Raw genomic sequence first — 115,343 nt, forward strand, 5'->3', positions numbered from 1 at the left:
GTGACTTAGCTTGGACGAGATCTTCAGGCAGGACATTACTTTGCTGCCAAGAACGTTTGAGCTCGCGAAGAACCGCAGTGTCACTTTGCGATAACTCTTGCTCCTCAGCTTGGGCAAACCAGTCACTAAGCTGTGGCTGGGTCATTAACTTATGGATATGGACAGAGAGCTCAGCCATGGCAGCCGAGCGGGCCTGGTTACCGCCACTTGGCATCATGGATGCGGCATCCCAACCACAGATAGCAGACAGGTGATTAAAATTAGAAACGGTTTGAAAATGGGATTTTAATTGGTCAAATGCACTCACTAAAGCAATCTCCATGCAGTGGGTATAGCGTTATATCTCAATGATAGCAGTGTCTTTTTTAGTTCCCAAGTGTTCCCATGTAAGCGGGATTTGCTATATTGCTTCCTCACTGGAATAAATAGGCAGTTGCTGTGATTGAAAACTTTAGTGCATTTCTGATTGCGATCACCATCTTAACCATGACACCCGGCTTGGACACAGCGCTGGTGATCCGCAATACCACTCGAGGGGGGCTCAATGATGGGGTGCTGACCAGTCTTGGGATATGTCTTGGGCTTTATGTGCATGCCACACTCTCGGCGCTGGGTATCTCGGTGGTGCTGACTCAGTCTGCACAGTTGTTTTACCTGATCAAAACTTTGGGTGCGGGGTATTTGATTTATCTTGGGATCACGAGTTTACGCTCAATGACCCAGTCGCATACCGTCAAAGTTGATAGTGTCGGCAGTCAAAGCTTGAGTATAAAGCGCTCACTGCGCGAGGGCTTTTTGTCTAACGTGCTCAACCCAAAAACTGGGGTGTTCTACCTTGCTTTTTTGCCGCAGTTTATCAACCCCGAGTACTCTGCGTTTAGCCAATCTTTGCTGATGGCTTCCATTCACTTCGTGATTGCTATGGTATGGCAATGCGGATTATCTGCGATGCTGACCTCGGCTAAGTCACTACTGAATAATTCCAAGTTTATTGCTTGGATGGAGGGCACAACAGGGGCCGTGCTGGTGGTGCTTGGGCTTAAGTTACTGCTAGAAAAAGCGCCTGTTTAATCAGTCTGTGTGAGTTGAGGTAGTTGTAGGCTGCTCTAGCCAGCTAAGAAGGTGTGCCGCCAGCGCCTCAGGCTCAGCCAACGGTAAGTCATGGGCGTTAGATTCAAATGTCTTTAAGGGTACTTGCCATGCAGTAGCAATGTGCTTACCTGCAAGACTGGAAACCAGTTGATCGTCAAGACTCACGATGACTTGGCACGGACAATCTGGTGCACTAGCGAAACCTCTAAAGCGGGCGGCGGCCAGAAGTTGGCGAATGGCATTGCCCATACTCACTGGATGATGCTTAGCCAGTGCGATATGGCTGGCTAAGATAGCCGGCTTTGTCGCGTGCACTGGGTAGGTGTAGTCCAGTAATTTAGTTTGAAAAGATACTTGGCCTTTAAGTCTCGAGACTAAAATCACGCTCAGTTTAGCGAGGTTAATCCGCTCCCAAGGAGGGCTAAATCTAGCAAAACTAGGATTAATCAAAGTCAGACTTGCCACGCAGTGCGGGTAGCGCTTCGCCCAAACACTGGCAAGCATCGAGCCCATTGAAATTGCCACCAGATGATAGCGCTGACAATCGTTAGGAAGCTGTGCCATTACTCCAGGCAACATCGCTTCTAAGCTTGATGGGCTGCGCTCTTGATGCAGGGCACCATTGCCCTTGACATCTGGAGTGATGAGCTCGATTTGTGGGTTGCGCGATTTTAGCTCAGCAACCAGTTCACTCCAATGCCCGCTTTCTCTGAGCAAGCCGCGCAATAACACTATTGGTACCATAGTTTGATCGCCTTTTCGGTCAGCTTGGCTTTACTAGTTTTATCATGTTGATCAATTAAATCATTGGCTAAGACCTGAATCAGATAGTTGAGCAAGGTGGTATGGCGGCGCTGCACTCGCTTGATCCGATGGGGCTTGGTTGGGTGAAACAGCTGACTAAAGCTCAATAGCTGCAGCGGATTTTTACGCACCCATAACCACGATCCAAGCTCTAGCGTCAGCGGGACAAAGTGATTGCTTGATTGCCCATAGTGCTGCTGGTACATCCAATCCCAGAAATCGCCGTGGGTGGTGTATTGGTGCCATTGGGGCTCAAATTGATACAGCTCGTAGTGGGGGTAGCTTTTGCGAAACTGGCGATAGAGTAGATAAAAATGATGCAGGTTATCTGGCGGCTTGGCGTGATGAGCAAAGGGAAACCACAGCCTGTCGCGCGCGCCAAAGCCGCTATGCAGGTCAAGTACGATAGTGGTTGGCGACTGCTGAGTATGCTCAAGAATATAGGCCGAGAGTGATTGCAGCTCCTGTTCCATATTGTTGGGATTACCGCGATACCAGGGGAGCTTGGAGCTGATCGTCTGCCCGGCATACAGATGATGCGCGGGATTATTAGCGCTTATCGGCGCATTACGCATCAAATCGACCCCATTATGGTTAGCACGGCGTCGGTTGGCAACGCCCCACGGATTAACAACGGGAACAGCTAGGATTTTGATGTTCTCAAGCGTTTCTTCCAATTGTTTATCCCAGGCCACACGCCGAAGCAGGCTTTTGATAAACGCAAGGATGATCTGGCTACCAATCCGCTCGACCCCATGAATTGCCCCGGTAAGAACTAGGCAAGGGGCACTAGGATTAGGGCTGCCGAACGACAATGAATGGATCGGCAGACTCTGCGCTTTATGTGTTACTTGGGTCAAGGTGTTCAGCGTCAGCCGTGACTCTTGTTGAGCAATACGCTCTATATGCTTGATCTCTTTCGGCACCAATGGCTCCATATCGCCTAAACCGTTGTTAAATTGTTAGTTTAATCTATACGTTAGTCGTTAGGATGAATCCTTTGTTGCATTTTTAACCATGGCTGCTTTTTCGCTTACTTAGCTAGAGCATAGGTAAAGTTGAGCCGAGCAGCAGCGCTCCCATTGCGTAGTTGAACAGTGACATGCGCCGTGGTGTATTAAGGATACGGCTAATTTCACGCCCCATTAGGGTCCAAATTGCCCCTGAAGGAATGTTGGCCAGCGCGAAAGCGCTGCTGATGATCACCACCCCGGTGAAATCTTGGCTGGTGTTGTACATGGTAATGGAGGTCAGCGCCATGCTCCACCCCTTGGGATTGACCCATTGAAAGAGACAGGCACCGACAAACGACATAGGTCGAAAATTGCTTGCCTTTAACTCGGTGTGGCTAGTCACTATCTTGTAGGTTAAGTAAACAAGATAGCCAAGGCATAACCATTTCAAAACCTCCTGCGCCAAGGGGAACGTGTCAAATAAACTACCCAGTCCAATGCCCACGATGAGTAGCATCAAAGAGAAACCACACAGTATTCCCGCCATATGGGGCAGGGTGCGGATAAAGCCCACATTCGCACCAGAGGTAAGTAACATGATGTTGTTAGGGCCAGGGGTGAAGGTGGAAACAAGAGCAAACAGAGCCAGTGCGGAGATAACGCTAATATCCATAATGAGCAATCCAAAAGTCGATTTGGTGGTATTTTATATAGATAAGCGGGCAATTTTGTGTCTAAAATGGCGTAATAAAGACCAATTAAGCAATAAATGAGCGTGATGGATAACTTTGAGCAAAAAATATTGCGTGAACTGCGCTCAAATGGGCGAATGTCAAATGTTGAGCTCGCAGAGCGAGTGGGGCTATCACCCTCTGCAACCCTACGCAGAGTACAAGAGCTTGAGCGCAGTGGCGTGATCACCGGCTACAGCGCCAATATCAGCCGCGATAAACTCGGTGTAGGTTTTATTGCCTATGTTTCTGTGGGGTTATCAAGTCATCGCAAGCGAGACCAGCTTGAGTTTGAGCAACATGTGGCTTTTGAAGATGAGGTAGTGGAGTGCCATAACATCACTGGCGCCAGTGAGTATTTATTAAGAGTCGAAACTCAAGATCTTAGCAGTTATAAGCGGTTTCACTCGGATGTACTGGGGGAGTGTCAGCAGGTGAATTCAATTACAACCATGGTAGTGATGGATACGCCCAAAGACTTAAGATGACTGAAGAGGCGAGAACCGAGAGGTGAGAAGCGAGATATACAGTGCACGAGGGAGAGTGACTTTCTCGACTGTACAAAAGCGTGCGCTGTATTTTGCTTTGAAAAGTGGTCGTGATAGACACGCTCAAAGATTTTAGATAAGGGTGCGAGGTTAGGGGACGGGCTTTGCCCTACGGAGAGCGAGGAGTCATTTGCTAGGCATCAAACTCCTCGCTTATGTGGACTCCCCCTTGTCAACAGCAGTAATTAACAAATAAAGAATAAATGCGTGCTTATGTACGAGCTCTGATTGAGAAGCTATCTCTGGCTCTGTGATATTTACGCGAACTCGTGGTCAACTCTCCTCGGCGAGCTTAATGCTCCTAGCGAGATACTGACTCTACGAGCTGATTTTCATCTTTTATTGAGCATTACTGTTGTTTAACGCTTTAAGCCTCTAAAGGCTCGGCTTTGTATTCGGTATTTTTGGTTAGCATAGAGAACGCTGTTCTGACTGTTTTATTTGCTAAAGCCACAGCAGCACAGCGCTTTCCTCGTCGCTCAACCAACTGTTGGATCCACTGTTCTTTTTTGGTTCTGGCTTCGCGGCGCATTACTTGATTTATCACCGACATCGCTCCACTCACCAAGTAGCTCCTAACCATTTTATTTTTGACATACTTACCTATGGAGCCCAGTTTGGTCTTACCACCAGAAGAGTGCTGTATTGGGGTCAAGCCAATACAAGCTGCTGCATCACGCCCTGTTTTGAAAAAACCCATCTCGCCACAACCAAGAGAAATATATAGATTAATCGCATTCAAAGGGCCTACACCCTCTATCGCCATAAGCTTTTTGCATTCCTTCTGCCTATGTGCAGCTTTTTCTATACAGCTATCATATTGGTCGACGTTTTCAACATGGGTTAAATACTGTTGCCAGGCCGTATTAAGTGCCACCCTAAATTCACTAGAAAAACCATTCTCTGCATCTTCTAGAGCCGATGCAACAACACCGTTTATTCCCCCTTTACTCGGCGAAATACGGATATTGAACTCGAGTAATAGAGAAGAGAGTTGATTGAGACTGGCGACCTTGTGTTTCACTGCAAGGTCTCGTAGGCGAATAAGGCTTTGCTTCTCTTGTTGCTCTTTAGATTTGCCATTAATAAACTGAATATCAGTAACTTGCGAAGCCTGAACGATAGCTAGTGCATCATTCTTATCGGTCTTTTGGTTTTGTCGAATACTGGCAACCAGCTTAGCTGAAATGAGTCTGGCATCATGCCCGCACGCTATAGCTTGTTGCTTCCAGTAGTTAGAGGTGCCACACGCTTCGAAAACGATGGTCATCGGTTTAGACGTTATAAGCCAGTGGTTAAAATCCTGAGGTGTCATTGCCTTATTGGAACGCACTTTGCTGTGTTGCGTAACACAAACTTGGATTTCACTCTTTGCTAAATCAACACCAGATACTATACGTTTCATATTGGACTCCTTTTAACATTTAGGCTTTACAACTCAAATGTTAGTCAACCTTTCGGGGTTGGGGGAGTCCAATTATCTCCTCGAAACGAAGTGTACTCGCACCTCGTTCCTACCCCGACAGGGGGCTTAGATCAGTGCGTAGCGGGCTTTGGCTGAGATCCACTCTGAGATCACAACGGTTGCTAGGATAGAGCAGAAAATCACAGTGACCTGTGGCCAAGCCAGGATTGACATAGACTCTTGCAGCTTTAGGCCGATGCCGCCTGCGCCGACTAGGCCGAGCACAGTTGACTCACGGATGTTGATGTCCCAGCGAAACAGGCTCGTGCCGATAAAGCTAGGTAGAATTTGCGGCAGGACGCCGTAATTCAGTACTTGTAGCTCAGAGGCACCCGTCGCGCGGATGGCGGCGACTTGAGTCTCATTAACTTCTTCAATCGCTTCGTAAACCAGTTTCGACACAAAACCAATTGAGCGCAATGCAATTGCGATGATGCCGGCCAGAAGGCCAAGGCCCATAATCGCTACTAATAGCAATGCCCAGATCAACGAGTTAATTGAGCGGCTTGATGCAATGATCAGTAGCGCAATCGGGCGCGCGATGGTTTGGCTTGGCGTGGTATTACGCGCAGCCAAGAAAGCAATGGGAAAGGCGATGGCGACGCCAAGCGCAGTACCCAAGGTGGCAATGTTGATGGTGTCCCACAAAGGGATCCAGAGCTGCTCAAGGTAGCTCCAACGCGGCGGCCACATGCGTGATGAGATATCAGCGACCTGATTGGGTGCATCCACCACGAAGAACCACATGGTGTCTTCGTTCATCACTTGCCAGCAGTAGACAGTCAGTGCCACAAACAAGAACCAACCAATAAAGTGTTTCAGTGACTCTTTTTGCGAGTATTTGCTCCAGTGAGCTGGGGTTGAGGTCGTAGTGTTCATTAACGAATTCTCTTTCGGATCTGCGTTGAGATAAACTCAGCGGCCATCACAATACCGATGATGATCAGCAAGATAGCGGCGGCGGCGCCATATTCGTAGCGATCCATGGCGGTGTTAAGTGTTGCGCCGATACCACCGGCACCGACGATACCGATGACCGCAGACTCGCGGAAGTTGATATCAAAGCGGTACAGGCACAGGCCAGCAATACGTGGCATCACTTGGGGTTGAATGGCGTAGTTGACCTGCTGTAGCCAGCTTGCGCCTGCCGCTTTCATGGCTGTTAGTGGTGCAGGGTCAAGCGCTTCAATCTCTTCGGCGAACAATTTGGCTAAGAAACCAATCGTGGCGAAAGTCAGGGTCACAAAACCAGCAAAGGTGCCGAAACCAAACAACGCTACACACAAGATAGCGATGATGATCTCTTGCAAGCTACGGGCGATGGCCACGAAGCTGCGACAGAAGTAGTAAACCGGCTTTGGTGCCAGATTTTTTGCCGCGCCCAAACCAAACGGGATGGACAGGATGATACCAGCCACCGTTGAGGTCATGGTCATGGTCAAGCTTTCAATCAGGCCGGCGGAAATGTTATTCCAGCGGCCTGAGAAATCAGGATTCATGAAAGCCTTAATAAAGTTAAGACCACGCTCAGAGCCTTCGTAAATTCGCACCCAGTTGATCTCAATCGATTGGGTGGCCAAGTAAAGGTAAATCGCAACCGCAAGCCACAGACCGTTCCTTACCCAAGGATTTTGGATCAGCGGTGGCTTATTCCAAGTGGTAGCGTAGTGACTCATACTGCCAACTCCAATTCTACAGCGGATTCTTGTTGCTCTTCATTTGAGCTTGCATTCCAATCTTCTTCACCGTAGATCAATGTCAGCGCTTCATCATCGAGCTGGTCTGGCGTGCCGTCGAACACCACCTCACCACTGTTCAGACCGACAATGCGATCGACAAACATCTTGGCGAGATTCACATCGTGAATATTGATAATCGCTGGCAGTTGGCTTTCACGGCAGATATCGGTGATCAGACGCATGATTTGACGCGCAGTTTTAGGGTCTAGCGCGGCGGTTGGCTCGTCAATCAGCAGCAGTGATGGTTGCTGCGAAAGAGCGCGCGCAATCCCGACACGTTGTCTCTGGCCGCCTGATAGGGCATCAGCACGCTTGTCGGCGTGGCTGATAAGGCCAACGCGATCGAGCAGAGCAAAGGCATTTTGAATATCGGTACTTGGATACTTGCGTAGCAAGCTGCGCCAGAATGGGACATAGCCAAGACGACCAGAGAGCACGTTTTCCATCACGGTTAGACGTTCAATCAGGGCGTACTCTTGGAAGATCATACCGATTTGGCGGCGCGCCTGTTTTAGTTGACCTTTAGACAGTGAAGTTAGGTCACTGCCTTGAAATAGAACTTCACCTGATGTCGGCTCAGTGAGACGGTTGATACAGCGAATCAGGGTTGATTTACCGGCGCCAGAGGGGCCGATAAGTCCCACAACTTCACCAGCTTGAATCGATAGGTTGACGTCAGTCAGCGCCTTATCGGTGTTGGAGTAATGCTTAGTTAAGCCTTTAAGTGTTAGTGTGGACATGGTTTACCTTGGGTAATAACGTGGTGATCGAATAAAGCAGATGCAGCCATTGAGCTACACCTGCGATTCGTATAGAGCAGAGGCGATGGATTAGCTACAAGTGTAAGAAACTTGGTTTGCTGTATCGATAGTTCGGATCACTTCCCAGTGCTCTTGGTAAGTGATTGGGATGAATTGAGATTCACCGTTACGCTCGAACTCTTCTTTTAGCTTGGTGCCTTCCCAGTCGAAGCTAAAGAACGCATCTTGGATTTGCGCTTGTAGATCTGGGTGCAGGTTGTGGGCAAAGCCGTATGCTGTGGTTGGGAACGTCTGTGACTTGTAGATAGACTTGATTGCGTCAGCCTTTACTACTTCACGAGAAAGCATGCGGTTAAGTACTGAGTTTGCCACTGCCGCTGCATCGTAGTCTTGGTACGCGACACCTAGGATCGAGTTGTCGTGCGCGCCAGAGAATGCCGGGTTGAAGTCGACTTCAGGTTTTAGGCCGTATTCCGCATCTAGGATAGCTGAAGGGGCTTTAAAGCCAGAGTTCGACGTTTGCGAGGTAAACGCAAGCTGCTTGCCTTTTAGCTCTTCAGGGGTGTTGATGCCAGACTCTGGGTGAGTGATGATTTCCATTTCGTAACCGAAAGAGCCATCTTCACCCGCCATGATAGTGAACGGGTTAAAGCCCGCGCAGTTCACCGCAAGAGGGGTTGCACCTGTATTAAAGCCGGCAATGTGTAGGCGGCCTGAGCGCATCGCTTCGATTTGCGCTGCGTTGTTTTGCACTGGGAAGAAGCGTACGTTTTTGCCCGTTTTTGCTTCTAGGTGCTCTAGGAACTCGCTCCACACGTCAGCGTAGACTGCAGGATCTTCAACCGGAGTGTAAGCAAAGATAAGAGTTGATGGGTTAGACCACTCTGATTCGCTTGCAGGAAGGTCAGCAACAAGGTTGCCAGTACGGTCTTCGTAGCGTGCATCCATCGCTACGGTATTGAAAGACATTACTAGAGCTGCAGCTACAGCTGATTGAATAAGTTTCATCGTGAATACTCATATAGATTACTGAAAAGTCGAGTTTAAGGTAGAACCGCTATATGACACTAAAGGCGCAGAAAAATGACAGAACGAAGACAGGAAGTAACTAAATGTATCAATAAAGCTAACTTTTTCACCGCTGGAAACCAAACACCCTCCGGCACACAAGGGTTGGGAGGGTGTTTGGCTGCAGGTCACATTTTGGTCATGTAACCTATGAGAATGTATGAAGAATTTATTACGCAGTGCTCACTTGCGCTTTGGCCGGCTTCGCCACCGCAAAAAATAGCTTGGTTTCCTCGATAACTACTTGGCGAAGTAGGATCAAGCCAATTAGGTTTGGAATTGCCATCAGACCGTTCACGATATCCGCGATTAGCCAGATCATATCGAGGTGCAGGAAAGCACCAGACGCGACCAAGCACAGGAAGATGATCTTGTATGGCAGCACACCTTTGGTGCCGAACAAGAACACCACACAGCGCTCACCGTAGTAGTTCCAACCTAAAATAGTAGTAAAAGCAAAGAAGATCAGACCGACTGAGACCAGCATTGGGCCTAGTACGCTAGCATTGAGACCAGTGGCAAAAGCGTGTGTAGTCATTGCTGCCCCGGCAAAGTCGCTCTGCCATGCGTCGGTTAGGATCAAAGCGAGACCCGTCATAGTACAGATAATGATGGTATCAAAGAAGGTACCGGTCATTGAGATCAGACCTTGGCGTACACAAGAGTCGGTTTTCGCCGACGCAGCTGCAATCGGCGCGCTACCCAGACCTGCTTCGTTTGAGAATACGCCACGGGCAATGCCCGACTGAATCGCAAGCATAACGCTGGCACCAAAGAAGCCACCGGTGGCCGCTGTTGGAGTAAAGGCAGAGGTGATCACCAGCATCACGGCGTCAGCCAAGTGTTCAATGTTGACAATGATGACCGATGAACAAGCCACGATGTAAAGCACAGCCATTGTCGGCACGATTTTACCCGCCACTTTGGCGATCGACTGAATACCGCCCAGGGTGACACAAGCAACCAAGATAGTAAGAACCACCGCTGTCATTTCACGCGGAACACCAAACGAGATTTGTGTAGCGTCTAGAATGGCATTCACTTGTGGGAAGGTGCCAATACCAAGTAGAGCAACACCGAGCGCAAATACGGCAAAAATTACCGCTAGCATATTGGAGCCAACTCCGTACTTAAGGTAGTACATCGGGCCGCCGACCATTTGACCCTTAGCGTCAACTTGGCGGTATTTTACCGCGAGTAAACACTCGGCATACTTGGTCGCCATGCCAAATAGAGCAGCGAGCCACATCCAAAACAGCGCACCAGGGCCGCCAAGCTTAATTGCAGTCGCAACACCGACGATATTGCCGGTACCAATCGTGGCTGATAGGGCAGTACACAGCGCAGCAAAGGGTGAGACATCGCCTTGGGTGCCGCTTGATTTGCTAAATACATATTTCAGCGCGGTTGGAAGATGACGAAACTGAAGTAAGCCAAGGCGCAAGGTGAAGTATATACCAGTGCCGACAAGCAGAATAAGTAGTGGTGGTCCCCAGACAAGGTTATCGATGGACTCAAGAATAGATTGAATGGTGGTCATGTGAATTCCCCTTAATAGATACAACGTAACTAAGGAGAAGAGTGAAAGGTCTGACGCCTCAATGAAGAGGTAAACACTATCGCTATCCTGCATCTAACCGAGATCGAATGATCGCAGCTATACCTATGGATAGATTTAAATTGTTTGCATTTTCACTCCTCTGTCCTTTTGCCTGAGAGTTTCACTATCGTGCGATAGCTTGCTCCTTCGGCGACCGCTTGCTACAAAAGAGTAGTACGGTTCTCTCCAGAGGTTCCTCCAACTAACAGTCCTTTTGCCTGAAATAGTTAATTCTTCGGCGGGTATACTCGCGGTATACCTCTCTCCTGAAAGTCTTCATAGGAACGTTTGCTCATGATCGAGCAAACATAGCTTGCTGTTGGTCAACAAGGTGACGTTAATTTAACAAAAAAATTGAAAGATTCAACTTGATTTGTACAAATTGGTGCATAGTAATAGTGCGTTTGCTTAGTTTATGTACAGATCATGCTAGAGCCACCATCCTCAGCATCAGATCTGAGCGTAAAGTGATAGTAAAGGCCGGTTAGTCCGTATTCTGGATTAAGCTGTTGTAACAAAAAACTATGGTGAGTGGTCAAGTTATAGTTATTAACCCACTGAAAAGGCTTGCTTATTAGGTTAATATCCGTATAAGTAACCGTAAATTCTTGCGGGCATTGCACTGTTGATGCGTGATTGAGCGTTTGCACAGTGTGTTGCCAAGGCGAGATTTGGAGCAGATTATTATGATTAGGCTGATAACGATTGCCGTGTTGATCGCGGTCGCGTACGTGTTGATCCGCTATCGCACCAACGAAAAATTACAAAAGATTGTCGTAATTGGCGTTGTAGGTGCTTTCCTCCTGTATGCCGCAAGCATTATGATAACCGAATTAGCCCGCTAAGCGCTTGGAGACTGTCGTGGACGTACGACCTGAACAAAACGAACAAGAAGACATCGTTGTTATTGAGCAAAAAGATCGTAAAACACGACTTTATATCATCATTGCCGCCGTTTTAGGCACGGCTCTCGGTGGGGTAGTGGGCTCCGCCCACACAGCTGAGCGTTGGCAAACGACCTATGATGAACTAGAAGTGCGCTACCAAGAACTGGTGGAAGAGAAGCAAGAGCTAGCCATGGCGGTTGAACGCCGAGTTGCAGAGTTGGATACTCAGTTAGAGCTGCAGCTAAAGGCGAACATGCAAGCGCAAGTTGCCGACTTCCAAATCCAATTAGAAGAGCGTGATGAACAGATAGCTAGCCTTGAGCGTGACAACAGCGAGTTGAACGAGCAACTTAAGCAAAACGAAAAAAACTTGGCGAGTTCCACCCAAGCCAATGTCGAGCTTACTCATAAAGCTGAGAAGCAAATGATCATGCTCGAGCGCTCTCGTGAACTTTTCCAGCGTGAGATGGGGGTCAAAACTGAGCTGGCCAAGCTTGAGGACCAGCGCGATGATTTGATCCCAACCATAGAGAAACTCAAACAAGACTGTGAGCTGTTTTTACAGGGCACGACGTGGGATGCGAAGTCTGATGCCTGCAGTAAACAAGATGAAGCGAACAGCCGTTTAAGCCAGATCAATCAGTTGATCCAGGTTCATCGCATGGACCTAAAGGAAATTGAAGCGATCGCCAAGGAGATCGGTGTCAAGTAACCTTATATGATGTTGATAGATCAAGGGGCCGTTACGGCCCCTTTGTTGTTTGTGCCTGAGTGACTGTCGAATATCTTTAATCCCCTCTATCTCTTAAATAAGTCACTTCAATTCAAAATTGGAAGTTGATTTTATCTATGCTTTAGGTTGACTGCGAAGTGAGTGATCAGTAGCTAATTCAGTGTCGCAGCGCGCGCGAGGCAAAACGATGCCGATAGATAAACTTGCTACAACACGAGAGACAGACAATCAGTACAGGGGAAATGAAATGGAATGGTACTTTGCAGTATTAAAAAAATACGCCGTGTTTACGGGTAGGGCGAGACGACAAGAGTATTGGATGTTTGTCCTTTTCAACGTGATTATCTCTATCGCAATTGCCTTAATTGAACGTGTAATAGGCACTAGTTTTATCGGCGGACTGTACTCGCTTGCAGTGTTTATTCCTAGTCTTGCCGTGGCTGTGCGTCGTTTGCATGATACCGGGCGGACGGGTTGGTGGGTGTTAGTAGGATTCATCCCGTTGATAGGTTTGATTGTGCTAATTGTATTAACCATCAAAGACAGCGATGAAGGGGATAACGAGTATGGGCCTAATCCAAAAGGTTTGGACGCACAGTTAACCTGATAGCTCTGCAGTCGTTAGTGTGTGGCTTTTTTAATCAACAAGAGCCCTAGAAACGAGCGCTAATGCGTTAGTGCGCACTTAGGCATACCTCAATGTAAAAGAATCGATGTACGTTAAAGGAAAATATGATTCAATCTCTACAATGAAGTTTTAGAGGAAAATTGGGCCATGACAGCATTTACAGTTCTTGATGGTGGAATGGGCAGAGAGCTTAAGCGAATTGGTGCGCCGTTCTCACAACCACTTTGGAGTGCTCAAGCACTAATTGAAGCGCCGCATTTTGTCGAGCAAGCTCATCAGAATTTTGTTGCAGCAGGCGCAGAGATCATCATAGTAAATAGTTATGCTTGTGTGCCGTTCCACTTAGGTGAAGAAGGTTATCAGCGCGATGGTGTTCGACTCGCTCAGTTGGCTGCAAAGATAGCCCATACTGTTGGTTGTTCTAACGACGCAGTGGCAGTGGCGGGTAGCCTTGCCCCGCCATTTGGCAGTTATCGTCCAGACCTTTTTCAGGCCCGGAGAGCACAGCAGATTTATCAGCAACTTTATGATGCGCAAGTTTCTTATATCGATCTTTGGATCGCGGAAACAATATCTAGCATTGCAGAGCTTGAAGTCGTTCAATCGGTATTGCAACAATCGAATAAGCCTTGCCACTACGCGTTTACATTGCAAGACGAGCTAGACAGTGGAAAGGTCTGCTTGCGCTCCGGTGAGCCACTGTCAGAGGCGCTGGATTCAATTAGCTTAGATAAGGCTGCAGGGATTATGTTTAACTGCAGTGTGCCTGAGGTGATGGAGGCAGCAGTCCTTGAAGTCAAACAGTGGCAGGAGCACAGCGGTGTCTCGCTTGAGGGATCTGTTTTGGAAATAGGAGTTTATGCTAACAACTTTGCACCCATTGAATCGGATCACCAAGCGAACGGTACGCTGCAACAGATGCGCACGTTGACGCCTGAGGACTACCTAGCGTTAGCCCAACGCTGGCATAAGGCAGGTGCGACGATTATTGGTGGCTGCTGCGGGATCTCGCCAGAGCATATCAAGGCGCTTGCGCATTGGTCACAACAGCTCAATAGTAAACCCAGTTGAGCACATAGCAGCGACTCAATTGACGGAAAACTCAAAAATACCCAGCCTGCGAGCTGGGTATTTTTATCAAGATTATAAACCCTAAGTAATGAGAGCGAGCTACCGGATATCAGAACTCCCGATTCATCTGAGCCAAAATTTTCACCAAGCGATCACTGTCTTCAGTAGTGATACCACTGGTGAGATCTTTGACAAGATTGAGGTGCAGCTGATTATGGTATAAGTGGATCTGTTTGCCCGCGTTGGTTAAGGCAACCACGATAGCGCGCCTGTCATCAGGGTGGGGGAGGCGTTCAATTAACTGCGCAGACACCAATTTGTCTACTTGAACGGTAAGGGTGCCAGTGGTGATGCCCAATTTATCTGCCAACTCTTTCATCCGCATTGGCCCATGACTGCCCAACACTTCAATGGTATGGACTTGAGCCAGACTATACCCGGTTTCTTTGACCACCGATTGCTCCCAAGATGACATCTTGTCGTAGAACTCGGTCAGCAGTTGATTGAGCATCTCTATCTTTTGCATTATTTTTCGTGTACTTCTAACGTCAGGTGTTTGATTTTATCAAACTCGGCTAGCTTTTTCTTGTAGTCTACTACCGAGCAATCACTGTGCGATTCAATGGTGATGGCGGCGCTGTAGTGGTGTCCGGTGATTTTCCAGATATGCAGGTCAGTGATATCCCCGTAAGGTGACAAGGTATCGCGAATGCGCTGACAATAGGCCTCATCGATGTTTTCGTCGAGCAGAATGGGACTGGTTTGTGCGAGCAGATTGAATGTCCATTTTCCGATCACTACAGCGCCAACCATACCAATGATGGCGTCAAGCCAGTTCCAACCAAAGTACTTGCCAAAACACAGAGCTATAATGGCGAGTAGTGAAGTTAAGGTATCAGCCAGCACATGCAGGTAAGCGGCGCGAAGGTTGTGATCGTGGTGGTGGTGATCATGTTCATGCGAGTGGTCGTGATCATGGTGATGATCACCGAGCAGAAGCATGCTTACTAGGTTGACCACAAGACCGACAATCGCGACCAAAATAGCTTCATTAAATTGAATGGTTTGCGGGTTGAATAGCCGGTTCACTGACTCAACGAACATGAGTAAGGCAACAATGCCAAGTGCGATGGCACTGGTATAACCACCAAGCACACTGACTTTACCTGTTCCAAAGGAGAAGCGCGTGCTATCACGATGCTTTCTGGCATAACGATAGGCAAACAGGGTAATGCAGAAGGCAGCGGCGTGCGTGCCCATATGCCAACCATCAGCGAGTAGGGCCATTGAGCCATAGACGGTACCCGCGGTGATCTCTATCACCATGGTGACAAGGGTTAGTAATAGCACGTAAACCGTGCGTCTTTCCCCGTGGTGATTGTGCTCTGAGAAGTTGTGATGATGTTTAAGAGAACGTTGCATATATACTTTGATAATCAAACTTTTTGATTGTTAATTTAGTTTGATTATCAAACTTAGTCAACATTAAGCTAGATTTCATCTAGGTTAGCGATCAAAAAGGCCGCCTAGACAGAACTAGTACGACCTTTTCGTCATGATTTTGAATTAGAGTTATTATTTCTTCAGTTGAGACTGCGCTTGCTCGACTTTAGAGAAATCCAAGCCTAACTCCTCAACTGCTTCTTTGATCAGCCCCGGGTTTTGCATTACTTGGCCCATTAATAGTTGCAGCTGCTCTTGTGGCAGGCCAAGCTGGCCGATGATTGCCATGGCGGCGAGTGGGTTCTGGGTTAGGGTCTCAAAAAGCTCGTGGATCTGCTGCTCACTGACTTGATGTTGTTTCAAGATCGCTAGGATTGGGTTCATGATTTGCTGTACCTTTCTGAACGCTAATAGATTATCGCGCAGTCTATCACTTGTTCTGATTGGCGGATAGCCCAAGTGAGTCCCTTTCCTGCTCACACAATCTGAGCTTTTCGGTGGGGACAACGCTGAAGGAAGTCAATACCAAGTCGATAGAACATTCTGCAAGGTGTTTTGGTAAGTAAAGTTTGATTTAACCAACATAATCAGAAGGTTAATGGTAATTTCTGCGGTGGTTGTTCACTCGTTTCTCTATACTCATTTTTAAATGATGACAGAGGAAGTGACTCAATGAATATCAAGCCCTCACTTTGTGTGGCACTTTTGCTCGCAGGCGCCACTGTGAACGCTAATGCCAGTGAATGTGGCGAGTCTACCATTGCCGACATGAACTGGAATTCGGCCAGTGTTATGGCACACGTGGATCAATTTATTCTCAACAATGGCTTTGACTGCCAAGCAAAATTGATCCCGGGCGACACAGTTCCTACAGGCACGTCAATGATTGAGAAAGCTCAGCCAGATATCGCCCCAGAGCTGTGGACCAATGGCATTAAAGAGGCTCTGGATAGAGGCGTGGCCGAAAAACGCTTGCGTTATGCAGGTAATTCTTTGACCGATGGTGGCCAAGAAGGTTTTTGGGTTCCGGCTTATATGGTTGAACGTAACCCTGAGCTGGCAACAATAGAGGGTGTGATTAAACACAAGGCTCTGTTCAAGCACCCTGAAAGCAATGACAAATTTGCGTTCTATACCTGCCCATCAGGGTGGACCTGTCAAATAACCGCTGGGCATTTATTTGATGCCTTAGGTCTTGAGGCGCACGACTTCGCTTTAAGACCCGAGAAGTACTCCTTCCAACTAATATGGGGTCGGCCCGCCGCTTTTTCATAATCACTCGGGTTGTCCGCGTTACCTTCTAGAATACCCTGATAGATACCTGCGATCACTGTACCAAGAAACTCACCGAGTTCAGCTATTCTATCTTGGCGATACTCCTCGACCGTCATTGAACGATAGCTTAGTGTGGTCTCAAAGGCCATGCTCATCAACTCGGCTAATTGAGCTTGGGTAATCGCCTCACCGTTCAAGTTGTAGTTGTGGCCATTGTGTTCATCCTGAGTAAGCATACGCGCGTAGGCATAGGCAAGCTCAGGGCGCGTCGTATAGCCGCATTTTCCCTCTCCGGCACAGTTGAAAATCTCGCCGTCCTTGATGTAATTATCAATATACTCTATGTCGGGTTCAATATAGATCCCATTGCGGCCCACGACCCAATCGAGGCCACTGTCTCGAACATCCTGCTCTGTCTGTCGGTTGCTTTGGACCACGGGAGAAAATGCAGTGTTCTCCTCGGCGCCTTGTACGCTGGTATAGACGATTTTATTCACCCCGGCACCTTTAGCCGCTTCAATCACGTTTCTGTGTTGTTGAATACGTTTCTCGGGCGCATCCATACCAGAGACTAAGAGCAGCACATCGACGTCTTTGAGCGAGTTTTCAAGCTCGCTTGGGTTATTGTAATCCCCGGGTCTTATTTCTACCCCTAAGTGGGAAGCCTTACTTGGTGTTCGGGCTAAGCCTATCACCTTGTTGGTTGAGACTAATGCGGCAGTGGCTTTGATGATCGCTGACCCGAGGGCTCCACTGGCTGTGGTGACGGCTATTTTCATGGTTGGCGCTCCGTTAGTATCGGTTGATTACACCTAATTAATGGTAGTTAACTTTCAGGCAAGGGTAGTTTAATGGAATGATATTAGTGAGTTAAAAGTAAAATTGAGGGTGTTAGATATGGGTAACGGATTAGGTTTAAGGTGATAGGTAGCGTCACTCACTGGTGTCGTTCATTATTTTTCTTAGTCGAATAGCCTCGTATACCTGTGTTAGAACTGTGATGTGGAATGTGTTTGTTGTTCTATTGTGGTACCATTGCGTGACACATCTCGCGTTTTTTTGCAAACGTTGGGAGCAATACATGCTGAATGTCAGTGTTCAGCCAAAATAAGTGAATCACTACATGCCTAACTCGACTCACGCCATGAGTACATCTGTACTGGCCGAAAGTCCCTCGAAAAAAGCACCTTCTGCCCTTTTTCAAAAACTTCAATTGACCAACCCCACTTTTCAAATGAGTAGTACATTCTTCGTTGGATTTATACTACTCACGTTGACCAACCCCTCCTTGCTAACAGAGTGGGTCAATCAGGGCTTCATGTTTGCCACAAATTACTTTGGCGCTTTTTGGCAAGTCTTCTTGCTAGCCAACTTTTTGATTGGTCTCTATTTAGCCTTTAGCCGCACTGGTAATGTGCGCCTTGGCGGGATCCAAGCTCCCGAGATCACGACATTTAAGTGGATTTCGATCGTTTTATGTACGCTGCTCGCTGGCGGCGGCGTTTTTTGGGCTGCTGCCGAGCCGATAGCGCATTTTGCAAGTGCTCCCCCGCTGTATGGTGAAACTTCACCAAGCCAAGCCGCGGTCAATGCGCTCTCACAATCTTTCATGCATTGGGGTTTTCTCGCTTGGGCGATTCTGGGCTGTCTATCGTCAATCGTACTTATGCACCTTCACTATGAGAAAGGCTTACCACTGAAACCACGTACTCTTCTGTATCCAGTTTTTGGCCAACGAGTGATCACAGGTCGTCTTGGAGCTATTGTCGATACAGCCTGTATTATCGCTGTTGCCGCCGGAACCATCGGTCCGATTGGATTTTTAGGCTTACAAATCAGTTATGCGCTTAACGCGCTGTTTGGTCTGCCGGATAGTTTTGTTACACAAAGCCTAGTGATTGTGTTTGCTATGGCGATGTATACCCTTTCTGCGCTAAGCGGCGTGAGTAAAGGAATCCAAATTGTCAGCCGCTACAATATCATTTTGTCGGTACTGTTGATTGGTTTCATCCTGTTGTTTGGTCCTACGCGCTTTATCATCGATGGCTACATACAAGGTGTTGGCAATATGGTTGACAACTTTGTCGTGATGGCCCTTTATCGCGCCGATACAGAATGGCTAAGCTGGTGGACAGTCTTCTTCTGGGGGTGGTTTATTGGTTATGGCCCGATGATGGCAATTTTTATCACTCGTATTTCACGTGGTCGCACTATTCGTCAGCTTGTTTTGTCTGTGAGTGTCGCAGCACCATTAGTGACCTGTTTTTGGTTCACTGCGATTGGTGGTAGTGGTTTGGCATTTGAAATTGCTGACCCAGGCGTTATTTCAAACGCATTTGAAGGGTTTAATTTGCCTGCAGTATTATTGGCAATCACTCAACAATTACCTTTCTCGACGCCTGTAGCCTTGTTGTTCTTGCTTCTCACCACCACGTTCATTGTCACCACGGGTGACTCTATGACCTATACCATCAGTATGGTTCTCAGTGGCGAGGAAGAGCCCAATGCCGTGATCCGTGCTTTTTGGGGAATCACTATGGGATTAGTTGCGATCGTATTGATCGCGATGGGGGAAGGTGGAATTAGTGCTCTACAGTCGTTCATTGTCGTGACCGCAGTGCCTGTGTCTTTGATCTTGCTGCCAACTCTATGGTTTGGGCATCGATATGCGCAAACTATGGCGAGAGCTCAGGGTATAAATTGAGCTTAGTAAAATACCAACGAATACGAGCCTAGACCTACTATTTGTATTCACCTCATTAGTGCCTATCGGCACTAATGAGGAACTTAAGTCTGATAAACTTGATGAGTCGCCTAATGGTAATATCCAGGTGTAAATGAGTAAATATCATCTAACCAAGTAAAAAACTCGTCCTAACGTCTTCATTACGTTGAAGTATGATTAGCGATTTGAACGTCCGCGAGATGAGCGCTGTTTAAAGGCGGATGCGGCTTTAGCTTGGGACTTAAGAATCGAGTCAACAGTTAGCTCCATCGGCTCTTTAGGTTTCAGGCCATCAGGGAAGGTACGGGCTCTTGGTGATATATTGTACTCTTCTGCGCTTGCGCGTGGCATGCGCTTAAAACGATAAAGGTAAAAATTCTCTAATTTTTCTCGCGCCCAGTCTGTCTTCTTCAAATATTTCACACTACTGGCAATCGAAGGATTGGTATTAAAACAGTTAAAGCGCATTGCGGTATCAAGAATATCCCAACCATAAAAATCCACCAGCTCTTGCAGCATAGTCTCAAGCTTTAGTCCATGCAGTGGATTGTTTTGTTGCAGTTTGATTCGCTCTTCGTCAGTCATCATTTGGGGTATCAACCGTTATAGTGGTGCAATCGACAAAGTATACAGTACCCTAGCATCTACAGCTATGGTGCAGTGCGTGAGTTAGATGATGGGGGAGAGGTTTAGCTTGTTTCTAGTCGCGTTTACACAGCCTAGTTTGTTTAACCCGTTAGCATGTTTTAATCTTGTATCACAGACAGCCATGTGATGGGGCTGCCTGTGAGTGAAGTTAAGATTAAAAGGCAAAAATCGGCGACAGGCCGATATCTTGTCCCTTGATGAGCAGTGCCCCAAGGATGATTAATATAATCCCACCCAAGAGTTGAACGCTATAACCAGCAGCCTGCCAGCTTGAGCGATGGCGATGCTCCTTAGTATGCAGATAGTGATGAACAATTTGTTTGCCAGATAGAGTCAACAGAGCAAGGATAGAGGTGGTTAATGCTGTACCAAGTGACATAGCGATAGCGCTAGCAATCCCCATCCAATAAAGCCCAACTATATTGGCGAACATGAGAACCATAATCGCGCCGGTACAAGGCCGCAGTCCAATGCTGGCTATCACGCCGATGTATTCTCGCAGTGTTTTTGCGTTATCAACCTCTTGTGGAGAGGCGATGTGGCTGTGCCCGCAGCCACAGCTATGAGCATGTTTATGGTCATGTTGGTTTGGCTTTACTTGCTTGAAGAGTTTTTTGACGGCTCGCCAGCCAATCATCAAACCCAAAAGACTCACCATCATGCTACTGAGCATCATAAATTTCACTGCCTGTGAGTTCACCTCTCGCATCGAGCTGGTCAGGCCCCATACCAACACACTCACTAGCGTGATGGCGACGATCGCTTGGCACAGCGCCGAGGTGAGAGTGAGGAATAAGCTCGTCTTGACCTTGGTCGGCTGCGTGGCTAAATACGTTGTAACAATCATTTTTCCATGACCTGGTCCAAGGGCATGAAGTACCCCGTAGAGAAAGCTGAATCCCATCAGGTAGCTACCGGCAATAAGCGGTTTATCTTGAGCATCATAAAGCAGATCGGCAAGCTGGGTATTCACCGCGCGTTGCCACTCAATGCTTTTGAGAACCATTGCTGGCCAAGCTAACCAAAGTTGATAGCTGGCAATCAGGAGTCCGATAACAAGCACGATAACAATCAGCCATGGTTGTTGTGACTGCTTTGTAGAAGAGCAACTTTCATTCGCGTGGTGGTGAGAGCAGCTGTGGTTATGTTTCATTGTATAGGCTCGATATCATGAGTTAGATGTTGCAACGAATATGGACTGATTGCGTGAACAGTTGTCCCAATGTGTTATCTGGCTCAGCGTCGGCAGGCAGTGAGTAAGCGTAACTCATTTGCTCTGGTGTCGGGTTGGGCTCGACTATCTCAACGCTGCACTGCGATTCGAGCTCACGTGACAGTGTGATGTCTTGTGGCGAGCGCCATGACATATCCACGTAGTAACTGGGTTCAAAAATCATCAGCTCCAATGGCCCGTCGCCAATGGCAAGTGGTTGTGCTAGAGGCAGATCGAAGCTCATTACCAGCCTTGCGCGATCGCGCACCAAGTCACCATTGATAGCAGGAGAGTACTCAATCTGTTCGCCGCCGTGGTACAAAAAACTGAAGAAGTCATCATCGATCATGTTTTCCAACATCGCCGTGGTGAGGCTGGCAAACGTCGCCTGCTCGTTATCTGGTGAGGTGTCTTCACCATCCAGCATGTACATGGAGGTCATAGGGTCGAAGGACCATTGCATGTTCAAGCCTGTTATCTGGCCGTCTTGACCAAGAATCTGGGTCTTTATCTCGATCCAAGAATGGGGGTGCGCCTCGGCAAAAGAGCAAGCAGTGAGGGAAACAAAACCGATGAAGCCGCGCAACCAGGCTGAGCGCAATCGAGTGTATGTTCGGTTGATGAGGTGCATCGTAAACCTTGGGTAACTAACAAAAACAGGCGATAGTGTTATGTTATAACACTATCGCGGGGTTGAACTACTTTTTCTTGCCTAGCAATCTATACTCAGGCGCTAGTCTGTCGCGAGTGTTCGAGTCCTTTTAACACCAAAGGTTCACTGCAAATCGTCCTTGCGTAGCATTTATTCCGGATAGCTGACTTTATAGTTTACCTGAATAAAATCATTGGCAAAGGTAGTGCTCTTGGCGTTGGTCAGTTTGATGTCGTGGTTAGTCGCACCAAATAGAGGGATACCTTCACCAAGCAAGATTGGCGCGTAGGTGATGGTCATCTCATCAATGCGTTTGAGGTTGAGAAAAGATTGAATAGTGGTACCCCCATCGATATAGGCATGCTGATAACCCTCAGACTCGAGTTGAGCGAGTAGAGCATTGAGCTCGCCTGAGTAGAGTTCGACCTTGTCCAGCATATTCTCAGGCGGCTGGCTTAGCGTCGTACTCAAGACGATAATTCGTGTATCACCATAGGGCCACTGCTCGGGCGTGAGGTTCATATCGGAGATGACTTGCATACAGTTTCGCCCCATGATCATGCAATCGATGCTGGCGATGTAATCACCAAAGGTCTGCTCTGCGAGCCCATCGTTTTCGACATTTGGGTTTCCGGCACTGTGCAACCAATCGACACTGCCATCTTTACGGGCAATATAACCATCAACACTGGTGGCGATAAAAACTGAGCATTTCATTGGCTTCTCCTTTTGGTGGACGCAGTGACGACGGTAATATGTAAGCTTAGTTAAGCCATTTCTCAAACCAGCGTTTCCACCACGCAGTACTTGGATTGGTACTCTGGTACTGTTTAATGCCTTGGTAATAATAACGCATCAATTCACTGCGCAGGGCATCAATGTCTGAATCAGTCAGCGTAGCCAAACGTTGAGACGAAGCCAGTGCGTGATCGTTGGCGAGACTGTAGTCAAGGTTCTGACAGCCTTGGATGAACAGCCATAGCTGTGTGGTTAGCCACACTTGGGTAATGATGGGCGCGGAGAATTTATCTTGATCGGATTGAGATAGGTTGTCTGCAAGCACCGTCTTCATCGCAACCAAAGAGTCGACTTGCTGGTCAAACTCGGTGATCAGGGTCTGATGCTGATAAGAAAACAGCCCAAGCAGCGCATCAAGCTCGGTCATTTCAGGCTTTTGCGCCCTCACTTTTGCATACAGTGGCTGCATTTGTGTGAGCAGTTGGCTGAGCGCTTGCTCACTATCACAACTGACTGAGGACTGAGACTCAGGGTCGAATCTCAATTTCTCTATTTGCTGCGCAAGGCTGTTTTCTAGTGACACAACTTAGTCCTGGCTGTGCAAAGTCTCAAGTGACACAGCAATCGAGTCTGAGCCAGTATCAACATAGATGTCGGTGCCTGAGATCATGACTGAAAGATCCATGGTGCGGGTCAGTGCCGCGGCAAACTGGTCGAGTGCTTCAGTGTCGATTTGGTAGATGCCTTCACAGAAGCTGCGAATCTTGTTTTGGTTTTGCTGCCACCATTGGCCAGCTGAAGTGTTGTATCCGTAGATTGATACTCGCTCGGCCACTCGTGAGGCCTTTTTCACGCGATCAGCATCTGGCTCACCAAGTTCTACCCAGCGACGGATATCACCGTGAAGCTCTTTTTCCCAAAGATCTGGCTCATCGGTTGTGCTCAGGCCTTTGGTAAACTCCAAGTCTTCGCTGTAGCCATGACAATAGGCGATAAGGCGGGCCACCATGCGGCGCTCAGTCTCTGATGGGTGTTGGGCAACAGTAAGGTTCGAGGAGGTGTAAAGATCGCGATTCATGTCACTGAGAGAAATGCGAAACTTATAGATAGTTGGTTTTAGGGCCATGTTGAGTAGTGGGTATTGAGTGAACTTAGGAAGTGAGTCTATCAGACAGCGAAGGTATGCGTCACGGTAAAACCTCCCGAAGCCTCAAATATTTACATGCCGCAATAACTTTGCATCACTCTACTAGGTAAGGGGTGCTTGTTGCCTACTTCCAGCCTTGTTGCCACACAGTATCGTTTTTTAGTTCGCGCCACTCGATCTGGTATTCATTATTGTTGATCACCGCCTCGATAATGCATTCGGTGACATTTTGGTGCTCGTCAAAGCGTACTGTTGTCACGACAAAATGCAGCTCTTTGTCGGTGACGTCTATTTTTGTCCATTTGCTGTGCAGTAGGGATTTGGGGTTGATTCGGTTCATTGCTTATCTCGAGACTGACTAATTTGGTGTGACAGTGGCTGGCTGCTTATATCGGTTACGGTCTAAAGATTGGAAGCGATCAGTGGATCTCATGGGTCGTTAAGCTGAACGGAGATTAAAGTCGATGTAAGGGTCGTTTAGTTTCAAAACTACGTTGTTGAGTTGCGGGTTTGGGTACCTCTGACAAGCGGAGTTGATGGGTTAGGGGGTTAAGTGAGGAGCTCGATTGTAAGAGCACCTCAGCGCGATTTGGCGAAACAGAATACTGTGGTCTAGTTGGCTTTAAGGATCTGTTCGCTTTCCAGTGACGTCATTACACCGATTTGACGCCAGACATAGAAGAAGATCCCCATCATCATCAGCATGCTTGGAATCGCGATGGCAGGGTAGCTGTAGAGTGTTAGCTTTCCAAGCTCTTCATTAAACTGCGCGGTGCCAGCCGGGCTAGTCACTATCCAAGTAGCGAGGAAATAGTTCATCGCTGACGAGAAGGCAAAAGTACTCGCGAACAGGTAGTTTGAGAAACGTAGGCATTTGTCAAACGCATCCGCATTGCCCTTTTCATGCAGGCGCTCGGTGATCAGCGGCAGATTAAACACCGAATCGTTGAGAATCATTTTTTGCATAAATGGGTAACGAGTAAACGTTGAGCCAAGCACCGCGAGACCGATAAGACCAGGGATCAAAGCCTCTTTGAGTGCGAGCCAGCGGGTGTCTAGCTCGAGAAGGCCAATACCACCGGTAAGCAGAACGCTGACAAAACCGAGTGCAGCGATAAAGTTAAAGCGGTTGTTGCGGATCAAATCCATACCACCATATGCCACTGGGCATGCTAGCGCGACCACCAGAGCCATCACTGGGCCTAGATGCTCATCACCACTAAACTTCATCAGGATGAAAGACGGGATCAAGACATTAAAAACGATTTCAAAGAGAGGATTCGACTTTTTGTCGGTTGTGTTACTCATAAGTGCCTACTGATATGCTTCATATGACCAATTATACTGCGAATGGGAGTGTTCATCACATCGCACTGTAAGTAAAGCGCTAAAACGCAGGTTTGTGTAAATTCTTATGACATCAGCGCGAGTTTGTTTATGCAGTCTCATTGCTGTCATACCCAAACAGTTACAGCAAAAATAGTTTACTTATTGGAATTGGTGCGTTGTGGTCTATCTTATTAGTATCGCTCACTATATCAATGAGTTAATTGTATGGACCCAGTGACACAAGGAGTGCTTGGTGCGGCCTTGCCCCAGTCGGTCAGTGATAAGAGGCACTTAGTGATAGCCGGTGTGTTTGGGCTTTTGTCGGGTATGGCGCCGGATCTGGACGTGTTTATCCGCTCATCAACTGACCCACTATTGTATTTGGAATACCACCGCCAGTTTACTCATTCGTTGCTGTTTATCCCTATCGGCAGCCTAATCTGTGCCTTGGTGTTGCATGCTGTCATCGGCAAAAGGTTTGGATTGTCGTTTAAGCAAAGTTGGCTGTTCTGTGCACTGGGCTATGCCACCCACGCATTGCTTGATGCATGCACTACCTATGGCACTCAATTACTCTGGCCTTTAACTAATCAGCGCTACGCATGGAATCTAGTTTCGGTGATCGATCCTCTGTTCACGTTGCCCATTATACTGCTACTTATTGGTGCGATATGGCGGCGAAGCCCTTGGTACGCGCGCAGTGCGTTTATCTGGGCCCTCCTGTATCCGAGTATGGGATGGGTTCAAAAAGAGCGAGCGGAGACGGCCGGTTGGCAACTAGCGCAACAGCGTCAACATCAGCCAATCCAGTTAGAAGCCAAACCGAGTTTTGCCAATATTCTGCTATGGAAAGTGGTTTACGAAACTGAAGGGCAATACCACGTCGATGCGGTCAGAGTAGGAACATCCGTCAAGACCTATTCCGGTGAGTCGATCGCTAAACTGGATGTCGATAGAGACTTCCCCTGGCTCAACCCTGGCTCTCAACAAGCGAGAGATATTGAGCGTTTTCGCTGGTTTTCAAATGGGTTTGTCGCCCAAGACCCGGTAAATGAGCTGCGGATCATTGATGTGCGTTACTCGATTGTCCCCAACCAGCTAAAGGCACTTTGGAGTATCGAGCTGTCACCGGCGGCCTCTATGCAAAGTCATGTTGAATACCGCACCCATAGAGACGCTAATCCAGAGGCGCGAGAGGTATTTTACCAAATGCTGTTCGATCATTAGGCGATTTGGTCAGCGATTAGCCACGCAGTAAAGAAATGTTGTAACTGATTCTAGCTGTTGGTTTTGGGCTGAGGATCGAATTTGCAAACACCTGACCTAATATGGGCATAACTGTCTGATATCATGCTGCGCTCTGATTAAAACCTGACAATAAGTTAATGGAACGCCAACTCGCTTTTATCACCCTCTCTTTGGCTTCGAGCACCGTCGCGGCTCACTCTTTAAATATCATGCTTTATCATCACATCGCTGATAATACCCCACACTCGACCAGCACCAAGGTGGCGGACTTTATCGCTCAGCTGGATGAGTTTGAGCGGCTAGGATTAGAGGTGGTTGACCTTGAGCAAGCTATTTCACAGATTAAAACGGGACAAGGCAGTGACAAACAGACCATTGCTCTGACGTTTGATGACGGGTTTGCGTCAGTATGTGATACCGCCTATCCGATCCTAAAGCAGCGTAACTTGCCGTTTACGGTGTTCGTCACAACCGATCCGGTCGATGCCAATTACACAGGCTACTGCTCTTGGGAGCAGCTGAAAGAAATGGCTGAGAATGGCGTGACGATCGCCAATCACACCTTAGATCATGCCTTCCTAGTGCGTGATGCCGAGACGGACCCACAATGGTTTGATAAAGCGACCAAAAATATTTCGGCCGCTCAGCGCCGTATAGAAGAGCAGATTGGCTATGCTCCCAAGCTATTTGCCTATCCTTATGGCGAATACAATTATCGGTTGCGAGATTGGGTGAGTGAGCAAGGGTATATCGCCTTTGGTCAACAGTCGGGCTCGATTGAGACACACAGTGATTGGCAGGCACTGCCTCGCTTTAATACAGCTGGACATTATGCCAGTGTCAGCTCGTTGCGCTTTAAAGTTAATGCTAGGGCATTGCCAACCAAGTTTGCCCAACTGCCTGACCCGGTCACTTTAGAGGATAAACCGGTTCTTGATGTCGAGTTGCTCACGGATAACCATGGCGCGCATTATCCTCATCTGCAATGCTTTTTTAATGGCAAGTCGATTGAGGTTGAATGGCACACGAGTGATCGTTTTTCGGTCGCACCACCCGAGGCTCTGTCTGAAGGGCGACATCGAGTCAATTGCACCGCTCCACATCGCAATGGATCACCATTTTATTGGTTGTCTCAACAGTGGTTAGTGGTCACTGATTAGCCTTGCGCTTAGCGCGATTGGATTGTCCCTCTGGTGGTTTAGCCGGAAAGGTTTTGCGTTCTTTGATCAGATGACGAATGGCGAGGATAGGGTGGTGCAGGAGCATCCGCGGGCCAGAATAGCGCATCACCGCTTTCATTTGTGCTTTTGGCGTCGGCTTATAGCAGTGGATCGGGCACTGATTGCACGCTGGCTTATCTTGCCCATAAGGGCAGCGATCTAGCTTTTGCTCGGCATAATCAAGCAGGGCTTGACAATGCTCGCATGGTGGGGTGCTTTGGTGGTGGTGTTGACAATACAGCATCACCATATGGGTAACCGTCTGATGTTCAATGGCGAGGTTGCCAAAAAGCAGTGGTTGATTTGATGTTATTTTGCTCACGGTCAGTCACAGGTAATGGATGTGCACATTCAATTTAGCAGCTAAAGCCTGATTCTCAAAGATCGGTGACGGGGACGAGTTACACTTTGTTGCGAGCAGCGGATGATCGCTCAATACCTCGAACCTCGCAGGGCTTTTACCCGTCCCGCCTCTCGTTACTCGCTTTGGCCAAGTTTCAGCCACGTATCGATCACGGTATCTGGGTTGAGTGAGACTGAGCTTATTCCTTGGGCCATCAACCACTGCGCGAGATCGTCGTGATCAGATGGACCTTGCCCGCAGATGCCCACGTACTTGCCAGCGGACTTGGCAGCTAGGATGGCCATGGTTAGCATCGCTTTGACGGCAGGGTCGCGCTCATCAAACAGATGGGCGATATCACCTGAGTCGCGATCAAGGCCCAACGTAAGTTGGGTCATATCGTTGGACCCTATTGAGAAGCCATCGAAGTAACGCAGAAACTCTTCAGCCAGCACCGCATTTGAGGGGAGTTCGCACATCATAATAACCCTGAGACCCTGCTCACCTCGACGCAGCCCAAATTTAGCCAGCAGGTCGATAACCGAGGCGGCTTCACTGGGTGTGCGCACAAACGGAATCATGATCTCAACGTTTTTAAGGCCGATGCCATCTCGTACGCGAGTGATGGCTCGAGTTTCTAGCTCAAAACAATCCTCGAAGCTCGATGAGATGTAGCGTGAGGCGCCTCGAAAACCAAGCATTGGGTTCTCCTCATGGGGCTCATAGCCACTACCACCTATCAAGTTACTGTATTCGTTAGACTTGAAATCTGACATCCGCACGATGACGCGCTTGGGCCAAAAAGCGGCGGCAATGGTCGCGATACCTTCAGTGAGCTTACTGATATAAAACTCAACCGGATCAGAGTATCCGCGCATTTTGTCTTGAATTTGCTGCTGGACGTCAGCGGATTGTTGGTCAAAATTGAGTAGCGCTTTAGGGTGAACGCCAATCATCTTGTTGATAATAAATTCAAGTCGCGCCAGTCCAACTCCCTCATTGGGTATTTGAGCAAAATCGAAGGCACGATCGGGGTTACCCACATTCATCATCACCTTGGTTTCAAGCGGTGGTAATTCATCAACCGATGAGCGACGTACCTCAAACTCGAGCTCGCCTTGATAAACGTACCCTGTTTCACCCTCGGCACAGGAGACGGTAACAGGCTGATCATCGGCCAATTGTCCGGTGGCGTTGCCACAGCCAACAATCGCAGGAATACCTAACTCGCGGGCAATGATCGCAGCATGACAGGTGCGTCCGCCTCGATTGGTGACGATCGCTGCCGCTTTTTTCATCACAGGCTCCCAGTCAGGGTCTGTCATGTCAGTGACTAAGACGTCACCTTGTTCAACTAGCGACATCTGATCAAGTGAATCAACGATTCGTACAGGCCCAACCCCAATACGTTGGCCGATTGCTCTGCCTTCAACGAGGGTTTGTGCTTTGCCATTGAGTTGAAAGCGCTCAATGACACTCTTTTCGGTTTGAGAGCAAACCGTCTCTGGACGGGCTTGAACGATGTACAGCTTGCCATCGATACCATCCTTAGCCCATTCAATATCCATCGGCCGTTGGTAGTGGCGTTCGATGATGAGTGCTTGTTTTGCTAACTCAGCGATTTCGTTATCTTCGAGCGAGAACTGATGACGCTCTGTTTCCGAGGTATCGATCGTTTGCACCTGCTGACCAACAGCAGGGTTATCTGAATAGATCATCTTGATCTGCTTAGAGCCAAAGGTTTTGCGTACGATGGGCGTTTTTCCTGCCTCAAGCAGTGGCTTATGAACATAGAATTCATCGGGGTTAACCGCGCCTTGCACCACCATTTCTCCCAGGCCCCAAGAGGAGGTGATAAACACTACCTGATCAAAACCAGACTCAGTGTCGAGCGTGAACATGACACCGGACGCGGCTTTATCTGAGCGAACCATCCGCTGTATCCCGGCAGAGAGGGCAATACCACGATGATTGAAGCCTTGGTGGACGCGATAGGAAATGGCCCTGTCATTAAACAGCGAAGCGTAAACATGCTTGGTTGCCTCCAGCACCGCATCAATGCCCTTAACGTTGAGAAAGGTTTCTTGCTGCCCGGCAAACGAAGCATCGGGAAGATCTTCTGCTGTGGCTGACGAACGCACGGCAACGGAGACATCCTCTTGCTCCTCAGTCAATTGAGCGTAGTTAGCACGGATCTGTTGTTCAAGCTCAATAGGGAAGGGTGCCTCAAGTACCCACTGGCGGATCTGTGCACCAGTCTGACGTAGCTTCTCGACATCTTCGACATCAAGAGTATCCAAAAGCTGGTGGATGCGTTGGTCTAAGCCTTGGTAATCGAGAAACTGATTAAACGCGTACGATGTTGTCGCGAAACCGTTGGGTACCGAGACTCCGGCATTGGCGAGGTTAGAAACCATTTCACCAAGTGAGGCGTTTTTGCCGCCGACTTTGTCTACGTCGTCCATTGACAGGCCGTTGAACCATAGGGTGTGTGTATGCATGTTCATCTCCGAAATCTTGCAGCGTACGGGGGGAGGTAAGCCAATTCCCATGTCTTTATCGTAGATCACGCTTTGCTGACAGAACTGAGAATCTTGTCAAAAGCTTGGTTATATTTAGTTACAGTTAAGTATTCAAATCAAAATATTTGAAGATTCATTATGGACATGCAAAGTGAAGTTCAAAGACGTGACGTATTTTACGTTTCAGATGGTACCGCTATTACTTGTGAGACAGTGGGTCATGCCGTGCTGGGGCAGTTTCCGTTTGTGCCTAACGAGAAAACCTTTCCGTTTATCGAAAGCACCAACAAACTGCAGGAGCTACTCAAAGAAATAGAGCTATCGCAGCAACAAAACAAACACAAACCTTTGGTATTTTTCTCAATTGTATTGCCAGAAATCCGTGATGCGCTTTGTCAGGCTCCGGCGGAGTTTTATGATGTGCTAGGTGGCTTTGTTGGCAAGGTGGAGCGCGATCTCAATCTCAAGGCTCAGCCAAAATTGCAACGCTCTCACAGCGTAGGTAAAGATAAAGATAAGTACTTTGACCGGATAGCGGCAATCGAGTATACCCTTGCGCACGATGACGGTGTGTCACTGCGTGATCTAGAGCAGGCCGATATCATCCTGTTGGGGGTTTCGCGTAGTGGCAAGACGCCAACCAGTTTGTACATGTCCATGCAGTTTGGCCTGCGCGTGGTGAACTACCCGTTTATTGCAGAAGATATGCAGCGAATGCGGTTGCTGCCTGAGTTTGAAATCTATCGTTATAAGTTGTTTGGCTTGACGATTGACCCTGAGCGATTGACGGAAATCCGGCAAAACCGTTTAGCAGACAGTGATTATGCCAGTCGCGACCAGTGCCAGAGCGAGCTTGATGTGGTGGAGGGCTTGTTTCGCCGCGAGGCAATTCCTTATATCAATACCTCGTCACTCTCAGTTGAAGAGATCACGACTCGGATATTGGTTCAAACAGGCCTTAAGCGACGAATTTACTAACAAAAACCAGATTCGAGAGGCGAGATCGGGCGTTTCCCTTCGTGAAGCGAGGTGTATAGCACTCGCGGTAAACGGTTCGCTACCCGGAACGAAGTGATACTCATCCCTTAAATTAGAAAGGGCACCGATGGCGCCCTTGATGTAATCACAGAAATAATTGTGATTAGTTTGTTAGGTATTGACGCATGAAGTCTGCGATTTTTACCATATCGTCGATGGCGATGTACTCTTCGGTGGTGTGTACTTTTGCCATGCCGGTAGATAGGTTTAGGGTGTTGACGCCCTTGGCAAAGAAGTTGTTTGCATCACTACCACCGCCTGTTGGCTGACATTGTGGTTCGATGCCAATCGCTTCGAATGCGCCTTTCACGTCGATGATGTGCTGATCGGTTTCTTCAATCTTGAAAGCGTTGTAAGCACGCTTAGATTCGATCTCTAGTTCAGCCCCGTGTTTGTCAGCGGCGGCTTGGAAGGTATCAACCATGTGCTGTACTTGTGCAGCCAGCTTGTCATCACACAAAGAGCGGGCTTCTGCTGCGATGTGTAGCTCAGGCATCACGATATTGGTCGCTTGACCACCAGATACGGTACCGATGTTTGCCGTTGTCTCTTCGTCAATACGCAGCAGCTTCATGTTAGCAATCGCGTCAGCAGCAACGCCGATGGCGCTGATACCTGTCTCAGGCGCTAGACCTGCGTGTGCAGGGCGACCTTTGATGGTGATTTTCAGGCTTTGTTGACCTGGAGCCACGTTGATGATGGTGCCGATAGGGCCACCTGAATCAAGCACGATCGCTTTGTTTGAGCTAACGTGAGTCATATCGTAGAACTTAGAGCCAAACAGGCCGCCTTCTTCGTAGACGGTGAACGCCAGTTCAATCGTTTTGTGGTCAGCATTTTGTTCTTTGATCACGCGCACTGCTTCCATGATCGCAGCGATACCTGATTTGTCATCACCACCTAGGATAGTGTCACCTGCAGAGCGGATAATACCATCTTCGATTACTGGCTCGATACCGTTGCCTGGCGCAACAGTGTCCATGTGGCAACTCAGAAGAATGCTATCGTCAAGTTTACCCTCTAGGCGAGCGTACAGGTTGAAGCCGTTAGTGTAGCCTTCTGGCATTTCAAGCTTGTGTACAGTGAAGCCAAGGTTACCCAGTTGATCAGCCAGTGTTTCTGCAATCTGTTTTTCATTGCCTGATTCACTGTCGATTTTTACTAGCTCGATAAAGTGGTCAACAAGGCGTTGTTGGTTAATTTGAGTCATGATTCTTCTCATATTCGAACGAACGGTAGCGACAATCTACCCCAAAACTTGTCAAAAAGCCTGTGTTGAATCAAAAAAAAGGTCCAAATGACGTGCTTGTGATTAATATTTAGCATTTTATAGGAGATAAAAGATGAAATTTAGTGCAACTAATGGAATAGCTGCGCCTTAAGTATCGGTAGTGGTCGAGATTAATGGGTAGGATAAATCAGGGCTGAGGTATCAAAGCCCGCAGTTTGTGCAATTTGCTGATAACGTTGCAGCTGTTCACCATCAAGTGACGGCGAGCGAGCCAATATCCAAAAGTAGTCAAGGTCTGGCCCGCTTACTAAAGCGACGGAGTAATCAGGTTCGAGATAAAAAACGATATAACTGCCATAAAACGGGCCAAAAAAAGACACCTTGAGATGAGCTTGGTCGGAATCCTCGACGAACTTGGCTTTGCCAATTGCTTCCTGCCATGACTGCTCTGCTTCATTCCAGCCTCGATTGATCACCTTAACGGTGCTATCTGGATTGAGAGAGTAGTTGGCCGTGATTTGATTCAGCCCACGCTCAAAGCTATGGTCGAGCCTCGCGATCTCATACCAAGTGCCCAAGTAGCGTTCCAGCGTAAACGGTTTGACTGGCTCAACACCATTCGGTTTACCCGTGCATCCGATGAGTGTAATCACTAGTGTGATTAGGGGAATATGGCGCATCCATTGCATAACCTCTCTCCTTGATTTGATCGTTAACAAACCCGTAATAGTAGGTTAGTCCTTCCTTCGACTATAACCGTTTTTGTAAGTTTATTGACTCATAGGGTTGGGTTTGTGCTGAGCCGCTCGTTTTCCCATAGTTCAATCATACTGAGTGCATTTCGGCACTCACCAAACAAGATTTGGTATTGAGGTTCAAATGGCTCACCAATATAGGTAGTACGCACCATTTGGTCTGTTTTGAGATCGACCTGGGTCACGACTCTTCCCTTGAAGTTATGAAAAACCGCAAACTGCTCACTGTGGTAGATGAGTTGTTCTGGAAAGTAAATAAAGGTGTCATTGGTGTCGGTAAGATTACAGTTTAGTGCGTAGGTCATGGTGGCATGAGCCGGAGTGAGGCAGGTCGTCAGAATGAAGGTGAGGCAGAGCTGAGAGATTGGCTGCATAAAAAAATACCGAACTGATTGTTGTAGTTTGAGTATAGACAATCGTTCGGTATTTCCTGAGTGAAAAACGTCAAGGCTGCTTTACTTGCTTCTCTTCGCTTTGTGTTTAGGCCTCACAATAGTATTCGGCTCGCCAAATTAAGCGTGAAGACCCCTGCATCGAGTCGAGTACTTGTTGACCCGATAACTGGGGATAAGCCAACACAACATCAGAGGTCTCAATGTCGCGATTGGGGGAGTATGCTCGTACGTGGGTAAAGGTCGTTTGTAAGTGTTTTTGCAGAACCCGGTGAGACAGACAAATTCCCAAACAGTCTTTGTTCATAGTTCCTCCGTAAACAGCATGTGGGGTAGGAGTAACCTAGCTTACTCCTGATTAAATCTTAATCAGATTATATTGCGCAAGAATTGATATAGATCAAAATTTCAAACTCAGCCTGTCACTTTTTGTTCATATTATTTATTCAATCACATTGAGTATTTACCCTATAAATAGATGAATAATCTGATTTTTCATGGTGTTGATACAAAAAAGATAGAGGCAAAGAGGGTGAGATTGGTTACAATCAGATGAAGTTATTGTGGTGAGTGTGTCGAGTATGTCCCCTAGCAACATTTTTGTGGTTTTATTGGTGCTGGTTGTGTTTTTTTTCTTAGTACAAAAGCGCTTGAATCGCTCAGAACAACTCAAAGACAGCCGCTATAAAAGACGACCCACGCTACTCACCAATCAAGAATCCACCTTCCTTAATACACTGCAAGAGGCCGTTGGCACACACGGTGTGATCATGGCCAAGGTTGCGATCAGCCAGGTGGTATCACCGGTTGCAACCAACAAAAAACAGTGGTTTATAGCGAATGGTCGCATCGCGAAAAGCTGTTTTGATTTTGTGATTTGTGAGCCGACAACCTTAGAGCCGAGGGTCATCATCGAACTCGATGATGGTCGCAACTTGGATAAAGGCAAGGCGCAGCGTGAGAAGTTACTGCTGCATGTGTGCAAATCGGCAGGCATTCCTCTAATCGGCGCATCGGTTAAACATAGCTACCAAATCGGGCGTTTACGCCGCTTGCTTGCAGCCCACATCGATTTGATCGAGCCGGAAAGAGAGGTTCGGTTTTGCAAGCAGTGCCGCAGCCCGATGGTTATTCGTGTTGCAACCACAGGTGAGTTTAAGGGGCGGCGCTTCTTTACTTGCAGCCGAGCGCCCCAATGCAACTACACCGAGAATTACAACGTGGTATTTGATGATTAGATCACCATCCGCTTGAAGTCATGCTTCGACTGGCTGCAATCACAGACTTTGACCTGATTGCGGCCATTTTGCTTCGCTCGGTAAAGCTCCGCATCGGCAGTGGCTAACACTTCATTGAGTGGTTGTTGATTGCTCAGGCACACTCCAATACTCATGGTGACGTGAAGTTTGTTCCCATCTACGTTGAATACATGCTTATCGATGTAGTGACGGATTGCCTCAGCGGTCCTTGCTGCTTGAGCCATATTGGTGTTAGGCAAAGGAATGCAAAATTCCTCGCCACCAATACGATAGACATCGTTGTCAGCGTAATGGGTGAGTAGGCCACCAATTTCTTGAAGGACTTTATCACCGCATACATGCCCATACTCGTCGTTAACCAGTTTAAAGTGATCGATATCAAGGATTAGGATTGACATAGGGCCTGTGCTGCTTGCTAAGTGCTCGTAGTCGTGGGTCAACGCCAAGCGGTTGTAGCAGCCTGTCAATGAATCTTTCACAGCGAGGTCGTGCAAGGATATCGCCGTCTTATTACGATTGAACTCGTGACTGTGCAGCAGCGCCCAAATCGCCGCATAGCCGAGGAGCATATTGCCAGCGGTTTGATAACCGATCCCCTCAATGGTGATAAATGGGGTGTAAGTCAGCACACAATTGAGGATCAGGGTAACGAGCGTCGCAAAAAAACCATGTTTAACACCCAAAAGTGCATACAGCAGGACTGGCGCAACCAATACCCACACCACACTGCCGACAGAAAAAGGCAGCATTCTCGATGTAATACAGGCTACGGCTATGGTGCAATATGAGAAAAAAGTGGCGTGTTGCTGGTGCAAATCATGTTGCTTACGATGGGTGAAAATATAAAAGCAATAACCGACGAATCCAAGCTGGGTAAAGCCCAATAAGCTGTTGGTAGCGAATGTCAGGTTCATCAGTGCAAAGAACGGGAACACTAATCCAAAGCATAGACAAGAGACCACCAAGATTTGGTGTTTTGTCTGATCCGCAAATTTTGAGACGTACGGTTCCATCGATTTAGATTCTCATGAATAATCGTTAACCACTGATCTTATTATGATTGGCGAAGGGATGGAACCGTACAGCTGATAGAGATCACATAATGTGATCTCTATTTTGGTAATAACATGTAATTATTGAGTATTTTTAATCTTATTGACTAATAAGAGTGGCTAATTAATTTGTTTTAGTAGCGTGACCAGCTCCTCTTCAGTTTTGGGCTCGGTGGTTAACTTGAAAGAGGGGCCTGCGCCGCCTTTGAGTAAATATGCGTGAGTCGTACAATGATCGTAGTGATACCAAAGCCCGTTTACACAAATATCGGTGTAACAGCGAGCGTCTTGTTTTAATTCCATCGTTCTCTCCTCAGTATTTTTTGCTTACTCGTTTAAACCTAGTTTTGGCTGATGGAAGTTGCTAATGATCGAGATCAATATTTGAGTGACTTAGAGAGAACTGACATTTAATCGTCTTAGTTGTGCAATCAAGCCCTGATTAATTTTAATGAGTTACGCTTTTAAGTTCGTCGATACACCATTCGAGGGTTACCTCATTAATGGGAATAGAAGTCGAAATTCACTGCCTTGTGTTGAACTTGTTACTTCGAGTTGTCCTTGGTTTTTTTCAACAAATTGACGGCTGATCGCAAGCCCAATTCCGGTGCCATTTGATTTACCTTTTGTTATGAATGGCTCAAAGATGGACTCAAGCAGATGTTGAGGAATACCTAACCCATTATCTTTTATTGCGATAAATGCACTGTTCTTGGTGGCGCCAAGTGACACTTCGACCAGCGCATGCTCTCTTGGGTGGGTCATGAGCTCTTCTTTGGCATTAGTGATGATGTTGATCAAGGCTCGCCGAATTTGCTGTGGGTCTATCTCAACCAAAAGTGGCGAAGTAAACTTGACCTCAAGCTCAATATCCTCTGGGAAAGTAATCGATAGCTGTTGACAGAGCGTTTGAATATAAGTGTTAAGCTCAACAACCTCTGTTTGCGCTTGTTTGTCCTTGGATAGGTCAAGAATATCGTCAATAAGGGCGCGCATGTCGACACAGGCAGACGTCATCCACTCCAGCATCTCCGCTTCACTATCTTCTACCGAGGACTGAAATGTCGGCTTAATATAGTCGAGGACGCCCTCAAAGACATTCAGCGGTTGGCGTAAGTCATGGACAATGATGCTTGATGCTCGACCAACAGCAGAAAGTTCTCTTTGTTTGGCTAATCCAGCCTGCAATTTGATAGAATTTAATGCTTGACTGGCATGTTTAAGCATCAGGTAAGCGACGTGTTTAAGGTCATCACTGATTGGGTTGTTGGGGTCAATGTTGATGTAGAAACCATACTCGCCACAAGCGAAATAGAACGCGCTACTGCACTGCTTTTCACTGTGTATTTGCTGCTCGGTGAGGGCGTCAAAAAAAGCGTTAGCGGGCTCAATATCCTCATTTGAGCAGTAGACCATTTGTTTTGAGTCTATCTCCCAGACAAATACCTGTGAGTTGTGGCCATGGAAAATATTGGTGAGCTGCGGTGCGATGTAGTCAACTAGGTTGAGGCCGGTGTCGCATCGCGCTGGGATCTCGTTTACGATCTTGAGTAAGCTTTCAAGTTGCTTCGCTTTATTCCAATCACAGCAGGCTTTGGTGGCAATTTGACGAACCTCTATCTGCTCGAAGGGTTTGCAGTGATAGCCGATGTTACTGCCTAAGTCAGCGTTCAATTGCTCGAGCTTGTAATCACTATACGCAGTGACAAATACTACGTGGGCTCTATCATCATATTCTCGAATGTGTTTAATGGTTTCAAAGCCGTCCATGCCGGGCATACGCATGTCACAAAAGATGAGAGCATAAGGTTGGTCACATTCGACAGCCTGCCTGACCTTCTCAACAGCGTCTGCACCATTGCTGGAAAAATCCAGATGGCAATCAAAAATGTTTTCATTTCTGACTGGTGTAGAGGAGGGGAGATCATCAAATAGGTCACTCTCTGCTTGTAAAAGTGCATCAAGCGAGTTGTCTTGACGCTCATCTTGACCAAGCGCGATTTTGAATGCATCACGCACTGAACTCTCATCATCGATGATCAATACTCTGGAATTAAAGTTACTCATGATGTTTGCCTTTTGGAGATATAGGTAAGCTCAAGACAGCGCAGCAACCGAGGTTGGTGCCTTCACTGCTTAAGCTAAATGTGCCGCCGTGACTGTCAGCAAACTGCGTTGCGCCCAAAGTCCCTGTCCCCGAACCCTGAGGTTTAGTCGTAAAGTGACCGATGCCGATCTTGGCGGCAATATCGGGACTAAAGCCCACCCCATTATCTTGTACATGTAAGTGAACGTGTTGAGTGTCTGACTCGATAACTAGGTCAATGTTGGCCTGAGATATCTGATGATTACCGTCCTGAACACACATTGCCTCACAACTGTTTTTGATCAAATTAACGATCACTTGTGTTAGCCGTGTCTTGTCAGCCATTACCGTTGCTTGATCGGATTTATCGTGGATTGCAACCTGACATTTATGGTGTGCTATGAGTTCAGCACAAACTTTCAGGGCCTGATCAACCGAATCTGCAATCGTTATGGGCTGAGTACGTACGCCTTCTCCATCACCGACCTGGCTTTTTTGGATTTGAACGATGTCTTGCACATGTTTGACATTAATACTGATCCCGTGATGCAGGGTGTTGAAGCTTTTTTGCCGGTTAGATAATGAGGAGTGCAAAGAATCAACGAATGCACTGAGTGCGTTACCTTTTCCACTGCCTAGGGCTTGATCCAACGCAGTACATTTGGCATCAATCAACTGGTGCAGTTTGGTTAAGCTGGCTAGCTCTGGCCAGTTTTTGTCTGCGTTGAGCTTTTCAGTGCTGATGGCAATGCCGGTGACCGCATTGCCAATATCGTGAATGATGTTGGTCGCCATTTCGAGCTTGGTTAAGGCCTCTGCTCGTTGTATCTCTTGTTGATGACGCTCGTGATCTTGTTCCACTAAAATGGTGCTGTCTGAGAAAGACATCATAATATGCGTCGCCGATACTCTGACTAGCTCAACATCAAGCCACAGTGTCGTGCCATTGAGCGCATCGAGTTGGACGCGAAAAGGTGAGTAACTGCTCGATGTACTTACCGCATCGGTATTGGTGACGAAGTCATCGAGTCTATCGGCAAGGGATGGTGAGAGATCACTTGCGAGTCCAACCAGGTTGAGAAAGTCTGCCGTGGGATTAATTTGCAAAAGAAGTTGGCTCGCTTTAGCGCTCATGAGCTCGATAGTGCCATCTGCGCGAGCAAGAATGATCCCCATTGGCAGTTGGTAGATGAAGCTGAGTAACTGAGCTTCTTTCATTTCATTCACTGGGCTGACATCGATACTAGGCATCGACGCATATCCATGACTGTTGTTGCTGACGAAGAAGTCGCAGCGTGACCTTGGTCGGTTTGAGTTTATAGGTAAAGATATAATCGAGGGTTTCATCGAGCGCAGTATTATTAGCAACAGCATCATGAAAGCGCTCTGCAACCATAAAGTTATTGGTGCATGGGGCGACCTGAACAAAGAAGTTCTTCCCAAGTGTCTCTTGAGGTGAAAGCCCCGACAGTGAGGACTGATAACGGTTATAGAACTCTACGTTACCTGTATCAGTGAGCTTAATGGCACCAAAATTGGCTTGATTGATCGTTTCTTGGTTCGAGGTATTGAGGGTCTCAAATAAATTTTCTTGGGTAAAGTCCATATTATTCACCACTTTGTGAGAAGAACGTCATTGCTAGTCTAGGTAATGTTCTAATCTTTCCAAATAAAATACCTATAAAGTATGGGGACTTAAATTTGCCCAACGCATGTTTAAATCAATACTCCGACACGATACGTTTAACGACAGCACAAATTTTGCGCTTTCTTAAGCACAATACCCTTATCGAGCTTGCCGAGTTGCGTCATCAACCCCTCGATTGGCACGACAACCATACTTGGCCGGAGGATACGCCCCTCACTCAGCTTGGCATTGATTCACTTGAGTTAACGGCAATTGTGGTTCGCATCTCAACGGCGCTCCAGCTTACTCAGTTTGCCGACATCCCCAACCTAAGTGGCCGGATGAGCCTCAACCAATGGGCGCGGGCTATAGTGGAGGTGACTAACGGCGATTTTACTCAGTTTGGTTTTTATTCATCAGGGACAACAGGGCGTAAAAAACTCATCGTCCACCAAGCAAGTAAATTGATTATCGAGCTTGAGGAGATCGTGCGGCAGGTAGAAGGGCTGCGACGAGTTGTGTCCCTTGTGCCCAATTGTCATTTGTATGGCTTTATGTTCTCGCTGTTACTCCCGGAGAGAGTTGGTGCTAGCCTAGTTGAGGCACAACACTTGCCTGTGAACTATCTTACGCGCAGCCTCAAAGCTGGGGATGTGTTAATCAGTTTTCCAGATAAGCTCGAGACTTGGCTGCCACATCTAGATTGCACGCTGGAGCATGTCACTATTGTCAGCTCAACCGCACCACTGGCTTACAAGATTAAACAGTCCCTCGCTCAGTGGCGGTGTGAAGCGATTATCGACATTTATGGCTGTGCAGAGGCAGGGGCAATCGCTGTGTCCAAGTATCCGAATGCAGACTACCAATTATTGCCCTATTGGGAGGTTAACCTTGGTAAGCACCGCCTTATTCATACCCAATTACAGGGTCAGGGCTTCACGCTGCCAGATCGCTTGACCATAGATGAGCGCCGTCAACTGACCCTCAATGGTCGAACTGACCAACAAGTTCAAGTTGCAGGCATCAATGTCAGCTTGAGTGAGGTGGCTGAGCACTTAAACCAGCATCCTAAGGTTGAGACAAGTGCAGTGCGCTTAATGACTCGGGAAGAAGGAAACCGGTTAAAGGCATTTGTCGTGCTGAAATCCAATTATCGCCATGAGGCACTCAGCCAAGAGTTAGAAAACTGGTGCCAAACTCTCACTCCAGTGCAACGGCCCAAGAGCTTCGTGTTTGGGTCTAACCTGCCAAAAAACGAATTAGGCAAGCTCACAGATTGGATGGTGGAAATATGAGTAATTGGATCAAAGATAGATGATTTGTGGTGGTGGGATAATTGGAAGAACATTATATAAACAGTAAGTTCGTGTCCTAAGTTGGCTGTCTAAGACCTAGTAATACACGGTACTTTAACTGAGGACCGGGTATATTGTTGTGGGACATAAGCTAAATGACGGGTGAGAAAAATTCGTCGTTGCGGATGTAGTGCGCCAAAGCTTAAGAATTGTTTATAGATTAATATGTTCTAGATTACTTGGGATGGTGATATTAGGACGCGATTATGGGAAGTAAAAAGCTAATACTAGGATGTAGCACGATATTACTCCTCTGTATAGGGTTGTTACTATTTGAAGTGCTAAAATCATCGTCTGCTCCTGCCTATCAAGATGAGGTCGGTGCTTCACTAGTCTCAAATAATAATCAACCACTTAGCCATAGAGAATCTGGCTCCGAAAACTATCATCGCGATGCTAATACTCGCTCAGCGGATAATAGCTCAATAGGCACAGGCTCGATAGAGCTGAGTTACGTTGACCCCAGCCTACCAATCCAACCTATCTTACCAGTCGCAGACATCGAAATTGAAAAAGCGAGAGTCGGCTGGTTTTTATTCAGGGATCCGGGGCTGTCTTCAAACAGCCAAGTCAGCTGTGAGAGTTGCCATAATCTTCAAACCAACGGTGCCGAGTTAATACCCGTATCGCTCGGTGTTCATGGGGCAGGGCAGCGTAATTCCTTGACGGTGTTTAATGTCGTGTACAACTATCGGTTCTTTTGGGATGGCCGGGTAAATTCATTGGAAGAGCAGCTAGATGGCCCAGTACACAACCCCGTTGAAATGGACAGCAACTGGGAAGACATATACGACTACGTCTCTCAGTCTGACAAATATCAATCTCTATTTTCTGATGCAGGCCTTGAGATCAGTATCGATACGATTAAAGGGACAATAGTTGAGTTTGAGCGAGCTTTGACCACACTTAGCGCGCCTTTTGATCGCTATTTAGCGGGTGAAGAAGAGGCGATCAATTCATCAGCTGAAAGAGGCTGGCAGGCATTTCAGTCTGAGGGATGCATTGCGTGTCATCAAGGAACTAATGTCGGTGGTGGCCTGGTGATGCGCTTTGGCTATTTTGGTCAGGACAAAACAGGCAGTGAGCGAAGTAGTGATTTAGGCCGGTTTACTACAACGTCGAAACCCGAGGATCGACACCTGTTTCGGGTATCCAGTTTGCGCAATGTCGCTGATACCGCCCCTTATTTTCACGACGGACAAACTCAGCAGCTCACTGACGCAATAAGAATCATGGGCCAGAGCCAACTGGGTAAAGAGTTGGATGAAAGTACCATCGAGGATATTTATCAATTTTTACTGACACTCTCCGGCCAGCGTCCAGCGATTCTCGAGGAGTTTGAACATGAAAATGATTAGAGGACTCTATATCGGGCTGGTCATCTCACTCTGCACTTTACTCGGTTTGACTATACTCCATTACTTCGAATATAAGACAATCACACATTATCACTCCACTGTAACAACGCTTGGACATGAGTTGGTGGCGACCCGAGACGAAATCACGTTGCAGTCGATTGAAGGGATCAGCTCGCCTTACGAGCTTAATCGCTCAATTGTCGCGATGGAAAAAAAGGTTGCTTCATTGGAGTCGGTTTTTAGCCAAGATATCACTGAGCAGTTGTATTTCAATCGTTTAGAAATCTATGACGTACTGAGCTCTTTCCATGACTCTGGCCTTGATGTGGCGGATGCGCTTGATCATTTAGTGGGAGTCATTGTCGCAAGACATTCAGTGCTATCGTCACTGGATCGCCCGCAAACCAGTCACAATGGAAACACCCTCAACGCGAGTATTTTGTTGGAGGCATTTTTGACTCGAGATGGTCAGGCGGGGTTTGAAGATCCAAATATCAAAAGAATTAGCAATATATTCAACGGTTTAAGTATGCAGCAACGCCAGCTATTTTCGGTCGTTCTCTCGGGTAAAAACGCCGAATTTGTCGAGCATGCCGAGCGCCAATTAACCGATATTTCGGCTGAAGTGCGCGATAGGGGCGCCCTATTGCTGTTTGTTTCGACGGTCAATGTATTCGTTATCCTGCTGTTAGTAGGGGTACAGCGTAGCCGTGAATTGCGACGCAATAGCTTGGCTTACCAAGAGTCGGTTGAAAAATCCGAACAGGCGAGTAAAGCCAAATCTTTGTTTTTGGCAACCATGAGCCATGAACTTCGCACCCCAATGAATGGGGTTATGGGGTTAGCGGAGTTGATTCGAGAACAATCCAATGAGATTGAGATCAAAAAGCACGCACAAACAATTGTTGAGTCGGGTGAGCATCTAGTGATCTTGCTTAACGACATTCTGGACTTTTCAAAAATTGAACAGGGTAAGATGACGCTTGAATCATGCGAGTTTAGCATGGCGAGTGTGACCGAAAGTATCGAAAAATCGCTGCGTCCAGTGGCGAGCAATAAGTCTATTGCTTTAAAGATACACAACCTGATCCCAAGCAGCATTGAGTTGGTTGGCGATCCCGCACGCTTGCGTCAAATTCTGTTTAATGTTGTAGGCAATGGGATTAAGTTCACTCATAGTGGGGAGGTGAGCTTAAGCATTATTCACCATCAGGTCAGCCGGAAGAACATTGAGATTAAAGTCACTGACACCGGAGTCGGCATTGAGCGAGAGCGATTAAACAGTATCTTCAATGCATTTGAGCAAGCAGAACTATCCACGACCAGAAAGTTTGGCGGTACCGGATTAGGCTTATCGATTGTTAAGAAGTTGGTTGATCTGATGGATGGTGAGATTGAGGTCTTCAGTCAACCCAATGTAGGGACTGAAATGACGATTATGCTCACGCTACCTATCAAGTTGATAGAACAAGTCCAAGTGACAGAGCAGCCAATATCGAACCTGGCTGAGTCCGATATGCCACTAGCTTCCTCTCCGTCCTCTTCAAACACTGATACCTTGAGGGTATTAATCGCTGAAGACAATCGATTGAATGCTCTGGTTCTTAAAGAGTTTTGTCACAATGAAGGCTATTCCGTGACCCTTGCTAGAGATGGTTCCGAGGCGATAGAGGTGCTCAGTAAAGAGATCTTTGATTTGATTTTGATGGATAACCATATGCCAAAACTCAATGGCATAGAGGTGATCAGTCATATTCGTCACAAGCTTAAACTCGATACCTGCATTTTTGCTTGTACTGCAGACGTATTTAAAGAAGCTCACGATCGTTTTATTGATAGCGGGGCGAACTTTGTCTTAACCAAACCACTGCAAGTATCCAGTCTCAAACGGGCGATCAGTCGTCACTATAGCGCGATAAGAGGTGGACAAGCGGTAAGTAGTCAGAGCAATGTGGTGCACTTGATACGTTCACCTGTGGATACCTTACCAATGACGGAAGAGGAGATATCAAGCTCAGCCATACTCAGTGATGGTGCGCTCGAGCGCGAAGAAAAGCTAGACCTGTTAGAAACATTTATTCAAGAGGTTGAGCAGAACATTGAGAAGCTGATCAACGGCTACACGGAGTCTTCGGCAGACAAGATTTTTCATACCCTACATTCAACTAAAGGAATTACGGCAGAGTTCGGCATGCCGGAAGTATCACAGCTTGCAGAAAAGTGTGAGATAGAGGCGCGTAGCGGCACGATTCCCGCGTTAGAGGAGTTGCAAGTTTTGGTCAATTTGCTGCTCATTAATGTTCATCAAGCCCATCGACTCAATGCTGAGTATGCTGGCGCTCGTCAATCAGGCAATGGAGAACGGTCATAATGAAGGTCATGATGTGGTTTAAAGTTGTTCCGCTTACAGTTTGGCTATCTGCATTGTCACTAGGCGTGCTGGCGGTAGATTTAAGCATTCCATTGGGTGTAGCCGCTGGTGTGCCGTATGTCACTGTGGTTTTGCTTTCGTTGATGTCAAAGCAGCAAAATACCACGATTGTTTGGGCAACAATTTGTACTGTGCTCACGCTCGTTGGCTATTACGCATCGCCAATCGGCGGAGAAGTGTGGAAGGTGGTGTCTAATCGGGTGCTGGCGATTTATGCGATATGGGCGGTTGCTATTGTGTCTTTGGTACTCAAAAAGCGTGCGACTGAAGTGGTTAAGTTGGAGGCGGATCTCATGCTTGCCGATTTCCGCTCGACTTTAGGGCTGGTAGCTGAGCATACGCGCGATGCGGTGATTATAACCGATAGTCAGGGTGGAATAACTTGGGCAAATCACGCATTCACTGAACTATCGGGCTATACACTTGCAGAGGTTATCGGCAAGAAACCTGGTGATATGCTGCAAGGAAAAGACACCTCGATAGTCGAAATCAAGCGCCTGTCTCAGGCGATAAAGCAGGGTAAGTCTATCTCCAGCGAGATAATAAATTACACCAAAGAGGGGACTCCCTACTGGATTGATATTTCTATCTCGCCGGTACATGAGAATGGCGAGCTGACGCGTTTTATTGCCGTTGAACGTGATATTACCGAGCGTAAGACGTTAGAGATTAAACTAGAGCAGGAAAGAGTGCTCGCTGTCGCCGGTAGTGAGCAAAGAAGCCGACTGTTTTCTTTGTTACACCATGAAGTGGTAAAACCAATCAAACACTTATCCGTGCTGAGTGACAATATGCACTCTGCAGAGGATGTCGATGAAATCAAAGCCACTAGCGTGCAGATCCAATGCCTTACTCGTTGTTTAAGCTTGATCACTGATAATTTGTCAGCATTGGCCGAAGTCGATGTGGATAATCTTACCTTGGAGCGTCAGACAAATGCGCCTCGAGAGTTCATGGATACGGTAGGCAATAAGTTAAAGTTGTTGGTCGAGGCGTATAACCTGCCCTTTAGCACTGATATCGATGATGCTATTGAAGGGTTGAAGGTTCGCAGTGACCAGCGCGTGACCGAAACGTGTTTGATATTCTTGACCCTTCTCGCCGTGTCCAAAAGCCATCCAAGAGAGCTATCAATGAGGGTGCGGGCGCATTTTAATGACGACGACGTTGCAATGTGCTTTGAGCTTGCTGTGAAAGATGATGGCGCGATCAGTCAGTTTATTGATCAGCTGAGCCACTACCCAGATCAGAGTAACAGAAGCCTTGAGGCGGGATTGTCTGCTGGCTATGAGTTGGTCACTGCTTTATTGAGCGCTTCGAACGGTCGCTTGTCAACGTATCACGATGGTGAGTTGAGCAGAATAGCGATGCACGAGCGTTATGAGGTGGTGGAGAGGGCAAAAGCGAGCAGTGATGGGGAACTGAAAGTACTCATAGCGGAAGATAATAAGGTTAATGTGATTGTATTGACCAAACTGCTGAAATCACTGGGCTATGAATCGATAGATGTCGCTGCCGATGGCCAAAAGGCGGTCGAAATGGCGCAAGATAGTTTTTATCAGTTGATCTTGATGGATAATCATATGCCGAACATGACAGGCTTAGATGCGACCAAGGTAATAATAAAGGATAAGCAGATCGCTTCGATTGTAATTGCTTGTACTGCGGATACTGGCTCAGAGGCAAGAGCGGAGTTCTTTGCTAATGGCGCGAGTGATGTGATTTATAAACCAATCAAGAAAAATGTGCTGGATAGGGCGATCACGGATGCGTTTGATAAAGCAAACAAGGTGTCAGCATAAAAACGGTAAATCACTTGTCAAATCTGGGTCCCACTTCCTTACCCGGGTTATTGACCTAGATCTCGCTAACTCGTTACAGTGGCATATGAAGTGAGGGTAGTGGAGCCTCACTCTTTGACTGACAAAATGGTGAGAGTATGTCCAAGACGGCTAAGTTATATAACGAAGATAAGCTACTAAAAAAGGCGTTAGAGGTCGGGCTAAAAATGGCCAAAATGCAAGGCTTTGAGCTACCAACCACGCCAGCCCCAACCAAGATTAAAGCCGTCTATCTATTTTTAGTTGAGGTAAATCAAATCACGCCTCTACCAAAAGATAAGCTCGATGGAGCCCACATTAAAAAGCGCCTCGCCTTATGGATACACAGTGTCCTGCCAGATGGCGACCCCTTAAAGTAAGATTTATTGTTTACAGGCTTGTTGCACCCGTACACTATACTCCTCGAACCTCGAACCTCGAACCTCGAACCTCGAACCTCGAACCTCGAACCTCGAACCTCGAACCTCGAACCTTGTTTTATCGTCTATGCTTATGGAGTTCGAATAATTAGGAGTCTCCCATGGGTATATTTTCTTGGATTATCTTAGGTTTGATTGCTGGCGCTTTGGCAAAGTGGTTGATGCCGGGGAAAGAGGGTGGTGGTTGGATAGCCACGATGCTTCTCGGGATCGCTGGTGCATTTGTCGGTGGTTTTCTGGGTGGATTCTTGGGATTGGGAGGCGCGACAGGTGTCAACATTGGTAGCATCATCACGGCCACAATAGGCGCGTTTGTTTTGCTGTTTGTTTACAACCGATTCTTTAGGTAGCGTTAACCATGGTGCATGTATGTTGCAGAGTACAACGTTTAACAGCCTAGTCTAGCTAACTGCACTTTGTTACTTATTGAGTGATCACTCGACAAGGTACTGGGGTTTCGTCATAATCTGGCGCCCCAAGTATTGTAGTCTTTGATCATGAGCCAAATTGCCACCACCTCAATCACTCGAACCTTCTATCGTTACCTTCTTCCTGCCGTTATTGGAATGCTGATCAAGTGTGCCTTTATCTTTATTGACACGCTGTTTATTGGTCGCCTAGTTGGCTCAGACGCATTAGGTGCAGTCTCTTTGGTGATTCCGTATTTTTCTGTCTTTACCGCGGTAGCGATGATGCTTGGTATTGGTGGGGCGACCTGGATGTCGATTGAACTTGGTCAGCGAAATCGAACCAAGGGACAAGGCATTTTTTCACAGACCATGTCGTTTGCTCTCGGCGTATTTGTTCTCTTGTCGGCAATGTGCTGGTGGACACTAAACCCGGTGTTAGAGCTGATGGGGGCAGAGGGCGCAATCTTCGAACTCAGCCGTGAGTATATGGTGTTTTTGCTGCCGTTTCTCACCGGCTATGGCATGAATTGGGTACTATCGAGTTTTATCCGTAACGATAATAACCCCAAGCTGGCCATGATAGCGATGATCAGTGGCGCGTTGGTGAACATCGTTTTCGATGCACTGTTTATCTGGTGGCTTGATATGGGTGTTGGCGGCGCAGCATTGGCGACAGGGTTATCACAGTGTGTGATGATTGCCATTCTGTTAACGCATTTCTTTACTCACACAAGCCTACCACGATTGGTGCTACGCCTCGCTCTACCTGGTCGCAATACCATAATCAGAGTGTGTCAAATAGGCACGCCAAGTCTATTTATCGAGCTGGCATTAACGGTCACTATTGTCGTATTCAACGTGGTAATGCTGAACTATTATGGCGAGGATTTTCTGATAGCCTACAGCTTGAGCCTCAATCTTGGCGTGTTTGCCCTGTTTATTTTGCTAGGGATTTCTCAAGCGATCCAGCCACTGATCAGTTATAACTTTGGTGCGGGAGAGTATCTCAAAGTCAGACAGAGTCTCTATCTTGGTTTAATGTTTGCTGTCATAACAGGACTCACTATGGCGATTATCGCATTGTGTTTTGCCGATGAAATTGTTGCTTGGTTTATTGTCGATGATCAGGCGCTTGCGACGCTGTCCAGTGAGGCGGTGCGTTGGTACTTTTATAGTGCACCGATTATGGCCGCCAATATTATTGTTTCCACCTACTTTCAATCATTAGCTAAACCAAAGCAGTCCTCTGTATTGTCGCTGTTACGTGGTCTGGTGTTTGTTCTATTAGGGCTGGTACTTATTCCCGCTACTTTTGGACCAAACGCGGTGTGGGGAGCATTCGTTTTTGCTGAATTGATGACGGTCGGCGTGAGCTTTTGTCTGATTAGAGGTCACGATCAACGTAGTGAGGACAATCATGATGGTTGTGTTATCCCTCCCGCAATCGGTGAAAAAACACCGTTGGATGCTTGAACGTTCTCAACGCAGTGATGGATTAATCCACTGGCGCTTGGTTTTTGAGTGTCACGAGGATATCGCGCAGATGAACGGGTTGCAGAAATACCTTAAACCATTCAGTGAATGTTTCTGGTGAGGCGATCATCTGTGCTTGGAGGGTCTCTAAGCTTACATATGAATGGTCTGAGACTTCATCAGGGTTGGGCTGGATAGGACCGTTATACCGCCCAACAAATAAGTGATCGAGCTCATGCTCCCACAAACCATCGGCTAGTTTAGATTTGTAGATAATACTTTTGACTGGGTGTAGCGTTAAGTCGAAGCCCATCTCCTGTTGAATGCGTCTGTGCGCTCCGGCTAAGTATGTCTCACCCATACAGGGATGGCTACAGCAAGCGTTAGTCCACAGACCCGCTGAGTGGTATTTGGTTCCGGCTCGCTTGTGCAGCAACATTCTGTCTTGATCATCAAAGACAAAAACAGAGAATGCTCGATGCAGAGCCCCTTTGTGATGTGCTTCGAGCTTTTCCATTTCGCCAAGTATGTTGTCTTGCTCATCGACCAATACAACTTGATTCAAATTCATGTAAACCACCCAACACTAACGCTGATATCCATGTTTGATAATAGCTGGAGATTGTCTACTTACAACCAGCATTATTGCGAAACAACGCCCTAGTATAACCTTGAAGAAAGCGTCAGTCATCTGACTAATCTCTACGATAAACTGTCTGATAAGTAAGTTGAAATGGGGGAAATTGAACCTGATAGAGTGCGTCTTCAATCAAGCGAATTATCCAATTATTGATATGGCCTGAAATGTCGCGAATGATGACTTCAGTGGCGATACTTGACCGAGTTTCTACTAACAGACTTCAAGCCATGAAAGAAAGGGATCGCAGCCGCGATCCCTTTTGGTTCAAATCGATGTAAACCTTGGAGACGGTTGTCAATTTGTATCGAGATATGAGAGGTCATTAGTAAACGACGTTTGGGTCGGTGACAGTAAACTCTTGCTGAATCGGGTCACTGCCATCATAAAACCACACTTCAGCGAGCAGGCTCTGAGTACCTCTGGCGTAGGTGATCTCAATCTCTCCCAGACCCGCGCTAAGCGCCTGTGCTGCCACTTTGTGGTTGTTACTTGGGGCGAAGTCACCACTGTCGGTCGCATCATACTGACTGTAGATGGAGACATAGGCCCGCTCGCTTGAAAAGCCGCTTACGTCGATGCTCACCGTCATGTTTTCAATCGGGTCGTAGTCAAAGCCGTGCGGTACGCTAAGATCTTGCATGGTGCGCTCGGTCCCGGGTTGGTTTGCTGTCGATTCGACGACTTCGGTCTCTATCACTTCTTCTTCAGTCTCTACCGCTTCTTCAGCAGGTTGCTGGGCTGGGGCAGAGCCACCACCGCCACCGCCGCCGCCACCACAACCGATAAGAGCCAAACTGGTTAGAAACGCTAGGGTAAGGTTATGATAATTACGCATGGTGTTGTCCTTTGTCTTCAATTCGTTATTCATCGTGTGCGTTGATTTTTGTATCGCAGATTATTCGTAGATGTTGCCATTTACAGCATTGCTAAGTTCGTGCCAGTTTGTCGCTTGTCCTCCGGCACTCTCAGCGAACTCAGCAAACAGTGGATAGGCTTGAACCAGGTCAGTACGCTCGGTTGGCCAGTGCCACTCTTCTGTGATAAGCAGTGCCCACGGTAGGTTTTCAGCTGTCTTAAAGTAGATACCTTCGTCTGGTGAGCTGGCATCCACGCCCAGGTTCCATAGTGCGTCCTGGTTGAACTTCTCCGTTGGCGCGTAATCGGGTAGGTGGACTTCCCATTGACGACCTGGATGCAGTGGTAGCCCTTCACCATGGTAGTATCCCGGAGTCGCAAAGATGAATGGGTCGTATGGCATACCAAGCATGTTGGAAGTGTCTGTACCTTGGTCGATGGATACATGCAGCTCAAACATAAACAGCTCATCCTCTTTACAATCTAACTGGGTGCGGTGATATGCACAGTTGCCAGTTTTCAGTGCCGTTAAATTAGGCGAGACGATAAAGATGGCCTCGTTGCTATCAAGCTCTAAACCGCTATCCTCAAGCTGGACATCATTATGGAACTGACGTGTCTTGTCTTGGTCTATCTCGTCGCGTTGAACGCCTTGCAATCTAACTGCAAAGCCGTTTTTGTAGTCTGCACCGGTAGCACCAAGGCGTCCCTTGATATACGCACGCTCAACGTTGCCATCGCGCAGGATTTCAGAAATGCGATAGTGCATCACGACATCGTTCATGTCGTAATCAGCGGTGTAAGGCCAGTTATCTTCGTAGGCGAGGGTGGCGTAGCCATTTTCACTCGGGAAGTGGCGTACGGTGATGCCTTCTGCTGTGACGGTCACTGGGTGATCTTCTACCTCGCCAGAGGTAGCGCCACCGAAGTAGTCAAGACCTTGTTGCTGGCTAAAGCGGAAGCGGCTCCAGGTCATACCCGGCTCGGCGTTGTAGTCAACGTTAAACACTATCGACTGTTCACCTGCGTCGATCAACTGGTCTTGAATCACGTGCTCACCTTCATCATCAAAATCACCATCTTGGTTCCAGTCGAACCAGGCAGTAAGGTAGCCTGAGCGTGAGGCGTTAACACGGATGACGGAATCTAGACCTGGCTCAATAGCAGTGACAAAGTTAATACCATCTTCATCATCAGTGCCAACAGTGTCGTCACTCAATGGCGAAATCAGTCCATCTTGCTCACCGTCTGGCGCTTGTGTACCAAGGTAGGTGCCATCAATTTGGTGACGAGGACCGTTGTTGTTCAGCGTGGTTAGATAGCTGTCTGGCGCATCACCAAAGTCGATGGTGGAGTCTTCATCAATCAATGGCGCGTTAGCACAGCGCGCGCCATCGTTTTGACCTGAAGAAGGACCCTCGGCAAATTTAACCGCGCTAACATTGCCATTGTCGATGTCGTCTTGGCTGCCTAGATTGATGCGGAAGATAAAGCCATCATTGTTGCGAGAGAGGTATAAATTACCGTTCACATCAAAGTAGCCTGCACCAAAGGTGCCCGTCACGCCGGTATCACCAATTACGGTGGTGTTGCCATTGTCAGGGTCGAATTGGTAAAGCATACCGGTTTTGTTATCCACACCGTAGAGGTTGTTGTTACCAGGGTGGAAGGCAAAGTCAGTCAGGTTAACAGAGGCTTGCGAGGAGATTTTCACTACCTCCAGCACTGCCTGAGGGTCGCTATCGAGCGGCGTTAGGTCAATCTTGAACAAGCCCTTGTTTTTACGATACAGGTAGTAGGTTTTGTTAAATACGTCACCCACATAGAAGGTGTGGTCGGTTGGCAGACCAGATGTGTAGATGTCTTCAACCTGGAAGTCTTGTCCTAAGCGAACAATTTTCTTGTTGGTGGTGTCGTAGCCATAGATATAGCGGCTGTCAAAATCGAAGCCGACGCCATTGATGTTTGCATCTGTCCCAGTGTCACCTTGAAGCAGAGATGACTGACCGGTAACCAAATTCACCCCATAAACCTGTACTGGCTTAGACTGAAATAGGTAGGCTTTACTCGGGCAGCTATCAAACGGCGCTGCCTGAACTGTATAGGTTTGAGCCATAAGTGCTAGCCCGATGAATGTTGACGCTTTACTAAGGTTAAATAGTGTTGAGTGGCTCATAACCGCTTCCTTTTGGTAATTAGATTTAATTGTTGATATACCTAGGTAATGCGATTGCTGTGCCAACTTTTAAGTGTGTGTTTTAATTGAATTTAAATATAAAATCAGTTGCATTTCAAATTTGATTCTCAATCTGACTAATAGAAAGAACCACCGACACTCCACTTTCTGTCAGATTGAGAAATCACCCAATCCATAAGCCAAAGACAAACTAGAACTCACACAAGGCCTGAAGATGCTTAAGGCATTAACAGCAAGCACCATAACACTCGTTGCTCGGAACGAAGTGTAACTCGAACCCCGAACCTGTCTTTTCCTCGCATCTCGCAGCGCAGCGATCCCGCCTCTCGCCTCTCCCCCCAGGGGCGGGGGAAAGAAAAAAGCCCAAGCAAACTTGGGCAAAATAGGAATATCGAAGTTGTTATCAATGTCTTTAGTTTTATTGACCGCGCCCATCAACCATCACGGCCACAGTGCGGAACATGATAGACAAGTCTGTTTTTAGCCAGTTCGAGAGGCTGCTGTGAGATAACGCATAACTGTGGTCGTAACCCACCTTAGAGCGCACATCTTCAATACAAGTGTCATAACCTTGGTTGACCTGAGCAAGCCCCGTGATACCAGGCAAAACGCCATAGGTACGGTCGGCAAAAAAAGGAATTTCTTTTTCCAAAATAGTGTAGAAGGCTGGGCGCTCAGGGCGAGGGCCAATCAGTGACATATCACCGCGGATCACGTTGAACAGCTGTGGCAGTTCATCAAGACGCGTTTTTCGCAAGAAGCGTCCAACAGGCGTAATACGTGGATCGTTTTCAGTTGCCCAAGCAGCACCTGAACGCGCTTCAGCGTCTTGGTACATGGTGCGAAATTTAATGATGCTAAACAACACCATATGATCAGGCGTCGATTTACCAACGCGAGTTTGAGTGTAGAACACCGAGCCTTTTGAAGTGGTCACAATCGCCAAGGCAATCAGTGGGAATAAAGGCAGGAAAAGCACAAGACATACTAATGAAATGCTAAGGTCGAACGCGCGTTTGCTTAGGCTGACTGCTGGGCTGGTGTTGGCTAGAGTGTACATAATCAAATCCTTGTTGAGCGTTAAATTAGGTTGTTAAGCTTGGCGTTTAGCAAACAGGTAGCGAAGACCACCAATCAGGTTTGCTGTGTGACCCATCAATACATAGTGGATCAACTGACAGACTTTTATTTTGTTGATCGCGGGTACCAGCGCGCTAGCAATGCCGACCAAGTAGATAAACACTTGTATGCAAGTAAGAAGCCAAAAAATCGGCATTGAACTTAATAGAGCACTACTGACCAGTGCTGTCAGCATCAAATATGGGGTCATCAGGCGTAAACCCTTGCCAGAAAAGAAAGCGAATGCGGTGCGCTTGAAGCGTGGGTGGAGCAATTTTGCCAGCACCATAATCTGTTGCATGTTGCCCGCTGAAATGCGCAGTCTGCGGGCAAAGTCATCATCTAGGTTGGTTGGCTCCATCTCAGTGGCAATCACGTTGTTGTCATACACTGACTGGTAGCCTTGGCTCACTATTTCCATTGGAATAATAAAGTCATCGTTGATGATGCTCGAACCCAATGGGGTAAAGAGCTCGCTGCGGAAAATATAGAAAGCGCCGTGTGCACCGATGGCTGTTGCCATTTTCGCTTCCGCAAATTTCATGTCACATTGGTACTGCCAGTATTTTTCTTCACCGACCGAGCCTGATTGGTAGAGAATGTATTGACCGTTCACTACACCCACCTCTGGGTTCTCAAAATGACGCTCAGCAATCAACAGGGCATCGATAGAGGTAATCGCAGACACATCACTGAACGTGGTGAGATCGGTTTTTACCTCTTGCATGGCGGCGTTTAGCACCGCAACTTTGCCGCGGTTTTGTTGGCAATCATGGATAACAAACAGGGTATCTGCACAGGTTGCCTCTTGAATGGTTTCTTGGGCGATTGCCACCGTCTTATCCGTGCAACCGTCACAGAAGATCTCGATACGTAGCTTGTCTCGTGGGTAATCAAGCATCGCAAGGTTGCGAATTTTCTGTGCGATCCACTGCTCTTCGTTGTAAGCAGGTACAATCACGGTAATAGAGGGTCTGAAGTGATCGTTATGGCTGAAGCTAAAGCGACGTTCGTTACCTTTCTTGACCTGTCTTGCACGGTATTTGCTGTAGAGCTGTAACAGAAGCGGGTAGCCTACATGGTGGTAGGCGATAAGCAAAAAACTGATACAAAAGGTTGCTAAGCAGATCCATTGCCATGTACTCATGCGGCCTCTCCTTCACGCGCTAGAACATCATATTGGGCCACCATATGGCGAATATCGTTATTGGCCACCACATGGTCGCGTGGTGACTGCTGATTTAAGCCAGCGGCTTTTTGCTCAAGGCCCAGTGCGAGCGCGATAATGCGATTGGGTTTAACCAGAGCCCCGGTGTGTGGGCATAAAGTTTCACTCGATGAGCCAACATCCGTTACAACGGTGTGGATACCGCAGGCTTGCGCTTCCAGTGCCGTAAGCGGGTAGCCCTCATGACGTGATGGAAGGCAGAACACATCTAATGCCTGATAAAAGCGCGCCATATTATCGACTCGGCCCAACAAGCGGACGCGATCTTCGAGGTGAAGCTTAGTGATCAGCTTGGTAAGTTCTTCTCGTTGACTACCGTCACCAGCAATCACGAGTTTGATGTGGCTGGGTACATAACGCATCGCTTTGATCAGCACGTCGTGGCCTTTAACGGACTCTAGTCGCCCGGCGCTGCCAATGACGATGTCATGGGCATCAATCGCAAAATCCAAGCGGGCAGATACTTTAGAGCCTGGCTTAAAGCGACTGACATCAATGCCGTTGGGGATACAGCTGAGTTTTGGGTACTGGAACAGTTTATCGAGTTGCTCACCGACACGGAATGCATCCGCGACTAGCTGTGGTTGGACATGTTTAAGCAGCATCGACTGCATCAGTTGACTTTTGCGCTTGCTCAGGTGCCACACATCATGTTCAGTGTGCAAACGAACCGGCACCTTAGCATGCTTAGCCGCGGTTCCGCCGTACAGAAGAGGGCCAATGTGATGAGTGTGTACCACGTCCACCTTCATTGCGCGAAACAATCTAACTAGGTCGTGGTAGACATGGCCTTGAAACCCAGGGGCTTTGTTAAGGAAAACCAAGTTGTCTTTGTGCGCAGCAAGTTTAGGCCAGTTAGCGATTGCTTGATGTTTGGTGCCTTCAATACTGACCACATAAACCTCGGTACCTGGTTGAGCAAAGGTCATAAAATCCAGTACTAGGCTTTCAAGACCACCAGGGGCAAGATGCTGTACAACGTGAAAGATGATTTTATTGTTAGAAGTCTTCATGGTTGATCCCTTGCAGAGCGTTCGGTTTTTAAGAGTTACTTTTATAATGCAGGGGATGTGCCAATTTTTAAGTGTTTGTTTAATATAACAAATTGGTCTTAGGTTGATAATTTCTCAAATTGAGAATGAATCTGACTCTATGGCTGATTAAAGTTGGGTAAGGTCGCGATCACAGGGATGCTGGTGTGTTTACGTATGTCCGCTGGATTACGAATCGTCGAGTCAAACAGCTCAAAAATAACCGCGATGCCGATGCCGAGCGCAAGTCCACCAACAATGCCTGCGATAACAAAAACAATAGTCGGAAGGTTAGACGGGCGACTTGGTGTGTAGGGTAAGTCAATGATCTTGACACGTTTGTCTTGCTCAAACTCACCTAGTGAGCCGGTAAGCTCTGCCATTTCATACCGTTGTAGCAGCTCTTCATACAGATCACGCTTGAGCTCAACATCACGTTGTAGGCGATAGAACTGCTTAACATTGTCGCCATAGCTAAGAGTTTGTTGCTCAAGCTCACTAATCATGTCGCGCATCCGTGCCGTCTCTTCCTTGAGTGCCTCGTAGCGCCCTCGAACTTGTTGCAGGCTTTGCAGTTGACTCATCAACAAGGGCTGCATAGCACTATTGGCTTGAAATTTTTGGCTGCTCGCCATATCCCATAGCTGGTCAGTATTGAGGTTTGGTTGCTGAGAGGTGAGCAGTGCCTCGCGCTCTTGCTCTAGACGGGCGAGTTGGCGCAGCTTGGCCTGCACTGAACTGTGGCTGTCGGTATATCTAGCTTGGAGTAGGGTGAGCTCACTGCGCGTTTCAATGATCTGCTCTTCGATTCGACCGACTACTGGGTTGGTCTGTGAAAGTTGCTGGTCGAGTGAACCAAGGCTGCTTTCGACGCCATATAGCTCGGCTTCTTTTTCGGCTAGGCTCTGCTGCAACGAGGCGAGACGAGCAAAACTTTGTGACTGTAGCTCTGGGGTTAGTGCATTGTTTTGGTTGGTATAATCAGCCAGGCGCTGCTCGGCGGCCTGCAGCTCAGCAAAGCGCTTGTCCATATGCTGGGCGAGAAAGGAGCTTGAGTCACGAATGGAGGAGCGCTCTGGTGCTAGGATCTGCTCGATAAAGTGGTCACTGACCGACTCGAGCATCTCTTTCATCCCGTCTGGCGTTGAGGCGGTATATTGGATCTTGAGTAAGTCCTTGCCCATTTGCGATACCGTCAGGTTGGCGGCAATCTTGCCAATAATATAGTCTTTTTCTGCATCACTGGTTTGAGCGTTGATCAGGTTACGTTCGGTGGCCACGAGTGTCAGTACATGGCGACTTTTAAGCAGGGTTTTCACCGCATTGAGTCGATCATTGAGCATGGTCTCGACAGCGATATCCTCCAAGAATGGATTCATCTTGGCGGTTTCTTGGATCAGCATACTGGTGTGTGAGATGTACTGGGTAGCCGCCAGTTTTGATACCCCAACGGCTGCCATTGGTAAGACTAACATCGGGATTAAAATGACCCAGCGGCGGCGCCATGCGGCAAGTATGATGCACGTTAGTCTTACTTTTAAATCGCTCATAGTAACTCCAGTAACCAATCAACGAACAGTGCTCGTGATGCCCAGCTTTCCTGCTGGATAGATTCGGGACGAGTCGCGACCAATTCCGAATCTTGTTGTAGGGCAATAATCAGCTCTTGTGTGCTAGTGACCTGATTCAGTTGGCCTTGATAGGGCCTCGCCGCTGGAAAAGGGGTATGTATCACTGGCTTACCCGTTGCAATATACTCTAGCAATTTTAGCGGACTGCATGCTTGGATTTGCTTATTATTTTTGAAAGGTAGCAGACTCACATCCCAATGTTGACTGTATCGTGGTAATTCTGCGTGCGGTTTTGCGCCGAGTAGGTGGATATTGGGCAGATTTTCAAGCTTTGGCTGCTTAAGCTCATTTTTGCCAATAAATACGAAGTTCCAATTTGGCAGGGCCTTGGCCGCAGCGTTGATCATATAGTAGTCAAGCCACTCTGATAGGCTGCCGTAAAAACCCGCTATGGGCTTGCCTTGTGGTAAGTCGTCTGCACGCGGCACCGGTGTAGAGAAGCGCTGATAATCGACACCGTGGCGCAGGACATGAGTCTTATGGTGAGGAAACTTGTCAGCGATGTTTTGACTGGCCGCTAAGACGATATCCGCCTTGGTCACCAAGGTTTGCTCGTGCTGGGCAATTGTCACGTGGTCGACGCCAGCCAAGGCTTCAAAATCATCACCACAATAATACACGACGGCACGCTCTCCCAACTCACCAGCCAGATCGGCGGCAGTGGGGAGTGATGACCATAGGATCGGGTCTTTAAACCCATGCTTTGCCAACAGAGGCTTAAGCTGCGCCAGCATCATATTTTTTGCCACTGAGCGCTCCCAGGGCCGGCTTGGTGCTGGGATAGTGCGCAAATTGACGACATGAATATTATTTGGTGTATGAGTTCGCGCTTCACCTTGGAAATCTCTCTTGCCACGTCCTGCAAGCTTTTGTACCACGCGCTTTGCATCACTAGTAGTCATGCGCGGCTTTCTTAACCCAATTGAGTTCACCCACAGTATCTTACGCTCAGGATTAAGATTAGAAATCAAATGCTGAGTGCTGGATGGAAGACCGGCAAAGTCCTCACCGAAAACGATAAGATCACGCATGGTCCACCTCCAATGTTTGCTCAGTCGCTGCATTGTCCAGGGTCTTGATCACTTTGGCAGGTACGCCAGCAGCGATAACATAATCAGGAATATCTTCGGTTACCACGCTACCCGCCGCAATGATGGCGCCCTCACCGATCGTGACGCCAGCTTTGACGATCACGTTGGTTGCCAGCCAACAGTCTTTCTTAAGTATAATCCTACCCACTTGACTCAAATCATCGGGTGCTCCCGCAGCGCGTCGCTGAGCATCGAGTGGATGGCCGGAGTAACCGAACAGATTGGCTTTGCCCGCAATGCGGACATTGTCTTCAATGATGACCTCAGTTCCCACGGCGATGGTGGTTTGCCAGCCAATGCCCACATTGTGGCCAATACTTAGGTGCGGTTTCTGTGTGTGGCTGCTGGCCGAAAATGTGGTTTGTCCGGAGATACGGCAGTCATTGCCTACGTCAATGTTTAATGGCCCGGAGATAAAAGGCATGCCTGCATAAAGATAGAGGCGATCACCACAGGCATTGCAGCGACCGCGAAAGGCCGGTGTTTGCACTAAGATGCGAGTGAGGTTACTCCATGTATTACGGCCAAGTGTGTAGCTGGTATAGAGCAGCTGATTGACTAGGCGTGGGTAGCGTACATCACACACGCGGATGCGCTTGGCGACGGCAAATAGTCGTTTGGCGACAGGGCTGTCGCTGTTTTTTAGCCAACGTTTGAGTTGCAGGGTCGGGGCATTCATCATGGTGACGTCCTCTTGTAATCGAAATTTGCTAATTAGCTTGTGTCAGATTGAGAAGCCAATTGCGCTGAGTTATCAAGAGTGTTTCATATAACGTGCCAAAAAATTAAGCCAATAAAAACAATTAGTTAATATGGCTTGGATTATCCTTCTCAATTTGAGAATCGTTTTGAACAATCGTCGAGATGCAAATAATCAAGGCGGCTAGGATATAAATTGGCCAGACAAAACCTTGGGTAAGGAAGGTACCCGACACCACGGTGCCCATCAGACCCGCCAAAACGGCTTTGGATGCCGAAACGAGATAAGGGGGCGGAGAATGGCTGGCATTGAGGGTGTCTAATGAGCGCTTGGCAGTGCGTGCCAAAGAGACAATCATCGCAATAAAGACGGCCAGTCCAAGCATGCCAGTTTCGCCAAGCACGCCAAACCAAGTACTGTGAACCGCGTGAGGTAACCCATCCCAATGAGAGCTGTAGTAGTAATAGTTTGAATAAAAGTTATTCAAGCCCACTCCGGTAAGCGGGTTGACTACCGACATACGCGCAGCCGCCTCCCAAGCATACAAACGGCCCATGGCTGAAGCATCAATCCCTTCTTCCGCAGCCCCTCCCGAGGCGCGATCTGAAATTCCCGCCACCGCATAGAGAAAGGCCATGCCACAGATGCCGATAGAGATGAGCAGGAGCTTAGATTTAATCGCTTGCTGCATAAAGATGCCATACACAGTGAGCATGCCAAGCAATCCACCGCGGCTTTGGGTTTCGATGATGGACAGCGACAGTGCCGCAGCAACGATAAAACCAAAGGTGCGTGGCAGCCAGCCAAGTCGAGGGTTAAATAAAAAGCTAACCGAAAAGGCCAAAGGAAACAGCAATACTAGGGCGAGATCATTGGGGTCGCCAAGCATGGAGCCAATTGCGCGTCCTATTGTGACACGTGAGCCTTCCACTAGACCAATCCCGGCTTGAGCATTATAAAGTGCGACACTGGCCACCAGTAGACCCGACCAAACAATCAACCAACAGGTTTGGGTCAACTGCTGCTTATTATTAACAATCCAGATGATGGCTAAGGTCATTATGATGATCTTCCAGTACACCGATTTATAAGAGCTGATTGCGATCCCTCGGTTAGAGGCGAATAACAGCCCAATGGTAACCAGTGCCCAGAAGAGCACCAGCCATTTCATCGAAGGGTGCCAGTACAGATCAAGCGTACGGCTAATAAACACATGCCAGCACAGAGAGGCAAGTGCTCCCAGTGAGAGCAACAGCGGCAGTTTGAGCGGCATCAGTTGTGGAATGACCTCATGAATACGGAAAAACGAGAACACCACAAACAGGATAACAAACCAAAATAGTTGGCGGATCACGACCAAAATCGCCAGTGGTAGCGCACACAGCGCAACCACTAAAGCCGGGTGGGGAACAAGGACCCACAACGCTGCAATCAGAACGGCAAACAAACCGGTTAGTATCGGGGCTGGTGTGAGCAGCGAGTGCTTCATAGCGACTTTCCGCTGCCGATAACCTCTTTTTGTTCACGACCGAGGCGCTTGTTCACTACCCAGTTGCCAGGGGCACTAGTCAATCGTTTGAACACGTCTGGCAGAGTGAGTGAGGCTAATACGAGGCTGTAGACAAGCCAGATAAGCAAATGAAGTTGTGGCAAGTTTGTCTGATGTAGCGAGATTAATCCGCTTAGGGTGAGCGCTACCATAAGACAGATTTTGCCAGCGTTGTACGGTAAGCGATAGCTGCGCTGGCTAGCGATATATAGGGTGGCTGCGCGCAGGGTTTGCGCTATGCCGATGATAACCATGACCGCCCATACGCCATGTTGGTAAGCTAAGGATACACACCCTAAAGCCAAGGTACAGGTAGCAAGGTTAATGTAAAACAGGGTTGAAGAGCGCTTGTTTTTCAGCAGCCCAAGATTAACCAGCTCACATAGCTCCTTGCCCAACACCATGAAAATAGCACCGGTGAGGAGCTCGGCGGCTTGTGAATAGCTTTGAGTCAGGATCAACTCGAGCGTCCAGCGACCGAATACCACCACGGAGATGGCAAGAAAGCAGATGTAGGCAATGCCTCGTTCAGTGATGGTTACTGTACGCTGAATCGATTGTTCTAACGTCGCAAAGCGTTTAGGTAGCCACCACATCCCAAAGGGTTGGACTAGGATGCACATCGCCAAAGCGAACTTGGCGGCAATCGCATATTGACCGAGTACGGCAAAAGAGTCTCCCTCAAGAATAAACCAACGCTCTGCGCCGTTAAGGCCAAAAGCACATAAGCCTGAGAGCATGATCGGCGCAGAATAGCGAATCGATTGACGGACAAACTCCCTGTTTGGCATGCGCAGGCGCAAGCGACTGGTTTGCACGACCCATATGAGCTGGAGTACGTGAGCAACGAAGCTAGATAGTAGAACACCTTCGATATCGAAACCAAGCTCGAGTGACGCGATCACCATTATGACTTGCAATGTGCTTGTCACAATGCAAATCATGCTGAAGGTTTTCGCGCGATTTTGCATTCGTAGCCACGCCAGCGCCATTGCTAGTGCGCCCTCGATCCCCAGTGAGCCGAACAAAATCAAAAAAGGGCGCTTGTCTATTTGCCACTCACTAGGCCAACTGAACTGCCAGAGGGTGGTAACAATGACCAAGGTTGCTGAAAAAGAAAGAACTAAGGTGAGAGTAAACAGGTAGTTGGCTATTTGTCTTTGCTGTTTGCCCTTTGCCTCACCAGCAAATCGATAGAGGGCCTCGTGCAAAGCTAACGAGAACAAGATGCCTAACAGCGCGCCGGTTACGGCTAATATTTCCAGCCGACCTAGCTGCTCAGGTGACAGATAGCGGGTGATGATCGGCAGCATAAGGAGTGACAGCCCCTTCATAAAAAACAGGGCAATTGCGTAGCTGAGCATATCTCCTGCTTGAGAGCTGAGTAGGGCTCTGCATTTACTTACCACACTGGCGCTGCTTATCATGATAATTCTCCGGTTGCGTTGGTCGGTATCGAATTTGGAGGTTGCTCTATGGCGCGGGCGATGGCGCGATAGGTAATCTCTGCACGATACTGCTTTGCAATTTTCTGACCATTAATGCCAATATTTTTGTAGTGTTTAAGATTGTCGCAGATATGACTCAGTGTTTGGTTAAGGTCGCTGACATCTCCAGCTTGGTACTTTAGGCACGAGTGGTCATGCCGTAGGTGGCGATCCCAGTAGGCACCGTCGGCAGGGATCACAACAATCAAGCCAGCGGCCATTGCCTCGAGAGTAGATAGGCCGAAGGGCTCTTGCTGGCTCGTTGAGACGTAGATATTGGCCAGCGCGCGCAAATCATCGATATTGTTGGGGGATTGATGCCACTGACAGTTTGGCAGGGTCACAGGCGCTTTGGTGACTTCTGCCGTGGTTTTTTGTGGACGGATAAAGCAGATAGTGCTGCGCAGCTGTTGGTTAAGTTGATTGGATTTGAGGGTATCAATCAAAAGGTCTAGCCCTTTCCACTTGAGCAATGACGCAGCCCAGAATAGGTGAGGAGAGTCAAAGGCATTAGGCTTTAACTGCTGTGGCCACAGGTACTCGGGTAGCCCGTTAACAAAGGGCTCGAAGTGTTGAGGTAAGGTTTGATTGTCAAATAGAGCTTGCAGGCTATGTTGGGCAGACTCGAGATAGAAAGTGCGATGACCCTGAGCAACACACCAGCGTGAGGCCCGACTGGCACCAACCGAACCATGAACTAACTGCACAAGGCCCAGTCCGGTCAGTCGAGCAAGCACATAACCGGCAAAGTCGACGCCAGGACCCGATGCCAAAAGCAGCTTCTCGGGCTTGCTGATATTGCGTAAGGCCACGCAGAGCGTATAAGGCATCAGCCAAAGCAGTAAGTACATCTGCTTTAACCAATAGCCTTGGCCTTGTGTTTGGTTTGCCAGCCAGGCCGGGATAATGAGTTGCTGAATACAAATATTTTTAGATTGGCTCACACGCCAGCTCTCAGCACTGGCTGACAGTACATGATAATGGATATCGGGTCGTGTTTGCTCCATCGCGTGCCGAGTCGCCACTTTGGAGCCTCCATGGAATGGGATTGGATCAAATACGATCACATGGCGTGTCTTAGCATTTTTCATATCGAGATCCTTGGATAAAAAAACGCGGCAAGCAGTGTTTTTGCACCACGGTTTTTAATGGTTTCAACCATAGAAAAGCGAGCGATAGTAATGGGCGGCGTTCAAGAGGGGCTTCTAGTAACTGTTGATAGACATGCTCAATTTGCTCAATGTTCTTTTCGATGGAGAAATGCTGTTTGGCATGGTTTCGTGCACGGATCGCCAAACGCAGCGCGTACACGGGGTTGTTCGATAAGCAATTCACGTGTTGACAGATTTTCTCGATCGCTTGTTGATCGTTTGGATAGAGAAGTCCAGTATGTTGATGTCCGATAACCTCGACTATCCCGCCAGTCGACGGAGCGATGATCGGTAATTTCGCTAGCGCGGCCTCCACAAGCACCAAGCCAAAGGCTTCACTGCGAGCACCACTGATAAAGATATCGACCCCCGAGCGCAGCCAACGTGGGACATTATTTTGCTCGCCGACCAAATGCACCAGATGCTCAACGTTTGCAGCGCGTGCAAACGCAACGAGATTCTGCCTTTCGGGGCCCTCACCGATGATAACCAGGTGATGTGAGATTCCCTGTTGATTCAGGGTGCTGATTGCCGTTATTAGTCTATCGAATCCTTTGCGAGCAATGAGTGAGCCTACACTAAGCAGTACTTTTGCCTTGGGCTCTAAGCCTAAGTGGGCGCGAATATCCATACTGGGGATGCTGTGCAAGTCGGGGTCGGTGACACCATTGTGGATAATGTGCATGCGCTGCAAACTGTAGCCTTCATCAAGCAAGGGTTTGGCAGCAGCCTGACTGACGCAAAGGGTTGTGGGCACCGCGTGCAAGCCCAGTGTCAACCGATCATGTAAGGGGTAAGGGCAGTGTAAATGAGCAAGGATTGGCGTTTGGCTTTGGTGGGCGACTAAGGTCATCCATAGGCAGGGGGCTCCACTAGATACATGAATTAAATCAATGTTGTGCTCTGAGATAAGCGCTCGTCCTCGCTGGTACAGACTGATGGCAGTACCAAGGTCTAGTTTGCGCTTTTTGGGGTAGAGAGAGCACAGAGTTGGAAACGGAGTGAACTCGACATGGATGCCTTTACTTGCTACCTGCTGGGCTAGGGATGGGTTATTTGTCCACAAAAATCGCTTGTAGCGCGTATCAAGGCCATCAAGCAATTCGACCAGCATGACTTCGCTGCCACGAATCCAGTCTTCTCCGTAATGAACAATCAATAAATTGACCTGGTTTGTCATGCTAATCCTAATCGTGTTGTGGTGCTGGCTTCGAGTAAATCCGTGGCTTTACGTTGAGGAGTGCTAATTCATATAACGTTTTCGTTCTGCAACCCCTGTAAACAACGATTCTTAACCTTCATTTGCAAGCCAAATGCCAGATATTCAGTCAATAACCCATTAAATATCGGTACTAGAACCCAAGTGAACCTAGCCAAGGGAAACGGCTTAGTTAACATCAGTTGGGTCTAGCGTCAGTTTGCTTCTCATTTTGAGAAGCAAACTGCTCGATACATCCTGTATGTTGCCAATCTGGCTCCCATTATTGATATCAGCAAAGTGCGGGTGCCAGGTGCTCTCTAGCGATGGACCGGTTGACTGGACACATCGAGGGCGTAAAGAGCCATGACTTGCGGGATCACCGCTTGGGCAGAAAACCGCGCCCTAACTGTCTCGCGTGCCTTGTTCCTCAATGATTGTTGGTGAGTAGGAGAGGCCGCCAGCCAGTTGGCGATAAGAGTGGGGAATTGATCGCTATCTTGGACAATCCAGCCATTTTGCTTATGCTCAATCAAGCTGTTTATCGCTCCTACGGGCGCACTGATCACGGGGATGCCTCGCGCCATTGCCTCAATAGCCGTCATCGGCAACCCTTCAAAACGCGAAGTGATCAGCAACAAGCCTACCTGCTGCCACACCGCGGCCATATCTGCTTGAAAACCATGAATATGGCAATTGGGTGAAGCGTGTTGTTCGAGTTGCTCACGCATCGGGCCATCACCATAGATCTCGAACGACAAGTCAGGCATCTGCTTGGCGATTTGCAGCAAGATATCAGGCCCTTTTTCATGGCTGAGTCGACCGACAAACGCGATTTGTTCCCCGCTTGACGGTGTGATTGCCTCGGCGGTAATGAAATTATTGAGCACCACGCTCGGACAAGGCAGTTTATCGGCAACACCTTGACTGACCGAAATCACACGCGATGAGAGAAAGGCCGTGTATCTATCCAATAAATCATAGAGTCGCACGCGTCCCTTGGGCGTTTCTCCTGCATGAAAGGTGGAGAGTTGCCTAGTTCTGCCGCGCGCTAGCTTACTTATCAGGCTCGCCTTATAGCCGTGAGAATGCAACACGTAGGGTGAGAATCTTGTGATTGCGCGGTGAAGCTGACGCACCAACTTAACAAAGCTTTGCGTATTCGGGGCGTTGGCCAATTGACATAAGAATGAATAGGTAAGCCCAGCCGCATTCAGTCGCTCGATAATGGCGGAGGGCTGCTTGAACTGGCTTAGTAACACAACTCGGACGTTTACCCCGTGGGTGGACAATCCACGCGCAAGTTCAACCACATGAGTTTCTATCCCGCCAAAGCTTAAACTATCGAGTAGTAACCAGACCTCGTGTTTCGCTGGGGTTAAGCCGTCCGATTTGCGGTGCATGTTCCTCTCCTAGCGGGGTTAACTCTCTTCCGCTTCCCACTGCTGTTTTTTACGATAGACAGTTGAGGGGCTCAGGTCGAGCAACACGGCAGCATTCAACACGTTACCATCACAAAACTCGATGGCATTTTGGATTGTCTCGCGTTCGACTTGCCACATCGGCTTTATCGGCTGGGGAGCAGAGGGTTGTACAGGTACTTGCAGTACAGGCTCTGGGGTGGACTCACTCTGACTATTCTCGACTTCCGGTACCTCAACCACATCTGGCACCCTCACTGGCTGGGCGACAGGTTTTGGCTTGGTATCCGCTGGCATGTTGAGTGGCGGTGGTAGGTGAGTCATCTCAACATAGTCGCCATCATTGAGGACGACAATATTGCGCATAATGTTCTGCAGTTGACGCACATTACCAGGCCATGGATAGTTGAGCAGGTGTTTTTTAACCTCCTTGGAGAGGTCTTTGAATTTCTTGCCATCTTGCTTGGCATAGAGCTTAACAAAATGTGTGGCCAGAGTGACAATGTCACTTCCTCGCTCACGAAGGGGCGGTAGTTCAATGGGAATAACGTGAACGCGATAGTACAAGTCTTCACGAAAGCGTCCCTCGGCCACTTCCTTAAGGGGATCACGGTTGGTCGCGCAAATGATCCGACAATCGACTTTGACCTCACGAGTGCCACCAAGCGGGGTGAAGGTGCCTGTTTGTAAGAAGCGCAGCAATTTCTTCTGCATCTCCAACTCCATCTCGCACAACTCATCAAGGAACAAGGTTCCGCCATTGGCTTGCATCGCGGCTCCTTTGCGATCGCTGGTGGCGCCGGTGAACGCGCCTTTGACGTGACCAAAAATCTCACTTTCCATCAAGTCTTTGGGAATAGCACCACAGTTTATGGCGACAAAGGGCTTGTTAGCACGAGTACTTTCACGATGGATAGCTTCAGCGGTGACTTCCTTACCTGTACCACTCTCACCATGGACGAATACACTGGCAGAGGTTGGGGCAGCAGATTCGATGGTTTTATACACAGCCTGCATCCCAAGGCTTGAACCAATAAAACCATGAAAGTTAGTGCGATCAAACTCAGTCTCGAGTTTAGTGACTAAGGTTTCGAGCTTTTTACGCTTGAGGTGAAGTTGCACTGAGGTTTTGAGTCTATCAGCCTGAATCGGCTTCTCGAGGAAGTCCTCGGCGCCTTTCTGGATCAGGTTGACAGCGATATCGACCGAACCATGCGCCGTAGCGATAATGACGCTCACAGGGAACTCATTATCGACTATCCAGTCCAGAATCTCTTCTCCAGAGGTGTCAGGGAGCTTAAGATCAAGGATCACTAATTGTGGCTTCTGGTTTTCAATAAAATTCTTTGCTTCACGCCCCGTCTCAACGTGAAAAAGGTCGTATGGCTCATCTTTAACATACTGTTTGTACAATATGGCCAGCGAGGTGGAGTCTTCAACTAATAATACTTTGGGTCTCATAACGCATCCTTGTCGATAAAGCCAAATATCAGCTTAGGTAGAGCTCGTTATAGTGCTTGTTTGAGAGTCTCGAGCGCACTTCTCGATTGTTGGGCTATGCGGCCAACTTCAGTGTGCAGTGCAAACGCCTTGGCATGGTCTCCTTCTATGCATCGCTGTTCTATCTCGCGAGCCAACAAGCCTAGCGCTTGAACACCAAGCGCTAGGGAGGTACTGCCTAGCGTGTGCGCCTCAAACTCGAGCGTCTTGCAATCAGATTGTTCAATGGCTTTATCAATGTTCGCCAAACGTTGCTCGGATTCTTGTAGATAACTATCGATGATCAAAGGAAGTACCTCAGCACCGGTATCACTGATCATTTGGTCTATCGCCTGCTGGTCTAAAATGGGCAGAGATGAGTAAGCCATAATCTAAAATCCTTTATGATTTTTATTCAAATCTTCATCAGCTTAGACCGCCTGTCGGAACAAAGACGTGCGGCGCAGCCAATTTTTGATTCGCTGCTTGAATGAAGGTGTCAATAGCTGAGCCTTGTCCGCGACCCGCACGAGCTCATCAGCTAGTTGTGATTGATTGTGTTGGTTAAGAATGATGCCCACAATGCTTGCATCGGTGGTTTGCAGTTGCTCAATGGCTGCCTTGAGTTCCTCTTCTGTCGTCTCTCCTCCAGAGACCACCAACAGGGTGGCATCGGTTACATGGGCGATAGAGGCGGTGGGAATAGTAAACTGGCTGGTATCGTTTAGGGCGCAGGTATCAAACACAATTCGGTCATACTCTTGTGACCATTGAGCGACGCGCTGTTTGAGACTGTTTGGGTCGCGATAGAGCATTTGCAACGAGCGCTCTTTGGGGCTAGCAATACCGCAAAACACTTGCTTGGTTTCATCGCGCACGATCAGTGGTTGTTCATTGCCTTGGCTCGGGAGGGGCAGTGGGCTAAACGATGGATTAAACAGATTAAAGTCGACTAGCAGTGTTTTGTAACCGGCAAACAGATAGCGTTCGACCAGTGCAGATGCGAGGCTGGTAGCACCAGCGCCGCCTTTTACTGCAGAGACACACACGGAGCGCGCACTGGCAAGCTCCAGCTTGATAAATACCTGCTCTAGCTCTGCATGAATACTGGTAATACTCATTACAAGGCTCCTACTAGCACAATTACCGTGGCAAGGCGCAGCACATCATCAAGGACGTCACGCGCTTTTTCGACAAAGCTGTCGCGGCGGTTGGGAATAAACACAGTGTCACCGGCTCTAATGACCGGCAGACTGCGAAAATCAGCTGTCTTGCTAAACTCGATAAGATCAAATGTACGCGCCTGATTATGGCAGCAAGATAAGTTCACCACGCTGATTTTTTCGAGATAGGCATACTCTGATGGTCCACCAGCTTCGGCGATAAGGTCGAGAATGGTCATGTTATCGTTAAACACGTAGCGACCGGGATTATGCACGGCACCGAGCACGCGCACCGTGGACTCTTTGGAGTTGTCTAGCCAATTTCGGTCTTTTTCGGGAATAAAAATGGTATCGCCCGGCACCACCTGCGGCAATATGGACTCATCACCGGTCTCAAAGTAGAGCGAGAGATTCAGCTTACTCACACGGCTATAGGGAGCATCTCGATGGGTGACGCGTATATTGTGAATATCGGCATCCTTAGTGGGCCCATCGGCGGCAGCTAAGATGTCGAGCAGGTGCATCTCGCGTGTAAAGCGATAGCGCCCAGGGGCATTCACTTGGCCAAACACATAGATCGAGGCATCTGAGCTTTGCCGAACCCACTGTGATTTATTGTCAGAGGGATCTTGTGGTAAGTCATGGACACGAACGATTGTACCGGCGATGACCTCGGGGAGTTCACTGCGGCGCGCACCATTTTTGATGTAGGCATCGAGATCAAACACCACCACCGGACCCTTGCCGGTGGCAATCTCAAGACGTGTAGTATCAGCGCGCAGGGTGGGTCCACCTACATGCGCGAGCAGGTCCATGAGATCCATTTCGCTCGACCACTCAATTCTTCCCGGTCTTACCACCTCACCCATGACATTCACCGCGCGATCAGGCGAGATCTTGAGCCAGGACTTCTCGTTCATATCAGTCTTTTCCGGCACAAAAATCGCGTCGCCAGGCTGAATATTGGGTGGTTTCAGGCCATTTAATCCCTCGGTATAGGCGGTCAAATCAAAGCGTATGACCTCGCCACTCGACTTGAGCACCCGAATTTGTCGTGACTCGGCAAATCGAGTTGGACCGCCTGCATTGGCGAGGATATCCATAAAGGTTGCCCCTTTGTTGCCTTCAAAGGCACCCGGCGCGGCGACTTCACCCATGACATAAACTGTGTTGGCTCCCGCTTTGATTTCTTCCTCTGTTTTGGGGACGAATACAGTCGCTCCCGGAGCGATAGTCGGCAGCAGTGAAGCGTCGCCTGTATCAAGGTATTGCTTGAGGTTAAAAAGGGTCGGCGTGTTATCCGAGATCACGCGAATTTGCTCAACGCTTGCGTAGCGGGTTACACCACCGGAGCGCATCAGGATGTCGACCAAGTCGGTGTTCGGTTTATAGCTAAATGAGCCCGGTGCATTGACCTCGCCAAAAACCTTAATCGCCATCCGGGCATCGGCACTGTCACCCGCATTAGCAAGTTTGGCGGCATCAAACTCTTGTTCGATATTGCCGACTAGGGGAGAGGCGGGGACAAAAATCGCGTCGAGCGAGCGCAGGGTGGGAAGCGCATCACTATCGCCAGTATCTAAAAATAGCTTGTAGTTGAACTCGGTGGTTTCAGCCCCTCGCTTTAGTTGCAGTTTGTCCAGTTGTGCCCCGGGGCGTAGGCCTCCGGCTGCATAGAGTACCATCTGCACTGTCGAACTCTCTGCCAGGGTGTATTCTCCAGGAGAGCGGACATAACCTTGTACTGAGATAAGAATTTGTCGCTCAGAGACGAACACACGCAGATTGGATAAGTCGCGAAAAGCACCACTCAGAGCGTCGGTGATCACTCGCTCAAGCTGCTCATCGTCGTAGCCAGCAACATAGGTTAAGCCCACTTCGGGTAGGTTGATCCGCCCGGATTTATCCACCTGAAAGCCCTGATTGAGCGTTGACTCACCAGGTAAATTTATCTGGATAAGGTCGCCAATTTGTACTGGGCTTGCCAAGCCCGCGAGCGGACTAAGCAAGGAAGTAAGCAAGCAGGCAAGCAACAACCACAACCTAGCGCTTCTCATAGCCACCCCCCTGTGAGCGAGTCGAGATAACATCAACACTGACTCGGCGGTTGGTCAGGCGGACTCCGGGTGTATCGCCCTCAAACAGGGGTAGGGTTTCACCCACAGAGACGGTTTGAATTCGGTTGGGTGACAGACCAAATATTGTTAAGTAACGACCTACTTGTTGGGCGCGTCCCATGGCCAGTTTATCGTTATATTCAGCCGAGCCGGTTGCATCGGCATGACCTGTGACAGTCAAGTTTAAGTATTGATATTGCTTAAGAATATTGGCAGATTCGGCCAAGTTTCCCATGTATTTTGGATTGATTTCAATCGAATCAACCGCGAATTGATTGTCGACGTTTAGCAGTGCAACTAACTGATTAATAACAGCGACTTCGCTTTGAAAAGCCAAGTTTTGCTCAGGGGGAACACACTCGGCGTGATCGGTGACGTAATCAAGCCGACGTTCTAACAGAGATAGGTTCTTGCGCTGAATGATGATGTCGTTGGCGGCATCAATGAACAACTGTCCCTCGAGCTCACGGGCAATCCGGTTTTCTTTGGTCTTGGCTTGGACGACACTGGCGGGAAAGCACCACTCTGCTCCCTGTTGGATCAAGGCGTCGAGTTGCAACTTAGTCAGGTGAAAGTCAAAGCGCAGGCCATGCTCAGGGCCTAGCGGTTCGTCGGGAAGAACTGGAGAAAAATCAGACACAGCGGTGTATTCACCCAAACCGCCATTGCCCTCTTCAGGGTAGCTGGTGCAACCTGCCGCTAGGATAAGTGACACGGTTGCGACCACCACAGTGCTGATGTTGACTAACTTCATGACGTAATGCTCCTTGCGACGGCATTCTTTTATGGTTATTTTGTCTGGGCCAAGGAGTCTGGTTTTTAGTGTGCAACAAACAGTTCTCCTTGTACCGATGAATTCTGGGCTACTCTTTTGTTGAGAGGAATCGCCTGACCGATGCGCAGCAACTCCATCATTTTGAGCGGCTGACCATGGACATTCTCGATTCGCATCTCACGCTCGGCTTCAACCAAACGCTTGTAGAAATAAACAATCGCACCAATGCCCGATGAATCTAGAAAGTTGACATGTTGCAGGTCGATCTCTATTTCTCGGTGTGCGTCATCTTGTAATAGCTTGTCGATGCAAACTTGGGCTTGTTTGCTCCCAGAAGCGTCAAAGTCACCCAAAATCGCAAGAGAAAGTACATTGTCGTTTAGAGCAGTTGTATGTAGTTCCATGGTGTTATCTCCTAATAACGTGTCCGATGGTTTCTACAAAGCATCTAGTGTGCCAACTTATTTTTCTCTTTAAATACATAAATTTAGGTAAGTCTAGCCGTATTTTTCTCAAATTGAGAAATTTAATCTAGCCCAACCATGGGGTGTTTCTCATTTTGAGAAATTAACTCAACCATTTTGCGAGAGCGCCCGATATCTCTTCTGCTCGATAAGGCTTAGTCAAAATATCGTTCATGCCGGATTCGATACACAGCTCGCGCTCAGCAGCGGTGGTACTGGCTGTGAGGGCGACAATCGGACGCTGAAAACCAAGCTCGCGAATCTTGCTGGTGGCCTCGAAACCATCCATGATTGGCATGCGACAATCCATAAAGATCAGGTCATACTGTTTGTTTTTTACCGCCTCAACTGCCTCGACGCCGTTGTCTTTAATATCGGCACAGATGCCAATTTTCTCGAGCATCTTATTAATGATCAGCTGATTCATTTTGATATCTTCAACCACCAGCAACGACAGATTTTCAGGGATCACTGCGGCCGCTTCCTCGGGAGCTTTAGGCGCTGAGGACTCGGTTTGACTGACAAGTTTGAGCGGGATAGTGCCAAAAAAACGCGTACCCACACCAACTTCGCTGGTGAGGTCGACATCGCCCCCCATCAGCTCGATTAGCTGATGACAGATAGCAAGTCCTAAACCGGTGCCCTCAAAGTTGCGCTTACTTGAGCGATCTGCCTGGGTAAAGGGCTGAAAGAGTTTGGCCCTTGCTTGCTCATCGATCCCAATGCCTGTGTCCTCGACCTCAAAGTTCAATACCTCGGGTGACCAGAAAAAACGCACACTGACCGAGCCCGAGTCAGTAAATTTGATGGCGTTGCCGATGAGATTAACGAAGATTTGCGTGATCCTTTCTAAGTCTCCCAGCACCACCTTTGGTAATTTGGTGTCTTGGATGATGCTAAATATGAGAGATTTCTCTTGCGCCTTAGGCTCGAAAATACTGTTGAGTGTCTTGAACAAGGTCTCAAACTCGAACTCGCTGGGGATCAGCTCAAACATGCCTGCATTGATTTTACTGAAATCAAGCAGATCATTGATGATTACACGTAAGAACTCTCCCGACTGAGCCAGATTGTTGACTAGCTCAAGTTGCTGCTCGTCAAGCGTTGTTTGCTGGAGTAATTCTGAGCTACCGAGCAGGCCATTGAGTGGTGTACGCAGTTCGTGGTTGATCATGGCGACGAAATCGCGCGTTGCTTGCTCAGATTGTTCGGCCTTTTTGCGCGATTCGATATTGGTCACGATAATTAACTGACGATTGACCGCACCACTGAGCAGATCGCCAATCAGTTGAAATGACCGTTGGACGAAGTCCGACTCCAGCTCAGTCTCATCTAGCTTAATCACCAACCGACCGATGATCTTGCGCTGAGCTTTAAGCAGCATAAAGAAACAATCGTCTTGCCAGTGTGTTTTAGTAAAGTCCTTCGCCAGGTCCTGTTTACCATAAAAGGGCTTTTGCAGACTGGGCAGGAGATGGTCATTGAGACCGATGTAGACGTTGGCGACAGTGGGCATCTCGGTGATGCGCGCGACGAGATTAGAGATCAGCACATCATCAAGGTGATGATTTAGGAACGCTTGACCAAAGTAGATCAGCAGCGAGTCAATCTGCTGCTGAAATTCGAGTTTGACGATATTCTCAGCCGAGGCTTTCTCCAGCTGGGTGAGGGCGACTTCCAATTTTTGATTAGCGTAATAGAGATCGAGGCTTTTTTCTTCCAGTAGTTGCTCAGCTTGCTTACGCGCAGCATTCTCCCGCACAAGCTTTCGCTCGAGTGCTCTGGGTGAAATTGGTGGCTTGTTGTCAGAGCTCAATGGGACACCTTCAACTTCTCCAATGCCGCGCGTTCAGCCCGTGCTAAGCGGTTGTGACCGTAAAGCGAACATCGCTGCCTTGTTCATTTTGTGCCCACATCGCGACATCGATTTGCTGCTCAAAGTGATTGGCACACCCTTTAAGTAGCCCAAGGCAGACATGCGCCATACAGCGCGCGCTCTTATAATCGAACACCAATTCAGTTTCGGTTTCAGAGATAAACTCGAAGGTGGGTGGTTGCGCATCCGGGTAAAGCTTTTTCACCTCTACGTGAATGTACTCTTCCACATGACGGACGAATTCGAAGCAATGACTACAGTCTTGCAAAGCGGCTTGGTCAGGCAAGGTGGCGAGCAAGTTGATAAACACAGTCTCACCAAACACTTCCTGCAATTTATCTGCAGGGATTTCGGTGGTTTTACTCAAATTGACAATCAACTTAACCAGCAGTCGATGGTCGTAGCTGCCAACAGCGGTGTAGATACCCTCATCCTCGGAGAGGTCGAGGATTTGGTCAACAACCTCTAAACCGAACTCGCGCTCTACCAGCTCTAAAAATTCGGTGAATATGATCCCTTTCATAAAGACTCCCGCAGCAATGAAAATTTGAGTACTTACAATAACTAACCCCTAAAGTAGATATAGTATTGATTAGCTAGAACTCAAATAAACTCCACGCGGGTGTCTCTATTTTTAGATCCAAAAGTCTTTAAGGCGGTCTTGGTGCCACTGGTTGTGATGAATTTGCGCCTGTAACAGCTCAGCCGTGGCAATCGCATCGGTTAACGCATGGTGGGGGGAGTATTGCGGCAGGCCGTAGCGCTCTCGTGAATTTGCTAGACGCACTGACTCAGGGTGTTTACCTAATAAGCGCTTGAAAAGATTACCGTTCTTTCTCTGTTGTATCGAAGATTCAATCGCCATCGTGTCTATTAGCGGGAACTCGACCCCTTCGTTATAGCGGCGGCGAAACTCATGGTCGAGAAAGTCACGCTCAATACGGTGATAATGCACCACAGGCACAAAGCCCTGCATCTGTGAAAGTACCTCGTCAATCACATCCTCAAAATCGGGTGCGTCAATCAGATCAGAGTGGGTAATGCCGTGGATAACCACCGAATCATCACTCAGTTTTTGCTGGGGACGAACTTTCCACTCTTGTGCTTGACTTAGATAGATGCGGTTCAGATCGAAGGGTACGACGCCAATCGAGATGATGCTGTCATTCTTACAGTCGAGTCCGGTAGTTTCAAAGTCCATCGCAAGAAACTTCACCTCGCACATTGGTGTGTCATCTGCTGGCAGTGGAGAGCGGTAAAAAGATTGCAGCCCCGTATGCTGGCAGCGTCTCGCACGCTGGGCAAATTTGCCGTTCCAGTCGATCGCCGGAGCTTCGATTAGTCTTGATATCATCGGGGGCGTCTCATCTAAAGTGATTGCTGGCTTGATAGCGGAACTTAAGGAAATTCTGTGCGTTGCTCAGGATCTGGAAGGCATCCTTGAGGTTGCGTCTCTCGAAGTCTGACAAATTATCTGGCTCAATATTATTATCAGGCTCGATCCCTCCCTCGACATCGAGCGCTTGGTGGCGGATTCGTACCATACAGATAAACTCCATCGCATCACGTAAGTCTTTGGCGCGACCTTTAGGCAGGATATTAGCATCGATAATATCGTCCAATCGCTCAAAGGAATTTTTTGCTCGTGATCCAACGGCGAGAGCGTGCACGCGAATCAGGTCTGCCAATGGTGCTGTACCACGGCGCTTAAGGTTGATCGAGTTACGATGCTGACCATCTTTTTCCATCACAAAACTCTGGAAAAAACCTAAAGGCGGCGTTCGGTTGAGGGCATTGCGCGCAAGGCAGGCTAAAAAGCGATTATTCTTGCGCGCGCGACGCAGGATAAAGCCATTGAGCTGCTCTGCCCATTTGAGTCGCCCATAGACGCCGTCAAGGTCAAAGAAAATCGACGCGTTAAGAAGCGCTTTAGGATTTGGGTCATCGATCCAGTCCGCAAAGCACTCCTCCCATTGTTTACGTGTCATACGCCACATCGGGTTGCTCGCCATGATTTCACCAGTGCAATAGCTATAGCCACACTTATCCAATGCCTCGCAAACGTAATTGGCAAATTTGGCAAAATAGGCACCGTGCAGTTTGGCATCGTAACTGTCATCGAGGATGATCGCATTATCTTGGTCAGTGACGATCAACTGCTCATCACGCCCCATCGATCCGAGCGCCAAGAAGCAGTAGGGGACAGGAGGCTCACCGAATTCCTCTTCTGCCAGTTCAATTATACGCTGCTTAAATGAGCGCCCAATCACTGACATTGCGCTGCCGACCATGTGAGAGTTAGCGTCTTCGTTGACCAAGCGCACGAAACTATCTTTGACTTGCTCTGAGATAGCAACAAGGTCTTCAATGGTTTGTTGCTGGAATATGCTGCTCACCAGCAACAGAGAGTTCTGCGACTCGTAGTGAACGATATCGGTGGTCTCAATGACCCCAATCGGTTCGCGATTTTTCATCACTGGCAGGTGGTGGACGTTATAACGCAGCATGGTTAGCATGGCTTCGTAGACATAGGCGTTGTGATCAAGCGATATCACCTCACTGGTGACAACCTTCTCTAGCTTTTCTTGAGGATCGAGTCCGGTTGCAAGCACTCGTGTACATAGATCACGGTCGGTCACAATGCCAATCATGGCTTGCTGATCATCTTCATCGTCTTCGAGAACTTCCGGGTTCATCACCAAAAGAGAGGATACCGATTGCTCAGCCATGATGATGGCGGCGGCTTGAATCGTCTCATCCTTGTTGATCGTGTGGACATCGCCACTGAGAAGAGAGCGCACTTTTACTGTGGTGAGGTCGTTTTGCTCATTAGACGTAGAGACTGCGTTACGCAGTCGCACCTTATCTGAGATTTCAACAAAATCAGCGAAGGTATCAAACTCATCATAGAGCTGTTGAAAAATTGCTTCTGGGATACAATAAACCAGCGTATCTTCAATCGCCTTAGCCGGAAAGCGCACCTTATTGTTAGTCAAAAGCCCCATCTGACCAAACATATCACCCTCATCAAGACGGTTGTAGAGCTCTCCTTTGCGCCGATAAACCTCAACCACGCCGCTTCTTACCACATACAGGTCGTGGATCGGGTCACCCAAGTGAATGATTGGCGAGTCAGCACGGAAGTAAGAGATCTCGACGTTCTGAGTCACGTGCTGCATGATCTCTTCTGGAAGTTCGTCGAATGGGTGGTGGCTAGATAAGAAACTCTGGATTTCGAGTAGTTCAATTTCCATGAACTGTCCTTTTACTGAACGATGTGGTGCCTTTTGTAAGGGTAGCATGTTAGCTCTAGTCACCACTGTTGTATAGAGATGGATCGTTATAGATCGAAGAGCTAGGAATACCCGTGCGAAATAATCAAGGTATAACCGGGTTATAACCAAAATACGCGCATATGATGACCTAACCACTTAGCGGGCAAATATGTGTTGTTCAATTTGGTGATAAAGCGCAAGCAATGAAGCATCAAAATATCGAGTTGTTCCTCAAGGTAACATAACGAGTAGTCGCGGTGGTAACCCTTTACTTGTTGCTGTGAGATTAACTTTGTGTTGCTCTAATTATTTGAAAAATTCAAAATTTCCCTAATGGGAGCTTTTTTGTGCCGACTAGAATATTATTGAAAATTATTAAAGTTAGATGATTTTTTAAAGTAAGAGGCCACTGAGTTAATAGTTAAGTTATTGAATGTAATAGGATAAATTTGGGGGCTCTACTGGTTGCTGCTCTGGTATAGTCCATGTAATGGATTACATGTAAGCTAGGTTTCAGTTTGGTTAAGCGTTTATATAGTAAAGGTCGGGAAGATAAGGTTTAATACTATCGCTTAATAACTTTGTATTAAGTGTGTTTATAAATATGGATATTAAAATGAAGAAAACAACACTTGCACTCCTAATGCCATTACTGGTAACGGGAAAAGCAAATGCAAACATTATTATTTCAGAAGTCGTAGAAGGTTTTGGCTATCATAAAGCTATCGAAGTCGCTAATGTGGGTGATAGTCAAGTGACCCTGTCAGACTACAGTCTTCAAGTGAATACTAACTGTGCGGCAGACTGGACACATGACTATGATTTGGGGCACGTGACATTAGAGCCGATGACCACTTTTGTTATTGGTCACAACCAAAGTAGTAATGATCAAGCGTTTAAAGATTTACTCGATGATGCGTTTAATACAAACCTAACTAACTTTAATGGTAATGACGCGATTCGACTGATCAAAAGTGGTCAAGTTGTTGATATGTTTGGTTGGGACCAATTAGGGCAGGGTAGTGGTGACTGTGCCTACTTTGCAAAAAATGTAACCAAACGCCGCCTAGTCTACAGTCCAACAGATACATGGGATGAAGATCAGTGGCTTACCATCTCTCGTGACGACTCTGACTATTACTCCGATTTAGGGAATATCGACCCGGAAGGGGCTACCCCAGAGCCTCCAGAGGGCATCCCAGCCACTATTATGCAGCTGCAGGGTGACGGGCCTTACTCTCCATATACCAATCCACCTGAGTACAAGTTCAAGTCTGATGAAGTATTTGAAGTAACCGGTATTGTCACTGCAATTCAAACTGCTTCTCTAGGTAGCGATCTACCCGTCGGCTTCTTTATCCAAGATGAACATGGTGACGGTAATCCAGCTACTTCTGATGGTATTTTCGTTGCAGGAAGCCCATTCGGCCTAAGTGTTGGTGATGAAGTGACGGTGATTGGCCATGTTGAAGAGCACTATTACTGGACACGCATTCCAGCACTGCACATCGAAAAGACCGGTCGAGAGGGTATTTCGCTTGAGCCAACGACCATCGTTGCCATGGATAGCGACGAATCATTCGAGATGACCCTTGAGCGTTACGAGGGTATGTTGGTTCGAGTTAATGACGAAACGGACATGCACGTCGCACGCACCTTCAGTTTCGATTACGCGCCAAGACGTAACAATATGGTACTCAGCCATGCTGGTGTGAACTATCACCCGAATCAGTTTAATGTACCAGAAAGCGCTGAAGCGAAAGCCCAGAGTGAAAGTAATGAAGATCGCCGTTTGTGGGTAGAGTCTTTTGCTAAGGCACCAGATGGTGTTGTGCCTTGGTACTCAGATTTTGGCCAAGATAACGGGACAGGCACCACAGATGATTATATCCGAGTTGGCGCGACACTGAATGATGTTGGTTTTGAGGGCGTATTGGGTTACTCGTTTAGTGAATATCGTTTGTACGTGATGAATGAAGCCACGGCCGAAACGTTTGAAAACAACGATCGTCCGACAACAACGGAGATGCTTGAGGGCGACTTGGTCGTATCAAGCTTTAACGTTGAGAACTTCTTCACTTCCTACTTCGGTAGTGGCACTGGCAATCCGCTTGAGCAGAACCGAGGGGCAGAAAGCTCAGAAGATTATGAGATGCAGCTACAAAAAATCATCGCTTCGATGAAAGCGATTGATGCGGACATCTTCGGTTTGATTGAGATTGAGAATAATGGCTTTGACACCAACTCTGCAATTGAGGTGTTGCTAAGCGCGCTCAACGACGAGATGTCTGCAGATAAGCAGTATGCGATGGCAGTGCCAGCGGACCTAGATAGTAACGGTTGGGTTGGCACTGATGCGATCACCAACAAGATCATCTATCGCCCAAGTCAAGTTGAACTGCTCGACGTGTTTGTTATCGACATGCCTCAACAGCACGTTGAACTGGAAGATGGCAGCTACAAGCGCGCGTATCAGCGCGATGCTTTTACTGCTTCATTTGCGCATGCCAAATCAGAGCAGCCATTGGTGATTTCGACCAACCACTTTAAGTCGAAAGGCTCGAGCTGTTGGGAAGATGACCACGAGCAAGATGGTCAAGATCCTAATCTGCAAGGAAGCTGTGAGAATTTCCGTGTCTCTGCAGCTTACCACCTCGCTGAAGAGCTGGCTAAAGTCGACGGTTATAAAATCTTGATGGGTGATCTCAACAGTTACGGCATGGAAGACCCAATGATGGTACTGACCAACCGTGATAAAGCTGCTGATGGTTATCAAATCCGTGCTGCGCGTAATACCTACCTAGGTGGCAATGAAAACACTGGTACACTGCTTCATGGTGACAATGGTGCACTGATTGAACAGTCGTACGGTTACATCGATATTGTTGAAGAGTTGATGCCGCATACTTACAGCTACTCTTACAATGATGAGGTAGGCACTCTGGACTACGTGTTAGTGGATGCTGAGTTACAAGAGTTTGTTATCGATGCCAAGGTTTGGCCAATCAATGCAGTAGAGTCAACGCTATTTGAGTACGACAGTCGTTACAGCGGCGATTTTATGAAATTTGCTGACCCATACCGCTCTTCTGATCACGACCCTGCAGTTGTTGTCATTCAGTTTGAGGGTGATGACAATAATGGTGGTGACGGTAGTGATGACAGTAACTCATCTAGTGGTGGTTCTTCGTCTCTTTTAGTGATGACACTGATGTCAATTCTAGCGGTGTTCAGACGTAAGAAGTGGTTGCAGTAATTGGTTGGTTTGAAGCCTGACCATTAATCAAGACACAAACAAAAGGTGAGTGAACTGCTCACCTTTTGTGTCGCTACCCTGTCACTGACAGTGAGGAAGATTGGCTTGTGCTGAACAGAAAATGAACAGGCTGAGGTGCGTTTGTGAGAGAGATCACGGAAATGTATGTGATTTCGCCCCTGTAATAATAATTTAATCTTTATATGTATTGCACTTAAAGTGAAAATTCATCATATTGTAATTGAAGCGTAACAAAGATAATTATTAAAGATTCATAGAGAGGAGACGCCTATGCAACACCAAGAGATGATCGTACATTCAAACCTAGGAGTAATCAGCCGCACATGTCTATTTGCACTAGCAGCAATCGTCGCTACTTTTGCTATCGTCTAGTGATTGATAATTTGGGGGATCGCCTTAGCTGATAAGGCATTCCTCTCCCATCGCACTTTTTCAAGTCCTCAAGCTTCCCGCACTTCCAAGCCACTTTCTACTGCTGTAGTGTCAAGTCTATATTCAAATTGGTTTAGCGGCATCCATCCCAAGCCAAACACTATTTTGCCAGCATCACCAATTTACCCTCACGTTTTTACCTTACCTTTGAGTGTGTAGCTATGCCTGATTTTTTTCTCATTGTGGGAGGAGAGTAGCATTATGCTAACCCGTGTGGGCGTCAAAAGAGAAACAAATGCTATCCGCTGTACGCTATCTGTTTGATCGAAACTTGAGTCGCTAAGATGCGTAAAACCTTCCCCCAACCAATGTGAGGGAAGGGTCAGTGAGAGATCACACGGTTTGAGTGCAGACCTGTTTTTGCAGTGTACTTGGCGCTGGCTCATAGTGGCTATGACTAAAGCTAAAGGTGCCCTGTCCGCTGGTCATCGAGCGCAGTCGAGTCGCATAGTCTTGTAGCTCGACCATAGGGGCTTTTGCAGAAAGGAAAGAGTAGCCCATATTTGAGGTTTGCGTTCCCTCAATCAAGCCGCGGCGGCTGGACAGATCACCTGAAATATCGCCAACACATTCGGTTGGAATGTTGACCTGGATCTGGACAATCGGCTCGAGAACGATCGGGTTGGCTTTGCTGATGGCATCGAGTAGTGCTTTTTTGCCAGCAATGACAAAGGCAATCTCCTTAGAGTCCACCGAGTGGAATTTGCCATCGTAGACAGTGACCTCTATATCTTGAATCGGGTTACCTGAGATAGCACCTTCACCCACCGCTTGGTAAATGCCTTTTTCAACGGCTGGGATCAAAGCGGTCGGTATGGCCCCGCCTACCACTTTATTGATAAATTTGACGCCAGCACCGCGCTCGAGAGGGCGGATCTTAAGTTGTACTTCGCCAAACTGCCCCGCGCCACCACTCTGCTTTTTATGCCGGTAATGGCCTTCTGCTTCTTGAGTTATGGTCTCAAAGTACTCAATACTCGGGTCAGAAGTGGTGATATTTAGGTTGTAGACCTGACGCATTTTCTCCAGAGCAATCTGGAGATGAAACTCACCCAGTCCGCAAAGTATGGTTTCATTGCTGCGAGTTCGCTGCTCAATCTTCAGCGATGGATCTTCACTGACGATCTTGTGTAGCGTATCTGATAGCTTCTGTTCATCACCGCGTTTTTCAGGTTGAATTCGCAAGCTGTACATCGGGGTCGGCATGGATAGGGGATGAAGACAGAGCTCATCTTCGTCGTGCGAGTCGTGTACGATAGTATCAAAATCCAGTCCGTCAACTTTGGCGATCACACAGTAATCGCCCGGCATCGCCTTGCTGATCTCGGTGCGAGTATTGCCTTGTAATTGATACAGGTGCGTGACTTTGAAGGATTTATTCGTTTCGCCAACAAACAGTTGACTACCAAGGTGCAGATCGCCTTGAAATACTCTCAAATAAGCAAGCTTACCTAGATAAGGGTCATTACTGACCTTAAACACGTGCGCAATGCCGTGGCCTAGCTCATCAGGATCAATCGCAATCGCTTTGCCCTGTTTTTCGAGTAGAGGCTTGTTACCTTCTGCAGGGGTAGGCATAAGTTTGGCAAACACATCAAGGAGCAGCTCAAGACCGGCGTTGTTTTCACAGGAGACAAAACACACAGGCACCAAGTGATCGTTACACATGGCAACTTCAAACGTATCGTGTAACTGCGCACTGGTGATCTCGGTGTCGCCCTCTAGGTAGGCCTCCATTAACTCATCATCTTCTTCTACCACTTGATCTAGTAGTTGGTCATGTGCCTCGGCGACAGAGCTAATCTGTGTCTCTTCATACTCGGTACTCTCTTGATAGCAGTCCACCACTTTGGTGCCACTGTTGTTGGGTAGGTTGATGGGCAGGCAACGGCCTTCAAACAATAGGTTGAGTTCATCAAGGACTTGGCTACACCGCTCTGGAGAGAGGTCAATCTTGTTGATGATCACCATTTGACACTTCTGCTGAGCTCGGCCAATTTCAACCAGTTGCTGTGATAATTGGCTGATAGGGGTTTGGGTGTCAACGACCAGCGCAATGGTTTCAACCGCTGGAAAGACACTGATTGAGCGGCCAATCAGCTCATTTTGTCCTGGGGTATCGATCAAATTAAGGCGGTGCTCACGCCATTTAAGGGTAACCGGTGTCGCCTCGATACTGTGATGGTAATGGATCGATTGGGAGTCGAAGTCTGTGACGGTGTCACCGTTGTCGACGCTGCCTAGATGATGAGTCGTGCCACTGGTGTGAAGTAACTTTTCCACCAGCGTGGTTTTACCTGTGCCTGATTGGCCCACAATGGCAATATTTCTGATCAGATTGGTCGTCATAGCGGCCTCCTTGCAGAGTGAGAGTAGGGGTCGGAATTTGATAGGCGGCGTCATGCGCCGCTAAGTCGTCTTCCAAGACATTTTTTTACTCTCACCTGAAAAGCGCCGATGACGAGAACCATCTTGCAAAGTTGATATCGATGTCGCGGTCCGGGGGGTGGGCATAGCACCTCAGGTCAATACCATGGTTAAAAAATAGTCTGCACTAATCACCTGATTATAGTTGTGATTGATCTCATGCTCTGAGGGAGAGTCGATGTGTGAATGATGAAACTGTGACTTGGGGAGAGGTAGAGCTTTTCAAGCGGCCAAAACGGTGAAACCCCAGAGGTGGTAAGTCTCTGGGGTCTCGAATTTTTTAGATGTCTCGGTTGGTAAAGCCGATAATCTTTATATGCAAAAGGCTGGATTTAATCCGATTAATTCCTTGGTAGGGAATTAGATGCGGATGAAGTCCATGTGCTCAACTTTTGGCTTGAACGCGTGACGTTGAACGTCTTGTGGCTTAACCTTAACTTCTTCGCCGCCGATCACTAGAGTGATTGCTTCGTAGAATTCAGGCTTGTCCATTTGGTTGATCACGTCGTCGTGGTTTAGAGCGATAGAAACAGGTGCTGCTTCACCACCGTAAACGATTGCTGGGAATTGGCCAGCGTGACGTAGGCGGCGGCTCGCACCTTTACCTAGTTCAGTACGTACTACTGCTTCAAATTTCATAGTATTTACTCTCAAATTAGTAAATTAAATTGACACATCAACAATGCGACCTTGTCGATGTAGTATAGCTAACTCAGTAACGCATTACTGTGAAAGCGAGCGCGGATACTAGCATTGTTGTTAGAGTCGAGCAATAGTAAATTAGCAATAAATCCGCTAATTTAGCTCATCCGCAAACACTTTATCTCTAAGTGACCAAAAACGCCCCGATTTTCGCGCGATAACAAACTGTGGCGGGCGAAAACGATGTTGATTATCCGAGGCCTGCTTGGCGGTCAGGGCGTTATATGGTTTGTGTTTGTCTGCCAGGTGCGGCCTAACAAATTGCTTGGCAAAGGTCTGCTTTTGTTTTTGGGTGTTAAGCGACCAAAACTCGTGTACTTGTGCCTGGTTCTCGCCTTGATAGGTCACCTTAAGGCTCGATTTACCCGCTTGGTCCTTGTGTACGCTCAGAGACATGTTCAGGCACTCGAACACTAGAGCGTCTTTAAGGTCGAGCGCTTCCTTGAGCTTTTTATCCGGATCAACCAATGTTGCGTCGCACTCGTGACAGATGCGTGCAGCAATATCATTGTCTGCGCCACACTCACCACAATATTTGGCGCGAAAGCGGTAGCCGCAGTGCTCACGTTCCCCGGTGTCTTCGTCGGTAAAATAACCCTGACAGCGCCGACCAAAGTGCTCAAGTAAAAAGCCATTACTGTCGAGCTTACCCCAGAAATTATTGTTAAAGCCGCAAGCTGGGCATGGGATAGTAATGATCTCGCTGTCGGAGTCGGGCTTAGGGTCACCCACCTCAGGCTGATAGAGATCGTAGCTATTGCCCGCGTAATCCAGCACCAAGCATTCGCTCTTACCATCGGAAAGTCGCAGGCCACGCCCAACAATCTGCTGGTAGAGACTGACCGATTCAGTTGGGCGAAGAATGGCAATCAGGTCAACATGGGGCGCGTCAAAACCGGTGGTTAATACCGACACATTCACCAGATACTTTACCTCGCGCTGTTTGAAACGTTGAATGATGTCATCGCGCTCAGGTGTCGGTGTGTCACCAATCACTATGGCTGATTGGTGCTCGGGAAGTAGAGAGTGAATTTCTTGCGCATGGCGTACCGTCGCGGCAAAGATCATTACTCCAAGGCGAGATTTTGCTTGCTCGATCACCTGTTGCACGATTTGTGGGGTGGCGCGTTTAGAGCGTTCAATGACGAGGTCCAACTCCGACTCTTTATAGCGCCCGGTCGTCGCAGGCTTAAGCTGCGAGAAATCGTAGCTGAGCACTGGCGCGTCAATCACCTTCGCAGGGGTAAGAAACCCCTCATCGAGCAGATAGCGGATTGGCAGCTCAAAAATACAATCGCGGAAAAAGCGTGGCTCTTCACTGCGCACTAGCCCTCGCGTGTGATACTGGTAAATCCAGCCCATGCCAAGGCGATAAGGAGTGGCGGTCAATCCTAGCACCTTAATGCCAGGGTTGAGTGTTTTGAGATGGCTGATCACCTTTTGGTAGCCACTGTCCCTGTTGTCAGGAACGCGGTGACACTCATCAATAATCAATAGTGAAAAAGGCTGGGTAAAATCATCGAGGTTGCGCACCACCGACTGCACCGAAGCAAACACAACTTGCTCATCGGTCTCCTTACGCCCAAGCCCCGCCGAATAAATCGCACCAGTTAAGCCATAGCCTTCATATTTCGCATGGTTTTGCTCTACCAGCTCTTTAACATGCGCCAGTACCAACACTTTGCCATTGGCAAGACGCGCCAACTCGGCAATCACCAAGCTCTTTCCCGCCCCTGTCGGCAACACGATCACCGCTGGCGTCTGATGCTGACGAAAATAGTGAATAACAGCCTTAACGGAATCGGCTTGATAGGGGCGCAGAGTGTACATGTTTTTTGAACGGTGTTGGGAGCGGAGTGGGGAGTATACCCAATACAGAATCGAGAGGCGAGATTCGAGAGGCGAGGTTGTTGGCCACTCGCTTCTTGGTTTTTATCTAAAGCGGCCTTTTGGGGTACGGTGTTTGATCCAAGTAATCGGAACTTTAAAGCTAAGCTTTGGCACCTTATGAGGAATGAAAGTTGAAATACTGGAGGTGAAATTTTCGACATCTCGCCTCTCGCTTCTCGACTCTCGCCTCTTTCCCCATCCAAAAGAGGATTTTTTTCTGTATACTGCGGCAGTTACAAATAAAAAACGAGGTCACAATGCGTTTGGACAAATTTCTCTGTGATGCCCTAGGTGCGACACGAAAAGAAGCAACCAAAATCATCAAAAGTGGTGAGGTTACCGTTGATGGTGAAATGCAGAAAAGTGGGGCATTTAAGGTCGGGGAAGAGGCTGAGGTGGCTTGGCAAGAGCGAGTGATTGCTAAACCCGGTCCGCGCTATATTATGTTGTATAAGCCTGATGGCTTTGTCTGCTCCCACGAAGACGGTTTTAACCATACTGCATTTGTACTGTTAGACGAGCCGAAGATGGAGAACTTGCACTTCGCTGGTCGCCTGGATGTTGACACCACTGGCCTAGTGCTGATCACCGATGACGGTAAATGGTCACACCGTATCACTTCACCAAAACATAAGTGTGAGAAGGTGTATCGCGTATGGCTTGCTGATGCGATTGGCGATGACTACGCCGATAAGCTGGCTGCGGGAGTTGAACTGCGCAACGAAAAAGAGCCTACCATGCCTGCCAAGATGGAAGTGGTCAATTTTGCTGAAAACGAGCTGTTGCTAACTATTTCTGAAGGCAAGTACCATCAAGTTAAACGTATGTTTGCTGCGCTGGGTAACAAGGTGGAACACCTACACCGCGAGCAAATTGGTCAAATCGTGCTGGATGAGACCCTCGAGCCAGGCGATTACCGCTTCCTGACTCAACAAGAAATTGATTCTATCTGGGAAAAATAACTTCGAATGACAAACCCTAACCAACAGGCGAGGGCATCGCTGAGCTTGATGCTGTTCGTCGTACTGGGTGCCATAGGTGCACTGACTCCGCTCGCCATTGATATGTATTTGCCTGCTATGCCGGATATCGCCCGTGATCTTGGCGTTACCCCAGGTGAGGTGCAGATCACACTGACCATGTATACCGCAGGCTTTGCGATTGGTCAGCTTATCCATGGCCCGTTGTCGGATAGCTTTGGTCGTCGCCCGGTATTGTTGACTGGCATCGTGTTGTTTATGATCGCGGCTATCGTCAGTGCAATGGTGTCTGATATTGGCGCGTTGACCCATATTCGCGCTGCTCAAGGGTTTGCCGGCGCGGCCGCAGCTGTGATTATCCAAGCGGTGGTACGCGATATGTTTGAACGTGAGGACTTCGCTCGCGCTATGTCGTTTGTCACCCTAGTGATCACTATTGCGCCGCTAATTGCGCCAATGATCGGGGGCTATATCGCGATATGGGTTGGCTGGCGTGGTATCTTCTGGGTGCTGTCCGCCTTTTCGGTTTTGGTGATTGCCATGGTCTTGTGGCGTATCCCTGAGACATTAGCCGATGAAAATCGAGCGCCGCTGCGTTTTGCAGCGACTTTACGTAATTACGCCAAATTGATGATCAACCCCGTCGCGCTTGGATTGATGTTTTGTGGTGCATTTTCGTTTTCAGGCATGTTTGCCTTTCTGACCGCAGGCTCCTTTGTCTATATCGATATTTATGGTGTTGCGCCGCAGCACTTTGGCTATCTGTTTGGTCTCAATATCGTGGCGATGATTATTATGACCACGCTCAATGGTCGCTTTGTTAAGCGTGTGGGCTCACACAACATGCTGCGCTTTGCTCTGACGATTCAATTGCTTGCGGGTCTGGGCTTGTTTGCTGCGTGGTTGCTTGATGCTGGTCTGTGGGGGATTGTGCCGTTCGTAGTGTTGTTTATTGGCACACTCTCAACCATAGGTAGTAATACCATGGGACTGCTTTTAAGCAGTTACCCAAATATGGCGGGTACGGCCGCCTCGCTGGCGGGAACGTTGCGCTTCGGTCTTGGCTCAATCATCGGGGTGATTGTTGCGAGCCTGCCAAGCGGTGATTCATGGCCAATGCTGTTGATGATGACGGTATGTGCGGTATTATCAGCGACTTTTTACGTGACTCTAGCAAGAAAGGCTTAACCTATGTCTCTTTATTCTCAAGATATTCAAGCTGTGGTTGACAGCGCTCTGGGCGAGTTAGCCGACCTGCATAAAATCGGTAAAGCCGTTAACGCTCCGGTAGCAAACAACCTATTCTTGGTTCGCTGGATATCCACAGCCCTAAAGCAGCAACGCTTTGGTCGTGATGTCAGTCAGGACTTGATCCGCTGGCAGAAAGCAGGGCGCTCGAAGGGCAACAATGCCGGCCTTGAACAGATTTTTAAGCGCATCTCGGCTTACTACAAGGTGTTTTTCGCCGACGATGCCGAGGGCGAACCCCTGACTGATTCGATGGTTGAGGCGTTTCTCGATGCGATGGAGCAGGCGGAGTGGGAAGTTTCAACAGCGGAGCCGTTGGTGGATGCTGGCAAGGTACAGATTTTTACTGACGGGCAGAATTCGCTCGCACTCTGCGCCAACCAGTGTGACAGTAGCTTTGACGGTGAGCGAATGGTCAAACCCATGAGTTGGTTTGTTCGTGGTCATCATGCGGAGTTTGTTGAAAAAGCCAGCCAGGCTGGATTTATGGTGCACAAAGTGACCGATTATAAATCCAACGTCAAGTATCACGGCGAGTATCTGATTTTCCCCAACAACCAAGGCGATCGGCTCGCAGAGATCCCGCTAAGTTTTAACGTAGAGAGCTAGTTCTTTACCCAGATGCCCAGCGAAAACTAACCTTGATTGAGCGCCATTGCCTTTTTGGCGATGGCTCTTACCATACCGCGAAAGATAAACAGGTGCGCTGGCATCATCGCAAACCAATACAGCAGCCCTCGAAACCCTTTCGGGTGCCACCATGCCGTGACCGACAAGCGTCGCGTATCACCTAACTCCTCAATCTGCACCTCTAATCGGCCAAGGCCGGGCCCCTTCATTCCGAACAGTAAAGAGAGGAAACTTGGCGCTTCACAGCGAATCACTTTCCATGAATCGATAAAATCACCCACTTGCAGCTCTGCGCCTTGCGGTTGACGACGTATTGGTCTACGAGCGCCAAACAGAACATCCAACCATTCGCGTAGTCGCCAAAGTGAGTTGGCGAAAAAATAGCCTTGTTGCGGGCTGCCGAGCTGAGAGGCGATGCTCCACAGCGAGGTGAGACTGGCGGTGGTTTCGATACTGGCGCCGGCCTGCTTGGGATAGTAGCCATAACCTGGTTGCCAGCGTTTGACAGCGGCTGGGTCAAATCCCCAAACGTTAGACCGGACGAAATCACCATCCTGAGCGATGGATTGGGCCACAGCCTGTTCAAATGAGATCAATGGCTGGGGAAACTGACGCTCTATTGCTCGGCTATTAGCCACAAAATCATGTTCAAGCCCAGCGAGCAGCGCACGGCCGATACTGGCTGGGACAGAAGTCACTAAGCTTAACCAATGACTAGCCATCCCCGGTGTAAGCAATGAGGTTGTTGCAATACGAAACGCACGGTCGTGAGCTTGGCAGATCACTGCAAACTGCTGCCGATAGCTGAGTGTATCAGGGCCGCCGACTTCATAAATGACGCTCTTGTCGACCGTAGCTTGCACAAGAGAAGTGATATAAAAGTTCAGGTTCTCAAGCGCGATAGGGTTAGCTTGAGAGTCGACAGATTGAGGGGTGATTAATACGGGCAGATTTAGGACAAAGTCGCGCATGATTTCGTAAGCCGCTGAGCCTGGGCCGATAATGACACCAGCGCGCAGCTCAACGATGGGGACCTGAGACTGGCGTAAGATCTCTCCCGTTTCTCTTCTGGCTCTAAGATGTGTTGAGTCCGCTGTTTGCGGTTGGAGCGCACTGAGATAGATGACTTGCTGAACCTGGCTATTGTCTAGTGCATTCTTGACATTAATCGCGAGCGATAGCTCGTAATCTAGAAAATCGTGCCCATGCGCCATGCCATGGACCAAAAACAGCACCTGATCATGCTTCATCACCTCGCTCTCAGTCGCTTTGGCATCAGCAAGGTCGAGGTAAATTAACTCGATATTGCTGCGCGGAACCACGCGAGCTTTGAGGTAATCGAGTTGACGTGCCGCGCCCGTGACGTGATAGCCTCGCTCTGCCAGCAGAGGTAGTAGCTGTGATCCGATATAGCCTGAGGCGCCTAACACCAAGATACGAGGTTTACGACTTGCCATTGGGGGTCACTCCTTCGACCTGTTTGAATTATCAACGCTTTAGATGCTATCAATGGATATACGTGTTAAAACAGTAGTATAACCAAACCCTGTCAAGATGCTGCGAGCAAGCTTGGATTACTCAAGGAGAGTCGTGTGTCCACAATTGCATCCACAATGATATTAGTTAGGCGCTCAATGGATAGAGCCTTTGTGACCAAACTGGTGTTGATCGCCTTACCAATCACTCTACAAAATATGATGTTCTCAAGCCGTAGTTTGGTGGATGTGGTGATGCTGGGCCAGCTTGGGGAGAATGAGGTTGCAGCAATGGGTATCGCGGCGCGAGCGGCTTTTGTTGCCACCATTATGCTTGTGGGGATCACCACAGCAGGGTCAATGCTCACTGCTCAACATTGGGGAGCCGGGGACGAATCTGGGGTTAGACGCAGCACCGCATTGACTTGGTTAATTGCCACACTCTGTGCAATAGGAACCGTGGGGATATTCATTCTTTTTCCTAGTCAGATCATAGGGTTCGCGACAGATTCAGCGGAAGTGGTGGCACTTGGCTCAGAATATCTTCAGTATGCCGCATTTTCGATGCTTGGGGTTGCCTGCGTGGCCAGCATGGCCGTCGGTTTACGCTCGGTTCATCAGCCCGGAGTGAGTGCTTTTTTTAGTTGTATCGGTATCGTGGTCAACGTGACCTTGAACTGGCTCTTGATATTTGGTCATTATGGATTTCCTCGTTTGGGAATTGTCGGTGCGGCGTTGGCAACCACCATCAGTAGTGCGATTGAGGTGGTGTGTCTGTTTAGCTATCTGCACCTTAAACGCCATTTACTCGCCTTCTCTATTCAGGATCTGCTGCAGGTGATTAACCGGGATCAAATCCAACAATTTTTTTCACTCTCCTTACCAACCACGCTGAACTATTTTGTTTGGTCTGCGGGTCTGTATGCCTATCAAGCGATCATGGGTCAAACGGGGCTTGAGGGATTGGCTGCGCTCGCGGTGATGGTGCCGATTGAGTCGATGGCACTGGCGCTGGCCATTGGGCTCTCGATGGCAGGCTCGGTGCTGGTTGGCAATGAGCTTGGTGCGCAACGCTACGAGAACGTGTATTTTTTTGCATGGGGCATAATCGTTATCAATATTGTGGTATCGGTAGTGGTAGCACTTTGCGTGTATTTTGCTAGTGATGTCATTCTGGGCGCATTTTCTGCGTTGACAGGCCCGACTAAGGAGCTGGCCGAGCAATTTATCTTGGTAATGTGTGTTGGTTTGGTGCTACGTTCGTTGCCCATGATGGCGACTGTCGGGGTATTGCGTGCCGGCGGTGACGTAAAATACTGCCTGTATCAAGATCTTACAACGCAGTGGGGGATCGGCATCCCATGTGCAGCATTGGGTGCGATTTGGCTGGGTTGGTCGCCTGTCTGGGTTTATACGTTGTTTTTAGTTGAAGAAGTGATTAAATGGGTCGGCTGTGTCTGGCGTATTCGTGGTAAAAAATGGGTTAAGCATTTGCTCTAAATTAGCACTGATAATGAGACTTTATCTCAACAAAAATGGACTCTAGGCATCTGATTGTTAAGTTTTTTCTATCAATCGACCAAATTATTGGATAATCTTGAGCAAATTGTGATCTCGTCGCCAAAATGCTTTCTGTTTGAAGGTTTTTAGTGTAGATTCTCACTCCGTAGAAAAACGTCAAACAACGAGCGGTTAAATGTTACAGCTGACCAATTTAAACAAGGGATATGTTGATGGAGGGGAATTCTATCCTGTTTTGCAAGGAGCGGAATTAACGCTCGCGCAAGGTGAGCAGATGGCTTTGATGGGGGAGAGTGGCTCAGGCAAGAGTACATTACTCAACCTGATCGCAGGTCTGGATACTGTTGATGCGGGTGAGATCGCCTTTCCAAGCTTCGCCATGCACGATGCGAAAGAGCACCAGCGCACCGCTTACCGTCGTAATAATATTGGTCTGATATTTCAACAATTTAACCTGCTGCCAACACTGAATGTTGCCGATAATATTCGCTTTTGTCGTCAACTAAAAGGATTGCCTGAAGACCCGGGACTTTGGCGCCAGATCCTCTCGGTGCTTGATTTAATGCCTCTTCTTGGGCGCTATCCAGAGGAGATCTCGGGTGGTCAGCAGCAGCGTGCGGCGATTGCGCGCGCTTTGTATCTTGAGCCTAGTCTGCTCCTTGCGGATGAGCCAACTGGCAGTCTCGATGAGCGCAATGCAGAGGCGGTGATGCGCCTGCTCACTCGTCTAACTCGCGATCTCAATTGTACCTTACTGCTGGTCACGCACAGTGAAAAGGTCGCCAATCATATGGAAGGACGTGTGCGCCTACAAGGAGGGCAACTGCATGTCATGGCCCGTAGTTAAGGCACTACTTGGCCACTATCATCGCCATCCTATTCAAGTCATTCTGGTAGCCCTTGGGCTGACCCTTGGGGTGTCATTGTTGGTTGGTGTCACGACGATCAATAATCATGTCAAGCAGAGCTATGAAAACTCTGACCAACTGTTTTCTAGCCCAATTCCTTATCTGATCCGTACCAGCGATCCCACAGGTGTGCTACCACGCTCGCTCTATTCTGATTTGCGTGATGAAGCCTTTGAACACTGTGCGCCGTTTGATGTGGTGAGTTTGCGCACCCGCTCTGGGGTTGACCTGACTATTGTTGGTGTTGATCCGGGCTTTATGGCGCATTTTGACCAAAAATTACATATCAAAGGCGCTGAACACTTGCCGATGGCAGCGCGCCCATTTCCTATCCTTGTCAGCGCTGAGCTGCTTGAAGGTAAGCAGTGGATGGCGGGTAACATGGTCCCGCTTGAAGATGGTCGCCTGATTGGTCCGATCTTGGTTGACCAAGACAATATCCTCAGCAACTCGCAGATCGTCGCTGATATCGAAACGCTGCGTCAGTTTCAACGAGATACTGAGCTGACCATGATCGGTTGTGGTGAGATGTCGGTGGATAAGATTGCGGTGCTTAAAGCTCGTCTACCAGATGGGGTGATGCTAACCCGCAACTCGCGCGCGGAACTTGAAGCCATTACTCAGGCCTTTCACGTCAACCTAAAAGCACTGGGTATGCTGGCATTCCTGGTCGGCCTATTTATTTTTTATCAAGCGATCTCACTGTCGATGATCCAGCGTCAGACTCTCGTTGGTGCGATGCGCCAGCTGGGTGTTTCTAGCCTGCAACTGGCTAAAGCGATGGCCATTGAATTGGTGGTACTGGTCACTTTCTGTTGGCTTGCGGGCAACATTCTCGGCTTGGTGCTCGCTAACCAACTCATGCCATCGGTCTCGACGGGCCTTGGTTATGTATTCGGCAAGAGCATGGCCCTTAACGTTCGTTGGACCTGGGATGCGGGTCTTTACAGTTGGGGAATGACGTGCATGGGAGCGGTTCTTGCCTGTGCGTGGCCATTGATTCGTTTGTTGCGCTCACAACCAATTCGTCTGACGGCGAAATTATCTATCGTTCGTTTTGCTGGTCGTGAGTTTGCTTTGCAGGCGGCGATGTCGGTTGTACTGACCTCTGCTGCGATCATATTGCTTTTAGCGCCTCCAAGCTATGAATCCGGTTTTGCCGTGATCACCTTGATGCTACTTAGCGTCGCGCTGTTTACCCCATTTTTGTTTTGGCATCTGTTTCAAAGCTTTTCGTTTAGCTTGAAATGGGTCAAGGTGCGTTGGTTCTTCGCTGATGCAGCTGCGAGTATGGGCTATAGAGGTATCGCTACTATGGCATTTATGCTCTCTATGGCAGCGAATATTGGTGTGGAGACTCTGGTTGGCAGCTTCCGTCAAACGACAGAAGTCTGGCTAACGCAAAAACTAGCCTCTGATGTTTATGTCCACCCTTACGCCAAAACTGCTCCAACTTTGAGTCGCTGGTTGCGTGTTCAACCAGAGGTAGAGGACGTCTGGTGGCGTTGGGAGCGCGATGTTGCCACCGATCTCGGTCAGATCCAGGTTGTCAGTACGGGCACCAGTAAAGGTGAACACGATGCCCTAACGGTGAAGCTGGGCGTGCCACAATATTGGCAAAACCTGCACCATGCACGCAGCGTTATGGTGAGTGAATCGATGTCGCTGAAACTGGGGATCAGGCCGGGTGATTATGTCAACCTCGGTGCCGATTATGGTACAGCTTGGTTAGTCACCGGAGTGTACTACGATTATGGTAATCCGTTTAACCAAGTGGTGATGTCTCATAGAAATTGGCTGGCCGGCTACGAAGGGCAGGGTAATATTACGCTGGGGGTTAACCTGACGCCAGGTGCATCAAAGCTTGAGCTAACTCAGCGCTTACTCGCCAAGTTTGAACTGGGGGCTGAACGGGTTATCAACAACAAGACCATTCATCAGCAGGCGATGAATGCCTTTGATCGCACCTTTGCGATTGCTGGCACCTTGGGAAATATCACCCTGATTATCGCTGTAGTGGGTATTTTCTTCGCCACGCTAGCGGGTGAATCCTCACGCAAAAAACAGTTCTCTTTGTTGCGTTGTTTTGGCATTTCAGGGCGTGAGTTGGTGATTATCGGTGGTCTTCAATTGTTGGTGTTTGCATTCTTGTCGGTCATTATTGCTGTGCCACTAGGGCTAACCCTGGCACAATTAGTGGTTGATATCATTATTCGCCAATCGTTTGGCTGGACTTTACAGCTCCACTTCGAGCCGATCATCTACCTGCATACGATTGTTCTGGCTATCGTAGCACTTGTTATTGCAGGAATTATTCCGGTCGCGCGGCTACTAAGGCAGACACCGATGGAATCTCTCAGGGATGCAATTTAACATTTCGTTCAAAATTTGAGATGTAAAGTACGTTTTATTAAGGTTTGTGTAACAGATCGACTACAACGCATGTAATGCGAGCTAAACTTGCAGGTGGTGTTTTTTCACCGTTTTTTGGGGTAGTTCGCGTTTCTTTCTCGTAAACAGGGAAAGGTCAATATTACAAGGAAAGCAGTCGATATGATTAAGGTCTTACGTACTATTGTTAAGTCCGAGGCATCCGGAGGGATATTGTTGCTGTTCGCAACACTCTGCGCGATGATTTTGGCAAACAGTCCACTCAGTGGTGTCTACCACGCCTTCTTGCACACCTACGTTCTCGGCATGTCAGTCAGTCACTGGATTAACGATGGCTTGATGGCGATCTTCTTCTTGCTCATCGGGCTAGAGGTAAAAAGGGAGTTACTACACGGGGCACTAAAAACAAAACAAACCGCCCTGTTTCCAGCCATCGCTGCGCTAGGTGGTATGATCGTTCCCGCTCTTATCTATGTGATGCTAAATTGGCAAAATTCTGAGGCATTATCTGGGTGGGCGATCCCCGCCGCAACGGACATTGCCTTTGCATTGGGTGTCATGGCGCTCCTTGGCGATCGCGTGCCGACCAGCCTCAAAGTCTTTCTGCTGGCGCTAGCCATCATCGACGACTTGGGCGCAATTGTTATCATTGCGCTTTTTTATACCAGCGACTTGTCCACCTTGGCGCTATTAGCCAGTGTTGCTGCGACGGTTGTCCTGTTTGTGATGAACGCAAAAAAAGTTTACTCGATCCCTGCCTATCTGTTTGTCGGGCTTATTTTGTGGGCTTCGGTATTGGTGTCCGGTATTCACGCGACCATCGCCGGGGTGCTGCTTGGCTTTGCGATTCCACTTGAGGTCGATAAAAAGGGTCGGGCGCCGCTTGAGGTCATAGAAGACGCCTTAAGTCCTTACGTGGTCTTTATTATTTTGCCGGTGTTTGCGTTCACCAATGCAGGGATCACCCTTAAAGAGGTCTCGATTGAGGGCTTAACTTCAATGGTGCCTGTGGGGATTGCCATGGGCTTAATGGTCGGTAAACCCGTCGGTATTACTGTTTTTTGTTGGCTGGCGATTAAATTCAAACTGGCGAAATTACCGCAGGGAACCAATTTTGGTCAGGTGGTCGCGGTGTCAGTGTTGTGTGGTATCGGCTTCACCATGTCAATCTTTATCACCTCGCTCGCGTTTAACGGTGATACCGCCGTATACGAAAATTACGCTCGACTCGGCGTATTAATGGGCTCTAGTTTGTCGGCGATCGCCGGCTTTACCATCTTGTGGTGGTCATTGCGGCCGAGAACGCGTTCGGTAGTGCAGGATAAGCGTGTCTCTGAACAGTAATTAATGACCTAGAAAAACAGAAAAGTCATAGTGGGTAATCGCTATGACTTTTTTTTAGAGTGTAAAGAATGACAGGCGATGAGTGATAGGAAAAGGCAAAATCAAAAAAGGCGATATAAATTTTACGCATTAAATAGGGTTTTATGTAGGAAAAACCGAAGCTTAAACTCACAACAAGCGAATATAACTGTGTCATCTTATTAACTAAACTTTGACCTTAGTCAATTCAAAAATATTTGAGTAGATAAAGACCACGAAGTTGTATTAAGCAACGTTAAAATAGTTAATCAAATGAAAGGCAAAATGCATTGCTCGGTTTGATTAGGATAAAGTTCCTTAGCATCAGCATAAGGAAGGGAGGCTTTCATTAATGCTTATCGCCGTTCTGTCAGGGTTTATTCTGGCGGCGTTTGTTCCTTGGCTGTTTAGACAGTTTGGGGAACGGACCAGTCGGCTGCTGGCTATATTGCCCGCGGCACTTTTTATCTATTTCGCCAGTTTTCTTTCCGAAATAACACAACAAGGGCCCAAGATCATCAGCTATGACTGGGTACCCGCTCTGGGGATCAGCCTTAACTTCTTGTTAGATGGCTTAAGTTTGATGTTCGCACTGCTCATCTCGGGCATCGGCTTTTTTGTCATTATCTATGCTGGTAGCTATCTGGCCAATAAGCCCGATCAGCGCAAACTACTGACTTACCTGATGGCCTTTATGGGTGCGATGCTGGGTGTGGTGTTGTCTAACAACCTGATCGCCATGTTTGTCTTCTGGGAGCTGACCAGCATTACCTCGTACATGCTGATTGGTTACTACCATGAGAAAGAGTCATCGCGCAAAAGTGCTCTGCAAGGCCTATTTGTAACGGTAGGGGGTGGCCTTGCGCTATTGGCGGGCATCATTATGCTTGGGCTTATCGCAGGCACTTACGAGTTAAACGAAATCCTCGGCCAAGGGACAAGCCTGCAAACTCATATGCTATTTGGCGTGATGATGTTCTCAGTGCTGGGCGGTACCTTTACCAAATCAGCGCAGTTCCCGTTTCACTTCTGGCTGCCCAATGCGATGGCGGCGCCGACTCCGGTCAGCTCTTACCTGCACTCGGCGACCATGGTTAAGGCGGGCGTTTATCTAATGGCGCGCCTGCAGCCTACCATGGCCGGCTACGATCTTTGGACGTGGATGTTAACGGGTTTCGGTGCGGTGACTATGCTGCTTGGTGCCACTATGGCGGTAACCAGTACCGACCTCAAACGCATTCTTGCTTACTCGACGGTGATGGCGCTGGGTACCTTGACCATGCTGATTGGTATCGGTACCCAGGCTGCGATCGTGGCCTCAGTTGTGTTCTTGCTTGGCCATGCTCTGTATAAAGGTGCACTGTTTATGGCGGCAGGTACGATTGACCATGAAACGGGCACCAAGGATGTACGCGAGCTTGGTGGATTACGTAAAGCCATGCCCTATACCGCAGCGTTTATGTCGCTGGCTGCGCTCGCGCTTGCTGGCGTACCGCCGCTGTTTGGTTTCATTGGCAAAGAGCTGATGCTGGCCGGGGTACTGTCTAGCCCTTGGGGTGTCGCTTTGGCATTTATGGCGGTGTTGACCTCACTGTTTATTGTCACTTGTGCTGGTTTGGTAGTGCTAAAACCCTTCTTTGGCCCACTAAAACCGACACCTAAGCAGGCACATGAAGCGCCAATGGGCTTGCGATTAGGTTTTACGGTGTTATCTGTTATCGGTTTGATCTTTGGCTTGATGCCGAGTCTTGCATCACCACTTGCAACGTCTGCAGCAACAGCGATCAGTGGCGGCAGTGTCGGCGATATCGACCTGGCCCTCTGGCACGGCATTAATCTGCCATTGATCATGAGTTTGACGGCACTGGTATTGGGTTACCTTTTGTTTAAACGCTGGGATAAGTTAGGCAGTTCGATGCAGCGATTTAAGCCGATGCTTAACTATGGTCCGGAGCGTGGCTATTACGTGTTTATGGATAACCTGCTAGCGTTTGCTAAATGGAGCACAGCTAAGCTGCAAAACGGTTATATGTCGAATTACATTCTGACCATCTTTATGACCACCATCGCCCTGGTGGGTTACACCCTATTCACCAAGGTCGGTATCCACTGGCAGCTTGATTTCTCAGACGTCACGATCAAGGGCTTCGGCATTGCTATCTTGATTGTTGTTGTGATCACCTATGCGTGTGTGTCCTCAGCCCGTCTCAGCGCCGTGGCGGCGATTGGTGCGTTGGGCTTTGCTATGGCGCTGATTTATGTCTTCTTTAGTGCACCCGATCTGGCGATCACTCAGGTTCTGATTGAGACGCTGACCGTGATCATGTTGGTGTTGGTACTGTTTAAACTACCAAAATTCCAAACCCTCTCGAGCTCAGATACTCGTTGGCGCGATTGCACCGTGGCGATTTTATTTGGCGCCATGATGGCAACGCTACTGATGACGGTGGTGCATTTTTCGATGCCTGGTGGGATCAGCGAATACCTGATTGCCAATAGTTATCCTATCGCGAAAGGGCGCAATATCGTCAACGTGATTTTGGTGGACTACCGCGCGCTCGATACGCTCGGTGAAATCTTTGTCTTGTCTTTGGCAGCGCTGGGTGTGACCGCGATGCTACGAACCAAAAGGGGTTAATGATGAATAATGGAACCTCGTTAATTCTTCAGGTTATTGCGCGCTTTCTATTGCCAATGCTACTGCTGTTCTCAGTCTTTTTGCTGCTGCGTGGTCACGATGAGCCGGGCGGTGGATTTATTGCGGGACTGGTTGCCTCGGCAGGCTTTGCGCTGCATCTATTTGCTTTTGATGCCAACAAGACTCGTCGCTTGATTGGCATTGATAGCGGCTATTTAACCGGTGGTGGTTTGCTTATCGCCACCTTGAGCGGCTTTGTCGGTGTGATTAAATCGGGCAGCACCTTTCTCAGCGCAGTGTGGTGGTATGTCCATGTCCCAGGTTTGGGTGAGCTCAAGTTTAGCACGCCGCTCATCTTTGATATTGGTGTCTACTTAGTGGTTATCGGCATGGTCACGACCTTGCTGTTTGCCTTGGCGCAGTTGGAGGAATAGATGACTACGTTATTTGCTTTTGTAATAGGCGCCTTGTATGCGGCTGCCTTGTACATGATGTTACGTCGTAGCATCGTTAAACTCGTGATTGGGTTGATCATTCTATCTAACGCCACCAACCTGCTTATCTTTACCGGCGGTGGACTAGTCAAAGGGGCGCCACCTCTAATTGAAGAGGGGCTGTATGCGCCGATAGGACCGATTGCGGATCCTCTGCCGCAAGCACTTATTCTGACGGCGATTGTGATCAGTTTTGGTGTCCTTGCATTTGCTGTGGTGTTGATTAAGCGTGCCTACGCTGTGATTGGCGCAGATGACATGAACGAAATGAAGAGTACAGATTCTCAATTATGATGTTATTAATGCCTGTTCTGATCCCGATGCTGGCTGCGGCGCTGTCGATGACGCTGTGGAAGCATCAAACCTTGCAGCGCTGGATCAGTGTCTTCGCAAACTTTGCTTTGCTAATTGCTGCACTTACTCTGTTTACTAGCGTCTACCAAGACGGTATTCAAGTCGTAACCCTTGGTGATTGGGAAGCGCCGTATGGCATATCATTAGTTGCTGACTTGCTCGCGGTGATCATGGTGACGGTTTCCGCCGTTGTGGCGTTTTGTATCTCTATCTACGCCTTGGCAACCATGACCAAAGAGCATGAGAAATTTGGCTTTTACCCGCTGCTGCATCTAATGTTAGCTGGGGTGATTGGCTCTTTTCTGACTGGTGATATCTTTAACCTCTATGTTTGGTTTGAGATCATGCTCGTCGCATCCTTTGGTCTGCTTATCTTAGGTGGAGAGCGCAGCCAGATGGAAGGGGCACTAAAATACGTGACCCTTAACCTGCTATCGTCAGCGCTGTTTTTGAGCGCGGTCGGTCTGGTGTATGCCTATGCGGGCACGCTCAATATGGCTGATCTTGGCCAAAAGCTTGCAACATCGGACAACCCTGAGGTTGTCACGGTGATCTCGCTGCTGTTCCTGGTTGCGTTTGGCATCAAGGCGGCGGCATTCCCGTTGTTCTTCTGGCTACCAGCGTCATATCATACGCCGCCTGTTGCGATCTCAGCGGTATTTGCAGGCCTGCTCACCAAGGTAGGGGTTTATGCCCTATACCGTGTGTTCAGCGTAATTTTCATTGGCGATATTGCCTTTACCCACAGTACCTTGCTGATGTGGATGGGTATCTTCACCATGGTGACTGGGGTGCTTGGCGCCGCTGCGCAATTTGAGGTGCGCCGTATCCTGTCGTTCCATATCGTTAGTCAGATTGGCTATATGATTCTGGGCCTGGCGATCTTCACGCCTCTGGCCATCATGGGCGGGGTGTTCTATCTATTTCACCATATCGTGGTTAAGACCAACCTGTTCTTGATTGGTGGTGTGATGCATCGCCTACATGGCAGCTATGGACTGGATAAGCTTGGTGGTTTGTATAAATCAGCGCCGTTTCTGGCGATCCTGTTTGCCGTGCCGGCAATGTCACTGGCGGGCATTCCGCCGCTGTCCGGATTTTTCGCTAAGTTTGTCGTGATCAAGGCCGGTATTGAAGCCAAAGAGTGGATAGGGGTGGTTGCCTCGCTAGCGGTCGGTTTGTTGACCATGTACTCGATGGTCAAGATCTGGGCGGAAGCGTTCTGGAAAAAGTTGCCAGAAGACGGCGAAACACTGCCAGCCTTGTCAGACTCAGAACGTTTCTGTCTGTATCTACCCATCATCTTGATGGCCGCGATCACGGTGACGATCGGTATCAATGCCGAGTGGTTTATCAACTTGGCCAGTATGACGGCGGATCAATTGCTTGATCCCCAGCAATACATTCAAGCTGTGTTAGGAGGCCAATAAAGTGAAAGCATTTGGTTGGAATATGGCCCTAGCTCTGGCTTGGGTAGTGTTATCGGGCTCCTACACCATCTCGAATTTGGTGGCAGGGATGATCCTCAGCTATCTAGTATTGGCGTATGTGCTGCGTGATAGCCAATCGTTTGAGGCCTATTTTGGCAAGTTGCCCAAGATGGTGCGCTTTGTGTTGTTCTTTATCTGGGATTTGATCAAGTCTAACGCTCGTGTGGCTTATGATATCGTGACGCCGACTCATATGATGAAACCGGCAGTGATTGCGTTCCCACTTGAAATTAAAAGCGATGCGGGTATCACCTTGTTATCGAACTTAATTACTGTAACACCGGGCTCACTTGCATTGGATGTCTCTACCGATAAGAAGGTTCTATTTGTCCATCTGATGTATTTCGAGGAAGAGCAGCAGCATATCGCTGAGCTGAGACGCCTTGAGGTGATGGTGATGGAAATTTTGGAGTAATACTATGATTGAAACGGTTTACGATATTGGCTTTGCCATGCTAACCCTAGCGCTACTGATCGCCTCAGTGCGCCTACTAAAAGGACCGTCACTGCCAGACCGAGTGGTGGCACTGGAGTTGATGGCTTCGCTTACGGTCGGGTTAGTTGTGTTGTATGGTATTGCCCATGGCGAGCCTAAGTTTATTGATGTCGCTATCGTACTGGCTCTGACGTCGTTCCTTGCTGCAGTTGGCTTCTCTCGATTCTTGGAAAAGCGGGGTATTCGCGATGATGATTGATACTATAGTGGCGTTTTTTGTCCTGTTAGGTTCTTTCTTAATGTTATTGGCGAGTATTGGCCTCAACCGAATGCCGGACTTGTTGACGCGCATGCATGCAACGACCAAGGCGGGTGCGCTCGGAGCTGGTCTGTTGGCGATTGCATTCGCCATCGTTTTCTGGGAAGACAGTGCAATCGTGGTTCGTGCTGGGGTAGTGGTGCTGTTTATCATGCTTACAGCGCCAATCGCAGCCCATGTTTTGGCGCGCACCAGCTATTTCGTTGGGGTTGAGGTGTGGGATGGCACGGTCAAAGATGCGATCAAAGAGCAGTATGACCTTGATACCCACCATCTATCGAGCAAAAACTGTACTGAAGAAAAATAGCGTTTGGTGAACATCGCTCGCTGTGAGTTAAAAAAGCAGGTTTGAGACCTGCTTTTTTCTTGTCTCATGTGCGCGAAAACTGAACTGTTGTCGTGTTTCATAATGCATTTTTAGTTGCAAACTCTCTCATTTTTATGATATTTTCGCGCGCAATCTCGGACAGTTGAGCACAGGCTCACTCTCTGGGGGATACGCGCAGTGACCATTCAAGCTGATTGTGACGCTGCGTAGGGTAGGTATCGGTAAGACCTTTACCGATAGACGGGATACTAGTGTTGCTAGAGTGCAACATGTTATTGGGAAACCCAACATTGAACTCACTAACGACAGACATATTAATCAGCTCCATTCCATATCAATGTCCAGTGCTGCACACCAGCAGTATCACGGAACCTTGAGCTTCTAAATAATAACGTCGCCACCTTCGTGGTTTGATGCGCTTTGCTATTTGTTAGCAAGGGCGTCGTCTATATTTGCCGTCTATGGAATAGGATCGGCTCGTGTTGGATTTTCTCGGATTCAAGGTATATATAATGAGCACCGCCTTTGAAGTCGATACCAGTATCGCAAGCAATTTTTCTTCTCAAGTGCCTGTTTTAGAAGGCAATTATGATTTAACCCTAGACTCAGCGCTACGTGAGCAGCAAGAGCATGAGTCAGAGGTTCGTTCTTACCCTCGTCGACTACCAATCGCAATTAAAAAAGCGTACGGGGCGTTGGTTGAAGATACACGTGGTCAGGTTTTCCTAGACTGTCTAGCGGGCGCTGGCACGCTTGTATTGGGTTATAACCACCCAGAAATCAACCAAGCACTCAAAGAGCAGCTTGATTCAGGTCTGCCTTATCAGACGCTGGACATCACAACCGAAGCAAAAGCAAACTTTATTCGTCAGGTAAAAGCCTTCTTGCCAGAAGATTTTGCCAAAGACTCAGCAATCCAGTTCTGCGGTCCTTCAGGCGCTGACGCGGTTGAAGCGGCGATTAAGCTGGCTAAGCAGACCACCGGTCGCAACACCATGTTTGCCTTCCGTGGTGCTTACCACGGCATGACCAACGGTACCATGGGCATGATGGGTAACCTTGGCACCAAAGAGCGCCGCACTGGCCTAATGTCAGATGTGCACTTTATGCCGTTCCCATACAGCCTGCGCTGCCCATTTGGTCTTGGCGGCGAAGAGGGCGCGAAAGCCAACATTCGCTACATTGAACGTCTTCTCAACGACGATGAAGCGGGCATCATGAAGCCTGCGGCAATCATCGTTGAGCCTGTACAAGGTGAAGGCGGCGTGATCCCAGCCCCTGCACAGTGGCTGCGCGAACTGCGCCGGCTGTGTGACGAGCACGAAATCTTGCTCATTCTGGATGAGATCCAGTGTGGTGTCGGTAAAACTGGTTACCGCTTCGCATTTGAAGAAGCAGGCATCAGCCCAGACATCCTGTGTTTGTCAAAAGCGATTGGTGGCGGCCTGCCAATGTCGATCTTGGTCTTCAATAAGAAAGTTGATACCTGGCGTCCAGGCGAGCACACGGGTACGTTCCGTGGTAACCAGCTAGCGATGGTATCGGGCGCTAAAGCGCTAGAGATCATTGAGCGTGACAACCTAGTAGAGCACGCCAACATTGCGGGTCAGTACCTACGCCTTGGTCTTGAAAACATCCAAAAACGCGTTAACTGCATTGCAGAAGTGCGTGGCAAAGGCTTGATGCTCGGCATTGAGATCAAAAAGCCAAGCGGTGAGAAAAACAAATTTGGTGAGCCAGCCTCAGATGGCGAGTTAACCCTTAAGATCCAGCGTGCAGCGCTTGAACGCGGCTTGATGGTAGAGAAGGGCGGTCGTGATGGCTCGGTGATCCGCTTCCTGCCTCCTGTGATCATCTCTTTTGAGCAGATTGATTTTGCTCTGCGCACTCTTGAGGCAGCCATGCTGGCGGCGGGCGCTGATATGGTTGAAGAGCCTGCAGACAATCACAAGTGGAAAAAGCACTTTATTCACACCGGCGAGACTGGTGCCAACGAGTTCGCTGATGTGATGAACCACACCACGCGCGTGATGAAAGAGATCTTCGAGCAAGTCGAGCAGCCGTACTCAGGTATGGAGCCTGCGCAGCTTGAGGCGCAGATCAACGCGGTGAATCTAGATGCGTCGGACAAGAGCCTCAAAGAGGTGATCGACAGCACCACAGATTTGGTGGCGAAGAATGCAATCTTCACTCAGCACCCTAACTGTATTGCTCACCTGCATACTCCGCCATTGATGCCATCTGTGGCAGCCGAAGCGATGATCGGTGCACTTAACCAGTCAATGGACTCATGGGATCAAGCCTCATCAGCGACCTACGTTGAGCAAAAAGTGATTAACTGGCTATGTGACAAGTATGAGCTAGGCACCAAGGCCGATGGCATTATGACCAGTGGCGGCACACAGAGTAACCAGATGGGTCTGCTGCTCGCGCGCGATTGGATTGCTGACAAGCTAAGCGGTCACTCGATCCAGAAGCTCGGTCTGCCGGATTACGCCGACAAGCTGCGTATTGTCTGCTCAGACAACGCTCACTTCACGGTACAGAAATCGGCTTCTTGGATGGGCCTAGGTGAGAAAGCGGTACTAAGCGTGCCAGCCAACCTTGATGGCACCATGAAAGCTGAGCTGGTAGAGCAAGTGGTTGCTGATGCCAAGGCAGAGGGTTTGATCCCGTTTGCGATTGTCGGCACTGCAGGCACCACTGACCACGGTGCAATTGATAACCTTGACGTGATTGCCAATGTTGCAGACAAGCATGAGCTTTGGATGCACGTTGATGGCGCATACGGCGGTGCACTGATCCTAAGCGGCTCAAAAGGGCGTCTATCTGGTATTGAGCGCGCAGCATCAGTGAGTGTCGACTTCCACAAGCTGTTCTTCCAAACCATCAGTTGCGGTGCGCTATTGGTGAACGATAAGGCAAACTTTAAGTTCATGCTGCATCACGCGGATTACCTAAACCGTGAGCACGATGAGCTGCCAAACCTAGTGGATAAGTCGATTGCGACCACTAAGCGTTTTGATGCACTTAAAGTCTTTATGACCATGCAGAGCGTAGGACCGCAGGCGCTCGGTGAGATGTACGATCATCTTCTAGAGCAGACTCAACAAGTTGCGGATATGGTTGACGCGAAAGCTGGCTTTGAGTTGCTGGCTCGCCCATCGCTATCAACCGTGTTATTCCGTACTACACTTGGTGAAGCTAAAGGCTGGGACAAATTAAACCAACAAGTGCGTATCGAAGCCTTGGTACGCGGCGTCGCAGTGCTGGGTGAAACGGTAATTGAGGGCCAATCGGCGCTGAAATTCACCATCTTGAACCCAACCCTGTCTATGACGGATTTTGAAAAACTACTTAATGATATCAACCAACTAGCGGTTGAGTTAGTAAAATAAGGTAACGGAAACTATGGCAATTCTACAGATTGGTGCAGGCGGTGTTGGCTGGGTAGTGGCACACAAAGCCGCTCAGAACAACGATGTACTAGGTGATATCACAATCGCATCACGTACCGTGGGCAAGTGTGAAAAAATCATCGAGTCGATTCAGAAAAAGAACAACCTGAAAGACCCATCGAAGAAACTGGAAGCGCGCGCGGTGAACGCGGACGACGTAGAAGCATTGGTTGCATTGATCAAAGAGGTTCAGCCTGATCTTGTGATTAACGCCGGTCCTCCGTGGGTGAACATGACCATCATGGAAGCGTGTTACCAAGCAAAAGTTTCATACCTTGATACTTCAGTGGCCGTTGACCTGTGCTCTGAAGGTCAGCAGGTACCACAAGCGTATGACTGGCAGTGGGGCTACCGTGAGAAGTTTGCTGAAGCGGGCATCACAGGTATTCTTGGCGCGGGCTTTGATCCAGGCGTAGTATCGGTATTTGCTGCTTACGCAGTGAAGCACCTATTCGATGAGATTGATACCATCGATGTCATGGATGTGAATGCGGGCGACCACGGTAAGAAGTTTGCGACCAACTTTGACCCAGAAACCAACATGCTTGAGATCCAAGGTGACTCTTTCTACTGGGAAAACCAAGAGTGGAAACAAGTGCCATGTCACTCACGTATGCTAGAGTTTGATTTCCCACTAGTGGGTAAGCACAAGGTTTACTCAATGGCGCACGATGAAGTACGTTCAATGCAGGAATTTATCCCAGCGAAGCGTATCGAATTCTGGATGGGCTTTGGTGATAAGTACCTCAACTACTTCAACTGCATGCGTGATATTGGCCTATTGAGCCCAGATCCGCTAACGCTACACGACGGCACTGTGGTTCAGCCTCTGCACGTACTAAAAGCACTGCTACCGGACCCAACCTCTCTAGCGCCGGGCTACACAGGTAAAACCTGTATCGGTACTTGGGTTCAAGGTAAGAAAGACGGCGCTGAGCGCAGCGTGTTTATCTACAACAACGCCGACCACGAAGTGGCTTACGAAGACGTAGAGCACCAAGCAATCTCTTACACCACTGGCGTTCCTGCGATCACCGCAGCGCTACAGTTCTTCCGTGGCAAGTGGGCAGACAAGGGCGTGTTCAACATGGAGCAATTGGACCCAGATCCGTTCCTAGAAACTATGCCTGAGATCGGCCTAGACTGGCACGTTCAAGAGCTTGAAGTGGGTCAGCCTGAGATTCATAAGCTAAAATAAGTTAGCTTGCTGGCGCTTTTCAATTTGCGAAGATGAAAAGCGCGCTAAGGCCAAATCCACCATTTGGCCAGATATTAAGAGCCGATGCGCAAGCGTCGGCTTTGTTCGATTTAGAGTGATGGTCTGTATGCAAAAGCACGAACTAAAAACCCCATACTTTATGATCAACGAAGATAAGTTGATTGAAAATCTAGAAAAAGCGAAATACCTCAAAGAGATCTCCGGCGTGAAATTGGTTTTGGCGCTGAAGTGTTTCTCAACCTGGGGTGTGTTTGACATCATCAAGCCTTATCTAGATGGCTCAACTAGCTCAGGCCCATTCGAGGTAAAACTCGGTTACGAGACCTTCGGTGGTGAGACACACGCGTACAGTGTTGGCTACAGTGAAGACGACGTGCGCGAAGTGGCGGATATCTGCGACAAGATGATCTTCAACTCGCAAAGCCAACTGGCAGCCTACCGTCATATTGTTGAAGGCAAAGCGTCTTTGGGCCTGCGTCTTAACCCTGGCGTAAGCTACGCCGGTCAAGATTTAGCAAACCCAGCGCGTCAGTACTCACGCCTTGGCGTACAAGCCGATCACATTAACCCAGAGGTGTTCGAAAGCCTTGATGGCGTGATGTTCCACATGAACTGTGAGAATAAAGACGTTGATGCCTTTACTGCACTGCTTGATTCGATCTCTGAGCAGTTTGGTGAGTACTTAGACCAAATGGATTGGGTTAGCCTTGGCGGCGGCGTGTTCTTCACCTGGCCTGGCTACGAAATTGATAAGTTGGGCGCAGCGCTGAAAGCGTTTACTGATAAACACAGTGTGCAGTTATACCTAGAGCCTGGTGAAGCGATTATCACTAAAACTACTGACCTGGTAGTGACTGTGGTGGATATTGTTGAGAACGTAAAGAAAACCGCTATTGTTGATTCAGCCACTGAGGCGCACCGCCTAGATACGCTGATCTATGATGAGCCTGCATCAGTACTGGAAGCGAGCGAGCAGGGCGAGCACGAATACGTGATTGGCTCATGTTCATGTCTGGCCGGCGATCAGTTTTGTGTTGCTAACTTTGATGCGCCGCTAGAGGTTGGCCAGCGCCTGCATATCCTAGACAGTGCTGGTTACACCATGGTGAAACTAAACTGGTTTAATGGTTTGCGTATGCCTTCGGTTTATTGTGAGCGTTCAGATGGTCAACTTCAGAAGTTGAATGAGTTTGACTATAACGACTTTAAACGCTCTTTGTCACAATGGTCGGTTAAATAATAAGGGGCGAGGTGCGGGTTACACTTCGTTCCGGGAAGCGAGTAGCAGGGCACTTGTGTTGTGTTGCTCGCACCCCTTAAGCGTTATGTTATCTGAGCTTTGATAAAGTTCACTCTGGATTCTATTGTCCCCCACGGCACTTCCACTATTTCGTAGGCTAAGTCTGAGTAGGCTGAAATTAAGTTTTGGTGGATGAGTAGCGCCTCTTCAAAACTGTGTGGCCTGACTTGGTCTTGGTTGTAGATACTTGCTTCGGGCTTACACATAAAAATCTTATGGTGGTAGCCTGACCCTGCCTGAATGTACTTCGGGTCAACGTCACACTCTCCTGTTCGTAAATAAGCAATAATGTCCGGGATGGCACGATCTAAAAATGTGGCCTTAGTGTCCGCGTAATTTGCCAAGTGCTTTTGTTTGAGCATTAAGTCGAAACACAAATCAGCAAACGCCGGTAAGTCAGTCCAAGGCAATACGCCATCTTCAAGCGCTAACTGCTGCTCAATGAGGCTCCTTGAACTCTCCTCAAACGTCATAAAGCCCTGTTCACTTAATGCCTCAATAATGGTGGTTTTTCCTGCGCCGGGACCACCGGTGATAACGATCGGATTCATGTTGACCTATTCGTGATTAATCAAAAAGTTACGCCCGTATGTACATTAGCGTGTATGATGCCACGTAGGATAATGGTCAGTGTAGAAAGAAGCAATATAAGGGCTTGATAATGGACAACGCACTCACACACATTGAGCTTTTGCGCCACGGTCGACCAGAGGGAGAGCAGTGTTTTCGTGGTCATAGCGAATTTGCTTTGACCGAGTCTGGTTGGCAGCAAATGTATAAAGCGGTGGCTGGGCTTACCCAAGTTGATGTGGTGATCACATCGCCAAGGATTCGTTGCCAGGCGTTTGCCAAGCTATATGCGAGTGACCAAAAGACCCCTCTAGTGATTGAGCCGGGTTTTCAAGAGCTCAACTTTGGCGACTGGGATGGCAAAGAAAAACAAGCGGTCTGGGATCAAAACCAAGCTCAACTGATGGCCTTTTGGGATGATCCGTGGGCAACCACACCGCCAAATGGAGAGCGTTTAGTCGACTTTGATCAGCGCATTGAAGCGGCTTGGAAAGCGGTACTTGAGCGTTATCAAGGTAAGCGCATACTGTTGGTCACTCATGGTGGCGTGATTAAGCAGATTATTCGGCAGAACCTGAATATGCCAAGAGATGGTCACTATCTACAGCGGATGAATATTCCCTATGGCGCGCGGGTTTCGATGTCGGTTTATCGAGATGAACACAATAAATTGTGGCCACAGTTATTATGGCCAGAGCAGGATTAAATAAGTGAACGCAAGCACAATGAAGCAATGGTTAATTCGTGAGTGGCAAGTCTATTGTTTAGCACTGATGATATTCACTCGCATCCCGGTGCCACAAAGTACCCCTTATAGTGAAGCTCTAAAAAATGAGTCGTATAAGTACGCTGGCCTAGTCGGGCTATTGGTTGGTGGACTCAATGCGGTTGTTTATTTTCTCGCCGTTCAACTCTGGCCAATTGAGATTGCGGTGGTGCTGTCGATGATGGCAGGGATTTACCTAACCGGCGCCTTTCATGAAGATGGGTTCGCTGATACCTGTGACGGGTTTGGTGGTGGATTTACTCCACAGCGCAAGTTGGAAATAATGAAAGACTCCCGTGTTGGCGCGTATGCGTTACTCGGTATAGTAATGATACTGCTGTTAAAATATTCAAGCCTTACTGCACTCGGTCAATTTGGCATGTCAGAGGTTATGATTAGTATTGTGTTGGCGCATATCCTTAGTCGTACTATCGCAGTGAGCTTTATATATACTCATGATTATGTGCGGCAAACCGAGCACTCAAAGTTAAAGGTTTCACCAAGTCAACATGCTAAAAGGGATCGAGATACACTGTTGATCATTGCGCTTGGAAGTCTAGCACTGCTGCCTTATTGGAGTTATGCGATTGGGATAGTCGCTTTTTTATCCATCACGCGATGGCTTTTAGGGCGTTGGATGGTTCGCCAGGTCGGTGGTTATACAGGCGATGCACTTGGGGCTACGCAGCAAATAACAGAGGGGGTGTGTTATCTCTATTTGTTGGTCTGTTTGTAAGTCGATACTAAACGTAGTAAGTGTCCTTGGTAAACAATGACGATTATTTCTCTCATAACATGCAAGATGACAGGAGGAACACTGATTCCTCTTGCCATCTCAGCCATTAGGGCTCTGAAAATTATTCTGCCAAGCTAAGCTTATTGACGCGATCCATGCCTTCAGATTCGCTCACTTCTCTTAAATCTGCTCCACCAACAAACACGCCCAATTTTATGTAATTTTCCACAAAATAGTTCTTTTGTGGTTCCATTGTAATGATTAAGTCATTAGGACTAAACTCTGATTCAGTCGATATTTTATATTCTCCAGAGTCAAGTACTCTATAAAAATATACATCTGGGGCTGATTGACCTATTGGTTCATCATTAATTGCTATTTCTTTCTTTAAGGCTCTTCCGACAAAGGAATCACGGAAAATATATAATCCTGACTTACCTTCTGGTGGCGTTCTGAACTGTTTGGCTTCTGTATCGGCTTCGACTGAGGCCATAGGCACAGAGGCACACCCACCCAGAACTAAGATTGAAAGAGCTACTGCTAACCATTTTCTCATCATACTTCCTTGTATATCTTGCGAAAAACACCAGTTTATAATAAAAATACTAGTTACAAAAATGTTAATTACAAGGGGGCTAATCAAGCTTGGCTAGGTTTTGTTGGAATACACCCTAATTAGTCATAATTATCTATATGAAGCATGTTAACTTATACTTTGAAGTCTTCTAATACCAAGGCCTTTGGATGGCGGAAATAATGTTCATATGGTGTATTGATAAAACTTGAGGAGTATGGCTGTTTTTAAAATTCACGAACGCCATTACAAGGGAAATTATAGGAGAGTAGATGGGCGATTTAGATAATACGGTTATTACCGTATTAGTGTTAGCGTCATTTATATTAGTCCCAGTAATTGCGGGCTTTCTTAGTGCACCGAGTGAAAAAAGAGCAGAATAGGAGCGATAGGCCATTTTTAAGTATCGAGTCACTGACAAGAATATGACGTGCATGCACTGTAGTGGTGAACATTTTGGTAATGGAAATATGTTACTCAATACCCGCCTAGTGAGTATGACTGGTTTGGATTGGGTTAATAGAGGTTCATCCACATTGGAGTGTGGTCAAGTTCAGCTCATGCTCAAGAAATGATCATCGACAGAATCGAAGAGTCTTGATGGGCTTGTGTAATTTGTTATTCCAAGTTGGTGAATCTGTGGAGAAACAGGTTGTGCTGATTCCCCACGTTTGCTTCTATTGGCTCATGACTCTAGGATCACACGTGTATCTTCACTAAGCATCTCAAGATCCTTGGTCACATCTTCAATACTCAACTCAGGCGCCAGCTTGAGCGCCATATTGGCACTGAATAGGCTCGAGCTTATCCCGCCCCCACTGGCAACAAATACGCGATTGCAGTCCATATCAAGAATCGATATGCCTTTGGCATCCAGAATATGAGTGATCTCGTTAACGATCCCAGCGCGATCATTTGCATCAAGCCGTACTTGATGAATCGTATCTGTCTTCGAGGAGTTATCGACGCTATCTTCGATCTGCACCATCAGACCAGGATGCCCCTCAAATGCCTGCTTCACTACCGATTCATTAGCTTTAGGTACTTCAACTTTGATGACTGCGGCGACATGCTCATCAATAAAGTTGACTTTGCTGGTTAGCCACTTACCGCCATTTTCATGGGTGACAGCCGCGAGTTGCTTGATGGTTGAGGGTTGTGCTTTACCGGCAAAGTTTACGATAAATATGCTGTTCATAGTCTCCTCCTAGACTTCGGTGCTGATTGGCGCAGGTTGTTATATCACGGTGTAATTATGGTTACGCCACAGCACAGGTTAAGGTTTAGTTTAGAGGCCTTGTCAGACAATTGTTTGAGTAAGTTCAAAAAATTAAAGCCAGACGAATACCTATGCGCTAAAACAGTAGCTTGGGCACATAATTGACCACAAAAAAAGCGACCGCATGGGTCGCTTTTGTGCATTTTGTTGAGTACTTTGGCTTAGAAGTGAACCTTAAACTCAACTGCATAAAACTGCGAATCGTATTTAGCACCTGAATCGAGTGCGAATTGCGCCGCTTGTGAGTTACCAAACCACGGAGTGTGGTTAAACTGGAACTCAGCACTGCCGCCCCACGCATCGGATACCCAACCATGAATGTGCCCAACCGGGTTGAGGAAAAACAGAGTCACATCACCCACGCGCTGTGAGCCCCACACTTCGCCGCCGTTCGCAACGATGTCTTGCTCAGCCTCGAACATCATTTCACCCACCACAGCACCAAAGAAAGGTGTAATAAACAGATCCTGCCATGACGGGACTTCAGCAAATGCCTCTACACCGTATTCCCAAAAGAATGCTGACATAGTCGCAGAGTAGATAAACGACTCAAACTCATTAAATCCGGAGTGACGCGCTGCCGTATAGTACACACCGCCAAAGTAGGGGTGCATTACATAGTTTAGAAAGTGTTCGTCACGATCCCATACCGGGCCTTCCTTGACGTTGTCCCACCACTGTCTACCTAAGCCACTCAGCTTGATGTCATCTTCATCCCACTTGGTGATTGACTCGGGAAGAAGAGTCATAAAGCCAACAGTAGCCACACTCAGGCCCAATATGGTGTAGGTTTGCCCCATTAGGTAGTCCCAATCCTTCTCATCCTGTACGGTTAGGTACTTAGGTAGAGTGGGCTCATTGATATTGAGTTCTGGCTCGGCCAAGCTCATTGAGTATGGGTCGAGCTTAGGTTGATAGCGATAAGGTTGTGCCTGTGTCCAACAAGATCCTTGGCAATCTGGGGTATAGGAGAATTCAATATGTTGATGCTCGTTGAATGAGCTTGCCGCAGCAGTCGTACAAACGGATGCAGAGACCAGCAAGGCACTAAGACGATTTCTTAACACGAAAACTCCAATAGATTGATTGTTAGTTGTAAACCTAAGAATTATCCTTCAAAGCACGCAAGATTGGAAATTTTTTTCGGCATCAATCACATATTTTTACCTTGATTGTTGTCGAAACATATTAGCGTCAAGTTTGAGTGATAACTGTTCCAATTTTACGCCTCAACGATAGCTAGGTGCTTGCTCATCAACTGGAGATATTTTAGGGAGCAAAGTCACCAATTGCAGATAAAGCAACGCTGATTAAGCTAAAAAGGTAGGGGTTTGCAGGGCCATTTCGTTACAATGTAGTGATGTGCTATTTGGGCTTTCTTAGTGTTGGCCCGATTTGTAACTCTATATCTTACAGCGACTTAATAGTAAGTCATTGTCCCGATATAAGAGACAATAAACAATAAGGATTGACCGTCTTAATGATCAAAATCGTAATGCTAAGCACGGGTGAAGAAGTGCTTCATGGAGACATTGTCGACACCAATGCTGCCTGGCTGTCAGAGTACTTTTACCAACAAGGGCTGCCCTTAGCCCGTCGCTCAACCGTGGGCGATCACATGGATACCTTGATCGAAGAGTTGGTTACGCTGAGTTTCAATAACGATGTGGTGATCGTCAATGGTGGTTTGGGGCCGACGACCGATGATATGAGTGCCGAGGCGATGGCCGCGGCGGCAGAGGTGGGTTTGGAACTCAATACCCAGTGGCTAGACAGGCTCAAGCAATTTTTCGCCGCTCGAGGCAAAGAGATGCCCAAAAGCAATATCAAGCAAGCGATGTTGCCTGTGGGCGCTGAGATGATCGACAACCCAGTCGGCACAGCGTGTGGGTTTAAGGTTCGACTTAATGATTGTGACTTGTACTTTACCCCGGGCGTGCCAAGTGAATTTAAGAAGATGATCACAGAGGCAATATGCCCACGCATCAAAGCCGGTGTTCCCACGCTCACGCCAATGCGTTGCAGTCGTTTGTATACCTTTGGCAGTACCGAGTCTGGCCTGTCAGATAGACTGGCTAAGTTCGATCTTCCAGAGGGCTATGAGTTTGGTTACCGCTCGGCGATTCCTTTTATCGAGGTTAAGTTACTTGGCCCGGCTGATGATATTGAGGTACGCGTTAAGCTGATGCAAATGGTCTACAAGTTGATCGCGGAATTTGTGGTCAGTATTGATGAAACCATGATTGAGCATATTGGACATTTGCTCGCGGATAAGAAGCTTAATCTATCGATTGCTGAAGAATCGACCTTTGGGCACCTGAGTTACTGGGTAAACTCAGATGAGAAAGCCAGTGCGCAGATGGGCTCGGCCTGGGTGCTTGG

Annotated in this window: 105 protein-coding genes, 1 pseudogene and 1 riboswitch (2 of these 107 only partly in view); of the genes and pseudogenes, 40 read left to right on the forward strand and 66 right to left on the reverse strand. The window is 48.2% G+C overall.

Annotation, left to right across the window (positions count from 1 at the left end; genetic code table 11):
* Positions 1-307 carry the start of a carboxypeptidase M32 gene (locus tag ACZ5R2_RS08695; RefSeq protein WP_464901883.1) on the reverse strand. 1,175 nt of this gene lie to the left of the window's left edge, so the window shows 307 of its 1,482 coding nt (coding positions 1-307); its start codon is at positions 305-307; its stop codon lies off the left edge, out of view.
* A 179-nt stretch (positions 308-486) separates the two neighbouring features.
* Here ACZ5R2_RS08695 and ACZ5R2_RS08700 point away from each other — a divergent pair, with 179 nt between their 5' ends.
* Positions 487-1,071: a LysE family translocator gene (locus ACZ5R2_RS08700; RefSeq protein ID WP_464902341.1), complete on the forward strand. Its 585-nt coding sequence runs from the start codon at positions 487-489 to the stop codon at positions 1,069-1,071.
* On the opposite strand, the gene ACZ5R2_RS08705 is transcribed toward ACZ5R2_RS08700, so the two are convergent.
* The 3 genes from ACZ5R2_RS08705 to ACZ5R2_RS08715 all read right to left on the reverse strand — a co-directional run bounded on the left by ACZ5R2_RS08705 (position 1,072) and on the right by ACZ5R2_RS08715 (position 3,522).
* Entirely contained in the window at positions 1,072-1,836 is a 765-nt protein-coding gene (locus ACZ5R2_RS08705) for an alpha/beta fold hydrolase (RefSeq protein ID WP_464901884.1), read from the reverse strand.
* Entirely contained in the window at positions 1,824-2,822 is a 999-nt protein-coding gene (locus ACZ5R2_RS08710; protein WP_464919403.1) for a DUF2817 domain-containing protein, read from the reverse strand. Before ACZ5R2_RS08710 ends, ACZ5R2_RS08705 begins: the two co-directional genes overlap by 13 nt.
* 115 nt (positions 2,823-2,937) lie before the next feature.
* Positions 2,938-3,522, reverse strand: coding sequence for a LysE family translocator (locus ACZ5R2_RS08715; RefSeq protein WP_464901886.1), 585 nt, complete (start codon positions 3,520-3,522; stop codon positions 2,938-2,940).
* A 105-nt stretch (positions 3,523-3,627) separates the two neighbouring features.
* On the opposite strand from ACZ5R2_RS08715, the gene ACZ5R2_RS08720 reads away from it, so the two are divergent.
* A complete protein-coding gene (locus ACZ5R2_RS08720; RefSeq protein ID WP_464901887.1) occupies positions 3,628-4,068 on the forward strand; it encodes an Lrp/AsnC family transcriptional regulator in 441 nt (146 codons plus the stop codon).
* 427 nt (positions 4,069-4,495) lie between these two features.
* Here ACZ5R2_RS08720 and ACZ5R2_RS08725 read toward each other — a convergent pair whose 3' ends face one another.
* The 6 genes from ACZ5R2_RS08725 to ACZ5R2_RS08750 all read right to left on the reverse strand — a co-directional run bounded on the left by ACZ5R2_RS08725 (position 4,496) and on the right by ACZ5R2_RS08750 (position 10,701).
* A complete protein-coding gene (locus tag ACZ5R2_RS08725; RefSeq protein ID WP_464900814.1) occupies positions 4,496-5,533 on the reverse strand; it encodes an IS110 family RNA-guided transposase in 1,038 nt (345 codons plus the stop codon).
* Positions 5,534-5,659: 126 nt separating this feature from the next.
* Positions 5,660-6,472: a phosphonate ABC transporter, permease protein PhnE gene (gene phnE / locus ACZ5R2_RS08730; RefSeq protein ID WP_464901888.1), complete on the reverse strand. Its 813-nt coding sequence runs from the start codon at positions 6,470-6,472 to the stop codon at positions 5,660-5,662.
* Positions 6,472-7,269: a phosphonate ABC transporter, permease protein PhnE gene (gene phnE / locus ACZ5R2_RS08735; RefSeq protein ID WP_464901889.1), complete on the reverse strand. Its 798-nt coding sequence runs from the start codon at positions 7,267-7,269 to the stop codon at positions 6,472-6,474. The genes phnE (ACZ5R2_RS08730) and phnE (ACZ5R2_RS08735) overlap by 1 nt, the downstream gene beginning before the upstream one ends.
* On the reverse strand, positions 7,266-8,072 hold the full coding sequence (gene phnC, locus ACZ5R2_RS08740; protein WP_464901890.1) for a phosphonate ABC transporter ATP-binding protein: 807 nt from the start codon (positions 8,070-8,072) through the stop codon (positions 7,266-7,268). The genes phnE (ACZ5R2_RS08735) and phnC overlap by 4 nt, the downstream gene beginning before the upstream one ends.
* Positions 8,073-8,162: 90 nt before the next feature.
* Complete coding sequence (gene phnD, locus ACZ5R2_RS08745; RefSeq protein WP_438460165.1) at positions 8,163-9,101, reverse strand: phosphate/phosphite/phosphonate ABC transporter substrate-binding protein; 939 nt, start codon at positions 9,099-9,101, stop codon at positions 8,163-8,165.
* 232 nt (positions 9,102-9,333) lie between these two features.
* Positions 9,334-10,701 carry an alanine/glycine:cation symporter family protein gene (locus ACZ5R2_RS08750; RefSeq protein WP_464901891.1) on the reverse strand — a complete coding sequence of 456 codons (1,368 nt, stop codon included), beginning with the start codon at positions 10,699-10,701 and terminating at the stop codon, positions 9,334-9,336.
* Between the two features lie 150 nt (positions 10,702-10,851).
* Positions 10,852-10,961: riboswitch (glycine riboswitch) on the reverse strand.
* 486 nt (positions 10,962-11,447) lie between these two features.
* Between ACZ5R2_RS08750 and ACZ5R2_RS08755 the strand changes: the two genes are divergently transcribed.
* The 4 genes from ACZ5R2_RS08755 to ACZ5R2_RS08770 all read left to right on the forward strand — a co-directional run bounded on the left by ACZ5R2_RS08755 (position 11,448) and on the right by ACZ5R2_RS08770 (position 14,080).
* Positions 11,448-11,606, forward strand: a complete 159-nt coding sequence (locus ACZ5R2_RS08755) for a hypothetical protein (protein ID WP_438460167.1) — start codon at positions 11,448-11,450, stop codon at positions 11,604-11,606.
* 16 nt (positions 11,607-11,622) lie between these two features.
* Positions 11,623-12,360, forward strand: coding sequence for a chromosome partitioning protein ParA (locus ACZ5R2_RS08760; RefSeq protein ID WP_464901892.1), 738 nt, complete (start codon positions 11,623-11,625; stop codon positions 12,358-12,360).
* A 268-nt stretch (positions 12,361-12,628) separates the two neighbouring features.
* Positions 12,629-12,988 carry a DUF805 domain-containing protein gene (locus ACZ5R2_RS08765; protein ID WP_464902342.1) on the forward strand — a complete coding sequence of 120 codons (360 nt, stop codon included), beginning with the start codon at positions 12,629-12,631 and terminating at the stop codon, positions 12,986-12,988.
* 168 nt (positions 12,989-13,156) lie between these two features.
* Positions 13,157-14,080 carry a homocysteine S-methyltransferase family protein gene (locus ACZ5R2_RS08770; RefSeq protein WP_464901893.1) on the forward strand — a complete coding sequence of 308 codons (924 nt, stop codon included), beginning with the start codon at positions 13,157-13,159 and terminating at the stop codon, positions 14,078-14,080.
* A 109-nt stretch (positions 14,081-14,189) separates the two neighbouring features.
* On the opposite strand, the gene ACZ5R2_RS08775 is transcribed toward ACZ5R2_RS08770, so the two are convergent.
* The 3 genes from ACZ5R2_RS08775 to ACZ5R2_RS08785 all read right to left on the reverse strand — a co-directional run bounded on the left by ACZ5R2_RS08775 (position 14,190) and on the right by ACZ5R2_RS08785 (position 15,907).
* Entirely contained in the window at positions 14,190-14,606 is a 417-nt protein-coding gene (locus tag ACZ5R2_RS08775) for a MarR family winged helix-turn-helix transcriptional regulator (protein WP_464901894.1), read from the reverse strand.
* Positions 14,606-15,502 carry a CDF family Co(II)/Ni(II) efflux transporter DmeF gene (gene dmeF / locus ACZ5R2_RS08780; RefSeq protein WP_464901895.1) on the reverse strand — a complete coding sequence of 299 codons (897 nt, stop codon included), beginning with the start codon at positions 15,500-15,502 and terminating at the stop codon, positions 14,606-14,608. Before dmeF ends, ACZ5R2_RS08775 begins: the two co-directional genes overlap by 1 nt.
* 153 nt (positions 15,503-15,655) lie before the next feature.
* Positions 15,656-15,907: a DUF2999 family protein gene (locus ACZ5R2_RS08785; RefSeq protein ID WP_464901896.1), complete on the reverse strand. Its 252-nt coding sequence runs from the start codon at positions 15,905-15,907 to the stop codon at positions 15,656-15,658.
* Between the two features lie 288 nt (positions 15,908-16,195).
* On the opposite strand from ACZ5R2_RS08785, the pseudogene ACZ5R2_RS08790 reads away from it, so the two are divergent.
* Positions 16,196-16,741 (forward strand): annotated as a pseudogene (locus ACZ5R2_RS08790) (glycine betaine ABC transporter substrate-binding protein); the annotation flags it as partial.
* On the opposite strand, the gene ACZ5R2_RS08795 reads toward ACZ5R2_RS08790, so the two are convergent.
* Positions 16,681-17,577 (reverse strand): SDR family oxidoreductase, encoded by an 897-nt coding sequence (locus tag ACZ5R2_RS08795; protein ID WP_464901897.1) that lies wholly within the window; start codon positions 17,575-17,577, stop codon positions 16,681-16,683. The pseudogene ACZ5R2_RS08790 and the gene ACZ5R2_RS08795 overlap by 61 nt on opposite strands.
* A gap of 344 nt (positions 17,578-17,921) precedes the next feature.
* Here ACZ5R2_RS08795 and ACZ5R2_RS08800 point away from each other — a divergent pair, with 344 nt between their 5' ends.
* On the forward strand, positions 17,922-19,502 hold the full coding sequence (locus ACZ5R2_RS08800; RefSeq protein ID WP_464901898.1) for a BCCT family transporter: 1,581 nt from the start codon (positions 17,922-17,924) through the stop codon (positions 19,500-19,502).
* A gap of 198 nt (positions 19,503-19,700) precedes the next feature.
* Here the strand turns inward: ACZ5R2_RS08800 and ACZ5R2_RS08805 are convergent, their stop codons facing one another.
* The 8 genes from ACZ5R2_RS08805 to ACZ5R2_RS08840 all read right to left on the reverse strand — a co-directional run bounded on the left by ACZ5R2_RS08805 (position 19,701) and on the right by ACZ5R2_RS08840 (position 25,229).
* A complete protein-coding gene (locus tag ACZ5R2_RS08805; RefSeq protein ID WP_464901899.1) occupies positions 19,701-20,111 on the reverse strand; it encodes a VF530 family protein in 411 nt (136 codons plus the stop codon).
* Positions 20,112-20,325: 214 nt separating this feature from the next.
* Entirely contained in the window at positions 20,326-21,324 is a 999-nt protein-coding gene (locus tag ACZ5R2_RS08810) for a nickel/cobalt transporter (protein WP_464901900.1), read from the reverse strand.
* 22 nt (positions 21,325-21,346) lie between these two features.
* A complete protein-coding gene (locus ACZ5R2_RS08815; protein ID WP_464901901.1) occupies positions 21,347-22,015 on the reverse strand; it encodes a DUF1007 family protein in 669 nt (222 codons plus the stop codon).
* 171 nt (positions 22,016-22,186) lie between these two features.
* The gene (locus tag ACZ5R2_RS08820) at positions 22,187-22,753 is read right to left on the reverse strand and encodes a dihydrofolate reductase family protein (RefSeq protein ID WP_464901902.1); all 567 of its coding nucleotides are present in this window, start codon (positions 22,751-22,753) and stop codon (positions 22,187-22,189) included.
* A gap of 46 nt (positions 22,754-22,799) precedes the next feature.
* Positions 22,800-23,357 carry a hypothetical protein gene (locus ACZ5R2_RS08825; RefSeq protein ID WP_464901903.1) on the reverse strand — a complete coding sequence of 186 codons (558 nt, stop codon included), beginning with the start codon at positions 23,355-23,357 and terminating at the stop codon, positions 22,800-22,802.
* Between the two features lie 3 nt (positions 23,358-23,360).
* Positions 23,361-23,900, reverse strand: coding sequence for a YaeQ family protein (locus ACZ5R2_RS08830; RefSeq protein ID WP_438459639.1), 540 nt, complete (start codon positions 23,898-23,900; stop codon positions 23,361-23,363).
* Positions 23,901-24,045: 145 nt separating this feature from the next.
* The gene (locus ACZ5R2_RS08835) at positions 24,046-24,261 is read right to left on the reverse strand and encodes a TIGR02450 family Trp-rich protein (RefSeq protein WP_464901904.1); all 216 of its coding nucleotides are present in this window, start codon (positions 24,259-24,261) and stop codon (positions 24,046-24,048) included.
* Between the two features lie 272 nt (positions 24,262-24,533).
* On the reverse strand, positions 24,534-25,229 hold the full coding sequence (locus tag ACZ5R2_RS08840) for a VC0807 family protein (RefSeq protein ID WP_464901905.1): 696 nt from the start codon (positions 25,227-25,229) through the stop codon (positions 24,534-24,536).
* Positions 25,230-25,475: 246 nt separating this feature from the next.
* Between ACZ5R2_RS08840 and ACZ5R2_RS08845 the strand changes: the two genes are divergently transcribed.
* On the forward strand, positions 25,476-26,477 hold the full coding sequence (locus ACZ5R2_RS08845) for a metal-dependent hydrolase (protein ID WP_464901906.1): 1,002 nt from the start codon (positions 25,476-25,478) through the stop codon (positions 26,475-26,477).
* Positions 26,478-26,635: 158 nt separating this feature from the next.
* Complete coding sequence (locus ACZ5R2_RS08850) at positions 26,636-27,658, forward strand: polysaccharide deacetylase family protein (protein ID WP_464901907.1); 1,023 nt, start codon at positions 26,636-26,638, stop codon at positions 27,656-27,658.
* Here the strand turns inward: ACZ5R2_RS08850 and ACZ5R2_RS08855 are convergent.
* The gene (locus ACZ5R2_RS08855; protein WP_464901908.1) at positions 27,648-28,040 is read right to left on the reverse strand and encodes a nitrous oxide-stimulated promoter family protein; all 393 of its coding nucleotides are present in this window, start codon (positions 28,038-28,040) and stop codon (positions 27,648-27,650) included. The genes ACZ5R2_RS08850 and ACZ5R2_RS08855 overlap by 11 nt on opposite strands.
* A gap of 155 nt (positions 28,041-28,195) precedes the next feature.
* Positions 28,196-30,562 (reverse strand): phosphoenolpyruvate synthase, encoded by a 2,367-nt coding sequence (gene ppsA / locus ACZ5R2_RS08860; RefSeq protein WP_464901909.1) that lies wholly within the window; start codon positions 30,560-30,562, stop codon positions 28,196-28,198.
* A 165-nt stretch (positions 30,563-30,727) separates the two neighbouring features.
* Between ppsA and ppsR the strand changes: the two genes are divergently transcribed.
* Positions 30,728-31,561 carry a posphoenolpyruvate synthetase regulatory kinase/phosphorylase PpsR gene (gene ppsR / locus ACZ5R2_RS08865; RefSeq protein WP_464902343.1) on the forward strand — a complete coding sequence of 278 codons (834 nt, stop codon included), beginning with the start codon at positions 30,728-30,730 and terminating at the stop codon, positions 31,559-31,561.
* A gap of 163 nt (positions 31,562-31,724) precedes the next feature.
* On the opposite strand, the gene ACZ5R2_RS08870 is transcribed toward ppsR, so the two are convergent.
* From ACZ5R2_RS08870 to ACZ5R2_RS08885, 4 genes are all read right to left on the reverse strand, one after another.
* Entirely contained in the window at positions 31,725-32,831 is a 1,107-nt protein-coding gene (locus ACZ5R2_RS08870; RefSeq protein ID WP_464901910.1) for a M20/M25/M40 family metallo-hydrolase, read from the reverse strand.
* A 191-nt stretch (positions 32,832-33,022) separates the two neighbouring features.
* Positions 33,023-33,532 carry a lipocalin family protein gene (locus ACZ5R2_RS08875; RefSeq protein WP_464902344.1) on the reverse strand — a complete coding sequence of 170 codons (510 nt, stop codon included), beginning with the start codon at positions 33,530-33,532 and terminating at the stop codon, positions 33,023-33,025.
* A gap of 98 nt (positions 33,533-33,630) precedes the next feature.
* The gene (locus ACZ5R2_RS08880) at positions 33,631-33,981 is read right to left on the reverse strand and encodes a hypothetical protein (protein ID WP_464901911.1); all 351 of its coding nucleotides are present in this window, start codon (positions 33,979-33,981) and stop codon (positions 33,631-33,633) included.
* A 106-nt stretch (positions 33,982-34,087) separates the two neighbouring features.
* Positions 34,088-34,306, reverse strand: a complete 219-nt coding sequence (locus ACZ5R2_RS08885; RefSeq protein ID WP_438459610.1) for a hypothetical protein — start codon at positions 34,304-34,306, stop codon at positions 34,088-34,090.
* 274 nt (positions 34,307-34,580) lie between these two features.
* Between ACZ5R2_RS08885 and ACZ5R2_RS08890 the strand changes: the two genes are divergently transcribed.
* Positions 34,581-35,237, forward strand: coding sequence for a DUF2726 domain-containing protein (locus tag ACZ5R2_RS08890; protein ID WP_464901912.1), 657 nt, complete (start codon positions 34,581-34,583; stop codon positions 35,235-35,237).
* Here ACZ5R2_RS08890 and ACZ5R2_RS08895 read toward each other — a convergent pair.
* The 5 genes from ACZ5R2_RS08895 to ACZ5R2_RS08915 form a co-directional block, all read right to left on the reverse strand.
* On the reverse strand, positions 35,234-36,271 hold the full coding sequence (locus ACZ5R2_RS08895; RefSeq protein WP_464901913.1) for a GGDEF domain-containing protein: 1,038 nt from the start codon (positions 36,269-36,271) through the stop codon (positions 35,234-35,236). The genes ACZ5R2_RS08890 and ACZ5R2_RS08895 overlap by 4 nt on opposite strands.
* Positions 36,272-36,430: 159 nt before the next feature.
* A complete protein-coding gene (locus ACZ5R2_RS08900; RefSeq protein WP_464901914.1) occupies positions 36,431-36,613 on the reverse strand; it encodes a hypothetical protein in 183 nt (60 codons plus the stop codon).
* 189 nt (positions 36,614-36,802) lie between these two features.
* Positions 36,803-38,377: an ATP-binding protein gene (locus ACZ5R2_RS08905; RefSeq protein WP_464901915.1), complete on the reverse strand. Its 1,575-nt coding sequence runs from the start codon at positions 38,375-38,377 to the stop codon at positions 36,803-36,805.
* The gene (locus ACZ5R2_RS08910) at positions 38,370-39,647 is read right to left on the reverse strand and encodes an ATP-binding protein (protein ID WP_464901916.1); all 1,278 of its coding nucleotides are present in this window, start codon (positions 39,645-39,647) and stop codon (positions 38,370-38,372) included. The genes ACZ5R2_RS08905 and ACZ5R2_RS08910 overlap by 8 nt, the downstream gene beginning before the upstream one ends.
* Positions 39,640-40,002 carry a PAS domain-containing protein gene (locus tag ACZ5R2_RS08915; protein WP_464901917.1) on the reverse strand — a complete coding sequence of 121 codons (363 nt, stop codon included), beginning with the start codon at positions 40,000-40,002 and terminating at the stop codon, positions 39,640-39,642. The genes ACZ5R2_RS08910 and ACZ5R2_RS08915 overlap by 8 nt, the downstream gene beginning before the upstream one ends.
* A 95-nt stretch (positions 40,003-40,097) precedes the next feature.
* On the opposite strand from ACZ5R2_RS08915, the gene ACZ5R2_RS08920 reads away from it, so the two are divergent.
* The 7 genes from ACZ5R2_RS08920 (at position 40,098) to ACZ5R2_RS08950 (ending at position 49,310) form a co-directional block, all read left to right on the forward strand.
* A complete protein-coding gene (locus ACZ5R2_RS08920) occupies positions 40,098-41,318 on the forward strand; it encodes an AMP-binding protein (RefSeq protein ID WP_464901918.1) in 1,221 nt (406 codons plus the stop codon).
* A 266-nt stretch (positions 41,319-41,584) separates the two neighbouring features.
* A complete protein-coding gene (locus ACZ5R2_RS08925) occupies positions 41,585-42,736 on the forward strand; it encodes a cytochrome-c peroxidase (RefSeq protein WP_464919404.1) in 1,152 nt (383 codons plus the stop codon).
* Entirely contained in the window at positions 42,723-45,107 is a 2,385-nt protein-coding gene (locus ACZ5R2_RS08930) for an ATP-binding protein (RefSeq protein WP_464901920.1), read from the forward strand. Before ACZ5R2_RS08925 ends, ACZ5R2_RS08930 begins: the two co-directional genes overlap by 14 nt.
* Positions 45,107-46,969 (forward strand): response regulator, encoded by a 1,863-nt coding sequence (locus ACZ5R2_RS08935; RefSeq protein ID WP_464901921.1) that lies wholly within the window; start codon positions 45,107-45,109, stop codon positions 46,967-46,969. Before ACZ5R2_RS08930 ends, ACZ5R2_RS08935 begins: the two co-directional genes overlap by 1 nt.
* Before the next feature lie 137 nt (positions 46,970-47,106).
* Positions 47,107-47,367 carry a DUF5062 family protein gene (locus tag ACZ5R2_RS08940; protein WP_464901922.1) on the forward strand — a complete coding sequence of 87 codons (261 nt, stop codon included), beginning with the start codon at positions 47,107-47,109 and terminating at the stop codon, positions 47,365-47,367.
* Between the two features lie 161 nt (positions 47,368-47,528).
* Positions 47,529-47,777 (forward strand): GlsB/YeaQ/YmgE family stress response membrane protein, encoded by a 249-nt coding sequence (locus tag ACZ5R2_RS08945; protein WP_438459598.1) that lies wholly within the window; start codon positions 47,529-47,531, stop codon positions 47,775-47,777.
* A gap of 147 nt (positions 47,778-47,924) precedes the next feature.
* Positions 47,925-49,310 carry an MATE family efflux transporter gene (locus ACZ5R2_RS08950; RefSeq protein ID WP_464901923.1) on the forward strand — a complete coding sequence of 462 codons (1,386 nt, stop codon included), beginning with the start codon at positions 47,925-47,927 and terminating at the stop codon, positions 49,308-49,310.
* A gap of 22 nt (positions 49,311-49,332) precedes the next feature.
* Here ACZ5R2_RS08950 and idi read toward each other — a convergent pair whose 3' ends face one another.
* From idi to ACZ5R2_RS09070, 24 genes are all read right to left on the reverse strand, one after another.
* On the reverse strand, positions 49,333-49,881 hold the full coding sequence (gene idi / locus ACZ5R2_RS08955) for an isopentenyl-diphosphate Delta-isomerase (protein WP_464901924.1): 549 nt from the start codon (positions 49,879-49,881) through the stop codon (positions 49,333-49,335).
* Positions 49,882-50,272: 391 nt separating this feature from the next.
* Positions 50,273-50,785 carry a hypothetical protein gene (locus tag ACZ5R2_RS08960; protein ID WP_464901925.1) on the reverse strand — a complete coding sequence of 171 codons (513 nt, stop codon included), beginning with the start codon at positions 50,783-50,785 and terminating at the stop codon, positions 50,273-50,275.
* 60 nt (positions 50,786-50,845) lie between these two features.
* The gene (locus ACZ5R2_RS08965) at positions 50,846-52,981 is read right to left on the reverse strand and encodes an LruC domain-containing protein (RefSeq protein WP_464901926.1); all 2,136 of its coding nucleotides are present in this window, start codon (positions 52,979-52,981) and stop codon (positions 50,846-50,848) included.
* Positions 52,982-53,420: 439 nt separating this feature from the next.
* The gene (locus ACZ5R2_RS08970; protein WP_464901927.1) at positions 53,421-54,062 is read right to left on the reverse strand and encodes a sugar transferase; all 642 of its coding nucleotides are present in this window, start codon (positions 54,060-54,062) and stop codon (positions 53,421-53,423) included.
* A gap of 33 nt (positions 54,063-54,095) precedes the next feature.
* Entirely contained in the window at positions 54,096-55,268 is a 1,173-nt protein-coding gene (locus tag ACZ5R2_RS08975) for a glycosyltransferase family 2 protein (protein WP_464901928.1), read from the reverse strand.
* Positions 55,265-56,362, reverse strand: a complete 1,098-nt coding sequence (locus tag ACZ5R2_RS08980; RefSeq protein WP_464901929.1) for a glycosyltransferase — start codon at positions 56,360-56,362, stop codon at positions 55,265-55,267. Before ACZ5R2_RS08980 ends, ACZ5R2_RS08975 begins: the two co-directional genes overlap by 4 nt.
* A 137-nt stretch (positions 56,363-56,499) precedes the next feature.
* A complete protein-coding gene (locus ACZ5R2_RS08985; protein ID WP_464901930.1) occupies positions 56,500-57,930 on the reverse strand; it encodes a GumC family protein in 1,431 nt (476 codons plus the stop codon).
* On the reverse strand, positions 57,927-59,042 hold the full coding sequence (locus ACZ5R2_RS08990; RefSeq protein WP_464901931.1) for a glycosyltransferase: 1,116 nt from the start codon (positions 59,040-59,042) through the stop codon (positions 57,927-57,929). Before ACZ5R2_RS08990 ends, ACZ5R2_RS08985 begins: the two co-directional genes overlap by 4 nt.
* Complete coding sequence (locus ACZ5R2_RS08995) at positions 59,035-59,784, reverse strand: acyltransferase (protein ID WP_464901932.1); 750 nt, start codon at positions 59,782-59,784, stop codon at positions 59,035-59,037. Before ACZ5R2_RS08995 ends, ACZ5R2_RS08990 begins: the two co-directional genes overlap by 8 nt.
* 121 nt (positions 59,785-59,905) lie before the next feature.
* Positions 59,906-61,291, reverse strand: coding sequence for an O-antigen ligase family protein (locus ACZ5R2_RS09000; protein ID WP_464901933.1), 1,386 nt, complete (start codon positions 61,289-61,291; stop codon positions 59,906-59,908).
* Positions 61,288-62,778, reverse strand: coding sequence for a lipopolysaccharide biosynthesis protein (locus ACZ5R2_RS09005; RefSeq protein WP_464901934.1), 1,491 nt, complete (start codon positions 62,776-62,778; stop codon positions 61,288-61,290). Before ACZ5R2_RS09005 ends, ACZ5R2_RS09000 begins: the two co-directional genes overlap by 4 nt.
* Positions 62,775-63,929 (reverse strand): glycosyltransferase family 4 protein, encoded by a 1,155-nt coding sequence (locus ACZ5R2_RS09010; RefSeq protein ID WP_464901935.1) that lies wholly within the window; start codon positions 63,927-63,929, stop codon positions 62,775-62,777. Before ACZ5R2_RS09010 ends, ACZ5R2_RS09005 begins: the two co-directional genes overlap by 4 nt.
* Positions 63,916-65,169 (reverse strand): glycosyltransferase, encoded by a 1,254-nt coding sequence (locus tag ACZ5R2_RS09015; protein ID WP_464901936.1) that lies wholly within the window; start codon positions 65,167-65,169, stop codon positions 63,916-63,918. Before ACZ5R2_RS09015 ends, ACZ5R2_RS09010 begins: the two co-directional genes overlap by 14 nt.
* Before the next feature lie 338 nt (positions 65,170-65,507).
* On the reverse strand, positions 65,508-66,590 hold the full coding sequence (locus tag ACZ5R2_RS09020; protein WP_464901937.1) for a glycosyltransferase family 4 protein: 1,083 nt from the start codon (positions 66,588-66,590) through the stop codon (positions 65,508-65,510).
* Positions 66,591-66,608: 18 nt separating this feature from the next.
* Positions 66,609-68,069: a sigma-54-dependent transcriptional regulator gene (locus tag ACZ5R2_RS09025; protein ID WP_464901938.1), complete on the reverse strand. Its 1,461-nt coding sequence runs from the start codon at positions 68,067-68,069 to the stop codon at positions 66,609-66,611.
* A 47-nt stretch (positions 68,070-68,116) separates the two neighbouring features.
* Complete coding sequence (locus ACZ5R2_RS09030) at positions 68,117-68,476, reverse strand: Hpt domain-containing protein (protein WP_464901939.1); 360 nt, start codon at positions 68,474-68,476, stop codon at positions 68,117-68,119.
* A gap of 42 nt (positions 68,477-68,518) precedes the next feature.
* Complete coding sequence (locus ACZ5R2_RS09035) at positions 68,519-69,208, reverse strand: P-loop NTPase family protein (RefSeq protein ID WP_464901940.1); 690 nt, start codon at positions 69,206-69,208, stop codon at positions 68,519-68,521.
* Positions 69,208-71,307: an SLBB domain-containing protein gene (locus ACZ5R2_RS09040; RefSeq protein ID WP_464901941.1), complete on the reverse strand. Its 2,100-nt coding sequence runs from the start codon at positions 71,305-71,307 to the stop codon at positions 69,208-69,210. The genes ACZ5R2_RS09035 and ACZ5R2_RS09040 overlap by 1 nt, the downstream gene beginning before the upstream one ends.
* Positions 71,294-72,121: an OmpA family protein gene (locus ACZ5R2_RS09045; RefSeq protein WP_464901942.1), complete on the reverse strand. Its 828-nt coding sequence runs from the start codon at positions 72,119-72,121 to the stop codon at positions 71,294-71,296. The genes ACZ5R2_RS09040 and ACZ5R2_RS09045 overlap by 14 nt, the downstream gene beginning before the upstream one ends.
* Before the next feature lie 65 nt (positions 72,122-72,186).
* A complete protein-coding gene (locus ACZ5R2_RS09050) occupies positions 72,187-72,546 on the reverse strand; it encodes an STAS domain-containing protein (RefSeq protein ID WP_464901943.1) in 360 nt (119 codons plus the stop codon).
* Between the two features lie 163 nt (positions 72,547-72,709).
* The gene (locus ACZ5R2_RS09055) at positions 72,710-74,422 is read right to left on the reverse strand and encodes an ATP-binding protein (RefSeq protein WP_464901944.1); all 1,713 of its coding nucleotides are present in this window, start codon (positions 74,420-74,422) and stop codon (positions 72,710-72,712) included.
* A 43-nt stretch (positions 74,423-74,465) separates the two neighbouring features.
* Positions 74,466-75,005 (reverse strand): heme NO-binding domain-containing protein, encoded by a 540-nt coding sequence (locus tag ACZ5R2_RS09060; protein WP_464901945.1) that lies wholly within the window; start codon positions 75,003-75,005, stop codon positions 74,466-74,468.
* A gap of 111 nt (positions 75,006-75,116) precedes the next feature.
* Complete coding sequence (locus ACZ5R2_RS09065) at positions 75,117-75,833, reverse strand: 3'-5' exonuclease (protein WP_464902345.1); 717 nt, start codon at positions 75,831-75,833, stop codon at positions 75,117-75,119.
* A 13-nt stretch (positions 75,834-75,846) separates the two neighbouring features.
* The gene (locus ACZ5R2_RS09070; RefSeq protein WP_464901946.1) at positions 75,847-77,736 is read right to left on the reverse strand and encodes a DUF294 nucleotidyltransferase-like domain-containing protein; all 1,890 of its coding nucleotides are present in this window, start codon (positions 77,734-77,736) and stop codon (positions 75,847-75,849) included.
* Positions 77,737-78,373: 637 nt separating this feature from the next.
* Between ACZ5R2_RS09070 and ACZ5R2_RS09075 the strand changes: the two genes are divergently transcribed.
* Positions 78,374-81,013, forward strand: coding sequence for an ExeM/NucH family extracellular endonuclease (locus tag ACZ5R2_RS09075; RefSeq protein ID WP_464901947.1), 2,640 nt, complete (start codon positions 78,374-78,376; stop codon positions 81,011-81,013).
* Positions 81,014-81,799: 786 nt separating this feature from the next.
* Here the strand turns inward: ACZ5R2_RS09075 and fusA are convergent.
* The 3 genes from fusA to ACZ5R2_RS09090 form a co-directional block, all read right to left on the reverse strand.
* Entirely contained in the window at positions 81,800-83,815 is a 2,016-nt protein-coding gene (gene fusA / locus ACZ5R2_RS09080) for an elongation factor G (RefSeq protein WP_464901948.1), read from the reverse strand.
* Between the two features lie 438 nt (positions 83,816-84,253).
* Complete coding sequence (rplY, locus tag ACZ5R2_RS09085; RefSeq protein ID WP_164648331.1) at positions 84,254-84,532, reverse strand: 50S ribosomal protein L25; 279 nt, start codon at positions 84,530-84,532, stop codon at positions 84,254-84,256.
* Positions 84,533-84,688: 156 nt separating this feature from the next.
* Complete coding sequence (locus tag ACZ5R2_RS09090) at positions 84,689-86,425, reverse strand: DEAD/DEAH box helicase (RefSeq protein ID WP_464901949.1); 1,737 nt, start codon at positions 86,423-86,425, stop codon at positions 84,689-84,691.
* 317 nt (positions 86,426-86,742) lie between these two features.
* Between ACZ5R2_RS09090 and rsuA the strand changes: the two genes are divergently transcribed.
* The 3 genes from rsuA to ACZ5R2_RS09105 are packed head-to-tail and all read left to right on the forward strand — an operon-like array spanning position 86,743 to position 89,322.
* Complete coding sequence (rsuA, locus tag ACZ5R2_RS09095; protein ID WP_438459569.1) at positions 86,743-87,447, forward strand: 16S rRNA pseudouridine(516) synthase RsuA; 705 nt, start codon at positions 86,743-86,745, stop codon at positions 87,445-87,447.
* Positions 87,448-87,453: 6 nt separating this feature from the next.
* A complete protein-coding gene (locus ACZ5R2_RS09100; protein ID WP_464901950.1) occupies positions 87,454-88,653 on the forward strand; it encodes a Bcr/CflA family multidrug efflux MFS transporter in 1,200 nt (399 codons plus the stop codon).
* Between the two features lie 3 nt (positions 88,654-88,656).
* The gene (locus ACZ5R2_RS09105) at positions 88,657-89,322 is read left to right on the forward strand and encodes a DUF2913 family protein (RefSeq protein WP_464901951.1); all 666 of its coding nucleotides are present in this window, start codon (positions 88,657-88,659) and stop codon (positions 89,320-89,322) included.
* Positions 89,323-89,348: 26 nt separating this feature from the next.
* Here ACZ5R2_RS09105 and ACZ5R2_RS09110 read toward each other — a convergent pair whose 3' ends face one another.
* Entirely contained in the window at positions 89,349-90,800 is a 1,452-nt protein-coding gene (locus tag ACZ5R2_RS09110; protein WP_464901952.1) for a DUF2867 domain-containing protein, read from the reverse strand.
* A 177-nt stretch (positions 90,801-90,977) separates the two neighbouring features.
* Between ACZ5R2_RS09110 and ACZ5R2_RS09115 the strand changes: the two genes are divergently transcribed.
* From ACZ5R2_RS09115 to mnhG, 11 genes are all read left to right on the forward strand, one after another.
* A complete protein-coding gene (locus tag ACZ5R2_RS09115; protein ID WP_464901953.1) occupies positions 90,978-92,318 on the forward strand; it encodes an MATE family efflux transporter in 1,341 nt (446 codons plus the stop codon).
* A 196-nt stretch (positions 92,319-92,514) separates the two neighbouring features.
* The gene (locus tag ACZ5R2_RS09120) at positions 92,515-93,186 is read left to right on the forward strand and encodes an ABC transporter ATP-binding protein (RefSeq protein WP_464901954.1); all 672 of its coding nucleotides are present in this window, start codon (positions 92,515-92,517) and stop codon (positions 93,184-93,186) included.
* Complete coding sequence (locus ACZ5R2_RS09125; protein WP_464901955.1) at positions 93,167-95,620, forward strand: ABC transporter permease; 2,454 nt, start codon at positions 93,167-93,169, stop codon at positions 95,618-95,620. The genes ACZ5R2_RS09120 and ACZ5R2_RS09125 overlap by 20 nt, the downstream gene beginning before the upstream one ends.
* A 180-nt stretch (positions 95,621-95,800) precedes the next feature.
* Positions 95,801-96,982, forward strand: coding sequence for a Na+/H+ antiporter NhaA (nhaA, locus tag ACZ5R2_RS09130; protein WP_464901956.1), 1,182 nt, complete (start codon positions 95,801-95,803; stop codon positions 96,980-96,982).
* A 370-nt stretch (positions 96,983-97,352) separates the two neighbouring features.
* Positions 97,353-99,638, forward strand: a complete 2,286-nt coding sequence (locus ACZ5R2_RS09135; protein ID WP_464901957.1) for a putative monovalent cation/H+ antiporter subunit A — start codon at positions 97,353-97,355, stop codon at positions 99,636-99,638.
* Complete coding sequence (locus ACZ5R2_RS09140) at positions 99,638-100,072, forward strand: Na+/H+ antiporter subunit B (RefSeq protein WP_464901958.1); 435 nt, start codon at positions 99,638-99,640, stop codon at positions 100,070-100,072. Before ACZ5R2_RS09135 ends, ACZ5R2_RS09140 begins: the two co-directional genes overlap by 1 nt.
* Positions 100,073-100,426: a Na+/H+ antiporter subunit C gene (locus ACZ5R2_RS09145; RefSeq protein WP_438459560.1), complete on the forward strand. Its 354-nt coding sequence runs from the start codon at positions 100,073-100,075 to the stop codon at positions 100,424-100,426.
* Positions 100,423-101,916, forward strand: coding sequence for a Na+/H+ antiporter subunit D (locus ACZ5R2_RS09150; RefSeq protein WP_464901959.1), 1,494 nt, complete (start codon positions 100,423-100,425; stop codon positions 101,914-101,916). Before ACZ5R2_RS09145 ends, ACZ5R2_RS09150 begins: the two co-directional genes overlap by 4 nt.
* 1 nt (position 101,917) lies before the next feature.
* Positions 101,918-102,391, forward strand: a complete 474-nt coding sequence (locus ACZ5R2_RS09155) for a Na+/H+ antiporter subunit E (protein ID WP_438459558.1) — start codon at positions 101,918-101,920, stop codon at positions 102,389-102,391.
* Positions 102,392-102,395: 4 nt separating this feature from the next.
* On the forward strand, positions 102,396-102,671 hold the full coding sequence (locus tag ACZ5R2_RS09160; protein ID WP_438459557.1) for an MrpF/PhaF family protein: 276 nt from the start codon (positions 102,396-102,398) through the stop codon (positions 102,669-102,671).
* Positions 102,661-103,038, forward strand: coding sequence for a monovalent cation/H(+) antiporter subunit G (gene mnhG, locus ACZ5R2_RS09165; protein ID WP_464901960.1), 378 nt, complete (start codon positions 102,661-102,663; stop codon positions 103,036-103,038). Before ACZ5R2_RS09160 ends, mnhG begins: the two co-directional genes overlap by 11 nt.
* Before the next feature lie 175 nt (positions 103,039-103,213).
* Here the strand turns inward: mnhG and ACZ5R2_RS09170 are convergent, their stop codons facing one another.
* Positions 103,214-103,372: a hypothetical protein gene (locus ACZ5R2_RS09170; protein WP_464901961.1), complete on the reverse strand. Its 159-nt coding sequence runs from the start codon at positions 103,370-103,372 to the stop codon at positions 103,214-103,216.
* 199 nt (positions 103,373-103,571) lie between these two features.
* Between ACZ5R2_RS09170 and ACZ5R2_RS09175 the strand changes: the two genes are divergently transcribed.
* The 3 genes from ACZ5R2_RS09175 (at position 103,572) to nspC (ending at position 108,976) form a co-directional block, all read left to right on the forward strand.
* A complete protein-coding gene (locus tag ACZ5R2_RS09175) occupies positions 103,572-106,457 on the forward strand; it encodes a diaminobutyrate--2-oxoglutarate transaminase family protein (RefSeq protein WP_464901962.1) in 2,886 nt (961 codons plus the stop codon).
* 13 nt (positions 106,458-106,470) lie between these two features.
* Positions 106,471-107,715, forward strand: coding sequence for a carboxynorspermidine synthase (locus ACZ5R2_RS09180; protein WP_438459553.1), 1,245 nt, complete (start codon positions 106,471-106,473; stop codon positions 107,713-107,715).
* A gap of 127 nt (positions 107,716-107,842) precedes the next feature.
* Positions 107,843-108,976 carry a carboxynorspermidine decarboxylase gene (gene nspC / locus ACZ5R2_RS09185; protein WP_464901963.1) on the forward strand — a complete coding sequence of 378 codons (1,134 nt, stop codon included), beginning with the start codon at positions 107,843-107,845 and terminating at the stop codon, positions 108,974-108,976.
* 83 nt (positions 108,977-109,059) lie between these two features.
* Here the strand turns inward: nspC and ACZ5R2_RS09190 are convergent, their stop codons facing one another.
* Positions 109,060-109,587 carry an AAA family ATPase gene (locus ACZ5R2_RS09190; protein WP_464901964.1) on the reverse strand — a complete coding sequence of 176 codons (528 nt, stop codon included), beginning with the start codon at positions 109,585-109,587 and terminating at the stop codon, positions 109,060-109,062.
* A 110-nt stretch (positions 109,588-109,697) separates the two neighbouring features.
* Here ACZ5R2_RS09190 and ACZ5R2_RS09195 point away from each other — a divergent pair, with 110 nt between their 5' ends.
* Both ACZ5R2_RS09195 and ACZ5R2_RS09200 read left to right on the forward strand, forming a co-directional pair.
* Positions 109,698-110,312, forward strand: a complete 615-nt coding sequence (locus ACZ5R2_RS09195; protein WP_464901965.1) for a histidine phosphatase family protein — start codon at positions 109,698-109,700, stop codon at positions 110,310-110,312.
* Positions 110,313-110,331: 19 nt separating this feature from the next.
* Entirely contained in the window at positions 110,332-111,108 is a 777-nt protein-coding gene (locus tag ACZ5R2_RS09200) for an adenosylcobinamide-GDP ribazoletransferase (protein ID WP_464901966.1), read from the forward strand.
* 121 nt (positions 111,109-111,229) lie between these two features.
* On the opposite strand, the gene ACZ5R2_RS09205 is transcribed toward ACZ5R2_RS09200, so the two are convergent.
* The 3 genes from ACZ5R2_RS09205 to ACZ5R2_RS09215 form a co-directional block, all read right to left on the reverse strand.
* Positions 111,230-111,667 carry a DUF2846 domain-containing protein gene (locus ACZ5R2_RS09205; RefSeq protein ID WP_464919405.1) on the reverse strand — a complete coding sequence of 146 codons (438 nt, stop codon included), beginning with the start codon at positions 111,665-111,667 and terminating at the stop codon, positions 111,230-111,232.
* 700 nt (positions 111,668-112,367) lie between these two features.
* Positions 112,368-112,880, reverse strand: a complete 513-nt coding sequence (locus ACZ5R2_RS09210; protein ID WP_464901968.1) for a glycine cleavage system transcriptional repressor — start codon at positions 112,878-112,880, stop codon at positions 112,368-112,370.
* Positions 112,881-113,122: 242 nt separating this feature from the next.
* A complete protein-coding gene (locus ACZ5R2_RS09215; protein ID WP_464901969.1) occupies positions 113,123-114,028 on the reverse strand; it encodes a DUF3943 domain-containing protein in 906 nt (301 codons plus the stop codon).
* A 413-nt stretch (positions 114,029-114,441) separates the two neighbouring features.
* Here ACZ5R2_RS09215 and ACZ5R2_RS09220 point away from each other — a divergent pair, with 413 nt between their 5' ends.
* Positions 114,442-115,343: the 5' portion of a CinA family nicotinamide mononucleotide deamidase-related protein gene (locus ACZ5R2_RS09220; RefSeq protein WP_464901970.1), read on the forward strand. It continues 340 nt past the right edge of the window; only the first 902 of its 1,242 coding nucleotides appear in the window; it begins with the start codon at positions 114,442-114,444; its stop codon lies off the right edge, out of view.

It is taken from the genome of Vibrio sabulosilitoris (assembly GCF_055391395.1).

Coding starts and splice junctions, on each gene's coding strand:
- ACZ5R2_RS08720 (WP_464901887.1), top strand. CDS start 3,628: ATGGATAACTTTGAGCAAAAAATATTGCGTGAACTGCGCTCAAATGGG.
- ACZ5R2_RS08910 (WP_464901916.1), bottom strand. CDS start 39,647: ATGCCTAGTATCGATGTCAGCCCAGTGAATGAAATGAAAGAAGCTCAG.
- ACZ5R2_RS09140 (WP_464901958.1), top strand. CDS start 99,638: ATGATGAATAATGGAACCTCGTTAATTCTTCAGGTTATTGCGCGCTTT.
- ACZ5R2_RS08915 (WP_464901917.1), bottom strand. CDS start 40,002: ATGGACTTTACCCAAGAAAATTTATTTGAGACCCTCAATACCTCGAAC.
- ppsR (WP_464902343.1), top strand. CDS start 30,728: ATGCAAAGTGAAGTTCAAAGACGTGACGTATTTTACGTTTCAGATGGT.
- ACZ5R2_RS08940 (WP_464901922.1), top strand. CDS start 47,107: ATGTCCAAGACGGCTAAGTTATATAACGAAGATAAGCTACTAAAAAAG.
- ACZ5R2_RS09060 (WP_464901945.1), bottom strand. CDS start 75,005: ATGAAAGGGATCATATTCACCGAATTTTTAGAGCTGGTAGAGCGCGAG.
- ACZ5R2_RS09120 (WP_464901954.1), top strand. CDS start 92,515: ATGTTACAGCTGACCAATTTAAACAAGGGATATGTTGATGGAGGGGAA.
- ACZ5R2_RS09145 (WP_438459560.1), top strand. CDS start 100,073: ATGACTACGTTATTTGCTTTTGTAATAGGCGCCTTGTATGCGGCTGCC.
- ACZ5R2_RS08930 (WP_464901920.1), top strand. CDS start 42,723: ATGAAAATGATTAGAGGACTCTATATCGGGCTGGTCATCTCACTCTGC.
- ACZ5R2_RS09195 (WP_464901965.1), top strand. CDS start 109,698: ATGGACAACGCACTCACACACATTGAGCTTTTGCGCCACGGTCGACCA.
- ACZ5R2_RS08965 (WP_464901926.1), bottom strand. CDS start 52,981: ATGAGCCACTCAACACTATTTAACCTTAGTAAAGCGTCAACATTCATC.
- ACZ5R2_RS09175 (WP_464901962.1), top strand. CDS start 103,572: ATGAGCACCGCCTTTGAAGTCGATACCAGTATCGCAAGCAATTTTTCT.
- ACZ5R2_RS09210 (WP_464901968.1), bottom strand. CDS start 112,880: ATGAACAGCATATTTATCGTAAACTTTGCCGGTAAAGCACAACCCTCA.
- ACZ5R2_RS08870 (WP_464901910.1), bottom strand. CDS start 32,831: ATGACTCAAATTAACCAACAACGCCTTGTTGACCACTTTATCGAGCTA.
- rplY (WP_164648331.1), bottom strand. CDS start 84,532: ATGAAATTTGAAGCAGTAGTACGTACTGAACTAGGTAAAGGTGCGAGC.
- ACZ5R2_RS09160 (WP_438459557.1), top strand. CDS start 102,396: ATGATTGAAACGGTTTACGATATTGGCTTTGCCATGCTAACCCTAGCG.
- ACZ5R2_RS09000 (WP_464901933.1), bottom strand. CDS start 61,291: ATGAAGCACTCGCTGCTCACACCAGCCCCGATACTAACCGGTTTGTTT.
- ACZ5R2_RS09180 (WP_438459553.1), top strand. CDS start 106,471: ATGGCAATTCTACAGATTGGTGCAGGCGGTGTTGGCTGGGTAGTGGCA.
- ACZ5R2_RS08815 (WP_464901901.1), bottom strand. CDS start 22,015: ATGCACCTCATCAACCGAACATACACTCGATTGCGCTCAGCCTGGTTG.
- ACZ5R2_RS09150 (WP_464901959.1), top strand. CDS start 100,423: ATGATGTTATTAATGCCTGTTCTGATCCCGATGCTGGCTGCGGCGCTG.
- ACZ5R2_RS08850 (WP_464901907.1), top strand. CDS start 26,636: ATGGAACGCCAACTCGCTTTTATCACCCTCTCTTTGGCTTCGAGCACC.
- ACZ5R2_RS09010 (WP_464901935.1), bottom strand. CDS start 63,929: ATGAAAAATGCTAAGACACGCCATGTGATCGTATTTGATCCAATCCCA.
- ACZ5R2_RS08810 (WP_464901900.1), bottom strand. CDS start 21,324: ATGAAACATAACCACAGCTGCTCTCACCACCACGCGAATGAAAGTTGC.
- phnD (WP_438460165.1), bottom strand. CDS start 9,101: ATGAAACTTATTCAATCAGCTGTAGCTGCAGCTCTAGTAATGTCTTTC.
- ACZ5R2_RS08820 (WP_464901902.1), bottom strand. CDS start 22,753: ATGAAATGCTCAGTTTTTATCGCCACCAGTGTTGATGGTTATATTGCC.
- ACZ5R2_RS08835 (WP_464901904.1), bottom strand. CDS start 24,261: ATGAACCGAATCAACCCCAAATCCCTACTGCACAGCAAATGGACAAAA.
- ACZ5R2_RS08945 (WP_438459598.1), top strand. CDS start 47,529: ATGGGTATATTTTCTTGGATTATCTTAGGTTTGATTGCTGGCGCTTTG.
- ACZ5R2_RS08755 (WP_438460167.1), top strand. CDS start 11,448: ATGATTAGGCTGATAACGATTGCCGTGTTGATCGCGGTCGCGTACGTG.
- ACZ5R2_RS08880 (WP_464901911.1), bottom strand. CDS start 33,981: ATGCAGCCAATCTCTCAGCTCTGCCTCACCTTCATTCTGACGACCTGC.
- ACZ5R2_RS09190 (WP_464901964.1), bottom strand. CDS start 109,587: ATGAATCCGATCGTTATCACCGGTGGTCCCGGCGCAGGAAAAACCACC.
- ACZ5R2_RS08925 (WP_464919404.1), top strand. CDS start 41,585: ATGGGAAGTAAAAAGCTAATACTAGGATGTAGCACGATATTACTCCTC.
- ACZ5R2_RS09110 (WP_464901952.1), bottom strand. CDS start 90,800: ATGGCAAGTCGTAAACCTCGTATCTTGGTGTTAGGCGCCTCAGGCTAT.
- ACZ5R2_RS09020 (WP_464901937.1), bottom strand. CDS start 66,590: ATGCACCGCAAATCGGACGGCTTAACCCCAGCGAAACACGAGGTCTGG.
- ACZ5R2_RS08800 (WP_464901898.1), top strand. CDS start 17,922: ATGCCTAACTCGACTCACGCCATGAGTACATCTGTACTGGCCGAAAGT.
- nspC (WP_464901963.1), top strand. CDS start 107,843: ATGCAAAAGCACGAACTAAAAACCCCATACTTTATGATCAACGAAGAT.
- ACZ5R2_RS09200 (WP_464901966.1), top strand. CDS start 110,332: ATGAAGCAATGGTTAATTCGTGAGTGGCAAGTCTATTGTTTAGCACTG.
- ACZ5R2_RS09050 (WP_464901943.1), bottom strand. CDS start 72,546: ATGGAACTACATACAACTGCTCTAAACGACAATGTACTTTCTCTTGCG.
- phnE (WP_464901888.1), bottom strand. CDS start 6,472: ATGAACACTACGACCTCAACCCCAGCTCACTGGAGCAAATACTCGCAA.
- ACZ5R2_RS08990 (WP_464901931.1), bottom strand. CDS start 59,042: ATGCGTGATCTTATCGTTTTCGGTGAGGACTTTGCCGGTCTTCCATCC.
- ACZ5R2_RS08900 (WP_464901914.1), bottom strand. CDS start 36,613: ATGGAATTAAAACAAGACGCTCGCTGTTACACCGATATTTGTGTAAAC.
- ACZ5R2_RS08715 (WP_464901886.1), bottom strand. CDS start 3,522: ATGGATATTAGCGTTATCTCCGCACTGGCTCTGTTTGCTCTTGTTTCC.
- ACZ5R2_RS09135 (WP_464901957.1), top strand. CDS start 97,353: ATGCTTATCGCCGTTCTGTCAGGGTTTATTCTGGCGGCGTTTGTTCCT.
- ACZ5R2_RS08705 (WP_464901884.1), bottom strand. CDS start 1,836: ATGGTACCAATAGTGTTATTGCGCGGCTTGCTCAGAGAAAGCGGGCAT.
- ACZ5R2_RS09035 (WP_464901940.1), bottom strand. CDS start 69,208: ATGAGTATTACCAGTATTCATGCAGAGCTAGAGCAGGTATTTATCAAG.
- dmeF (WP_464901895.1), bottom strand. CDS start 15,502: ATGCAACGTTCTCTTAAACATCATCACAACTTCTCAGAGCACAATCAC.
- ACZ5R2_RS09040 (WP_464901941.1), bottom strand. CDS start 71,307: ATGAGAAGCGCTAGGTTGTGGTTGTTGCTTGCCTGCTTGCTTACTTCC.
- ACZ5R2_RS08985 (WP_464901930.1), bottom strand. CDS start 57,930: ATGAGCGATTTAAAAGTAAGACTAACGTGCATCATACTTGCCGCATGG.
- ACZ5R2_RS08770 (WP_464901893.1), top strand. CDS start 13,157: ATGACAGCATTTACAGTTCTTGATGGTGGAATGGGCAGAGAGCTTAAG.
- ACZ5R2_RS08795 (WP_464901897.1), bottom strand. CDS start 17,577: ATGAAAATAGCCGTCACCACAGCCAGTGGAGCCCTCGGGTCAGCGATC.
- ACZ5R2_RS09170 (WP_464901961.1), bottom strand. CDS start 103,372: ATGTCTGTCGTTAGTGAGTTCAATGTTGGGTTTCCCAATAACATGTTG.
- ACZ5R2_RS08840 (WP_464901905.1), bottom strand. CDS start 25,229: ATGAGTAACACAACCGACAAAAAGTCGAATCCTCTCTTTGAAATCGTT.
- ACZ5R2_RS08700 (WP_464902341.1), top strand. CDS start 487: ATGACACCCGGCTTGGACACAGCGCTGGTGATCCGCAATACCACTCGA.
- ACZ5R2_RS08830 (WP_438459639.1), bottom strand. CDS start 23,900: ATGGCCCTAAAACCAACTATCTATAAGTTTCGCATTTCTCTCAGTGAC.
- ACZ5R2_RS08805 (WP_464901899.1), bottom strand. CDS start 20,111: ATGATGACTGACGAAGAGCGAATCAAACTGCAACAAAACAATCCACTG.
- ACZ5R2_RS08895 (WP_464901913.1), bottom strand. CDS start 36,271: ATGGAACCGTACGTCTCAAAATTTGCGGATCAGACAAAACACCAAATC.
- ACZ5R2_RS09045 (WP_464901942.1), bottom strand. CDS start 72,121: ATGAAGTTAGTCAACATCAGCACTGTGGTGGTCGCAACCGTGTCACTT.
- ACZ5R2_RS09025 (WP_464901938.1), bottom strand. CDS start 68,069: ATGAGACCCAAAGTATTATTAGTTGAAGACTCCACCTCGCTGGCCATA.
- phnE (WP_464901889.1), bottom strand. CDS start 7,269: ATGAGTCACTACGCTACCACTTGGAATAAGCCACCGCTGATCCAAAAT.
- ACZ5R2_RS09100 (WP_464901950.1), top strand. CDS start 87,454: ATGACAAACCCTAACCAACAGGCGAGGGCATCGCTGAGCTTGATGCTG.
- ppsA (WP_464901909.1), bottom strand. CDS start 30,562: ATGCATACACACACCCTATGGTTCAACGGCCTGTCAATGGACGACGTA.
- ACZ5R2_RS09115 (WP_464901953.1), top strand. CDS start 90,978: ATGGATAGAGCCTTTGTGACCAAACTGGTGTTGATCGCCTTACCAATC.
- ACZ5R2_RS09125 (WP_464901955.1), top strand. CDS start 93,167: ATGTCATGGCCCGTAGTTAAGGCACTACTTGGCCACTATCATCGCCAT.
- ACZ5R2_RS08980 (WP_464901929.1), bottom strand. CDS start 56,362: ATGAAGACTTCTAACAATAAAATCATCTTTCACGTTGTACAGCATCTT.
- ACZ5R2_RS08935 (WP_464901921.1), top strand. CDS start 45,107: ATGAAGGTCATGATGTGGTTTAAAGTTGTTCCGCTTACAGTTTGGCTA.
- ACZ5R2_RS08845 (WP_464901906.1), top strand. CDS start 25,476: ATGGACCCAGTGACACAAGGAGTGCTTGGTGCGGCCTTGCCCCAGTCG.
- rsuA (WP_438459569.1), top strand. CDS start 86,743: ATGCGTTTGGACAAATTTCTCTGTGATGCCCTAGGTGCGACACGAAAA.
- ACZ5R2_RS08875 (WP_464902344.1), bottom strand. CDS start 33,532: ATGCGCCATATTCCCCTAATCACACTAGTGATTACACTCATCGGATGC.
- ACZ5R2_RS08725 (WP_464900814.1), bottom strand. CDS start 5,533: ATGAAACGTATAGTATCTGGTGTTGATTTAGCAAAGAGTGAAATCCAA.
- ACZ5R2_RS08775 (WP_464901894.1), bottom strand. CDS start 14,606: ATGCAAAAGATAGAGATGCTCAATCAACTGCTGACCGAGTTCTACGAC.
- fusA (WP_464901948.1), bottom strand. CDS start 83,815: ATGACGACCAATCTGATCAGAAATATTGCCATTGTGGGCCAATCAGGC.
- nhaA (WP_464901956.1), top strand. CDS start 95,801: ATGATTAAGGTCTTACGTACTATTGTTAAGTCCGAGGCATCCGGAGGG.
- ACZ5R2_RS08975 (WP_464901928.1), bottom strand. CDS start 55,268: ATGAGTACATGGCAATGGATCTGCTTAGCAACCTTTTGTATCAGTTTT.
- ACZ5R2_RS09075 (WP_464901947.1), top strand. CDS start 78,374: ATGAAGAAAACAACACTTGCACTCCTAATGCCATTACTGGTAACGGGA.
- ACZ5R2_RS08905 (WP_464901915.1), bottom strand. CDS start 38,377: ATGAGTAACTTTAATTCCAGAGTATTGATCATCGATGATGAGAGTTCA.
- ACZ5R2_RS08970 (WP_464901927.1), bottom strand. CDS start 54,062: ATGTACACTCTAGCCAACACCAGCCCAGCAGTCAGCCTAAGCAAACGC.
- ACZ5R2_RS08885 (WP_438459610.1), bottom strand. CDS start 34,306: ATGAACAAAGACTGTTTGGGAATTTGTCTGTCTCACCGGGTTCTGCAA.
- ACZ5R2_RS08995 (WP_464901932.1), bottom strand. CDS start 59,784: ATGATGAATGCCCCGACCCTGCAACTCAAACGTTGGCTAAAAAACAGC.
- ACZ5R2_RS08950 (WP_464901923.1), top strand. CDS start 47,925: ATGAGCCAAATTGCCACCACCTCAATCACTCGAACCTTCTATCGTTAC.
- mnhG (WP_464901960.1), top strand. CDS start 102,661: ATGATGATTGATACTATAGTGGCGTTTTTTGTCCTGTTAGGTTCTTTC.
- idi (WP_464901924.1), bottom strand. CDS start 49,881: ATGAATTTGAATCAAGTTGTATTGGTCGATGAGCAAGACAACATACTT.
- ACZ5R2_RS08890 (WP_464901912.1), top strand. CDS start 34,581: ATGTCCCCTAGCAACATTTTTGTGGTTTTATTGGTGCTGGTTGTGTTT.
- ACZ5R2_RS09005 (WP_464901934.1), bottom strand. CDS start 62,778: ATGATAAGCAGCGCCAGTGTGGTAAGTAAATGCAGAGCCCTACTCAGC.
- ACZ5R2_RS08765 (WP_464902342.1), top strand. CDS start 12,629: ATGGAATGGTACTTTGCAGTATTAAAAAAATACGCCGTGTTTACGGGT.
- ACZ5R2_RS09070 (WP_464901946.1), bottom strand. CDS start 77,736: ATGGAAATTGAACTACTCGAAATCCAGAGTTTCTTATCTAGCCACCAC.
- phnC (WP_464901890.1), bottom strand. CDS start 8,072: ATGTCCACACTAACACTTAAAGGCTTAACTAAGCATTACTCCAACACC.
- ACZ5R2_RS09105 (WP_464901951.1), top strand. CDS start 88,657: ATGTCTCTTTATTCTCAAGATATTCAAGCTGTGGTTGACAGCGCTCTG.
- ACZ5R2_RS08960 (WP_464901925.1), bottom strand. CDS start 50,785: ATGCGTAATTATCATAACCTTACCCTAGCGTTTCTAACCAGTTTGGCT.
- ACZ5R2_RS09015 (WP_464901936.1), bottom strand. CDS start 65,169: ATGACAAACCAGGTCAATTTATTGATTGTTCATTACGGAGAAGACTGG.
- ACZ5R2_RS08750 (WP_464901891.1), bottom strand. CDS start 10,701: ATGACCACCATTCAATCTATTCTTGAGTCCATCGATAACCTTGTCTGG.
- ACZ5R2_RS08785 (WP_464901896.1), bottom strand. CDS start 15,907: ATGAACCCAATCCTAGCGATCTTGAAACAACATCAAGTCAGTGAGCAG.
- ACZ5R2_RS09090 (WP_464901949.1), bottom strand. CDS start 86,425: ATGTACACTCTGCGCCCCTATCAAGCCGATTCCGTTAAGGCTGTTATT.
- ACZ5R2_RS09205 (WP_464919405.1), bottom strand. CDS start 111,667: ATGATGAGAAAATGGTTAGCAGTAGCTCTTTCAATCTTAGTTCTGGGT.
- ACZ5R2_RS09030 (WP_464901939.1), bottom strand. CDS start 68,476: ATGGCTTACTCATCTCTGCCCATTTTAGACCAGCAGGCGATAGACCAA.